This window comes from Winogradskyella schleiferi, assembly GCF_013394655.1.
Classification (GTDB): domain Bacteria; phylum Bacteroidota; class Bacteroidia; order Flavobacteriales; family Flavobacteriaceae; genus Winogradskyella; species Winogradskyella schleiferi.
The window spans coordinates 4,372,742-4,488,084 of record NZ_CP053351.1 but is presented as its reverse complement, the minus strand read 5'-3'; the positions used below and the strand labels follow the sequence as shown (position 1 = coordinate 4,488,084).

Sequence of the window (115,343 nt, the reverse complement as noted above, 5' to 3'; positions counted from 1 at the left end):
AATTCGTAAATATAGTACAATAAAAGGGCAATTTTATTAAGAATAGGTTAAGATTGAGTGCAAATATTTACGAAAACGTTATAGTAGAGGAAATTCTATAATTTGAATTGATCTTATGTTAATGTAGTCTTGTTATTTCATTTTGAAAGGCAAAAAAAGCACGTTTTGACGCTTTTTCTTCGGCCTTTTTCTTTGAAGTCGCTCTTGCTTTTGAAACCACTTTGTCATTAATGGACAACTTTACAGAGAAATGTTTTAGCTCGTCATTACCAGTATCTTCATAGACTTGATAATCAAATGTATTTTTCTCCTTTTGGCACCACTCTATCAGTAAACTCTTGTAACTAATTACTTTTCCTTCTAAAGCTTCAATATCCACATGCGGATTTATAACACGTTTATAGACGAATTTTTCGCAGAAACTGTAACCTTTATCTAAATAAATAGCACCAACTAAAGCTTCAAAAAGATTGCCATGAATATTGTCTCCAAAATTTGACTTCGGAATTTTACTTTCTACAAAATCAATAAGACCCAGTTCTTTACCTAACTTATTAAGATGTTCCCTACTGACCACTTTAGAACGCATTTTTGTAAGATAACCTTCATCACCATGTGGCACTTTTTCAAATAAGTAGGCAGCAATTACAGAACCAAGAATGGCGTCACCAACAAATTCTAGGCGCTCGTAGTTAATAACATTGCCTTTATCGTCCTTTATATTCATGGAACGATGTGTAAAGGCCTTAATGTAAATTGATATTGTTTTGGGCTTAAACCCCAGAATTTTTTTGAGTTGCAAAAAAAAATCCCCGTTCTCATGAGAGCGGGAATTTAATATGTTACGAATGAAGCTCATTCGGGATTTAATCTAGTTTTTTAAATAATACACAAGCGTTGTGACCGCCAAATCCAAAGGTATTACTCATTGCGACTTTAATATCTCGTTTCTGAGCTTTATTGAGCGTTAAATTTAATTCTGGATCTATGTTTTCGTCAGCCGTTTCATGGTTTATTGTTGGTGGTACTATACCATGCTCCATCGCCAATATTGAAGCAATTGCCTCAATAGCTCCAGCAGCACCCAACAAGTGACCAGTCATAGATTTAGTGGAATTAATATTTATGTTTTTAGCGTGTTTGCCAAATACTTCAGATATAGCTTTTAACTCGGCAACATCACCTAAAGGTGTCGATGTACCGTGTGTATTAATATGATCTACATCTTCCGGATTTAAACCAGCATTTTCCAAACAGTTTTTCATCACTGCAACAACACCTATCCCATCAGGATGTGGCGCTGTCATATGATACGCGTCCGAAGATAAACCTCCACCTACGACTTCTGCGTAGATTTTAGCACCTCTTGCTTTAGCGTGTTCATACTCCTCCAAAACAATCGCGCCAGCACCTTCACCTAACACAAAACCGTCACGGTTAGCATCAAATGGTCTAGAGGCTGTTTTTGGATCATCGTTACGAGTACTCATCGCATGCATAGCATTGAATCCACCCATACCAGCAATAGTTACTGCAGCTTCACTTCCACCTGTAATAATCACGTCGCAATGACCTAAACGTATAGTGTTTAAGGCATCGATCATTGAATTTGCAGAGGAAGCACATGCAGATACTGTGGTATAGTTAGGACCCATAAAACCATATTTAATAGATATGTTTCCAGGTGCTATATCAGCAATCATTTTTGGAATGAAGAACGGATTAAAACGAGGTGTTCCGTCACCAGCAGCATAGTTTAACACTTCTTCTTGAAACGTTTCTAAACCACCAATACCAGCTCCCCAAATCACTCCGACCCTCAATTTGTTTAAGGCATCAAGATCTAGTTTTGAGTCTACAATAGCTTCATCAGAAGCGACCATTGCATACTGCGAAAACTTATCCATTCGCTTCGCTAATTTCCTATCAATAAAGTCAGTAACTTCAAAGTTTTTTACTTCGCAAGCGAATTGTGTTTTGAACTTTTCCGGATCAAAATGTGTGACAGTTGCAGCACCACTTTTTCCACTAACAAGAGCATCCCAATATTCATCTTTGGTATTACCTATTGGCGTAAGTGCACCTAAACCCGTTACTACGACTCGCTTTAATTCCATAAAAATAGAGTTATTATTTTGCTTCTTCTATATAAGAAACAGCCTGACCAACTGTTGCAATGTTCTCAGCTTGATCGTCTGGGATTTGAATATCGAATTCTTTTTCAAATTCCATTATTAATTCTACAGTATCTAATGAATCCGCTCCTAAATCGTTAGTGAAGCTAGCTTCAGTTACAACTTCGTTTTCATCAACACCTAATTTATCTACGATAATCGCTTTTACTCGTGATGCAATGTCTGACATAATTTTTTAATTTTAAGTTTTAATTAGATGGCAAAAATAAAAAACTTTATTTGAATATTCATCTTTACCGTTAAAATGTGTTTGTAATTTAGTAAAAATAAAGATAAAGTATTTTGGTTTTGCACTAATTGTTAATTATTATTCTTTTTTTTGTTTGAATAAATAGAAACCTATATAGCTGTAAAATGAAACGAGTGGTAATTTTTGCGTCCGGAAGTGGGAGTAATGCTGAAAATTTAATAAAGTTTTTTCACAACAGCGATAATGCGACTGTTATTCAGGTACTAACTAACAATCCTCATGCCAAAGTTTTAGAGCGTTGTAAAAAATTGAATGTTAGCGCATTATCTTTTAATAGAATCGCCTTTTCTAAGTCTGAAGATGTGTTGAATATTTTAAAAGCATCACAACCAGACCTCATTGTATTAGCGGGTTTTCTCTGGAAATTTCCTGAATTCATTTTGAAAGAATTTGAAAATAAAGTGATTAATATCCATCCTGCACTATTGCCAAAATATGGCGGAAAAGGGATGTACGGCATGCATGTGCACGAAGCTGTAGTTAAAAATAAAGAGTCCGAAACAGGCATAACCATTCATTATGTCAATGAGAATTATGATGAAGGAGCTATTATATTTCAAGCAAAATGTGAGGTTTTAGCTACGGATTCGGCAGAAGATGTCGCTGGAAAGATTCATTTGTTGGAGATGGAGCATTTTCCTAAAGTTGTTGAGGATGTTTTGAAATCTCAAAATCCAAATTCCAATAAGAAAGACAGACTGTTTTCCAATAAAGAAATACAACAGAAAATACATAATATCCTAGAAAACTTGACTTCTGAAGAATTGGATAAATATTGCGATAAAGATTTCAGTAAAAAAACATTTAATAATAATTTTCCGATTTTAATTAAGGTTCCTAAGCATTGGGACAGTATTAAAAGAAAAGAAGCTATTATCCATACTAATAACAATAGGTGGACTTGGAAATATAAAATTGATAAAAACGGTTTTTCTTATGCCATTTCAACACAATGGTATTATTACAATGATATTTATGTAAGAGATTGGTTAAGGAGTTTTAGTAAACAGTAAAAATCCGTGAAACACGTGTCAAAAAAAAAGAAAAAAAAATATTACACCGTATGGAAAGGCCATAAAACAGGAGTTTTTGAAAAGTGGGACGACTGCAAAGCCCAAATCAAAGGTTTTGATGGTGCACAGTATAAATCGTTTTCAACTTTTGAAACCGCAAAAAAAGCACTAAAAGGAAATTATTTTGACTACGCTGGAAAAAACAAATCATTTACCAGCGGACTTTCCGAAGCAGAACTTAAAAAAATAGGACAACCCAACTTCAACTCTATTTCTGTTGATGCAGCTTCGAGTGGCAATCCTGGTATCATGGAATACAGAGGTGTGGATACCAAAACTAAAAAGCAACTTTTCATTCAAGGACCCTTTGAACAAGGCACCAATAATATAGGCGAATTTTTAGCTTTGGTTCACGGCCTAGCTTTTTTAAAAAATCACAATAGCGACCGTATTATGTACACAGATTCTAGAACCGCTATGAGTTGGGTGCGGAAAAAAACATGTAATTCTAAGCTAGAACGTAATGCTAAAAACAAACCTGTTTACGATTTGGTAGATCGTGCTGTACAATGGTTAAAGACTAATGACTATTCCACAACAATTGTAAAATGGGAAACTAAGGCTTGGGGAGAAATACCTGCTGATTTTGGGAGGAAGTAATTTTATAAAAAGAGTATTAGGTTATTGAGTTTGGGACGCTTATTGAAAAAATATAGCACTATTAAGTATTTGGAATTTCCATACACTTTTTAAAATTTTTAAAATTAAACTTATGGTGTTTTATTGATAATATCGTTTTTGATGTAGGATTCTTTGAATATAAACTGTGTTTCCGTCAACCAAATAATGAATACCAAAAGGGAATTCTTTAGTAAACACAATTTTTATGTTGCGATAACGATTTTGAAAATGTTGAGGGTTTATGGCAATTCTTTCCATTGTTTCAGATAACTCATTATCAAACCGTTTTAATACAACTGGAGATATCACAAAATAATAATCACGTGCTTCTTTTAAATCAATTTTTGAGAAATGACTTAATTCAATTTCAAATCCCATTATTTTAAAAGTTCTTTTTTCACATCTTCCCAAGGTGTGTAATTTGTTTTGCCTTTCTCATGGTCATCAATCATCCTATCCATCATCAACTTATAGTCTTCAGAAGGTTCGAAAGCATAAGCATTTTCCTTAAGTATAAACTCCATGTAATTTTTTAAATTTCTACCTTGTTGCTTCGCCTTTTCTTTAAGAATGGTAATGGTTTGTTCATCCAATACAACTTCTTTTCGTTTATTATTTGTTTTCATAACAGAATATTTACGATAAATATACGTATATTTATCGTAAATTAGACACCTAAAATTGCCATACCTAAAAACCCTAAATATCAATACCGATCGTACGCATCCATTTCCGTACGATATTCCTGCCATTAAACATGCTAAGCATCTAGATTTCTCTAACAAAATCAGTTTTCTGGTGGGCGAAAATGGCTCTGGTAAGTCCACCCTTTTAGAAGCTATTGCCTGCAGATTGCAATTGCCGCACATGGATGGTGTTGGCTATTCTAAAAACAGTTTCGATGGCGCAAAAACCTTATTGCCATATTTAGAATTAACTTGGCAAATTGAACGTTCGGTCGGTTTCTTTTTTAGGGCTGAAGATTTTGGGGATTATCTCAACAGCGTGCATCGTGTTGGTACCACAATTGAATACCAAATGGGAGATATTGGAGAGGACATCCCTAGCCAAATTATTAAAGACATGAAAGATAGCGCCAATTATCAATTACGGAGAATGCGCCAAAATTATGGACAAGAACTCGATGCGTTTTCGCATGGCGAAGCTTATCTTCATATTATGAATGAAATGATCAACTCCAGAGGCATTTACCTATTGGATGAACCTGAAGCAGCGTTGTCGCCTGCAAAGCAATTAACCCTTATTTCGTTTTTGAACCAACATTTAAAAATACATAATTCACAATTTATTATTTCCACGCATTCACCACTGTTGATGGCTTATCCTGATGCAACAATTTATGAAATCACACCGCATAGCATGGAAAAAACCAATTTAGAAGATACAGAACATTATATGGTTATGAAGTCTTTTTTGAATAATCCAGACGCTTATTTAAGGCATCTTTAATTTTATTTGTACCTCAGAAAATTCAATATTTCACAAGAATTTAATTTTACGTAAATTTTTTCTGTAAGGACAAAATTTCACTTTAAAAAAGCAAGAAATTTTCTTTTACTTAAAGAACCTCTTTGTTAATATGTGATTTTTTTTAATTTGATAGTTAAGAATTTTCAAATAAAAAAATTCACGTACTTTTGCAACTTAATACAAAATTAGGTGATGAGTAAATTAGTGATTGTTGGTACGGTAGCTTTTGATGCTATTGAAACCCCTTTTGGGAAAACAGACAAAATCCTTGGAGGGGCTGGCACCTTTATAGGTTTAGCAGCTTCAAATTTTAATGTAGATGCTGCAGTTGTTTCTGTAGTTGGAGGCGATTTTCCACAAAAATATTTAGACTTAATGTCTGATAGAAAAATTGATGTCTCTGGTATCGAAATCGTAAAGGAAGGAAAAACGTTTTTTTGGAGCGGGAAATACCATAACGATATGAATTCTCGCGATACCTTGGCCACGGAACTAAATGTACTCGCTGATTTTGAACCTGTAGTGCCCAAAAACTACAAAGATGCCGAAGTGGTCATGTTAGGTAATTTGCATCCAAGTACACAAATGAGTGTGTTAAACCAAATGTCTAAAAAACCAAAATTGGTCATTTTAGATACTATGAACTTTTGGATGGATTGTGCCTTAGAAGATTTACACAACACAATTAAGCATATTGACGTTATCACTATAAATGATGAAGAAGCTAGACAATTAACCGGTGAATATTCACTGGTCGTTGCAGCTAGAAAGATTCATGATATGGGACCAAAATATGTAGTAATCAAAAAAGGTGAACATGGCGCTTTATTGTTTCATGATGATAATGTATTTTACGCTCCTGCCCTTCCGTTAGAAGAAGTCTTTGATCCAACTGGAGCTGGTGATACATTCGCTGGTGGCTTTGCTGGTTATTTGGCAAAAACAGGCGATTTTTCTTTTGAAAGCATGAAAACAGCCGTCATCTATGGTTCAACACTTGCATCCTTCTGCGTTGAAAAGTTTGGAACTGAGCGCATGCAAAACTTAACAGATAAAGAAATTTATAAACGATTAGACCAATTTAAGAGTCTAACACAATTTGATATCGAATTAAATTAAACCTATGCGCTCATAATTGAGCGCATTTTTTTATTCTGAATTAGTTTCAGAATCTCTAAAATAAAGAGGGGAAAAACAATGAGTGACGCGTTAAAACATGAGTGTGGAATTGCACTTATTAGGCTATTAAAACCTTTAGATTACTATAAAGAAAAGTATGGAAGTGCTTTTTATGGTGTTAACAAGATGTACTTAATGATGGAAAAACAGCACAATCGTGGACAGGATGGTGCTGGATTTGCAAGTATAAAATTAGACGTAAAACCTGGGGAACGTTATATCAGTCGGGTGCGTTCTATAGCACAACAACCTATACAGGATATTTTTGCCCAAATCAATGAACGGATTAATGATGAATTAACTAAAAATCCGGAATACCAAGACGATGTTGATTTACAAAAAAAGAACATTCCATATATAGGTGAAGTATTCTTAGGTCACGTACGATATGGAACCTTTGGAAAAAACAGTGTAGAAAGTGTTCATCCGTTTTTAAGACAAAACAATTGGATGCACAGAAACCTCATTGTGGCTGGTAACTTTAACATGACCAATGTTAACGAGCTTTTTGACAACCTTATTGAAATCGGTCAGCATCCAAAGGAAAAGGCCGATACCATTACTGTAATGGAAAAAATCGGTCATTTTTTAGATGATGCGGTTTCAAAAATTTATAAAGATTTAAAAAAAGAGGGTTATAATAAAAACGAATGTTCTCCATTAATTGCAGAGCGCTTAAAAGTTGGTAAAATATTAAAAAGAGCAGCAAAGAATTGGGATGGTGGTTATGCCATGGCAGGATTATTAGGTCATGGTGATTCTTTTGTTTTAAGGGATCCTTCAGGAATAAGACCAGCTTATTATTATAAAGACGATGAAATTGTTGTGGTTGCCTCAGAACGTCCTGTTATTCAAACAGTTTTTAATGTGCCTTTTGAATCGGTAAAAGAACTAGATCCTGGTCATGCGATTATCACTAAAAAATCTGGTACTACTAAAATCAAGAAAATATTAGAACCTTTAGAGCGTAAGGCTTGTTCTTTTGAACGTATTTATTTTTCTCGTGGTAGTGATGCCGAAATTTACCAAGAACGAAAAAAGCTAGGTCGATTATTAATGCCAAAAGTTCTTGAGGCCATTGATAATGACACCAAGAATAGCGTGTTCTCATATATACCTAATACTGCAGAAACCTCATTTTATGGTATGATTGAAACGGTTGAAGAACATCTCAACCAACGAAAAACGAAATCCATTCTCAGTGGAGGTGGTAAACTCTCGGCAGAAAAGGTTACCGAAATTTTATCTGAACGACCGAGAATTGAAAAAATAGCCATTAAAGATGTTAAGCTAAGAACTTTTATTACTGAAGATAGCAGTAGAGATGATTTGGTAGCACACGTTTATGATGTAACGTATGGCGTAATTAAACCGACCGATAACCTAGTGATTATTGACGATAGTATTGTAAGAGGTACAACGTTGAAAAAAAGTATCATTAAAATGATGGATAGATTAAACCCTAAAAAAATAGTAGTGGTTTCTTCTGCACCTCAAATACGCTATCCAGATTGTTATGGTATAGATATGGCAAACCTAGAAACTTTAATCGCTTTTAGGGCAGCTTTGGAATTATTAAAAGACAATAACAAATACCATATTGTTGAAGAGGTCTATAATAAATGTCTCGAACAAGTAAACATGAAAGACAAAAATGTGGTTAACTACGTAAAAGAAATATACGATAGTTTTTCAGATGAAGAGATTTCAGATAAGATTTCTGAATTACTTGGTGGAGAAGATATAAACTCCGAAGTTAAAATTATTTTTCAACCTGTTGAAAATTTACATACAGCGTGTCCAAAAAACTTAGGCGACTGGTACTTTACAGGGAATTATCCAACTCCTGGTGGTAATAGAGTTGTAAATAGAGCTTTTATTAATTTTTACGAAGGGAATAAAGAGCGTGCCTACTAGATATTAACATAAAAAAAGCTTTTTATCCGATAAAATACGTATATCATCGGATTTTAATGCACTTTGTCCGATTTTTGATTCATTTTAACAAATTACATCTACATTGGTATCACCATAACATAAGTAGGTTAAGTTCATGGTAGATTTGGGGCAAAAAAAGGTGAACTTGTTTCACCTTTTTTTATGCCCTTTAATTAAAGTAATACTTTAAGTTATAATTTCTATTAAGACCTAATCTTACAGTTATTTAGTCATAAACACGGTACTTTCCACGCTTAGACTAATTTATAGGTCGTTTGTCCAAAAAATTGAATGCGTTCACAATGTCCTCTTATATTTGACTCACCATAACATAAGTAGGTTAAGTTTATGGTAGATTTGGGGCAAAAAGGGTGAACATCTGTTCGCCCTTTTTCATTTTATACCAACGAAAATAGGTGTCTCATTAATTTCACGTAAAAATTCAAATTCATACTATAAAAAAATCCGAGCCTTTTTATTTAGGCTCGGATTTTTTGTTTCAAGATAACTGCAAGGATTAAAAAATCTTACAGCAATATTTTTTATATATTGTTACTTAGCTTCAGCATATCGTCTCTCAACTTCGTTCCAATTAATGACATTAAAAAACGCCTCAATATATTCTGGTCTTTTATTTTGATACTTTAAATAATAAGCATGCTCCCAAACATCCAGTCCTAAAATCGGTGTGCCTCCGCAACCAACGCCTGGCATTAATGGATTATCTTGGTTTGGCGACGAACAAACTTCAACCTTTCCGCCTTTGTGTACGCATAACCAAGCCCAACCTGAGCCGAATTGTGTTGCAGCCGCCTTAGAAAACTCGTCTTTAAACGCCTCAAATGAACCATACTTTGATTCAATTGCATCTTTTAAGTCTCCAGACAAACGTCCTTTTCCTTCAGGATTCATAACCTCCCAAAACAACGAGTGATTGTAAAATCCACCACCATTATTTCTAACAGCTTTGTTATCCTTATCCAAATTGATAAGAATATTTTCAATTGTTTTTCCTTCTAAATCCGTGCCTTTAATAGCATCGTTTAATTTATTTGTGTAGCCTTGGTGATGTTTAGTATGATGAATCTCCATTGTGCGAGCATCAATGTTAGGTTCTAAAGCATCGTAAGCATATTTTAATTTCGGTAATTCGAAAGCCATAATATTTTTATTTTAATTGGTTAATAAATTGTTTGAATTCAAATTTACAATTTTGTCCATAATTTTCTCTTAATAAACTATTAAGATTCCTTATTTTGGTATAAAATTTATCTTTTGCTAAATTCAGCCTTCAAAATATATAATGCCTCTGCCGGTAGTGGAAAAACATTTACACTAGCCAAAGCCTATTTAAAAATACTTATTCAGTCTAAAAGCTACGACCAATTCAAATCCATATTAGCCATAACGTTTACCAACAAAGCCGTTGGTGAAATGAAAGAACGGATTATAGACATGTTGAAATCTTTTTCTTCAGAAGAAAGCCTAACTAATCCACATCCAATGTTTGTTGCGATTTGTGAAGAGTTAGACATTCAACCAGAAATTCTTCACAATAAATCAAAACACATCCTCAAACATATCATTCATAATTATGGAGCTTTTGATATTTCTACCATCGATGGTTTTACACACAGAGTGATTAGAACTTTTGCTCACGATTTAAAATTACCAGTAAATTTTGAAGTCGAATTAGATCAAGAGCGTTTATTAAACGAAGCCGTTGATAGTCTTATAGCTAAAGCAGGAAGTGACAAAACCTTAACCAAAGTCCTTGTAGATTTTGCGATTGAAAAAGCCGATGACGATAAAAGCTGGGACATTAGTTATGACTTTAATAAAATTTCGAAATTATTGGTCAATGAAAATGATCTTTTTGCTATTAATACTTTAAGCTCCAAAACGCTAGAAGATTTTAAGGTTTTAAAACAACAACTATCAAAAGAAATTCTTCAACTAGAAGAAGCTATCGTAAAAATTGCCCATACAGCCTTAACGCTTATTCAGGAATCAGGCTTACAATTCGATGATTTCAACAGAAGTTCACTTCCCAAGCATTTTGAGAAATTAAGTGATAAGCAATTTTCGGTTGGTTTTGAAGCCGCTTGGCAGAATGATCTAATTGAAGGCAATTCCCTGTATCCAAAACGTGTTTCTGAACATGTTGCTTCAACCATAGAAAGTATTCAACCACAATTAGCGGACCATTTTTTTAATTCAAAAAGGTCTATTTTCGAGGTAAAGCTTAAAAAAGGATTTTATAGAAATATCACACCACTTTCAGTTCTAAATGCCATTAAACTTGAATTGGATACTTTAAAATCTGACCAAAATAAAATGTTGATTTCAGAATTCAACACCATCATAAGTAAAGAAATTAAAAATCAACCTACACCTTTCATTTATGAACGTTTGGGTGAGAAATTCAAACATTATTTTATAGATGAGTTTCAGGACACCTCAAAAATGCAATGGGACAATTTAGTACCACTATTAGATAATGCACTTTCAGCAGCCAATGGTGATGCCATGTTGGTTGGTGATGCCAAGCAAGCGATTTATAGATGGCGAGGCGGCGAAGCAGAACAATTTATTAAACTATATAATAAGGTCGATAATCCTTTTCAACTTGAAGCTGAAGTATTGCCATTGGAAACCAACTACCGAAGTGCAAAAGCGATTATTGAATTTAATAATTCGTTTTTCGCCTATCTCAGTGAAACTGCTTTTAGTGAAGATGCTTACGCTGACCTTTTCAAAAAAGCAAAGCAAAAAAATCATAATGCTTCCGAAGGTTATGTGAATCTTAATTTTTTAGATGTTCAGAAAGACGACGATATCCATCAATTATATGCTAAAGAAGTTTTAAACACCATAAAACAATGTCAAGAAAATGGTTTTCCACTAGATGACATTTGTGTTTTGGTCAGAAAACGAAAAGAAGGTGTTGCCATTGCGAATTATTTGAATGAAAATGGCATAAAAATCACCTCTTCGGAAACCTTGCTCTTAAAGAATTCGGATAAGGTTAATTTTATTAATTCGTTTTTAAAACTACTCATTCAACCTACAAATGATAGTTTAAAAATCGACATTCTTTCCTATTTAGCAGAACAACATCAAGTTGGAGATAAACATCAATTTTTCATGGCGTATCTCAAGAAAAATCTTGACGAGATGTTTTCAGAACTAAAGCATTTAAATATTTATATCGACAAAAACCAATGTCTTCAACTACCGCTTTATGAATTGGTAGAACATGTCGTTAGACAATTTAATTTGAATACTGAGCCCGATGCCTATCTTCAGTTTTATTTAGATGTCGTTTTGGAATTCACACAAAAGCAAAATGCAGATGTTGGCGGGTTTATCAATTATTTTGAAAATAAAGCGGACAAATTAACTGTAGTAACTCCAGAAAATATGAATGCGGTTCAGATTATGACCATTCATAAATCGAAAGGTTTGGAATTTCAAGTGGTTATTTTTCCTTATGCAGACCTTAATATATATAAAGAACTGGAGCCTAAGGTTTGGTTTCCTGTTAAAGCTGAAGATTATAATGGTTTCGATATGTTGCTACTTAACTATAATAAGGATGTCGAACATTTTGGGGATTTAGGAAATCAAATTTACAAAACACATCAATCGCAATTAGAATTAGACAATCTCAATTTACTTTACGTGGTTTTAACTAGAGCTGTTGAGCAATTGTATATCATTTCTAAAAAGGATATGAGTTCAAAAGGCCTTGTGAATGAAAACACCTATGCAGGCAAGTTTATTAATTTTTTGATTAAGGACAATAAATGGAACGATAACCAATTGAATTATAATTATGGTACGTTAAAAACAAATGAAACTATCATAGAAAAAGAAATTACTTCAAGTGCCCTAAAATTAATTTCAGTTCCGAAAGAAGACCATAATTTGAATATTGTAACTAAATCTGGCTTACTTTGGAATACACAACAAGAAGTAGCCATTGAACGTGGTAATTTGGTGCATTTAATTTTATCGAAAATCAAAACGGTTGGAGATCTCGATGTTGCGTTTAACAATTTATTGGTTTCAGGTGATGTGACCTCTGAAAATAGTGAAGCCTTAAAAAGCTTAGTTATAGAGGTCATAAAACACCCTAAATTAGAACCTTATTTTCAAGATGATTTTAAGGTTTATAATGAACGAGATATTATTACCAGCTCCGGTCAACTTCTCAGGCCTGACCGTTTAAATATCAATTCAAAAAATGAAGCGATAATAATTGACTACAAAACTGGTGATGCTAAGGAATTTCATGCAAATCAACTTAACGATTATGAAGCTATTTTAAATAAGATGAATTTAACGGTGACTCATAAACTATTGGTTTATATAAATGATACAATTGAAGTTCTTGAAGTCTAAATAATCCTAGTATCTTTGCTTAACAATCAAAATTAAAAAGATGTACGGAGATATAAAAAATCATTTACAACAAGAAATAGAATCTATAAAAGACGCTGGGCTTTTTAAGGAAGAGCGTATAATCACTTCGCCTCAAGGCGCGGAAATAACTCTAAACACAGGTCAAAAAGTACTGAACTTTTGTGCTAATAATTATTTAGGCTTGTCCTCACATCCAGAGGTTATTCAGGCCGCAAAAGACACTTTGGATACACACGGTTTCGGGATGTCCTCTGTTCGTTTTATTTGTGGTACTCAAGATATTCATAAAGAATTGGAACAAAAGATTGCTGATTTCTATGGCACTGAAGACACGATATTATATGCTGCTGCTTTTGATGCCAATGGAGGTGTTTTTGAACCCTTATTAACGAAGGAAGACGCTATAATTTCAGACTCTTTAAACCATGCTTCTATAATAGATGGTGTTAGATTGTGTAAAGCCGCAAGATATCGTTACCAAAATAATGATATGACGGATTTAGAAACGCAATTAATTGAAGCAAATGCAAATGGTGCTCGATTCAAAATTATTGTAACCGATGGTGTATTTTCTATGGACGGTTTGGTTGCACCTTTAGATAAAATATGTGATTTGGCAGACAAGTACGATGCTATGGTTATGATAGATGAATGTCATGCCACAGGTTTTATTGGAGAAACTGGCATTGGTACACTTGAAGAAAAAGGCGTTTTAGGCAGAATTGACATCATTACCGGAACTTTAGGGAAGGCAATGGGTGGTGCGATGGGAGGTTACACTACAGCAAAAAAAGAAATTGTAGAGTTATTGCGTCAACGTTCTAGACCCTATTTATTTTCAAACTCTTTGGCTCCAGCAATTGTTGGCGCATCTATTAAGGTATTTGATATGCTCAAAAACGATACAACCTTGAGAGATAAAGTAGATTGGAATACAAAATACTTCAAAAAAGGCATGAAAGAAGCTGGCTTTGATATCATAGATGGCGATTCTGCTATTGTCCCAGTAATGTTATACGATGCAAAACTATCGCAGAATATGGCGAACATGTTATTGGAAGAAGGTATTTATGTTATTGGTTTCTTTTATCCTGTGGTGCCAAAAGATAAAGCTAGAATTAGGGTACAATTATCCGCTGCACATAACCAAGATCAGTTGGATAAAGCGATTTCTGCTTTCATTAAAGTTGGAAAATCACTTAATATTATCTGATATCATATAATTATTGATTCAAACACGCCATTTTAGGGCGATTTCCCAATAATTTTATATATTTGTCTTTGTTAATAAAATTTAACATCTTACTTTTACCAACAATTAACACTTAAAAATTAAAATTAATTAGAATATGAAAAATCTTAGCAGATTATTTTTTGTTGCAGTGCTTATCGCAAGTTTTAGCACTTCTAATGCTCAAGACAAGAACAATCCCTGGGCTATTACAATTGGAGCTAACGCAGTTGACGTTTACCCAGTAGGAGAAGACACACCACAAGGTGACTATTTTGACGAGTACTTTAATGTATCAGACCATTGGAACATTCTTCCTTCGCTTTCTACGGTCTCAATTTCTAGATATCTTAGTGATGGTTTCACCTTTACTGCTAAAGGTTCTATCAATAGAATTGACAAGTTTGGTTCTAATTTCGATCCTGTAACAGGTGTAGAAACTACAAACAATGTTGATGATTTAACTTATTACGGACTTGACGGTAGAGTTTCTTACAGCTTTATGGAAGCTTTGGACTGTAAAGTTTTCGACCCTTATTTAGGCGTTGGTGGTGGTTACACTTGGGTAGATGAAATTGGAGCTGGAACTTTAAACGGAACCGTAGGTTTAAATCTTTGGTTTACAGAAAATTTAGGTTTATCACTTGAATCTACATACAAGCATGCTTTTGAAGATTATTTACCAAAACATTTCCAACATTCAGTTGGTCTTACATTTAAGTTTGGTGGTACTGACACAGATGGTGATGGTATCTATGATCAAGACGATGCATGTCCAGAAGAAGCTGGTTTAGAAATCTTTAATGGTTGTCCAGATTCTGATAACGATGGTATCCAAGATTCAAAAGATGACTGTCCTAACACTGCTGGTTTAGCTGAATTTAATGGTTGTCCAGATGCTGATGGTGATGGCGTTGTTGATAAAGATGATAAATGTCCAGATGTTGCTGGTTTAAAAGCATTAATGGGATGTCCTGATGCTGATGGTGACGGTGTTGCTGATGGCGACGATAACTGTCCTAACGAAGCCGGTCCTGCTGCAAATAATGGTTGTCCTTGGCCTGATACTGATGGTGACGGCGTTTTAGACAAAGATGATAAGTGTCCTAATGAAGCTGGAGAAGTTTCAAATAATGGATGTCCTAAAGTTGAGCCAACTAAAGAAGTGATGGCTACTTTAAACGAGTATTCAAGATCTATCTTGTTTAATTCAGGTAAAGCAACTTTCCAAAAGCAAACAGATCAAGTATTACAATCAATGGTGGCTATCTTTAAAGAATATCCACAAGCTAACTTTACAATAGAAGGTCATACAGATAGTGATGGTTCTAAATCGATGAACTTAGCGTTATCTGATAGAAGAGCTAATGCAGTTAGAGACTATTTAATTGCTAATGGTATTAATTCAGATAGATTATCAGCTAAAGGTTACGGTGAGGAAAATCCAATCGCGTCTAACAAAACTAGAGCTGGTAAAAAAGAAAACAGACGTGTAGAAGTGAAGTTGAAAAACTAATCACAAACACCTCTAAAATATATTTTAAAAACGCTCCGAAATTCGGAGCGTTTTTTATTTTTATAAAATGATAGCTTTTATAAAAACCGTACTTCTAGATATTCAATCTAAAAAGTTGAATTTAGAAGATTTATATTTTATACTTCCCAGTAAACGTGCTGGTGTTTTTCTAAAACACCATCTTTCAACATTAATAACCCAACCCATTTTTACACCGCAAATACTCAGTATTGAAGAATTTGTGGAAGACCTTTCGGGTTTACAAACATTACCTAATACAGATTTAATATTTAGACTTTACGAAACCTATAAAAGCCTCACTCCTGAAAATGAACAAGAAACTTTCGAGTCCTTTTCAAAATGGGCACAAATTTTATTACAGGATTTTAATGAAATTGATCGATACCTTATTCCACAAGAACATATTTTCGATTATTTAAGCGCCATTAAAGAGCTTAATCATTGGTCTTTAGAAACCAACAACCCTACGGAACTCATAAAGAACCATCTTAAGTTTTGGAAACAACTTAAAACCTATTATACTGCATTTACAGCAAACCTGTTACAATCAAAGCAAGGCTATCAAGGTCTTATTTATAGAAAAGCGGTTTCAAACTTAGAACCCTATATTGATAAACCCAATGATAAAACCCATATATTTTTAGGTTTCAACGCTTTGAATACCGCTGAAACCGAAATTATACAAGGCTTACTTAATAATGATTTAGCCCACATTTATTGGGATATTGACACCTCTTTTATTGATGATACTATCCACGATGCAGGATGGTTTACCAGACAGCATAGAACGCAATGGCCTTATTTTAAAACTCAACCATTTAATTGGGTAACTTCCCATTATAAGGAAGAAAAAAACATACAAGTTATTGGTATCCCAAAACTGATTGGACAAGCAAAATACATTGGTCAGATTTTAGAAGAATTAACTGAGAAAGATACCAATTTGTCAAAAATTGCGGTCGTTTTAGGAGAAGAACAACTTTTGCTTCCTGTTCTTAATTCAATCCCTAAAACTATTACTAAACTCAATGTAACTATGGGTTTAGCTTTGCAGTTTGTGCCTTTGGCCTCATTCTTTGAACAGTTGTTTGTCACCCATAAAAATAATCCAAGCCAGTTTTATTTCAAAGATGTCATAAGTTTGCTTTCTCATCCTTCTATTTATCCATTATTTGATACTGATACTCATAATGTTTCAAGCGCTATTATTGCCCATATTCAACAACATAATTTAGTTTATCTAACGGTTTCTGAGCTCAATCAAATTGCTAACTCACATTCAGGTTGCATCAATTTAATTTTTAAATCTTGGAAGGATCAACCTGAAATCGCCTTAAAACAGTGTTCGGAACTCATTTTTGAAATGAAAGCCCACTTTGATAAGGACAAACAAAGTCATCGTCTAGAATTAGAATATCTCTACCGATTCCATACCTTATTCAATCAATTGACTGAATTAAATATCAATTATAACTATCTCAATTCAATTGCAGCTTTACAGACCATTTACAAAGAACTGTTGAGTTCAGAAACTTTAGATTTTAAAGGCGAACCGTTAGAAGGACTTCAAATTATGGGTATGCTAGAATCCCGTGTCTTGGATTTTGAGACCGTGATAATCAGTTCCGTCAATGAAGGTATTTTGCCTTCGGGAAAAACCAATAATTCCTTTATTCCTTTTGATGTTAAAATTGAAAATAAGCTACCAACTTTTAAAGAAAAGGATGCTGTATACACCTATCACTTTTATAGGCTTCTTCAGCGTGCGAAAAATGTTTATATTTTATACAACACAGAAATAGACGCCTTAAAAGGAGGTGAAAAAAGTAGGTTTATCACACAGCTTGATATTGAAGGTATTCATGATATTAATCACAAAATTATCACGCCAGAAATTCCGATAATAGAACAAAAATTAACTGAAATTATTAAAACACCTTTAGTTATTGAAGAAATAAAGGTACTTTCTAAAAAAGGTTATTCGCCTTCTTCTTTAACAAACTATATGCGAAACCCTATCGATTTTTATTATGAAAAAATATTGAGTATTAAAGAGTTTGAAGAAGTCGAAGAAAATATTGCAGCTAATACTTTAGGTTCCGTTATTCACAATTCGCTGGAAGATTTTTACAAACCTTTGGAAGGCTCCATTCTAACAGTTGAACATCTCAAAGCCTTTAAAAGTCAAATCAAGGGTATGGTTACCAAGCATTTTGAAAAGCTTTATAACAAAGGTGGATTTTCAAGCGGTAAAAACCTGATCATTTTTGAAATCGCTCAACGTTACATTTCGAATTTCCTGAATCAAGAAATTGAGAGTCTTAAAAGCGGTAATGAGATTAAAATCTTGTTGATTGAAGCCGATGAAACTATAGAAATAAATATTGAAGGTTTAGATTTCCCTATTAAATTAAAAGGAAAAGTAGATAGAATCGATAGCTTTAACGGCGTCATAAGAGTAATTGATTATAAATCTGGAAAAGTAGAGCAAAACAAAGTAGAAATTATTGATTGGGAAGCTATAACCACAGATTATGATAAATACAGTAAATCGTTTCAGATTTTGTGCTATGCGTATATGATGCGCCAAAAGAATCTCATCAATTTACCGATTGAAGCAGGCATTATATCCTTTAAAAACCTAAATGGAGGCTTTTTAAAATTCGGAAAAAAACCATCGTCCCATGCCAGAATAAAAGACCAATTAATAACTGATGAAACTTTAGATAATTTTGAAATTGAACTAAAAAAACTCATCTCGGAAATCTGTAATCCAAAAATTAATTTTATTGAAAAAGCACTGGAAAGATGAATATAAACAAAAACATAATTTTAAAACGAAAGGATAAAAAGCCCATTTTAATTGACGCATTTTATTCTGAAGAAAAAACAGATCAACCAATCGTCATATTTTGCCATGGTTATAAAGGATTTAAAGATTGGGGCGCTTGGAACGTTATGGGAGAACGCATTGCTGAAGCTGAATTTTGTTTTATAAAGTTTAATTTTTCACACAATGGCGGCACTATGGAAAATCCCATTGATTTTCCAGATTTGGAAGCTTTTGGAAACAACAATTACACTAAGGAACTTGAAGATTTAGATGCTATTATCAATTGGTCCCAAAATCATTTCGAAACGAATCCAAACATCAACATCTCAGACATCAACCTAATTGGTCATAGTCGTGGCGGCGGAATTACAATTCTTAAAGCATCGGAAGACCAGAGCGTCAAAAAGCTTATTTCTCTAGCAAGTGTGAGCGATTTTGGTAGTCGCACTTCAACTATTGGTGATTTAAAAGATTGGAAAGAAAAAGGTGTTAAGTATGTTTTAAATGGCAGAACCAAACAGCAAATGCCACACTTCTATCAATTTTACGAAGATTTCAAAGTCAACGAAGATCGGCTTCATATTGAATCTGCCGAGAAACGTTTGAAAATTCCACATTTAATAATTCATGGAACGAATGACACTTCCGTAAGTATTAGTGAAGCAAAAGCCTTACATAAATGGAATCCTGATAGTAAATTGAAGATTATTGAAGATGCAGACCATGTTTTTAATACCAAACATCCTTGGAATAAAAATAAGCTTTCAACTGAACTACACCAAACCGTTGATGCTGTTATAAGCTTTTTAAAATGAAAATGACTGTTTTAAGCCACGTTTAAATTATGCGTATTGATACAAGAACTGATTTTTTCAAAAAGCAAATCTTTTCTTACAGGTTTGGTCATGTAATCATTCATTCCCAAGGCTAAAGCACGTTTCTTGGTTGCTTCGGTTGCGTCTGCAGTCACGGCAATTATTGGAATAGAAGTAATTGACTTCCCTAAATCACCACTTCTAATTATAGCAGTAGCTTCATAACCATCCATAATGGGCATTTGTAAATCCATGAGAATTAAATTGTAAACATCATTTTTTAGTGCTGTAATAGCTTCTTTTCCATTTTCAGCCACTGTAAAGCTAGCGTCAGGGTAACTGCTCAACAATTTTTTTATGACCATTTGATTGAGCTTATTATCCTCAACAATAAGAATATTTAACTTAGTATCTATAGTTTTTATGACTTTAGATGTATCTTCAACTAATTCACTTGCTATACGTTCTAGAGGAATTTCGATAAAGACATCAGTTCCTTCGCCCGCAACGCTTTCTACTTGTAGTGTTCCATTAAACAAGGTTATTAAATGCTTTGAAATGGTAAGCCCAAGTCCTATGCCACCAAATTGACGTTTATTGTTTAAGCGCATTTGGTTAAAACTGTCAAAAATATGGTTTTTACTTTCTTCGTCCATTCCAATTCCTGTATCTGAAATTTGAAAATAAAATCGAGTGATATCGTTAGGTTGTGCTAAACATTTTAATTTTAAATATACATGGCCTTCATTTGTAAATTTTACTGCATTCGCTAAAACATTATTTATAATTTGGGCAAAACGATCTGCATCACCACAAACTTTTAGCGGAATTTCAGAATCCATTTCAAAACTATTGTACTTCCCTGAATAGAGTTGACCGTTTTTTAGTTATTTACTTCATTGTTAAAAATAGTAATTATGGGTCTATTTTTTGGTTTTAAGGTTGACCAATATTTCTCAAAATTGTCTGGGCTCATTTTTGGTAAACTTTTATGTGTTCTTTTTTCATTATAATTCTTAACTGCTTTTGCTACACATTTTTTTAATTGAAAGAAGGTTTCTGGTTTCCAATAATCTAAATATTCTTCTTTTATAGTTCTATTGATTCGTTCTGCATATGCATTGTCCAGTCCACTTAAAGACATACTTATCTTAGTGCCATTGCTTACCAGTAAGTCTATGTATTTACTGTAAGTGTATTGGCTTCCCCTGTCCGAGTTATGGATCTCGGGTGCATTATTTTCCTTGATTGCCATTTTAAGTGCTTCTACATTCGCTTGCGCTCTCATGTTATCAGATACGATAAACCCAACAATCTTTTTTGTATAAACATCTATTATAAACACAGCGTAATAGTGTTTTCCGTTGAGCGGCAGATAGGTTATGTCCGATTGCCATACCACGTTTGGTGCGTTTACCCTTAGACCTTTTATTAGGTTGGGATAAAACTTTTTACCTGCTATTGTTGTGCGTTTATAATTCCTTTTCTTTTTAATTCTGTAACCAAGACCCATCATGGTTTCTATAAAACGGTCTCGACCTATAAAATCCGGATCTAATATATTGTACATCTTTTCTACTCCACAACCAGGATGATCCTCCCGAAGATCATCTGCCTCTAATATTAATTGAGACACTCGACTATCGAAAACCGCTTGCCGCTTTGCATACTGGTTAACGGCTTGTTTACTGATGCCTATGGTTTTATAAAGCTGGTTCATACTAAAACTTAGTGTTTCTTTATGTGTTCTGAACCAGTTGATTGCGGAGTGTTGGAATTTTTTTTGATATCTATACTTAAATCGTCTTCTGCAATATCAATTAGCTTCTCCAAATAATCTATCTTTATCTGTTTACGCCCAACTATGGCTTCAAGCTCTTTTATTCGGGCTTGTTGTTCTTTCATCTTTTGGGCACTACTGTTTTTCATCTCTACAACTCTTGAACCTTTTTCGTTAAAGGTAGAAAATTTATGGATCCAACTGTAAATTGATGTATTGCTTATGTTGTGTAATTTTTCCAATTGAGGCACGCTAAATTGACCAGATTCAAAATCTTTTACGATTTGTCGTTTAAATTCTTCAGAATAAATTCGTTTCTTTTTTAATAGTTTAATGTTTGCTTTCATAAGTTTACACTTTGTTTAAAGTGGTCAACCTATACTAGGGACATACATATAATTCAATTCTTTTTTCTGTGCTTCAAACTTCCAATTATTACTAATGTCCATTAAAATTGAAACAGGGTTGAATTCTTCTTCCTTAAGTTGAAGTTCATTTTTCTCAATACGTTCAAAATCTAAAACATCATTTACATTACTAAGCAAACTCATGGAAGCATTTTTAATGATTTGATACTTCTCTATATTTTCTTTGTCATTATTTGTATCAGAAAGTGCGGATTCTGCCATTCCCATAATGGCATTGATAGGTGTGCGTAATTCGTGACTAATATTAGACATAAAATACGTTTTGAGCTCACTAATTTCTTCAGACTTTTTCAGCGCTAAGGCTTGGGATTTTTCGTTGTCTTGCCTTAATTTTTTAATAAGATTGGTCATTGATAGTGATAATAGAACCACTTCTATACCAGAACCAAACTTAGAACTGTTTAAGGTGTAGAAATTACTTTGTAAGAGTCCTAAATTGTTCATTACAAAACCAAGTAATCCAATAACCAAAAACAATATGCCCAAGCTGAAATATATATCTACAGAAATTCGTTTGTACCACATCGTAAATACAGTAGCTAAAATGAGCAATAAACTGAACAAACCATTGATGTTACTAATTGGATAAGCCAACTCAAAGGTCTTTGGGCTCATAAAAATCATGAAAAACACCATAGCTAAACTTGCATAAATTGCATTGTATGCTTTTTTAAAATGGGCTAAGTTGATATTTACCTTTAAAAAATGTTCACAATATTTAAGCAAAAAGAAATTTGATGAGATGGCTGTTATAAGCACCATTCGGCTATTAAAAAATCCACCGTTTGGAAATAAATATTGATAGATGAAACCATCTAAAGCCGCTTGCATCAATGCAATAGAAAACACGTAAATACCATAGTATAAAAAAGTTCTGTTTTTTAAACTACTATAAAAAAAGAGGTATATAAAACCTGCTAATAATAAAACACCATAAAAAAGACCTAGAAATAACTGTTGCTTATAGTTATTAATAAAAAATGAGGATTCATCATATAATGTAAGTGGGAGATTTATGGCTTCACCATCACTCGAAATTTCCATATAAAACAACTGCTCTTCTTGTGCTGGCAAATCTATTTTAAAAATAATCTCACGATGTTCTACATCACGCTCGCTAAAAGCATTTAGGTCACCATTTTTGAATGTTCTAATTTCAGGTTTAATTTCATACAAATTAATAACATCGGTTACTGGCCGTCCTGTTTTTAGATAATAAGATTTCTCAGAATCCGAGGTGTTTTTCAATCGGAATCTTACCCAATAATTATCAGAGGTAAAACCAAAATCATGGTTGGCGGATTCCAGTTTTTTATAGGATAACTGTTCATTATTTAAAACCTCTTCAATGGAGTAATTTGCTTTATCTACATGGGCATATTCAGAATATTCAAAGAGTTGACCAGATGAACTTTTAGGATCGAAAGCTGGTTTTTGAGCATACAAAGCTGATGCTAATACGTAGGTTAGTAGTAAAATTCGTTTCATGTTTGGGGCATTAAACTGATGCTAACATACAAAAAAAATAATCTAATTAGCTTTTTTCCTGATATTTGGACATAAAAAAAGCGTGCCGAAACACGCTTTTGTGGAGAAGATTGGGCTCGAACCGACGAACCTTCCCGATGTCATCGGGACGCTTTAGCCAACTGAGCCTGCCCGAATGAATTCATTCAGGCGGGCTACATCCTAAAAATTAATTTATTCATCACCTTATACAAAATTGGAATCTGACTTGTAATTTAACATCATAAAAAGTGGTGAACATGTTTTTAACATCAATATTGTTTGGTACTATTCTAGGATACTTTCCAATTCCAAAATTAGTATAGTCAGTAAACCAAAATTATTGGCATAAAAAAAGCGTGCCGAAACACGCTTTTGTGGAGAAGATCGGGCTCGAACCGACGACCTCTTGACTGCCAGTCAAGCGCTCTAGCCAACTGAGCTACATCCCCAAATAATTTTGTAAATATAACTTATTTCAACCCACTTAAAACCAAAACAGGCATTTTAGTACTATGAAAATCCTTCTTTAAAATGGTGTTTTTTTCCCAAAGCTTAGTAAAAAATCCTCTTTTACGCCTTACTACACACAACAAATCAGGATTATTTTCCTTGTAATGCTCTAAAAAAGCCATGAATGTTGTAGGGCTTTCTGCTTTTGAAGTTGTAGTAATGAGCGATTTCAATTCATCATTGATATCAAAATCATGTTTTTTATGATATGGTGTTTTCACTAAAAGTAGTGAGACATCAGCTTTAAATTGCGCTTTAATAGCTTGCAAAGGATATAAGACATTTTCTTTTTTAATCGTTGCGGATTTTAGGGCTAACAAAAGTTTTGAAAATGGTTTAAACGTATAACCTTCAGGAACAATTAAAGCCGGAATCTGCGTTTGCTTTATAATCTTACCAGACGTTTTTCCTAAATAAACTTCCTCTTTTATGGAGTTGGTGCGTGGTTCTAAAACAATTAAGTCAACTTCCAATGCTTTACACACCTTTTCTAACGTGTCTACTAATTTCCCCTTAAACGTTCTAGCAATTACCTCCACACCTTTTTTATCAATTGATGCAATATGACTTTCTAAAAACGATTTAGATTCAGCTTCTAAAATATGATCTATCTTAATCATTGTACCAGCTTTAGTATAAACATTATATATTTGAACTGCATATATTTTTGCACCAAACGCTTTTGCAAAATCTACAGCATATTGTAAATGCGATTGTGCGTTTTTCGAGGAACCAACAGGAACTAATATCGTTTTCATAATTAGAAAATTGAAGTTTATATTGGCACAAAAGTAAACATTATAAATGATTCGTAAGGCAGAAGATAAAGATATTGATTGTATTATAAGCATCACAAAAGCCTGTGCTAAACGTATGATTTCCAAAGGAATTTATCAATGGAACGCATATTATCCCACTTCAAAAGCATTTGAAAAAGATATAAAAAGAAATGAGCTTTATGTATTGGAAATCAACCATCACGTTTCTGGATGCATTGTGATTTCTACTGTAATGGATAAAGAATATGTTCCTATGAAATGGTTAACACCAAATAAAAACAATATTTACATTCATCGTTTGGCTATTCATCCAAAGTATCAAGGATTGGGTTATGCGCAACAACTTATGGCCTTTGCCGAGCATTTTGCTATAGATAACAACTATAGTTTCATTCGATTAGACACCTTTTCACAGAATAAAAGAAACCAAAAGTTTTACGAACTTCGCGGTTATAAACGATTAGGTGATATTTTCTTTCCAAAGCAAAGTAAGTTTCCTTTTCATTGTTACGAGTTAATATTGTGAGCACAACTATAACCTTAAAACAAATCAACAAACTCGCTATTCCTGCATTGATTTCTGGAGTGTCGGAACCTATTTTATCGTTAACCGATGCTGCCATAATTGGTAATATGGAACAGAATGCCACAGTATCTTTAGCTGCAGTAGGCATTGTTACCACATTTCTATCCATGTTAATATGGGTTTTAGGACAAACTCGCAGTGCCATTTCTTCCATTATCTCACAATATTTAGGTGCAGGAAATGTTGAAGCCGTCAAAAATCTACCTGCCCAAGCAATTTTTGTCATTACAGGTTTGAGCTTCATTATTATAGCTGTTACTTTTCCATTAGCATCACAGATTTTCAAACTTTACAATGCTTCTGGAAGTGTCTTGGATTTTAGTGTGGATTATTATCGTATTCGGGTTTTTGGCTTTCCGTTTACCTTATTTACCATTGCTGTATTTGGCACGTTTAGAGGACTTCAAAATACCTACTATCCCATGTTGATTGCGATTTCTGGTGCGATTTCCAATATAGCTTTAGATGTCATTCTTGTTTATGGTGTTGAAGATGTTATACCTGCCATGCACATCAAAGGTGCTGCTTATGCAAGTGTTATTGCGCAACTGATTATGGCCGTACTTTCGGCTTTTTATTTACTTAAAAAAACAGAAATTCCCTTATTGGTTACCTTGCCTTTCAATACAGAAATGAAACGTTTTACTTTAATGATTCTTAATTTATTCGTCAGAACCATAGCCTTAAATATTGCCTTGTATTTTGGAACTAGCTTTGCCACAAAATATGGCGAAAGTTATATTGCAGCCTATACTATTGCCATTAACCTTTGGTTTTTAGGGGCTTTTCTTATAGATGGTTATGCAAGTGCCGGTAATATCTTATCAGGAAAATTATTTGGAGCAAAAGATTACAAAAGCCTTATTGATTTAAGTAATAAATTGATTAAATATGGCATTCTGATTGGAGTTTTTATGGGATTAATAGGTGCTATCTTTTATTACCCACTAGGAAACATATTCAGTAATGACGAAAAGGTGCTCTCTAAATTCTACGACATATTTTGGATTATTCTGGCCATGCAACCTCTATGTGCCTTAGCCTTTATTTTCGATGGTGTTTTTAAAGGGCTTGGTAAAATGAAATATCTCAGAAACGTACTTCTTTTTTCTACACTTATAGTTTTTGTTCCCGTTATTTATTGGACAGATAGTTTAGACTATAAACTCTACGGTATTTTTATAACATTTACGCTTTGGATGGTTGCACGTGGCTTGCCATTAATTATAAAATTCCGTAAAACATTTAATACCCTTGCTCAAAACACTTAAATTTGTTTGATAAAATTCTATTATTGTAAATGAACTTTTTAATTGCCATCCTTCAGGACGTTGATATAAACGAAAAATTAAAGGAAGCGCCAGACAGCAGTTATGGTATTGGTATTTTTATTGGTACACTTCTACCATTTGTGGTTTTGGTCATCATAGCTTTTGTAATTTATAGATATAACAAAAACAGATATAAAGACAGTTAAAATGCATGTTCTTGTCTGTTTAGGCGAAAAACGGCTTATTCCTGATTTTAGAAATTATTCTTATTGTGGTCTATATCCATAGCCGAAATAAGAGACGAAAAGATTATTTAACGTGTTTTTAGCCAGCCTGTTATACTCATTCTTGGCGTGTTTACTGGTTTTACTTCGTGCTCAATAATTTGACTTTCAAAAATTACAATCTTACCAGGAAAAGGATAAATAATTTTGTCTTCTTTATCTAAATATAAAACTAATTCTCCTCCGTTTTCAGGTTTCCAATCTTCACTGTTAAGATAACAAACAAACGATAATTTGCGTCTGTCATCATTCTGAAAAGTATCTAAATGCCTCTTATAAAATGTATCTTTAGGATATATGGCATAGTGAAACTCTTTCTGGTTAATGCCCAAAAAACAGGTTCGGTTAAGATAGTCTTTTAAATCATTTATTTTGTTGAAAAACAATTGCTCAGCAGCATTAATAAAACGTTCATCAATCCAAAGAATAATATCGCCTCTTACCGCTTTTTTGACCACCTCATTTACTTTATTACCTATTGCAGATTTTTTAAAGGTATCTTCCTCGTATTTATGTAGCAAAGACTCACGCAATGCTAAAACCTCAGCATTGGTAAAAAAATTGTCTATAATACTGTATTTTTGAGTCGAAATATCTGAAATGATTTTTTCATACAGTACATTTTCAACAAACGGAATAGCTTCAAATAGCCTGCTCACGTTTGGCTAGGGTAAAAATTATAGATCATAGTCTCTAAAAAAAGTAGGCAAATGTAGTTTAAAAACCAATTCGTTTTACATTTATAATATCTTTGCAACACAAATAAAATAGGATGAGCAAAATTAGGATTACAAAACAATTTTCTTTTGAAACAGGTCACGCGCTTTACGGCTATGATGGCAAGTGCAAAAACGTTCATGGCCATAGCTACCGCTTAAATGTTACGGTAATTGGCAAGCCTATTTCTGATTCGAACAATGTGAAATACGGTATGGTCATTGATTTTGGCGATTTAAAAAAAATTGTAAAAGAAGAAATTGTAGATGTATTTGACCATGCTACCGTTTTCAATAAAAACACACCACATGTTGAATTGGCTAAAGAGCTAGAAGCCCGAGACCACAATGTTTTACTTGTCGATTACCAACCCACTAGTGAAATGATGGTTATTGATTTTGCTGAAAAAATACAAAAACGATTACCTAATAACATAAAATTATTTTCATTAAAACTTCAAGAAACGGCATCTTCTTTCGCAGAATGGTACGCTAGTGATAATGACTAATCCAAATCACATACATCTTCCCAAAGGAAAAAAAGTTTATTTCGCATCAGATAATCATTTAGGGGCACCAACAAATGATGCTTCAAAACCTCGTGAAAAAAAATTTGTGGCTTGGTTAGATGACATTAAGCATGATGCCGCAGCAATTTTTTTGATAGGCGATTTATTTGATTTTTGGTTTGAATATAAAACTGTGGTCCCAAAAGGATTTACCAGAACCTTAGGGAAACTTGCAGAAATAAGTGATTCAGGCATTCCTATTCATTATTTTGTGGGCAATCACGATTTATGGATGAACGGTTATTTTGAAGAAGAACTAGGTATTCCTGTTTATTATAAGCCAAAGGAATTTACATTACACAATAAAACATTTTTTATTGGGCATGGCGATGGTTTAGGACCAAAAGATAAAGGCTATAAACGTATGAAAAAAGTGTTTACCAATCCGCTTTTTAAATGGTTATTCAAATGGGTTCATCCAGATATTGGCGTTAAGATTGGTCAATATATGTCCGTAAAAAATAAAATGATTTCTGGCGATGACGACGCAAAATTTTTAGGCGAAGAAAACGAATGGTTAGCGATTTATAGCAAACGCAAACTTGAAGAAAAGCATCGCGATTTCTTTGTGTTTGGGCACAGACATTTGCCTTTGGAAATTCAATTGAACGAGAAATCAAAATACATTAATCTTGGCGATTGGATTCAGTATTATACGTATGGTGTTTTTGATGGAAAGTCTTTTGAATTGAAGAAATATTAAATCAACCTATTCTTCCCTTTCATGTTCCGCAATATCCTTACGTAAATCAAGTTCTCGCAACGGCTTGTTTTTTAAACCTATTATGGAAACAATTATAAGTGTTGCCGTACCACCAAGTATAACAGCTAAAGGCGCACCAAAAATTCTTGCTGCAATTCCGCTTTCTAATGCTCCTAGCTCATTAGACGATCCAACAAACATGGAATTTACAGCACCTACGCGACCTCTCATGTGATCTGGTGTTTTAAGTTGAAGAATTGTTTGGCGCACTACCATTGAAATACCATCAAAAACACCTGAAAAAAACAGTGCTATAACACTAAGCCACATCAATTTTGAAGCTCCAAAAATTATCATGCAAAATCCAAATCCGAAAACTGAAACCAATAATTTCTTTCCTGTGTTTTTTGTAATGGGAATATAGGTTGTTGCCAACATAGTTAAAATACTTCCTGAAGACAAAGCCGCATTCAATATACCAAATCCTTTAGGTCCTGCATCCAGAATGTCCTTTGCAAATACGGCAAAAATAGCGACCGCTCCACCAAACAAAACCGCAATCATGTCTAAGGTCAATGCTCCTAAAATGACCTTATCATTAAACACAAAACGAATACCGGCTTTCAGGCTTTCCGTTACTGACTCTATGGATCCTTTATTAAGAATCGGTTTTTTACCTATCCGGAATACCAAAACAAATGCCATCATCACTAAAAAAAATATGACACCCAGTGTATAATGAACACCTATCCAAGCAATTAAGAACCCACCACACAAGGCACCAAAAACATTGGCTCCTTTCCATGTACTACTGCTCCATGTAGCTGCATTAGGATATATTTTTTTGGGTACAATAAGTGCTATTAGCGAAAAAATCGTTGGACCAAAGAACGCTCTTAAAACACCTCCAAAAAATACCAATGTATAAATTCCATATAAAATAGAAGTCGTTTCCCAAGAGGATTCAATTTGTTCAGAGGTTAACCAAAACAATCCAAAACTAATTAATGAAAATAACGCAATACAAATGGTAAACAGGTTTCGTTTTTCTTTTTTGTCTACAATATGGCCTGCAAAAGGTGCAAGCAAAAATGCTGGTAAAAACTCGCAAAGTCCTATTATTCCTAAAGCTAGCGGATTTTCAGTAAGCGCATACACTTGCCACTCTATAACCACAAATTGCATAGACCACCCAAAAACCAAAGCAAAACGTACCAATAAAAAAATATTGAATTCTTTAATTCTCAGTGCTGCGTATGGGTCGTTTTTTGACAATTTTGTTTCCAGTTAATAGATCTTGTGAGGTTTCAAAAAACCTGACAGGTCTTACGTTAGTTTACTGCAAATGTAAAATAAGCTGTGGTCTTATTTCAGTTTTGTATCAACTTAAATGCAACACGTCTATTTAATTGCCGGCCTTCTTTTGTTTCATTGCTTGAAATAGGTTGTGTACTTCCAAAACCATAATATTTAATTCTTTTGGAATCGATCCCTTTTGCAATTAAATAATCAGCGACAGCTTTTGCTCTTTCTTCTGATAATTCTCGGTTTCTCATTTCTAGACCAATAGTATCCGTATGACCGTAAATTTCAATATTTAAAATAAATTCTTCCTTTAGATGCTCGTAAAGCTTATCGAGTTCTATTATAGAAACCTCTAATAATTCAGCTTTATCAAATTCGAACAAAACATTTTTAACGGTATAAATGGCATTAGTCTCAATGGTTTCTTTTAAATTTTTAAGTGGTACAATTGAAACATCATCGATGTAATAATATGAAAAGGGCTCATATTTGGATGTTCTGGTTTGCTTTTTTTTAGTATCTGCATTGGTGTTGAAATTTCCTATGACAAAATAGTTTTCAAATCCATCTGCCGTATAAGTGAATGTAACTTCCATCCAATCTTTAGAACTATCATAAAACGTTTTATTAAACGTTGGACGGAATTTTAAATTGGGAATTCGCTTAGCAAGTAATTTAGCATTTAAATTAACCTTGCTTTTAAAAGTATTGAACTTTTCAGACGTCATCATTATCCCAAATTCTTTAAGGGCATATCTCGAATTTTCTGCTAAACTGATATAAAATGCAACCTGGTACTTTTCCCCTTTTTTTAAGGTCGATTTTAAGGTGCCTTGAATATATTCCCTATAATCATTCTTGAAATGCATATAAATTCCGGCATATCCTTGTCCTGTTCTAGCGTTTTGATACCCATTAAAGTTCTTAAACGCCATTTTTTCACTGCACGAATTAAAATAATCTGTTGTTCCGCTATTGGGTATGGTCCAGTTTGTAACATTTTGATCAAACAAACTCACTTCTAATGGACAGTCATGAAATTCTTCAAAACTTGGGTTTAATACCAAATTTTGACTTGTTGAAATAAGACAACTAAGACTGAAGAGAAATAAAATGAGCCGTTTCATAAGGTTTATAATCAACTTAAAGATAGTGGATTATATTTTGAATATGTCAGTTTCTAGATACTGAAATTAATTCCACACAAAATGCCTTCGAGGTTCTATTTACAAGACCTTTCAGGTTTTAAAAACCTGAAAGGTCTTGTCAAATTTATATCTTCAAGCCTTGATATCCTTCAATTTTAACTGCAAACTCACATTACCATTCCAATGGTTTTCATCTATGGAATAGGCTGCACTGAATAATTTTTTATCCTTTATGATGTTTATTCTATCGCCTAAACCAAATCCAATACAGACGATTTTATCATTAAATGATTGTGTTGCCGTTAAGCGCAGGTGCTTATCATCTTCACCAACACATTTTCCCCAACCCGTATCTTTTATATTTTGCGACATAAATACAGGCGACATATTGCCTGGACCAAACGGTGCAAACTGGCGGATAATGCGTAATAGTTTATTATTAACGTGGCTCAACTCAATATTTAAATCGATTTTAAGTTCTGGTGTTAATAATTTTGGATCTATGGTTTCTTTTACCACACTTTCAAACTTTGCTTTAAACGCTTCATAATTTTCTGGCAACAAGGTTAATCCTGCTGCGTATTTATGGCCACCAAATTGCTCTATATGTTCCGAACACGCTTCCAAAGCATTATAGACATCAAAACCAGAAACCGAACGCGCAGATGCCGCCAATTTATCGCCACTTTTAGTAAATACCAATGTTGGTCGGTAATAGGTTTCTATTAAACGCGAAGCCACAATTCCAATGACACCTTTGTGCCAAGTTTCGTCATAAACGACTGTGGTAAATCCTTCTTGTTCGTTTTTTTCTTCAATTTGAATTAAAGCTTCTTGCGTAATGCGTTTATCTGTTTCTCTTCGGTCTGTATTAAATTGATCAATATCAACCGCATACTCAGCGGCAAGATTAAAGTCCGTTTCAGTTAAAAGTGTCACAGCATGATTACCGTGTTTCATTCGTCCTGCGGCATTGATCCTTGGAGCGATGATAAAAACGACATCTGTAATCGTGAGTTCGTCTTTTTTCACTTCAGCTATTATAGCTTTCATGCCTGGTCTTGGATTGGTGTTTATGACCTGTAACCCCAAATATGCCAAAGCTCTATTTTCATCCACAATAGGAACAATATCCGCACCAATCGCAGTAGCCACCAAATCGAGATATTCCACTAAATCTTCAACGGTTTGTCCCTGATTTGAAGCCAAAGCGGTTATTAATTTAAAACCTACTCCACAACCACATAATTCTTTAAACGGATAGTCGCAATCGTCTCGTTTTGGATCTAATACCGCAACAGCATCTGGAATAGTTTCTCCTGGTCTATGATGATCGCAGATAATAAAATCAATACCTTTTTCTTTGGCATAAGCGACTTTATCAATGGCTTTTACACCACAATCCAATGCAATTATCAATGAAAAGCCATTATCGTCAGCAAAGTCAATACCTTTATATGAAATCCCATAACCTTCATCATAACGATCTGGAATGTAGGTTGCCACATTTTGGGTTCTCGTTTTTAAATAGGAAGACATTAAAGCCACAGAGGTTGTACCATCAACGTCATAATCACCATAAACCATAATATTCTCTTGGTTTTCGATAGCCTTTTCGATTCGAGCAACAGCAATGGCCATATCTTTCATTAAGAATGGATCATGAAGGTCCTCAAAACTGGGCCTGAAAAATGTTTTGGCGGCTTGGTAACTATCGATACCTCGTTGCAATAATAAGGTAGCAATGATGTCATCGACTTGAAGTGTCGTTTTTAGTTCTTCAACTTTTGATGCTTGTGGTTTTGGTTTAAGTGTCCAACGCATAATCCCCTTTTAATTTCTCTTTTTTCTAAAATTTTAGACCTGTAGTCCCGAAAGTTTTCGAGATAAAAAGCTTATGGGTCAGGTAAATATTGACAATTATCCCTCTAAAATAATATGAAAATGAATGTTAGTTTCAACCTTAGCAAATCGTCTAAACATTTCCATAACGCCACAATATTTTTCAACCGATAAGTTGACAGCGCGCTCACATTTTTTCTTATTTAAATCTGAACCATAAAAATGATAATCCACAACGACCGAATGGTAATATTTAGGATGCTCTTCAGTTAATTCGCCAGAAACATCCATTTTAAAATCGTCAATTTCGACTTTCATTTTATTGAGTGTTGAGATGACATCCAATCCAGAACAACCAGCCAAAGACGATAACATCATCGCTTTAGGTGCCATTCCCGAATTTGTACCACCAAATTCTTCGGAAGCATCCATCATAATCGATGGCCATCTTGGATTATCAGATTCAAAAACCATGTTTCCTTTCCAATGTGTTGTTATTTTATCTGCCATGTTTGAAGTTTTAAATTGTTTCAGAAGTTAGAAAGTTATAAGTACTTAGAGTGCCTAAAGTTAACTATAACTGATTAAATTGACAGGTTTTATTTTTACTTTAAAATCATCTTTAGAAGTTAAAAGTGCCTAGAGTACTTAGAGTGCCTAAAGTTAGCTTAACATTTAAAAAATTACAAGTACTTAGAAACACTAAAGTTAGCTGCATATGAATAATAAATGTGATTTACCATCAACTTTAAGTACTTATAACTTTAGCGCACTTTAGGCACTTCTATAAACTTTAAGTATTTTAGGCACTCCTAACTTTTAAGTCCTTATAAAATGGCACTAGTAACTCCTTTATCTGCAGAACACGATTTAGAAACCAAAGAACTTGCAGAATTCTTTAACGAAACGCTTGGGTTTTGCCCAAATTCGGTATTGACCATGCAACGTAGACCTGCAATAAGTAAAGCGTTTATCAATTTGAATAAAGCCGTTATGGCCAATGAAGGTCGTGTGACCTCAGCTTTAAAACGCATGATTGCTTGGGTCAGTAGTAATTCTACGGGATGCCGTTATTGCCAAGCACATGCCATTAGAGCTGCGGACCGCTATGGTGCAGAACAAGACCAACTGGATCATATTTGGGACTATAAAACACATCCTGCTTTTAATGAAGCCGAACGTGCGGCATTGGATTTTAGTTTGGCTGCTTCGCAAGTGCCAAACGCTGTAAATGCAGAAATTAAAGAGCGCTTATATCAACATTGGGATGAAGGTGAAATTGTTGAAATGTTAGGTGTGATTTCACTCTTTGGCTATTTGAACCGTTGGAATGATTCTATGGGAACTGATATCGAAGAAGGTGCTGTGGAAAGTGGGAATCAATATTTGGGGAAACATGGATTTGAGGTTGGTAAGCATGATGGGTCACAGTATTAGTTTACAGTCTCAGTCGCTCCCGATAGCTATCGGGATCAATTGCTCACTGTTACTAATAATTCGTTTTAAAAATTAAATGAGCCTTGCTAGTGATAGTGAGGTTTTTTTGCTCATACCTAAACTATTTTGTCTTTAAAATAGGGACTATCAAATAAAGTTTGTCATCTGTTTCTGTTTACGATAGACTCAAATTTTTTAAATAATTACCTTTTACTGTTACACATTCCACTTCTATAACGTTATTAAAGTAAGATGACCAAGTTAGAATTTAAAAATACTGTTTTTGTCTTATCAGAAAAGCTATTTCCAATGGTTTCAAGAATTTTAGGTTCTCATGAAAAGGCTGAAGATGCCATCCAAGAGATAATGATTAAAATATGGCAAAAAAGAAGGAAACTTAAAAATCATCCGAATATCAATGGCTTTGTTTTTTTAACTGCTCGTAATTATTGCTTGGATGTTCTTAGAAAAAAGAAAATTGAACCTTATGATGGAGCACATCTAAAAATTATGACGTCTAAAGACGAAAACAGTATTGAATGGCAAGAGCTTAATCAAATTATAACTGAAATTTTAAAAACTTTACCATTACAACAGAAAGAAGTCTTTTTAATGAGAGATATAGATGGTTATGAATTTACAGAAATTGCCGCAGCATTAAACATTAAACAAACGCATGCACGAGTTTTAATTTCTAGAGCAAGAAAACAAATAGGTAGCGTACTTCTAAAAACATATGATTATGAAAAAGGAGCATACTAAAGAAATTTTTGAAAAATATAAAAACGGACTAACGTCTTTGGAAGAAGAGCGGTTTTTACTTAAGAACGCTTCTATTAATTTTAATTTTCCGTTATTGGATTGGATAAAATTTGAGAAAAAAAATAAAAAACAAATCACAGATGATTTCAATGAAAGGCTTTGGCAGTCCTTTGAGAAAAAAACACAACCCAAGACAAGGCTATTAAAAAGAGTCGTAATCGCTGCAGCTTCAATTGTATTACTTTTTACGTTATACAACAAAAATAAGCAAGAAAACACTCAAAGTCTTTGGGAAAAGGAAGCGTTATTAATGGAAGCCAAAAGTATGTTTTCTGACATTGAACAAAACGCGAATCGAGAAATAATTTTTGACAGTGATTTAGTTACCGTATATGCAACAAAGGAATAAACTTAAACTTTAAAATTAAATATTATGAAAAAAATAGCATTCACTTTAACTTTTCTAGCATTATGTAGCTTTAGCATTTTTGCTCAAAACCAGAATAAAACAGAATTGCTGGTAAAGGTTAAGGAAGACAAAAAACCATTAATTTTTGTTGACGGGAAAAAATTTGATTTTTCAATGGATTTAATAGATCAGAGTACAATAGAATCGGTTAATGTTATAAAAGGTGAAGAAGCTGAAGCATTATATAACACATCAAATGGTGTGATTTTAATTACAACAAATCTCAATGATAAAATGAGCCTTTCCGTAACAGATGAAAAGTCTGAAAATCAAAAAAAACCAATTGTAATTATTGATGGAGAAATAGCTTCCCAAGCAGCATTAGAAGAGCTTGAACCACAACAAATAGAAAAAGTGGAGGTTTTAAAAGGAGAACAAGCACTGGAAAAATACAATTCGCCAAATGGCGTAATTATAATAACGACTAAGAAGGAATAGTTGGTTACTCCCAATGTAATGTTTAAACCTCGTGTATTTGCGAGGTTTTTGTTTTAAAAGGACTTAAACTTTTAATAATCTTTCAATTTTATCTTGTAAAACTGGGATAATATCCATTTCAAACCAAGGATTCTTGCTTCTCCAAAACCGATTAGTCGGCGAAGGATGCGGAATTGGAAAATACGTTGGTAAATAGTCTTTATAATTTCCAACGCGCTCTGTCAAGTTCTTTTTATCCTTCAAATAATAATTTTGTGCATACGCACCTATTAAAATAATCAACTCAACATGCCCCATTTTATCCAATAATTGTTGATGCCATTGCGGCGCACATTCTGGTCTTGGTGGTAAATCTCCTGTTTTTGCTTTGCCAGGATAACAAAATCCAATAGGAACAATAGCGAAGTTTTCAGGATTATAAAATTGTTCTTCAGAAACATTCAGCCATTGGCGTAATTGTCTTCCGCTAGGATCGTCCCAAGCTTTACTTTTTTCATGAGCAATGCGCCCAGGCGCTTGACTCAATAATATAATCTTAGAATTCCTATGTGCGCTTACAATTGGGTTAGGTCCCAATGGTAGATTTGCTTTGCAAATAGTACAATTTCTTATATCCTTGAGAAAATCCTGCATGGTCTAGTCTTCATCCTTCAACATACTCTTTAAATCATTGGCATAAGATGGATAAGTAAAAATCATTTGTTTAAAATCACCGACAGTCATGTCATTATTTATCGCAGTCGCAAAAATGTTTATGGTTTCATTTGCCTGTGAACTCAATAAATGAGCGCCTACAATTTTTTGTGTACGTTCATTTACTAAAATTTTATAGGCATAAGCTTCTGCGTTTTCCTTTTTGGCATTGTACCAATTTAAAGCATCGCCTTTATACACGCTTACCTTTTTATATCTGCTTTTCGCTTCTTCTTCAGAATAGCCAACACTCGCCAATTGCGGTTTGGTAAATACTACGGATGGTACTAATGGATCCTTAAATTCTTTTTTATTACCATGCACAATATTATAGCCTGCAATATAACCTTGCAATCCAGAGAGAGGAGTTAATGGCAACGATTTACTGGATACGTCGCCACAAGCATACACCTTTTTATGACTTACGCTTTGCATAAAATCATTGACCAACACACCTGTTTCATCTGCTTTTATATTGGCATTTACTAAATCTAGCATGTCAATAGCTGGAACTCTACCAGCCGTATTAAATATTTTTCGGGCTTTAACCGTTTTTGTTTTACCGCCTTTTTCGTAGGTTAATTTCTTATTCTTCTTTAGCTTTTCAACTTTTGTAGGTGTTGCATTGAATATAAATTCTACACCATTCTTTTCTAAAACCTTGGTCAGTTTTTCAACTAAAAATGCATCAAATTGCGTAAGTGCTCTTTCGCCTTCTTCAATCATCGTCACATTGCAACCCATTGTGGAGAGCATAAAGCAAAACTCCATACCAACATAACCAGAACCTATAAATATGGCCGACTTCGGAATCTTTTTTAACTTTAAAATCGTATCGCTCGTTTTTAATAAATCTGCACCTTTAAACTCTAAATCTCTTGGTACATAACCTGTGGCAATCACAAATGTATCTGCAGATATGGTCTTGCCCTCAACCACCAATTCGTTTTCATTTTTGAATTTTGGTGATTGATGATATAAATCAATGCCTAGAGCCTTTAAAGTTTTTTCGGTATTTACTGGTACGGGTTTGGTAAATGACTTTTTAAATTTTTGAACCGCTTTCCATTTAACTTTTGGTGTTTTCTTAATCCCTAAACTTTCAAGTTGTTTTGAGTTTTGCATCAAGTCTGCAAACTGTATGAGTACTTTTTTAGGGTCACAACCTCTAGTTGAGCAAGTTCCTCCAAATTCTCTTTTATCTGAAATGGCAACTGTCAAGCCTGCTTCTACACAAGCTTTTGCTGCCGTCTGACCTGCAATTCCGCTACCAATAACAAAGACATTATAGTGTTTGGTTTTCATAATTTTAATTTGAACAGTAAATTATGACTTCTTATTGGTAAAAGATGATGCTGTGGGCTTAAAGGTTAACCCATTTACTTTTTTCCAGCAACCACAATAACGATTTCTCCTTTTGGTGGTTTATTGGTGTAGTGTTCAAAAACGGATTTGGCGGTGCCTCTAATGGTTTCTTCGTAAAGTTTGGTTATTTCCCTTGATACAGAAACAGGTCTGTCCTCTCCAAAATACTCGCAAAAATGTCCTAAGGTTTTTACTAATTTATGTGGACTTTCATAAAAAATAATGGTTCTGGTTTCTTCGGCAAGTAAAAATAATCTGGTTTGTCTTCCTTTTTTTACAGGTAAAAAACCTTCAAACACAAACTTATCATTGGGCAAACCACTATTGACCAATGCTGGCACGAATGCTGTGGCTCCAGGTAAACAATCGACTTCAATGTTATGTTCTACACAAGCTCTAACCAATAAAAATCCAGGGTCCGAAATGGCAGGTGTTCCTGCATCACTGATTACGGCAATGGTTAATCCTGATTTTAATTTTTCGATTAAGCCATCCACCGTTTTATGTTCGTTGTGCATGTGGTGGCTTTGCATTTGCGTAGTGATTTCATAATGCTTCAACAGTTTTCCCGAAGTTCTGGTGTCTTCAGCTAAAATTAAATCCACATCTTTAAGCACTTCAATGGCTCTAAATGTGATGTCTTTTAGATTTCCTATTGGTGTTGGAACGATATAAAGTTTACTCATATTAATTTCCCGAGAAAGCGGGAATCTTTTATAATATTCTAACTTTAGACTTTAATGGGCTTATCCTGAAATATGATAGCAAAATAACAAATAGTCAATTAAAAAAAATTGAACTATTTAACGCGAATGGAAGGACTCACTAATTCAACTAAACCGTCCCTCAACAGCCTCAATAAAGCGCACTTCATATGCTTCCTTTCCTTCCCAATTATTATAGTCTGGTTTTACCATGTCGAAGATTAATTTTCTTGCGTCTTCTAAAGAATTCGTCGTGTTTATCTGAGAAATTACACGATCGTAATCTTCGCTTTTACCTTCAAATAAATGTTTTATAAATGCCAATTTATCGTTGAGTCCAATATTTAAACGTTTTCCTTTTAATTTATCGTTAAGGGATTTTTTTTCTGATTCTGCTTCACGCTTTTTAGCGGCTTCAATAGGTTCAAATTCTGGGATCGAATCAAAGCCTGATGTAATCGTTTCAAATTCTGTGGAAGACGAAGATGATTCTGTTTTATTTGCGAGGGCTTTTTCCAAAACAGGATCAACTGGTTTGGTTTCTTTAGGCATATGTTCAAACATATCCTTGATTTTTGTCATTACAGGTTCCATAATGTCATCATTTTCTACCTCATCTAAGTTAATATAGGTTTTATCCTCAACTTCAATATTGTCGCTTACTTTATTATTAAAAGCGGTATCCAACATATCAAAAAACGAAGAATCATGACCAATAGTTGGCATTTTATCTTCAAAATTTTCTTGGGCAAATTTCAAAACTGTCAATTTTTCGTAAAGTTTAGACACTTCTTCGTGCAGTTGATCAACATCTTCTCGACCTGTCAGTTTCAGAATTCTATGCGCTATACTAACTAATTCTGATTCTAATTTCTTTTTCATCTTTTCCTGAATTTTACTTTTGATTTTTAATAAATTTGCGAGACCTTTATAAAAAAACGAAGTCCGACTTCATTTAGTGCTAAAATTACAAAATGTTTCTCGAAAATACAGTAAATCAGAAAGAACAATTTGGGTGGATTGAAGTCATCTGTGGTTCCATGTTCTCAGGAAAGACCGAAGAATTAATCCGACGACTAAAGCGTGCGCAATTTGCTAAACAGAAGGTTGAGATTTTCAAACCAGCCGTAGATATACGCTATGATGAAGACATGGTGGTTTCTCACGATGCCAATGAAATCCGCTCCACGCCAGTGCCTGCAGCTGCTAATATCCCGATTTTAGCAGATGGTTGTGATGTCGTTGGTATTGACGAAGCGCAATTTTTTGATGATGAGATTGTACGTGTCTGTAATGATTTGGCAAACAAGGGGATTCGAGTTATTATTGCTGGTTTGGATATGGATTTTAAAGGCAATCCGTTTGGTCCAATGCCAAATCTTATGGCAACCGCAGAATACGTCACTAAAGTACATGCGGTTTGCACCAAAACAGGAAATTTAGCGCAATACAGTTACAGAAAAGCATTGAGCGACGATTTGGTGTTACTTGGCGAAGTGGATGAATACGAACCTTTGAGCAGAGCTGCCTATTATAAAAGTATGCAACGCGATAAAGTACGACAAATGAAAGTGAATGATGCCGAGGAAATAGATTCTAAAGACCAAAAACGGAATGCCTAAAGCCCATGAAACTGTTCTCGAAGTTGATTTGAGTGCACTGACCCATAATTTCAATTATTTAAAATCGAAATTACAACCGCAAACTAAATTTTTAGCTGTAGTAAAAGCCTTTGCTTACGGCAGTGACTCGGTAGAAATCGCCAAGCATCTTCAAAAATTAAATGTCGATTATTTTGCTGTGGCTTATGCCAAAGAAGGTGTCATTTTAAGGGATGCTGGAATTACCACTCCTATTTTAGTGCTTCATCCGCAACCGATAAATTTTAAAACTATTATAGAACGCTGCTTAGAGCCCAGTATTTATAGTACTCATATTTTAAATGAATTTAGAACAATTGCTGTAGCACAATCCCAAAAGAATTACCCAATTCACCTAAAATTCAATACAGGATTAAATAGACTTGGGTTTAAAGAGAATGATATTGATGGGATAGTTTCTAAACTTAAAAACAACGATTCAATTAAAGTGACATCTTTATTTTCTCATTTAGCGGCGAGTGAAGATTTTAACGAACTAGACTTTAGCAAGCTTCAAATTGAAAGGTTTAATGCCATAGCAAAAACGTTTGAAACTAAATCAGGCATAAAACCTTGGTTACACCTTTGCAATACTTCTGGTGTTCTCAATTATCCCAAAGCACATTTTGACATGGTTAGATGCGGTATTGGACTTTATGGCTTTGGTAATTCTGCTAAAGAAGACAAAAACCTAAAACCCATAGCCAGCTTAAAATCTGTAATTTCTCAAATTCACGAGATCGAAAAAGACGAAACAGTAGGCTATAATAGAGCTTATACCTCCAATGGACATGAAAAATCGGCAACCATACCAATTGGTCACGCAGATGGCATTAACCGAATTTATGGTAAAGGCAATGGTTTTGTAATTATCAACGGACAAAAAGCACCAATAATTGGCAATGTCTGTATGGACATGATCATGGTAAACGTTACTAATATAGATTGTAAAGAAGGTGACGAAGTAGTTATCTTTAATTCTGAATATAAAGCGAGTACGTTATCGGAATCGGCAAAATCTATTTCCTATGAAATTATTACTGCCGTTTCCCAGCGTGTTAAGCGTGTTTTTATACCCTAAACATACTATTTTTTAACAAATATGTGACTTTTTTATTTACCTTAGTGTCTTATTTACTAATTACTAACTATTAAAACACATTAACAATGTTAAAAGAATTTAAAGATTTTATAATGACAGGTAATGTCATTGATTTGGCAGTCGCTGTAATACTTGCAGGAGCTGTAGGTATGGTTGTCAACGGGTTTGTATCTGATATTATGATGCCTATTGTTGGAAATTTTGCTGGAGGCGTAGATTTCGCAGACCTGAAGCATGTTTTATCTCCTGCAGTTGTTGGAGCTGATGGTGTAGTTACTAAACCGGAAAATGCCATTATGTATGGTAAGTGGATTAATACTATAATCAACTTGATTATTGTTGGTTTTGTATTGTTTATGATTGTAAAGGCTTATAACAAAACAAAAACGCCACCTGCACCAGCTGCACCAGCAGGACCATCTGAACTTGATATCTTAAAGGAAATCAGAGATTCATTGAAAAAATAAAATACGTTTAGCATCATCGCTACACTATTATTTTAACTAAACCCAGACGGAAACGTTTGGGTTTTTATTTTTCAACCCTTTACTCTTTCATACTTCGAATTTGCTCTGAATGAGAAAGAAGAAAGAACTCGTAACAATTCACCCTATACTTAACACAAAATTCGTCTATTCATGGTACGAAATTCACTAAGAATTACATATCTAATAAAATAAACCCTTAATTTTTATCACATTTTTAAGACCCAATTATCTGATTTCCTTAAAGAAATACTATAATTTTGACAACTTTAAATTTTTGTCTATAAAACACCCATTTTCTTAATCATTTAGAACAGTGATTTTAGGAATGTAATTTTTGAATAACGATAAATAAACACACACATGAAAGTAGCAATTGTAGGTGCAACAGGTTTGGTAGGAAATGTGATGCTCAAAGTTTTAGAAGAGCGTAATTTCCCAATGGATGAATTATTATTAGTAGCTTCAGAACGTTCTGTTGGTAAAAAAATAAAATATAAAGGGAAAGACATTAGTGTCATTAGTATACCAAGTGCGATTGAAGCACGTCCAGATATTGCATTGTTTTCTGCAGGCGGCAGCACCTCTTTAGAATGGGCTCCTAAATTTGCAGAAGTTGGTACAACGGTTATCGATAATTCTTCAGCATGGCGAATGGATGCTTCCAAAAAATTGGTGGTTCCAGAAATTAATGCCCATCAATTATCTAAAAACGACAAGATAATCGCTAATCCAAACTGCTCAACCATACAAATGGTAATGGCTTTAGCGCCACTTCATAAAAAATATAAAATCAAACGAATTGTGGTTTCTACCTATCAATCCGTATCTGGTACTGGCGTAAAAGCTGTAGAACAGATGGAAAATGAGATTTTAGGTAAAAAAGGCGCTATGGCTTATCCACATCCAATTCATAAGAATGCCATACCTCATTGCGATGTTTTTGAGGACAACGGTTATACCAAAGAAGAAATGAAATTGGTAAACGAAACCCAAAAAATCCTAGATGATCGTACTATTGCTGTAACAGCAACTGCGGTTAGGATTCCAACAGCTGGTGGACATAGCGAAGCGATTAACGTCGAATTTGAAAATGAGTTCGACATTACCGAAGTAAGACAATTGCTCGATGAAGCTGATGGTGTTACCATTCAAGATAATTTAGACGTCAATGTCTATCCTATGCCAATGTATGCCAACGGAAAAGATGATGTATTTGTTGGTCGTATAAGACGTGATGGTTCACAACCAAACACGTTAAATATGTGGGTTGTTAGTGATAATCTTAGAAAAGGCGCTGCAACCAATACCGTTCAGATAGCTGAATATCTTATTGATAATGCTTTAGTATAAAGCCGTTTAGAGTAAAAGTATATTTTTCAAAATAGCGATAAATTTGTGTATTTCAACTAATTAATTATTTAGTTAGTTGTTATAGTATCTATATTGCCCTTCTGTTTTACCGTTAAGTTTTTTGTTTATTGATATTAGTCAAATAACGAAAGCCTTATATTTGGAGTAAATGATATTTATTTCAAAAAAAAACCAAATATGAAAAATTTACTTCTTGTGGCATTAGTACTAAGTATTTTTGTTTCCTGTAAAAACGAAGCTGAAACTTTGAAAACTATTACTGTAGATTATCCAGAAACCAATAAAGTTATCGTTACTGATACTTTCTTCGGTAAGACTTTAGATGACCCTTACAGATGGTTAGAGGATGACCGAAGTAAAGAAACCGAAGCTTGGGTAAAAGCACAAAACGAAGTGACTTTTGGCTATTTGGAAAACATTCCTTACCGAGAAGAATTAAAAGAACGACTGACCAAACTTTGGAATTACGAAAAAATCGGTTCGCCATTTAAGGAAGGAGATTACACCTATTTTTATAAAAATGATGGTTTACAAAACCAATATGTCATTTACAGATACAAAACTGGAGATGACCCAAGTACAGCATCCATATTTTTGGATCCTAATACGTTTAAAGAAGATGGTACTATTTCTTTAGGAGGCACCAGTTTTTCAAAAGACGGTAAAACCTTAGCTTATGCCATTTCTGAAGGCGGCAGTGATTGGAGAAAAATTCTGATTATGAATACCGACACCAAAGAAATCGTAGAAGATACTCTGGTTGATATCAAATTCAGTGGCATGTCTTGGTACAAAAATGAAGGCTTCTACTACTCTAGCTACGACAAACCAAAAGGAAGCGAACTCTCTGCAAAAACAGATCAGCATAAAGTTTATTATCACAAATTAGGCACAAAACAATCTGAAGATCAATTAATTTTTGGTGGTACACCGGAAGAAAAACACAGATATGTTAGCGGTAGAGTTTCTGAAGATAACAAATATCTTATGATATCAGCAAGCGTATCCACATCTGGAAATAAGCTTTTTATTAAAGATTTAACGAAATCAAATAGCAATTTTACCACAGTTTTAAACCATACGGATAGCGATACAGGTGTTCTAGAAAACGAAGGAACAAAACTTTTTCTGGTAACCAATTTGAATGCTCCAAATAAAAAAATTGTAACAGTTGATGCTTCTGACCCAAGTCCTGAAAACTGGGTGGATTTTATTCCAGAAACTGAAAACGTTTTAAGTCCATCAACAGGAGGAGGCTACTTTTTTGCCAATTATATGGTCGATGCCGTTTCAAAAGTATTACAATATGATTATAATGGTAATTTAGTTAGAGAGGTAGAATTACCTGGTGTAGGAAGCGCAGGCGGTTTTGGTGCAAAGAAAGAAGAGAAAGAGTTATATTACTCTTTTACAAATTATGTAACGCCTGGTAGTATTTATAAATATGATATAGAAAAAGGCACTTCAGAATTATACAGAAAACCGAGTATCGATTTCAACCCAGAAGATTACGAAAGCAAACAAGTATTTTATAAATCTAAAGATGGTACTGAAGTACCGATGATTATAACCCATAAAAAAGGCTTAAAGCTTAATGGTAAAAACCCAACGATTCTTTACGGTTATGGTGGATTTAATGTCAGCTTAACCCCAAGTTTCAGTATCGCCAATGCGGTTTGGATGGAGCAAGGTGGCATCTATGCGGTACCTAATCTAAGAGGTGGTGGCGAATATGGAAAAGCATGGCACATTGCTGGTACAAAACTTCAAAAGCAAAATGTATTTGATGATTTCATCGCAGCCGCAGAATACTTGATTTCAGAAAAATATACGTCTTCAGATTACTTAGCGATTAGAGGAGGATCTAATGGTGGTTTATTAGTCGGAGCGACCATGACACAACGTCCAGAATTGATGAAAGTGGCTTTACCAGCTGTTGGTGTCTTAGACATGCTTCGCTACCATACATTTACTGCTGGTGCTGGATGGGCTTATGATTACGGTACTGCAGAAGACAGCGAAGAAATGTTTGATTACCTTAAAGGTTACTCACCTGTCCATAACGTAAAGGAAGGTGTAGCCTATCCTGCAACAATGGTGACTACAGGAGATCATGATGATAGAGTGGTGCCTGCACACAGTTTTAAATTTGCTGCAGAATTACAAGACAAACAACCGGGCAACAACCCAACACTTATAAGAATAGAAACGGACGCTGGTCATGGGGCAGGTACACCTGTAAGCAAAACTATTGAACAGTATGCCGATATTTTTGGATTTACATTTTATAACATGGGATTTGAAGTTTTACCCACAAAGACCGAAGAAAAAATAAAAGGATAACATTATTTAGCTATTAACCAAACCAAAGTATTTGTCACTTAACCAACTACACAAACAGCTGAAGGAAAAGAATATAAAATTTCTTTTCACAGACTACTACGATACCATTGTACATAGACATGTGCACCCAAATTACGTGCAAAGAATTTGGGCTAAGTTGATGATAAGGGAATTGGGTTTACCGACAACAATTGACGAACTTTATTTCATCAGACAAGAATCTAGTAAATACCTAGTTGAAGTATTAAACAAAACTACTGATGAAATCCCATATGATACTTTAAAGGGTGAAATTTGTAAACGCCTTATCAATGCAGATATTATATCGATTGAAAACAAAGCAGATTTTATGACTCTTTTTGAAGCTGTTGATGCAAGAGCGGAATCGAGCGTTCAATACTTAAACCAAGATGTATTGGATACTTTGAAGTATTTTAAAGCCAATAGTGGAAAAGTGTACTTGATATCAGATTTTTATGGATCTAGAACACTTTTTGAAAAATTACTGTCACATCATGGTATCTTGGATTTGTTTGATGGTATTTACAGTTCAGCAGAACTAGAAAAAAGTAAACATAGTGGTGCGGTTTATGCTCCCATTATTTCAGAATTGTCAATTGATCCAAAAGAGGGCATGATGATTGGCGATAATCTAAGAAGCGATTACAACAATGCCATAAAAAATGGACTTAACGCCTATCAGTTACCACACAAAAAATATCTTAAAAAGAATAAAAGGAATAACTTCGGAAATGATAAAAAGCGTTTAAAACAAATTATTAATAACGTTTACAAAACCTGTAAAAAAGAAGCTTCTTTTCCCTATACCGAATTTATTATTCAATATCATACGTTTGTTGAGCGTATGTATGAAACTGCTAGAAGAAAGAACATTAAAGATTTATTCTTCTTGTCTCGAGAAGGTCAATATTTAAAAAGATTATTTGATTCTTATCAAGAATTTACAATTATTGATGAAAGCCGAAGAATAAACACCCATTATTTAAAGATATCGCGGCATGCAGCGCTTCAAATGTCTTTGAAACCTATAGAAGAAGAACCTTTCACTTTTCTAAGTACCAAGTATAATAATCTTGCTGTGGATGATTTTCTAATTGCACTTAATTGTTCAGAAGAATTAAGAACTCAAATCATTACAGAACTCAATGTTGAAGGTAAAACTAAAATTGAGGGTTTCTTTAATTCATCAATTTTTGAAGCCATAAAACAAAATAAAGCCCTAAAGGATTATTATGACAAACACCGAAAAGAAAGTAATAAAGCCTTTAAATCTTATGTTTCATCTTTTAATGTAAATATTGAAAAAGAAGGAATTAACCTTGTAGACATTGGTTGGGGAGGAACAATGCAAGAGGCGATTTATGAATTTTTTGACCATAAAATTCCTGTTACGGGTTATTATTTAGGTCTTGGTAACGTTTATAATATTCAACCTCATACTAAACGCTTCGGGCTTCTTTTTTCTATTATGCCATATACCGATTATTACGATCATATTATAATGGCCAACCAACAGCTATACGAACAATTCTCTGGAGCAGACCATGGAAGTGCGTTTGATTATAGCGAAGATGCGGATGGTTACGTTATAGAATATCATAAACCTGAAGAGAAATGGTTATATGACAATCATATAAAGGCGCATCAAGAACAGATGTTCGGTTTCCATAAATCACTATTAAAAAGTCTCGAACCCTTATGTTATAGTGAAAAGACAATGCAAAACGCAATTTCTAAAACAGCCCTAAAATCCGGAATGTTCCAAGGTTCTAGAAAGCTCAAATTTTTAGATACGCTAAGTCATGGGTTTTATCAAAATGTTGGTCATAACCAAGTTGGAATTACATATGAACCACCAAAAATTGAAAACCCGATAAAAATGGGCATTCAATTTTTACTAACTCCCGAAAAGTTCTTTAGATATTTGGTTAAGCTAGAGCCAATGCTTTATAAGAAAAATAAGGTTATAGCGTTTTTTACTCCAATGTCTCTTATCTATCTTTATTTTGGCATTAATAAGTATATCAGATTTAAGATTTTAAATCGTTTCTTTTTGTTGAAGTATAACATCTTTAATAAATAGTTGAATTTTATAATATGACTTTAAGGTTGGTTTAATAAACTCATTTAGACTTCTTATGTTTTAATGAACCTATCTCGCCGTCTGGCAGATATTAGTCATTTTGTGACCAATTAAAGGCTTTTATAAGGTTTGTATCTGAAGGAGAAATCATGAAACGTTATGTTATAAAGAAATCGATTCATGTAATCAAAGAAATGACATAAATATTATAAACTGTTTGAGAAATCAAGCAGTTTTTTTATGGTATTTTTGTGGCATGTTAGAGGTAAATAACGTCAGTTTCGGATATACTAAAACCAAGGTTTTAAAAGCAATTGACTTTAAGGTTAAAGCTGGAGAAAACCTTGCCATTATTGGTGAAAGCGGCTCTGGAAAAAGCACCCTGTTAAAGTTGATTTATGGCGAATACGATTTAAAACAAGGAAGCATTTTTTGGAAAGATGAAGAAATCCGCGGCCCAAAATATAACTTGGTCATTGGTTACGACTTTATGAAATACGTAACCCAAGAATTTGATCTCATGCCTGTCACTTCAGTTGAAGAGAATATAGGAAAACATCTGTCTCGATTTTATCCTGAAGAAAAAGAAAGACGCACCAAGGAACTTATAAAAGTAGTAGAACTCGAGGCCTTTGCCAAAACCAAAGTAAAACTTCTAAGTGGCGGACAAAAACAACGCGTTGCCATTGCCAGATCTTTAGCAAAACAACCTGAAATCTTGTTATTGGATGAACCCTTTAGTCATATCGATAATTTTAAGAAACAATCTCTAAGACGTAGCGTTTTTAAATATCTAAAAGAAAATAATATTTCATGCATTGTTGCTACGCATGATAAAAACGATGTTCTCGGTTTTGCAGATCAACTTTTGGTCATTCACCAGTCAAAAATCATAGCTAAAGATACACCTCAAGAAATTTACAAAAATCCTAAATTACCAATAATAGCTTCTTTTTTCGGCGAGTTTAATTTCATTGTGCCTTTTGGTATTGTATATGCCACTCAGATAAAGATTGTTAAAAAATCGGATTTAAAAGCCACCGTAAAAACCTCATATTTTAATGGGAATTCATGGTTGATTGAAGCTGAATATAAGTCGGAATCTCTTTTTATTGAACACGATACCAATCTTGAAAAAAAATCAGATATCTACTTCGAAGTATCTTCATAGTGCTGTACGGAATTCTTTAATTCTTTCAGCATTCTGTTTCTCAACGATAATGGTTTTATAACTTCAATACGATCTCCAAAGCCCAAAATAAGACGTTCTAATTCAAAATTAATTTGAACAAAAATATTGAAAATAACACCATCATCTGTTTTCTTAATTATACGTTGAGATGTATGAAATGGCTTTGTAATTACAAAAGGTGCATTTTTATTGTCGATTTTAAACTCAATACGTTGGGCTTTAGAATTTGAAACTGTTACACCTACAAATTCTTTGTAATAATCATCTCCATCGACTTGCAAATCCTCATAAGTTACATTTTCAAGCTTAACAACAATTTGAGACATTCTGTCTAGAGCGAAAATGATTAATTTACCACCTGACTGGTTAATAACTATGAATTGTTATATACAAATAATGATATTCATCTTTTTTCAAAAGGCTTATTTTTGTTTCTATGCAATCCCTTAATTGACATACTTCTATTGATTGGAATTTCATTAAAAAAATAAATTCCATGTATTATTGAGTGGTTAGTATCTTTAAAAAAATATTACCTCTATAACGTTTGGATTGGCAAAGAAGTGAAAATATTAAATATTTATGGATTAAACCATATAAGCTCCAAAACCACCATGATGGCTCCAACTAACCTGATATTTTTCAGAATTAAAAACCACAGCAGGAACACCAAATTCAGATTTTTCAATTTTTAAATCTTCTAATGATATCTGGTAAGTTTTAGAAAATTCATTCAATAAAGCCGCTTTGGTAACTTCACTTTGAATATTTGAATCCTCTTCAAATTCAATCACTTTTGAAGCCATTTTAAAATCTAATAGTCGTGCTTCAGACAAGATATATTTTGAAGTGTTTTTAGTTTTAGTTCGGCATTCAAAGTCTTTGAATCTTACGATTCCTTTTTCATTTTCAATTTGACATTCAAAACCATTAGGCTTATAAAATCGGCTTGGGTTTTGTTGGGTGTAAAGTTTATATGCCGCTTCTTTCATGCTCCAAAGTCGCCACACCATAAAAAATGGATCTTCGGAATTATAGATTAGCTGCTGTTCTTTTTGCGTAAATAATTTATCCAAAAAACGAGGGCGTTGCCAATTGGAATCTCGTTTAGCCTCCTCTAAATCAACAATGTCGTTACCAACCATTAGGCTCTTAATTTTGTGTTTACAATGTCAATGGCAGATTTAACATCGAGCATTTTTTCCATGTCCTCATTTTCTAATCTGATGTCGAACTCATCTTCGATATCAAGAATAATATCCACCAAATTGGCGGAATTGATTTTTAAGTCATTTACAAAATCCGTATCAACAGTCAGGTTTTTAAACGCCTCCTCATCTTGGATATAAGGCGCAATGATGGTTTTTAGTTTTGGGATTAATTCTTCGTTTGTCATATTCATTTCCCACGAAAGTGGGAATCTTTTTAATTATACTTCAATGATTTATTGTAAAGTTAAGCAAAGTCATTTCAATATTAGACCTGCTAGGTTTTAATCCCGAAAGTTTTCGGGACTGCAAGGACAATTATCCGAAACTGTTTTACTTTCTAAACTTCCTAAACACAACACAAGCATTCACATCGCCAAAACCAAAACTTGCCTTCGCCATCACTTCAAAATTAAAATCAATTTTTTGAGTTTGGATTTTGTCTGAACTTACCAGCGCTTCTATTTCGGGATGTAAGTCGTCACAATTGATATTTGGTGCTACAAATTGTTCTTTAAGTTGTATGACGCTCGCCACGCATTCAATTGCTCCTGCGGCAGCCAAACAATGACCAATCATGGATTTAGTGGAATTTATATACGGAAAATCCGCTCCGCTTCTATTTAAACTCTTAGTCCAATTTTCAATTTCTAGGCTGTCTTTTGAGGTTGCCGTTAAATGGCCATTAATAACATCAATTGCATTTGACGCTATTCCCGAATTGGCAATGGCATGTGTAATACAACGTTGAACGGCTTCAGCATTTGGTGCAGTTAAAGTTCCGCCTTGTCGCTGACCACCAGAATTGATTTCGCCGCCCAAAACCTCAGCGTAAATGGTTGCGCCACGCTCTAAAGCGCTTTCCAAGGATTCCAAGACTAGAGCTCCTGCGCCACTTCCTGGCACGAATCCCGTAGCAGAAGCGCTCATTGGTCTTGAGCCTTTTTCTGGTGCGTCATTGTGCTTGTAGGTCATCACTCGCATGGCATCGAATCCTCCCCAAATATAGGGTCCATGGTCGCTACAACTGCCAACTAACATGCATTTGGCTTTTCCGCTAGAAATACGGTCATAACCCATGATTACAGCTTCAGTTCCCGTGGAACATGCCGATGAATTGGTAGTGACTTGATTACCCAAACCCAACATACCGCTTAAGTAAGCACTGACTCCACTCGCCATGGTTTGTAAAACGACTGTGCTTCCTAAACGGCGTACATTGCCTTCATCCAAACTATAAATGGCTTCTCTGAATTTTTCAATTCCGGACGTTCCTGTTCCGAAAATTAACCCTGTGTCGTAATCGAGTTCGCTTTCAGGATTCATTTCAAAACCAGCATCTTTCCATGCGTCAATGCCTGCGATACAACCATAAAGTATGCCTGAACTATTGAATCCGCGCAATTGTAAACCGGTAAAATATTTTGATTTTTTTTCTTCTGAAATTTGAGGAATGCCACCTATCTGACAAGAAAAATTAAGGTCTTTTAGTTTTTGATGAAACGTGATTCCCGATTTACCTTGTTTTAAGGCATCAGTGAAATCGGTTATTCCAACGCCGTTTGGTGATACGACTCCTAATCCTGTTATTACTACTCTTTTCATACACATTCCTGCGAAGGCAGGAATCTTATTAATTAAACACTAAATATTACTTTTATAATGATTTTTCATTCAAAATGAATTACTTCATTGATTTTTCGAGTCTGAGATTCCTGCTTTCGCAGGAATTTGTATCATTCCTGAAATATTTCCTCTACAAACCAATTCGTCTTTTTCATTGAATAACTTCACTTTACACTTCATCTTATTAAACCGAAAAACTTCTTTTTCAGAAATTACCGTTACTTTTTCATTTGGCAAAACAGGTAAATAAAAATCAATTTGATGGGATGTTAATGCTATTTGCGGTTTTATGCTTTCATTTAATTCATCTTTCATTAAATATATTCCTAAACAAACCAAACCGATTTGAGCCATACATTCCGTTAAAATAACGCCTGGTGTTATTGGGTTGTCTTTAAAATGACCTTTATAAAATGATTCGTCTTTTTTAAATGTATAGTGTCCTGTGATTCCATGTTCTGAAACCGTATCGATACCATCAACAAACAAAAATGGTTTTTGATAGGGTAAAAGTTTTATGATGTTTTTATTTGTCATTTCTGATTGTTAAAACTTAATATTTTAAACTGGTTTGTTACACTGTTTACTTTCATTTTTTTCTTGATAAAAAAACGAAACAAAAAAATCAAAACTGAACATTGTTTTATTAAAAATATCTTTCACTACGGCACAAAAATAAAGAGATTGGAATTCAAAATTAATCTAGTAAACATTTAACATCACATTATATCGCGAAATTATCGAAACGACGATTTTTGTTTAACCCTTCGTTTCAATTCATTTTTTACATAAAACAATCTTAGGTTGACTTAAGTTTTAACTTCAACAATCCATATTACCATTCCAACAAAATACGCTGCGCCGAAAAACCAGGTCCAAAACTGAGCATGATTCCTTTGTCGCCTTTTGGTAAATCCCTATCCATAAAACGCTCTAACACGTACAAAACCGTTGCACTGCTCATATTTCCGTATAGTCTTAAAACTTCCTTTGTGTCCTCTATATTTTTACCTAAATCGCCAAATAAATCTTCAACTGTTTGTACTATTTTTTTACCTCCGGGATGGAAAACTAAATGGTCAATATCTTCAATGGTCAATCCATTTCGTTCTAAAAATGGATGGATAATTTTAGGGAAATGATCGGCAATGGTTTGCGGTACCGATTGGTCTAAAACCATTTGTAATCCTGTGTTTTTCAATTTAAAACCCATCATGTGCTCGGCATCAAAGAAATGGTACATGGCTTCGTCCTTAATTTCAGGACCTTTTTCATCTTCGTAAGACGATAAAATGACACTAGCACAACCATCGCCAAAAATGGCAGCACTGACGATATTGACCATCGAATAATCATCGAGCTGAAAGGTTGCGGTTGGCGACTCTACAGCAATGACTGCAGCACGTTTGTTCGGATTAGCTTTTAAAAAATTCTTGGCATACAATATTCCAGATACGCCTGCCGCACAACCCATTTCGGTAACTGGCAAACGCACGATATCTTGTTTCATTTTTAAGCTGTTTATCAGATAGGCATCCAGTGATGGAATCATAATGCCTGTGCAACTTACCGTGATGATGTAGTCAATATCAGTGGCTTTTAAACTGGCTTTATCTAATGCTTTGAGCAGACTTGCTTCCGCTAATTTTATAGATTCTTTGGTGTAAATCTCATTCTTTTCTTCAAAAGATGTTTTTAAAAAGACCTCTTCAGGATTCATGATAGAATACCGTCTATCAACCGTAGCATTTTCGAAAATCTTGAGGACTTTTCGTTTAAAACGTTCCTCTTGGTCTTCTAACCATAATTCTACAAAGGGTAAAATATCCTTAGTTTCCCTAGTATATTTTGGGAGTTGTTTTGCAACTGCTGTTATTTTTACTGACATCTAAGTTTTAATTAACCATTGGTAACGGAAAGCCCATTTCCAACTGATTTTTGATTTGAGTTTTAATGTTTCTGACATACGCTCTAAATCTTCGCGTTTAAAAGCGCGAAGAATAGAGGTCAGCCCATCTTGTTTTATCATGTAATTTGAAATAATCATCCCTAATAGTTTAAATAAACCATAGGCAATTTCACTACGATGCAAATCATTTACAACGATGCCAATACTTGCCATATCTGAAAGATTTGATAATAATCTTAGAATTTCTTCTTCCTTAAAATGATGTAAAAAAAGCGTTGCTAAAACAATGTCGCATTCCTTTTCTTGAAATTTTTCAGAAAATATATCTTCATTTTTAAAGGATAATTCTGGATAACTTTCGGATAATTCATTGGCGTAATCAACCGTGTCTTGGTTAGCATCTATTCCTATTAACTTGAAATTATAGCCGTTTTTCCTACCAAAATCAGCTACCAATCTTAATATATCTCCATGACCACAACCTAAATCTACTATAGTATAGGTCTGTGTTTTGGGTCGCCCGTTTAATAGCGCATCAATACCATTAATACTAATACGATTGCCACCAAGCCATTTATTTATGCGTCCTAACTTATCTAAGGTATCTCGCAACAACTCGCCTTTCATGGTAAAATCGTCCATGAGTTCAGTTTTATTACTCCGATAAGTAGTGTTTATAAATAGGTTCATTTAGCAGTCATAGGTTTACCGTGGGTCATTTTTATAATTTGTGGCATCAAGAACGGAAACGAATGCAATACCTTTAAAAGTTTTGGTGCTAACCAGTCTTGCCTAAATAAATAGGCGATACTGTGTCCTGCTTTTAACCGTAAACCAAATGTTTTTTTCCAACGTTTGGTGTACTGGTTTTCTAACTTTTGACGTGATGCAATTTTTCCATGAAGATAATCAATAATCAACTCTGATGCTAATTGCGCGCTTCTAATTGCCATTCCCATACCGTTTCCGCACAACGGATGAATCATTCCAGCGGTATCTCCACACATAATGATATGGTTTTCAACAGGCTTTTTCGTTTCGAATGAAATCTGACTTATGGTTAATGGGTTTTCGAATTCTGATTTTGAATTTTCAAAAATTGATCTCAATTCTGAATTTTTAAAAAGCACTTCTTCTTGGAATGTTTCAATATCCTTATGTTTTTTGAAAGCCTTAAAATTAGTTATATAACAAAGATTAATATGATTGTTTTCCACTTTTGAAACCCCACAATAGCCACCATTAAAATTATGCAAAGTGACCTTGTCTTCAGGGAAATTTCCCGACACATGAATTTTAACGCCTAAATACGGCGACTTCTTCTTGATAAATTTTCGGTTGAATTGTATATCTAAATTTGAACGCTTGCCATAAGCGCCGATCACCATTTTAGAATGAAATCGTTGTTGAGATTTTGTTTCTACTTGAAAGTTATCATTTTCAAATTTTACATCAGTCACTGAATCTTGAAATACTTCAACGCCATTTTTTAGTGCGAGTTGATACAATTGAAAATCCATCTCATAACGACTCATCCCAAAACCACCAAGTGGTAAATTCGAAGAAATACTTTTATTGTTATGCGTGGTTAATTCGAACTTTGAGATTTGCTTTGCACCAAATTCAAAAGGATTGAACCCTAGATGATTTAGATATGGTAAAACTTTATTTGACACATATTCACCGCACACTTTATGCCTTGGATACGCGTTTTTTTCTATAAGTAAAATGTTTAATTTCTCTTTTGATAAATGGATGGCATTTGTTAATCCTGCTAAACCTCCTCCAATAATAATTACATCGAATTTATTCATTGTGGTTTAAAAATCCTGAAAATGTACAACACTTATTTTTACCGTATCGCTCATAATGAAACTGCCACCTCCAACTTTAAAATCTCTGCGGTCTAACTCAAAATTAGAGGTTATTTTATAACTATTATCAACCTCAGCGACATTAACTTTAATATTGATCTCCTTGGTAATCCCTTTAATAGTAAGATTTGCTTTTACCTTATACTGATTGTCAGATAACTTAGTAATTGATTCACTTTTTAAAGTTATTTGTTTATGGTTTGTGACATCAAAATACTCTTCTTCTTTCAAGTGTTCGTCTCTATTATCTATACCTGTTTTTATAGAAGATACCTTTATGGTTCCTGAAAGACTTTCTAATTCCGAGTTTGCCTCATCAAATTCAACTGTGATAGAAAATGTATTGAAATGACCATCTACATTGATGCCAAAGTTTTTAATCTTAAAATCAATGCTAGATGTATTTTGAGCAACTGCAGTGATTGAAAAGCAAAGGATAAAAAATGAAAGTAAACCAATTCTCATAACTTATAATTGTTTTGTGAAGTTAAGCTAGAAATGAGAAAAATGAAATAGGTTTAACGTTTTTCTAATGTATTTCTATAATTTTGAATACGGTTTCCCTAAATCGAACTGTATCGTTAACACGTTTAGATATTAATAATTGTGCTATTGGTGTTGCTGCTGAAATAGCAAAATAAGAATCCTTTTCTACTTCAATTTTGCCAGCGCTAATGGCAATAAAATAATTAGCCTCAGTTGTTTTTACCACAGCACCTAATGTCACTGTTTGATGTTTAGATTCCACATTTATTTTTTGAAGAATTTGCTGCTGTTTTTCAATTTCTGCCAATTGGTGACCTGCTTTTTCTCGTTCTAATTGTAGCATCGCTCGTCCTGTTTCGTGCTTATCTCCAGCACTACTTTTAGTTTCGGATTGCAAGGCGCTTTGAATTTCTGAAATGGTATGATTTACAGTTGTCAATCGTTCATCAATAAATTCTAAGCATCGCTTATATAGTTTTTCTTTTATGGTCATTTTTCAGTATTGAAATTAAATTCACCATAATATCGCATCTGCTTTACAATCCATTGTTGGCGTCTTTGGATATATGCTGACGCGGGATTTGCCTTGTAATTTCTTGGATTTGGCAAAACGGCAACAATGGCTGCGGATTCGTTTGCATTTAAATTTGCAGCAGATTTTTTAAACCAATAGTGTGCGGCAGCTTCTGCACCATAGATACCGTTACCCATTTCAATACTGTTTAAATAGACTTCGAGAATGCGCTCTTTGCTCCAAATAGTCTCAATTAAAAAGGTGAAATACGTTTCTAAGCCTTTACGCAACCAAGAACGTTGTGGCCATAGAAAGACATTTTTTGCAGTTTGTTGGCTAATGGTGCTTCCGCCTCTAATATGGTTTCCTCTCTTGTTGTGTTCGTAAGCTTTCTCAATGGCTTCAATATCAAAACCATTGTGCTCCATAAACTTTTGGTCTTCACTACAGATAGCGGCGAGCTGGATATTCTTTGATATCTTTTCCATGGAAACCCACTTGTGTTTCCATGTTTTGGTCTCATTAGTACTTTCAAAATAACGAATAACCATTAAAGGCGTTGCTGGTACAGGAACGAACTTATATAACGCCACCAAACCGACCGACAAGACGATAAACCAAAGCACTAATTTTCCTAAAAAACGAAATACCCTTTTCATCAATTATTCTACTAAATCTGCTAGTTCTTTGCCTATTATACTACCAATTGCGATTCCCATTCCACCTAATCGTACGCCGCAAAACACATGGTCTGATAGTTGTTTTACAACCGTATTCTTTTGTTTTCCAACGCCCATTATGCCGCTCCATCGCTGGTCTATTTCAAAATTTGTATTTGGCAAAATAATGGTTTTAAGCAATTCTTCGAGCTTATTTTGAATGATTTCTGTTTGACCGAATTCCGTAGTTTCTTCAGTTTTAAAATCTAAGTTTCGTCCGCCACCAAGCAGTATTCTATTATCAACATTTCTGAAGTAATAATAACCTTCGTCCAGATGAAACGTGCCTTTAATATGTAAATTATCTATTGGTTTTGTAATTAAAACTTGGGCTCTGGCTGGTTTTACTTCCAGAATGTTGAGTTGTTTGGCAAATCCGTTTGTTGCGATGCACAATTTTTTCGTCGTAAAATCGAAATGATTGGTTTTAAGTTTTACCGCATTTGAACCTTCCGAGAAATCTTCAAGCATTGCATTATTCAAGATTTTTATTCCCAAGGATTGTACTTTAATCAATAACGCTTCCATCATTTTTCCTGTATCAATCTGTCCTTCGAAGGGATTAAAACAGTAATTCGATTTTATCTTTTTGAAATCAAAATTATTCGCTTTAAAAGAAAATACCTCAGCATTGAAAGTTGGATATAAGAGCTGATTGATGTCGTCTTTCTTTTCTAAACATGAATTATAAAGTGTGTCGTCAGACTCTAAGAACAATTCATAACCGCCTAAATTTTGATAATCTATGGCATTATCTCCCAATGTTTCTCGAAGTAGTTTAAGACCGTTGATGCGCTTTTTAATTAATTCTAAGACTTCGGCTTCCGAGTGATTTTTTAAATCATCTTTAATCTCACTTAAACTTCCAAAACAAGCAAAACCAGCATTTTTTGTACTTGCCCCTTGTGGAAGCATTCCTTTTTCAAGAATTAAAATTTTAGCTCTTGGGAAACGATTTTTTAATTGCAATGCACAATTAAGACCTACAATGCCACTGCCAACAATTGTAAAATCAATGTTAGTTAACCACGTTTTTATTTCCCAATACGATAAATTCATAGCATAAAAAAAAAGCTCCTAAAATTAGGAGCTTTTCAAATATAAATTAAATTATTATTCCACAATGATTTTCTTGGTTACTTTATTTGCTCCATCTGCAATAGTCACTAAATAAACGCCAGATTGCGCATCGTTAAGTTGAATAGTTTCTTCAAATCTACTGACACTATTAAAACTTTTAGTATAGATAGACCGTCCCCTAATGTCATAAACTTCTATGTTTATTGCTTCGCCAGATTTTGGGTTGAAACCGATATTAAATACTCCATTATTAGGATTAGGATAAATATTGAGATTATCTAATTCGTTGTCCAGTACTGACAATACTGGTTCGACAGAATTTTCACATACTTCAATTGTTACGGAATTAATTGCACTGGGCGTTCCATTAACTGTGCTGTCAAAAATAAAGAATAACCAATCCCCTTGTGAATTGGTACCATCTACAGCAGATAATGCATCTTCTGGCATAATACTATCTCCATTACTAATAGTGGCACAATTTATTGCCGATCCTTCATCGTCAAAAACCAAATTAGGATTGGCACTGCCTGAACATTGTTGTGTGACTAATCTAATTATAAATGAACCTGCATATTCTGGATGCCTAAAACCATATAATAAATCACCACTATTGGGATGAGTTATATCTACTGATATATTGGCATCTGTCATAGTTAATGGCGCTGGCACGTTTAGTGTATATCCAGTGTATGCGTCAATACTTTCTGGTACAGGTAAACCACCAAAATCAAAAGTATAACTTTCGCACACATCCACATTTTCGTATACATAATTACCAATAGCAAAGAAAGACGTGTTAAGGTTAAAAAATATATTACCAGCACCTTCTACCATAATTCTACATTTTGGAGCAGTAATATTAGGCACCGTAATGGCATGGGAACCGTCATTTGGTACGTTAGATGCTAAAACCGTGTTGTAGGTTAAGCCTTCATCTATAGATAATAATATGTTAACATTTGCAGTATTAACTCCGTTACCTGTTGTACCAGCTACATTCCAAGTTATCGTCTCTGTCTGTCCTGGTGTCCACACAATTTGATTTGTATTTTGTGAGGTTACCATAAACGGTCCAGCTGCAGCAACATTGGTAATTGTCATTTGATCATCGTCTGTTTGGCCTCCACTAGCATCGTTATCCCTTACGGTTAATTTGTAATTAATAGTTCTGTTTACCGTTGCTAATTTTTCCCATGTTGTTGATGTACCTCCATTGCTTAGTGCGTCTGAAAGTCTTGGGACGTAACGTACTGGGTTTCCCGTGCCTAAAAAAGATCTTACCAATGGTCCAGAAACTGTGGTTTCTGTCGGTAATCCTGCTGGTCCCAAGTCGTATTGTTCCCATGTGTAGGTTAATGTTGCCATTCCATCGACATCAGATGAAGCGCTTCCGTCTAATTTATAAGGTGTGCCTTGAGGTATGGTATAATTGGCGCCTGCGTTTGCTACTGGCTCAGTATTACCTGTTGTTGTTCTATTTACCGGACAAGCACCTGTGCTTGTAACATGAGACCAAATTTGGTTTAAACTATTTTGATGAAAATAAGTATCACTATTACTTTGAATATTATCAGAATCACATATACCAGCATAAGCCATAATTGTTGACCCACTTCCTGGTTCATAAGCATTTGTTGCGGATCTGTTTCCACCAGAACAAAACCCTTCAGTTCCATTAAAAGTATGTGACGCTCCAAATTGATGTCCTAACTCGTGTGCTACAAAATCAATATCATAAGGGTCACCTATTGGTTGATCAGAACCTGTGACTCCTCTGGCCTTATTATCTGTATCACATGTAACCCCTTGTCCGGCTAGTCCACCAGCACCTGTGCTAAATGTGTGTCCAACATCATAATTAGCAGACATTATTATGTTATTAATCACACTTTGACTTTGATTTAATAAAATATTTGCATTGTTATTATTAAACGAATCCCCTCCTGTAGCATCTGTAAATATTATATTATTATTATCAGCAACTAAAGTAAGTTTTATCGATAAATCTCTTTGATAAATACTATTAACTCTGTTAATTGTTATTACAATTGCCGCCATAGCGCCTGCCACCGTTCCTCCGTGAAAAGCAGAATACTCCACTGTGCACGCAACAGCTAAACGATAATCTCTTAACATGCCATCATCAGCATTTCTAGCCAAATTTGTTGGTTCATCGTAAGCTCTATTGAGTATTGGGTTATCATTAACACCACATTCAAAATCAAAATTTCTCGCTTCTAAATTTTTCTTTGCATAGACAGAGTAAATATGTCCTTCTACTGTATAAGGATCGATAAACTGTGTACCATTTGAGGTTCCTAAAAACATTCCATGAAAACCTTTAGGTGTGATGCTAAACCTTACTATTTCCGCAGGATTATCGATTCCTTGACCTGCATAAGTTCTTATATCAGGAAATTGAGCTTGCAGTTCGGGTTCCATAATAGATGATTCGAATATTTTAAATCTATTTAGTTTGCCATCAGAATTAGGAAAAGAAATAATTGTATTTCCCATGTTCTCACTATTCCCAACATTATGTAAGTCATTTTTAAGCTTTTCTATATTTAGTTGAAAAAATGTCTCTTTCTTCAGTTCTATTTTTCTTAAAACTTGTTCAGATTGTTTTGCCTTTGATGCATTAATTCTAGTCCACAATTGGTCTGAGTTTTGCGAAATAGCAGATAAAGAAAAAAATGCGAATACCAGCATTGTTATTTTTAGTAAGTAATTTTTATTCATAGTTAATCGTTTTAGAAAACTCATAAATTTAGTGTATTTATTTTATAAATTAAAAAAAGTAAAACCTCCCCTTCAAAATTTAACTTTTGTTGGATCGATTCAAGAAACTCATCTTAACGTTTGATTTTTAATCAAACCTGCATGAAGTTAGGGAGGAATGAGAAGCATATTCCATTTTTTAGGGCAAAGAAGAAGATAAGATGGGTTCAAATGAAAAAACCCAAACTTCTCAGTTTGGGTTTTATAATTATTCTTCAACTACTTTTTGGATTTTAAAGTCTTCCATAAATTTGGTCGTATAATTGCCTGCTAAGTAGTCTGGATGATCCATCAACTGCCTATGAAAAGGAATCGTGGTTTTTATACCTTCTATAACAAACTCATCCAAAGCACGCTTCATTTTATTAATAGCTTCTTCTCTGGTTTGAGCTGTTGTAATTAATTTTGCGATCATAGAATCGTAATTTGGAGGAATACTATAACCGGCATAAACATGTGTATCTAATCTTACGCCATGTCCTCCTGGTGCGTGAAGCGTAGTGATTTTTCCTGGTGAAGGTCTAAAATCATTGAACGGATCTTCGGCGTTAATTCTGCACTCTATGGAATGCAAGTTTGGCGTATAGTTCTTGCCTGAAATTGGCACACCTGCTGCGACTAAAATTTGCTCTCTAATTAAGTCAAAATCAATAACTTGTTCCGTAATTGGGTGTTCTACTTGGATACGTGTATTCATTTCCATAAAGTAGAAATTTCTATGCTTATCCACTAAGAACTCAACGGTTCCTGCCCCTTCATATTTAATAAATTCGGCAGCTTTTACGGCAGCCTTGCCCATTTTAGCTCTCAATTTATCGGTCATAAAAGGCGAAGGCACTTCTTCTGTCAATTTTTGATGACGTCTTTGTATAGAGCAATCTCTTTCTGATAAATGACATGCTTTTCCACGAGAGTCACCCACAATTTGTATTTCGATATGCCGAGGTTCTTCGATGAGCTTTTCCATATACATATCATCATTTCCAAATGCAGCTTTAGATTCTGAACGTGCAGATTCCCATGCGTTTTGAAGGTCTTCTGGTTTCCAAACCGCACGCATTCCTTTACCACCTCCTCCAGCAGACGCTTTAAGCATCACTGGATAGCCAGTTTCTTTAGCAACTTTCTTACAGTCTTCAAAATCCTTGATAACTCCTTCGCTTCCAGGTACGCAAGGTACGCCCGCAGCTTTCATGGTCGCTTTAGCATTTGCTTTGTCTCCCATTTTATCAATCATTTCTTCGGAAGCGCCTATGAATTTTATACCGTGCTCTTCACAAATTTTTGAAAACTTTGCATTTTCTGATAAGAATCCATAACCTGGATGAATAGCATCTGCATTTGTAATTTCTGCAGCTGCGATGATATTGGATATTTTAAGATAGGACTCACTGCTTGGAGGAGGTCCGATACAAACTGCTTCGTCCGCAAATTTCACATGAAGACTCTCTGCATCTGCTGTAGAGTATACAGCCACAGTTTGTATGCCCATCTCTTTACAGGTTCTAATAACACGAAGTGCTATTTCTCCTCTATTGGCAATTAGTATTTTTTTGAACATAACTTTTAAGTATTTAAAATTTCAAATTCCAAACTCCAACAACTTGGGAATTATACTTTGGAATTTTAAATCGGGTTATGACGGATCTACCAAAAATAATGGTTGATCAAACTCTACTGGTGATGAATCATCTACAAGTACTTTAACAATTTTACCAGAAATCTCAGATTCAATTTCATTGAATAATTTCATGGCTTCAATAACGCAAAGTACGTCGCCTTCTTTAATTTCAGTACCCACTTCTACAAAAACAGGTTTGTCTGGAGATGGTTTACGGTAAAAAGTACCAATTATTGGTGATTTTATAGTGATGTATTTTGAATCCTCAGTAGCCGCAGGTGCCGCTGTTCCAGCAGAGGTTTCCTGGGCTGGTGCAGCTTGTTGTGCAGGTGCCTGTTGTTGCATAACAGGAGCCGCTTGCATCGGTACTTGATGTACAATAGTAGTGTCGTTTTCTGAACCTGTTCTAATGGTAATTTTAATGTCATCCATTTCCAACTTAACCTCACTTGCGCCAGATTTAGCTACAAATTTTATTAAGTTCTGAATTTCTTTTAAATCCATAATATTTAAATATTTGTTAGTTAGTGTAATTGTTAGGAATTATAAGCCCATTTGAAATAAATGGAGCCCCAAGTAAATCCGCCACCAAAGGCAGCGAATATTATTTTATCGCCTTTTTTAAGCTGCGATTCGTAATCGAATAATAATAATGGTAAAGTTGCAGAAGTGGTGTTTCCATACCTCTGTATATTCATCATTACTTTCTCATCTTCTAAATTAATTCTGCTCGCCGTTGCATCAATAATTCGCTTATTAGCTTGATGTGCCACTAGCCAGGCAATGTCGTCATTGGTAAGATTATTTCTTTTCATTATCCTTTCTGATACATCTGCCATATTAAAAACAGCATTTTTAAATACCGTTTTCCCATCTTGAAAAATATAATGTTTTCCTTCCTTAAATGTGTCTTCATTTATAGGGTATGAAGAACCTCCATAAGTCGCTTGCAAAAATTCACGACCTTCGCCATTACTTTTTAACAATTCATCTTGTAGTCCTAAACCTTCTTCATTGGGTTCAAAAAGTACGGCACCTGCGCCATCACCAAAAATGATACAAGTAGCTCTATCTTTATAATTAATAAAAGATGAATTTTTATCTGCGCCTATTAAGAGAATTTTTTTGTAACGACCAGATTCAATGTAAGCTGACGCCGTTGACATGCCAAATAGAAAACTAGAACAAGCGGCTTCCAAATCGTAAGCAAAGGCATTGACTGCTCCAATTTGTGTTGCTGTATATGATGCCGTTGCTGCCGCTTTCATATCTGGAGTTGCCGTACAAACAATCACCAAATCTATTTCTTTTGGGTCCAATCCTTTTTTCTGAATTAAATCTTCCGCAGCTTTAATGGCTAAAAACGATGTTCCTTTTCCGTCTTCTTTAAGAATTCTACGTTCCTTAATACCTGTTCTAGAGGTAATCCACTCGTCGTTGGTCTCAACCATAGTTTCTAAAACCTTATTGGTTAAAACATAGTCTGGTACGTAGCCTCCGACAGCTGTAATTGCCGCTGTGATTTTACTCATTATTAGGATTTTGATAATTAAAAGTATGGAAAAATGACAAAAACTGATATGTTTTATTCAATTTTTCGCATTTTTTGGCAAATTATTACGCAAAGTAAGTGGTTTTTGCGCTATTGAAAAAATAATAACAAAAAAAACGCTCACTAAGGAGCGTTTTCTTGTATGCATGCATAATACTTATGCAGCTGTTTCTTCTTCAACAGAGTTGTCAATAAGAACTTGACCTCTATAATATAATTTACCTTCGTGCCAATGAGCTCTATGGTATAAGTGTGGCTCACCAGTTGTTGGGCAAGTTGCTATTTGAGGTACAGAAGCTTTGTAATGTGTTCTTCTTTTATCTCTTCTTGTTTTTGAAATTTTACGCTTTGGATGTGCCATTTTAAATGTTATTTATCCGTTAATAGTTTTTTTAAATTATTCCAACGAGGATCAATATCCTCTGATGATTTTGTTTTGATGTCCTCACTTGGACTAAGTTCTTCTAATTTTGAAAGTATATCGGACTGTAATGTGCCGTCTTCAATACCAGGATGAACACGCTTGACAGGAACAGCTAAAATAATTAATTCATATATATATTGTGCCACATTAATTTCATATTCGCCATGTGGTACAATTAATATATCTTCATTATCATCATTATACTCGTTTCCAAATTTAACGACTAATTTAAAACTGTCTCTAATAGACTGGTCATAAGGTTCGCTTGTAATGTCGCAATCGATGTTTACTATACCTTCGGCAGAAAAATGCAACTCTAAAAGTGTTGACTTTTTTTCGAATTTTAGGTCAATTTTTACATCAACTGCATTAAATTCATCATATTCAAAATGCTCAAAGAACGTATTGTCAATCTGAAAATCAAAATGGTGCTCTCCTATTTTTAGTCCTACGAAAGGAATTGTATAAGATTTTAATGCCTTCATTATCACATTCATTTTGAGCGTGCAAATATATAAATTTTTCCTTACTTAAAGCTTAGATATCAACAAATTTTGTTTATAACTATCTAGAGGTCTTCTTTAATGGGTTTTTACCATAGAAATCATACGTTTTTCTAAGTTTAAAAATTTTGACTGCCGTGAAAATGGCTTGTTTCATTGAGCTTTCGTCAGCGATTCCTTTTCCAGCAATTTCGTACGCTGTGCCATGGTCCGGCGATGTTCTTACTTTATCTAAACCAGCCGTATAATTTACACCTTGTCCAAAAGCTATGGTTTTAAACGGAATTAAACCTTGATCGTGGTAAGATGCTATAATAGCATCAAAACTTTTGTAGGTGTTAGATCCAAAGAAACTATCTGCAGAATAAGGACCGTAAACCAGATCGCCATCAGCTTTTATTTTTTCTAGTGTCGGTTTCAAAATGGTATCATCTTCATTGCCAATTACACCATTATCACCTGCGTGCGGATTAATAGCTAGTACAGCAACTTTCGGCTTTCTAATTCCAAAATCTTGTTTTAGCGATTTTATAACTGTTGCTAGTTTCTCTTTTATCAGATCTTCAGTTATGGTTTGGCTAGCATCTTTCAAAGGAACATGATCGGTTAACAGTCCAACACGCAATTCGTCTGAGACCATAAACATTAGACTTTTACCATTTAATGCTTTTGCTAAATAATCGGTATGACCAGGAAAATTAAAGGTGTCTGATTGTATGTTGTGCTTATTAATTGGTGCTGTTACCAAAACGTCTATAGTTCCTTCCTTCAAGGCATTCGTTGCCGCTTCCAGTGATTTTATAGCGTATTCACCCATTTTTTTATCTTCTTTTCCGAAGTCTATATTAACGGGTTCATTCCAAACATTCATTACATTAACTTTTCCAAGCGCTACTTTCTCGAGTGAATCAATATTAAAAAAGTTGATTTTACTTTTAAAATGGTTCTTAAAAAACTGCATGGTCTTATCAGATGCAAAAATAACTGGTGTGTTCAATTCTAAGGACCTTGGGTCTTCATAAGATTTAATGATAATTTCTGGCCCTATACCATTGAGGTCTCCAATTGATATTCCGACAATGACGGATTCTTTTTGCTTCATAGATTTTTATTATCTTATTTGTCATGAAATGATAACAGAATTAAATGTTAGTACCATTTCTATACGCTAAACGAAGTTATATTCCATAATTTGGGTTTAACTTTGCGACCACAAATTTAAACCAAAATAAGCTTTGTGAAATTAATTACGATAAGAAACTACCTCAAAATTTATTGTTTTATTGTATTTTCAAATCTCTTTACAAAGTTACAAACCTTAATTTGAGTTCACTAAATAAAGTACAGTTTATGTTTACAGGTATAGTTGAAGATCTTGGTACAATTAACAAATTGGTAAAAGATAGCGGCAATTTGCATATTACAGTTAATACGTCCATAACAAATGAATTGAAAATTGACCAAAGTGTGGCGCATAATGGCGTCTGTTTAACCGTCGTTAATATTGAAGGCGACAATTATACTGTAACTGCCATACAAGAAACGTTAGATAAAACCAATCTTGGTTTGCTTAAAGAGAACCACACTGTAAATATTGAGCGCGCCATGAAACTTGGAGATCGATTAGATGGCCATATTGTTCAAGGCCATGTGGACCAGACAGCTCAATGTACTGCAATTTCTGAAAAAGATGGTAGTTGGGTTTTTACGTTTGAATATGATAAAGACCTTAATAATATAACCATTGAGAAAGGTTCTATCACTGTAAATGGTGTGAGTTTAACAGTTGTAAATTCTGAGTTGAACAGTTTTTCAGTAGCCATAATACCTTACACTTATAATCATACTACTTTTAAAAACTTAAAAACAGGAGATTTGGTAAATTTAGAATTCGATGTGATCGGAAAATACGTAAAACGACTTAATGATCTTAGAAATTAAGACGCTTGTTTAGAAGATAATTTGAAGGCTTTATATATACCGTAAGCCATTGCAATTGCAAATAATGCAGCAATTCCACCATCAACTGAAAGTCCAGGTGGCGGAGGCGGCATAGGTGGAGGAGGTGTGCTACCTTGCGCCATAGATACGAAACCTAATAAGAAAACTGATATTGAGGCTAATATATACTTGTTCTGCATTCTATTAAATAAGGTGTAAAAGTATAAAAAAAACTGAGCTAACAAAATTAATTCGACTAAAAAACATCCATCAACGGCATATTTTTACGACGAAACGTTAAAAAATAAGCTTAAATTAGGGAAGACAGCTACATTTTTAACCTAATACAGCGGCAAATATACTATAATATTACCATTTTCGCGACGAAACTTAGAAACTAAAAAATGTAAAGGGATATTACGCTTTCTTTGAGTAAATTCCTTTAGTGTTTTGAAAAATAAAAAAAGTTTAGTTACCATAAGTAATTGCTTATAATTTAGTTAGATATTATTAAAAAAAAATAACCTTATATTTAACTGATTAATTCACTGATTAGCAGATTTATTATTTCGTCTAACAAATTTGTCATTTTTTTACGGTTTAAGTCTTTTTAATCATCAGTCTTAACCTGTCGGAGATAGATTGATTAAAAAGCTGTTAATTTGCTTTGAACTTTCTAATTATCGAGCGAAACAAGAATATTATTCAATTTTAAAATGTTAGAATTTTACTTTCGCTTTGTATATTTCACAATGAACTTGAAAACAACTAGGAGAAGATTGCTGATTTAATATTGAATTTATTACAAAACATCCTCAATTTCTAAAAGTAATAACCACTTTCTTACGTGCCTCAGACATGAATTTTCAAGTCAAAAAAAGCCACTTAGTTTTAGATATTTGTAAAACTAGAGTCCAAAATCTTGATAGCAAATAAAGGATTTAAGGAGTTTTTGAAAAACGATAGAATTGGAGTATCACAACATAATTATGACTTTATTAAATACAATCAAACTAGAGAAACCTTCTTCAAACCTTATCTGTTTTAGATTTATTGTTTTAAGAACTATAAGATCGAAGCATTTATCAAATCCGAACACCAATTTAACCTTAAAACCAAAGCTCTTATAAATGGTAATAAAATTCTGATTTTAAGCTAAAAATAAAACTGTATGGTTTTTGTATAGTTAATTAATAAATATTGAGCCAATTAGCCATATTATACGAGGTTTTTTTAACAGAGTTTGTGATAAAATAGTTTAACTTTATGATCTATTTGTCAATTTTAAAAAGCGTTAAGTTTAATAAGTTTTAAACCTAAAAAACAAATATTATAAGTAGCTTTTTTTAATGTTTAAAAATTGATAAACAATTACTTCAAATAAATGTAAACAATGAATTTTAATCTAACGAAAATAATTGAATGCAAATCTACAAATCAATTTATAATTCTTATTGTCATCACATCATTAATGGGATGTGCATCCTCTAGAAAAATAGATTATTTTCAAAAGACAGAAGGCGTAGAAATAAATGAAAATTTTACTAATTATGAGCCAACAATTCAATTTGGTGATATTCTAAATATTAACGTATCATCTGCAGAACCTGAAGCGGCTCTTCCTTATAACCTATACGAAACCCAAGGTAATGGTGTTGCTAGACCTCTGCCCTATTTGGTTAATGCTAGTGGTGAAATTAATTTTCCTTCGCTTGGAGAAATTAAAGTAGCAGGCCTTACTATTCAACAAGTTACAGCGGAACTAAACAAAAAACTGCTCCCATATTTAAATAATCCTATTATTAATATACGATTTGTTAATTTTAAAGTCTCTGTTTTAGGTGAAGTACGTTCGCCAGGTACATATACAATAACAAATGAAAGAATTACTATAATTGAAGCAATAGCCCTTGCGGGAGACTTAACCATTTATGGAAAGCGTAAATCCGTGACCTTAATTCGTGAGCAAAACGGAAAACGAACTTTGACAACTATTGACCTTACCGACAGAGCGTTTTTTAATTCTCCTAATTACTATCTGGCTCAAAATGACGTTATCTACGTAGAATCGAACAAAACCAGAGTTAACTCGTCTTCTGTAGGACCAAACTCTTATATTATTGTATCGATTGTATCTGTTTTAATTTCTATTGCTGCTATTATCATTAGGTAAATATTATGAGAAAAAATATAGATAGCCTAGACGACTTCTCTCAAAGAGATAGAATTGATCTTAGGGATACCATTAAAAAGTATAGCTATTATTGGAAATTCTTTTTAATAGGAGTTGCCTTAGCTTTGGCTCTAGCCTTTGCTTATTTAAAATTCGCGACATACGAATACGAGGTGTCGTCAACCATTTTAATAAATGATGAAGATAACGATGGAGGTTCAACTTCCGAGATTTCTGTGTTCCAAGATTTAGGTTTGTTTGCAGGTCCTAAAACTTCTATCGATACGGAAATAGGCATCTTAAAATCAAAATCTATTATTGAAAGAGTCGTTAAAGACTTGGGTCTCAACATCAGATATTTTGTAAAAAACGGATTGGTTACTAAAGAAATTTATAAAGACCAAATGCCTTTTAAAATTCATTTTTTATTAAATGATCAAGGCTTAAATAATTTAAATTCATCCTTTACTATAAAATCAATTTCTGACAATAAGTACGAACTTTTTGATAGTAATGGCAATAAAATTAGTACAGGTGGTTTTGGCGAGAAAATGTCTTGGGATTTTGGTGATATTATAGTCACACCTAATCAAATAGAGAATAAGGAACAGTCGGAAATACTAATAAAAATAAGTCCGTTAGAGGAAGTTGCCATTGCATTTAAAAAACGAATTGAAATAACTGCTGAGAATCCAAAATCTAATCTGCTAATACTCAAGTTACAAGATCCTATTAAACAAAAAGCCATAGAAGTATTAGATAGCTTAGTTTGGTATTACAACCAAGATGCAATCAATTATAAAAATCTTATAGCAAAAAACACCAACGAATTTCTAAACAGCAGAATAGATGATGTTTCTGCGGAATTAACAGGTTTGGATCAAGGTGTTGAAACCTATAAATCCGAAAATCAACTCAGCAATATAGATTACGAATCAAATATTACGTTAGCATCAAATGCCTCACTCACCAAGCAAATAGCTGAATTAAATTCACAAATAAAATTAATAGACTATCTAATTGATTATATGTCGACTAATAAGGATGATTTAATTCCTGATAATTTAGGAATGCTCGATGATAATATGAATCAAAATGCCATAAAATATAACAACTTATTATTAGATAGAAATAGAATATTGAAAGGTGCAAATAGCGAAAACCCGATTGTTCTTAATTTGAACGATCAAATTAAGAGTTTACGGGAAAGCATAGATCGCAGTTTAATAAATCAACGCTCATCTTTGAGAATTACATTAAACGAAGCGAGGCGACAAGAGGAAAAATTAAACTCCCAAATTTATTCGACTCCAAAAAAAGAAAGAGAAATAAAAGTTATTACAAGGCAGCAAGAAATTATTGAAACTTTATACCTCTATTTGTTACAAAAACGAGAGGAGAACTCAATTTCCGCAGCAGTATCTGCACCATATGCCATAATAATTGATAAAGCATACGGAAGTAGTGTCCCAGTTGCACCTAGAAAAACTATAGTGTTAATAACAAGTTTACTATTAGGTTTTCTTATACCAGCTTTTATAATTATGCTAAAAGCATTATTTAACAATAAGATAAACACCTATGACGATATCAAAAGCAATGTCAACGCACCATTAATTGGTGATATTCCGAAAGCGAATACTAAAAAAGGAATCATTTCTTTCGGCACTAAAAAAAATGATCATATTGTAGAGTCATTTCGACTATTGCGGACAAATATTATCCATCAGCTTTCTGGTGGAAATAAAAACAGGCATACCATATTCGTAACATCTACTATTTGTGAAGAAGGGAAAACATTTATTTCTACTAATTTGGCAACTTCATTCGCATTACTAAACAAAAAAGTTTTATTAATTGAAGCCAATATTAGAAACCCTAAAATTTCAAATTATCTTAAATTGAAATCAGAAAATGGCTTGTTTCATTTTTTAACGGATAAAAACTTAAAAGCCATTGACGTTATAACACAATACAAAGATCAAAATTTTGATATTATTGATGCTGGTGAAAAAATTGGAAAATCATCCGAGGTACTTAATAGCGATCGTTTTGAAGAACTAATAAATTATGGTAAAAACAATTACGATTATGTCATAGTTGAAACACCTGCTGTTAATACGGATTCTGATACTTTAATGCAAGCCGACCATGCTGATTTATTTTTATACGTTGTAAGAGTAAATTATTTAACTGAAAGACTTCTGAACGTACCAAAAACATTATATGAAAGTAATCGCTTACCTAACATGAACATACTAATGAACGCTATCGATTACAACAAATTGGGCTATGATAATGGTAGTGTAAAAAAATCTTTATGGAAAAGAGTTTTTAGATAATAATCTGTAGAGTGAATTAATATGATAAATGAAATTATTATGACAAAAAAAGAACAAATCGATAAGTACGGATGGATGGTTATCAAAAATGTATTCAGTAACCAAGAGATTGAAACATTTAGAGAATATGCGGAGAAAGACAAAAATCATAAAGGCGATTTACTGTCAGCTAAATTTCTTTCAAAAATTATTACGGATAAGCGTATAATTAATATTTATAAAGAATCTACGGGTCATAATAATCTAATTTACTTTGGTGATAGCACCTTATCTTATAACACCTCTCTTAGTGGATTTCATAAAGACTCAAGAGATCGGGACAATAAAGAAAGTCTAGAGTTTAAGGATAAAGACTATTCGCTACTTAGGCTCGGAATTTATTTACAAGATCACTCTAAACACTCCAAAGGCCTGTGTCTTAGGACTGAATCACATTTACAACAGAGTATTGAGAAGGGAAAGATAATTAATGTGAAAAGTGAAGTTGGAGATGTTATTATTTGGAAACTTACCACAACACATTCTCCTAATACAGACATTATTTCTCTATTCCCAAACCATTCTTTTCATCCTGGTATAACAAAACGATTACCCAATTTTTTAAAAAAGAAGTCAATATCTCCTAGACTAGCATTGTTTATGGGCTTTGGTGTAGATGACAAATATACCGAAGACTATATTGAATATTTAAAAACTAGAGCTTATGCTGTAAGCCGTTGGGAAAATTCTAATTATAACACAGAAGATATTGAGACTTTAAAACATATGAATGTAAAAGTCTTAACCGACTTTAATCTTTCTGAAGTTGACCAGGCTGCGTTAAATACTAATTTTAAACAAGTATAATTGTGGTAGTTTTATATTTACATTATATATAATTACCTGAGAATCTTCTATAAAAGAATTATGGGGTTTCTTTTTTTAAACTCAGCATAACAAGCTCTCAATGTATGATTGATTTTGTTTTTTACTAATTCTTCTTGTAAAATGCGAAAAACGTAATGATGGGTTGGAAAAACCTATTTAACAAATTAATACTTCAGAATAGAACACGAAATAAAATTATCTAGGATCCAATCTTCTTAATTGCATATAGATAGAATTAGGCACCATTCCCAATGCCAATGGAATAAATGCATAAATATATTTGTACCAAGGCAATTTAATGCGTTTGTAACCTTCCAATCTTAGTTTACAATCGTTACATCTAAATTGAAAGTTTTTTCTTGATAAAAACGTCGTATCAACTCTATACTCAAATAAGTAGTCAGGAATATTATGAAATATTAAACCTGCACTTGCTGCTCTAAACCACATTTCTAAATCCTGAGACGTTCTGTATTTAGGATTGTAAAATCCTATTTTAGCCAAACTCGCTTTTTTAAATATTACTGTCGGGTGAGATATGGGACTAAACTTTGGTAACATTGCAATGATATCGCTATGTCTCACAGGTACGGTGCGCGTTCGCTTAATTTTACCGTTTTCATCTATATCATTGGAAAAAGTTCCTAAAATATCTATATGTGTATGTTTTGTCAAAAAAGCCATCTGATTTTCGAACCTATTCGGTTTTGATACATCATCAGCATCCATCCTTGCAATATAGTCTCCATTTGCAATAGCAATTGCGCTATTTAAATTTTTAGTGAGGCCTAAATTTTCTGTGTTATATATAACTTTAATTTTTGGGTGGTTCTCTTCATACTGTTTTAAAATAGTCGTTGACTTATCTGTTGAACAGTCGTTGAAAATTATAAACTCAAAATCTTGATACGTTTGGTTTAAAATACTATCAACGGCCTCTTTTAAATACTTCTCGGCATTGTAAACGGACATAATTACTGATATCATAACAAGAGGGAATTAAGGGATTAATTAAACTTACTTTGACGTTGATAAGTTAGTCCAAAAACAAGTGGTTTAAGTAGATTCAACCCATACAAATTAAATACAGCATATTTTGAAATTATTTCGTTTTCAGCCAGTTACATATTATTGGGATTAATTGCGCTTTTTGGGTTATAAACAGCAAATTCTATCGATATACGAATTTATTGATCACTTAAAATAAATTCATATAATTGCAGAAGATTCAACCCTTCTCACGAAATGTTGTGGCAGTGTTGTGGTAAAAATGTGTCGTGTTTTGGGCTTACTTGTTCAGTAAAAGCAAATTATGGTTTGCTTTGGGCAGTTTTAGCTGTGAACCCAATAAAAGATCGTAATTATTTTTTACTGGAATAAGCGGAAGTAAACCACTACCTGGGAAAAATGTTAACTCCCCAAAAAGAATTTTACCGGGTGGGTTGTAAAAATCAACTCTTACATAAGGAAATGGAGCGCTTAGTTTTGTTGCAAGCCTTTTCATTTCTTCAAATTGTGGAGGAATAGGTAAAACGTGATTGGACTTTTTGAATTTATTATACGTAAAATCAACCCGATTCCAATCAATATCATAAAAATCCACATAGTGAACTCCGTCTAAATCATTATTGATTTGTATATATTTTGGTTCTCCATTAAAGCACATAAATTTATAATCAATGAGCGGTTGATGTTCAATCAGTTTTTCTATTATGATTCTAGGCTTAATGTCTTTATAGTTCCACTCTCTCCCTAATGCATAAACATTTAATTTTAACCAAGAATTCATGATGTTTTGCCACTTACTCCAATCTAACTCATTTTTATCTTTACATATTAAATTAGAGCTACAGCCATGAGTTGCTTTAGCCACAAAAGATTTTGGCAATATGTCAAAATCAATATCATCTGCATTGGTATATACACCAATGACATCGTTGAGTAAATGCTCATACCCCAAATTAGTTAAATAGTTGTGCACTTCATATTTATCCGTAACAATGGGCATACTATCATTTCTGTAAAACAACTTCAACCATTGTAACTTTTCAGTATATGTTTGAGGGTTTTTTAGGTTAATTGGGTGACCAAATCTCTTTTTATAAGTGTGTTTTATATAGGCATGATCTGTAAATCTATGCATCATAAATTTCTCATATACTGCTCTTGTTTTCGCATACAACAGTGTTCCAAAAAGGGATTTAGAGGCAATTTGCTTTATAAATTCATTAAAATTAAACATAGGCTTTTAATTTCTTTTTTATTAATCCTAATTGTTTGATTAATTCAATATTTGATGTTTATTCGATATTCTTTATATAATCAACCATACCAATTCCCATATAGTATTCTATGTCTTGAGTTATTTCTCGTTTATGCCAAATTTCTTCTTCTTTTTGAAAATAGTAATCCGGATCTCCTCCTAATATTGCAAAGTGCATTGTTTGGTATTCTAACAATTGTAAATCCCCATTCTTTTCAGAAATATCTAAAGAAACGTTAGGACAATTTAACTGCTGCTTACATTTTAATGCAAAGCTTAGTACGTTTTCTGGTGGATCTTCTTCCATTTCATATAGCTTACTTCCTGAAGCTCTAAAGTCATTTTTTCTCACATAGCGTTTGCCACCAAGGCATTTATCGCCTAACACTAATATTTTCCAATCATGAGTTAGGTCTGGTATGAATTCTTGAATAATTAATTTTCCGAATTTTTTAGGGTAATGTTTTTTATTCTTAAACCGTCTATAAATGTAATAAAGGCCATCAAGACTAAGTTGAAAGTTGTTTTCCAACATTTTTGATAGTATTTTTTTGCCTTCTTCAATATTATTTGCAAGTTTTACATTTCTACTGCGAAATCCCGTGTACTTTTTTATGACAGCTGGATACGATACTTTTTTGAGTGTTTCAACACCTTCGTCATAGGTTCCAATTGGTATTCCATATGGACTTCTAATACCAATCCTTACTTTTTCGAGCTCTTGAAAATTTTTGTTTTCATGAGCCAGAAAGTGTCTAATCTCAGGTACTAATATTCCACCTCTCAATGTTATTTGAATAAGGATATCGAGAATAAAGCTTTTATATATTGGGTATTGACTGCTTGTGTAAAAGAAATAAACGCCTTCTATATTTTCTTGCTCTTGAGATTGCTCTATAAATGTGTTAATCGTTATTTCCTCACAATGAAAATCGTTTGCCCGGAAGACTTCTGAGAAGAGCTTTAAATTTAAACCCTCTATCTCGTGATTTCGCTGCGGAATAATATTTTTATAATTAGTAAGAAATATTATTTTTCTCATAAGCTAAATTGAATTATTCTCTAAGCTCTTTATATGTTCATTGATTCCAAGTCCCATATAATACTCGAGCTCATTAGTTATTAATTTCTTTTTCCAACTACCATCCTCAAATTCAAAATAGTGAATAGATTTCCAAGCTAATAAGGAAAAATGCATGGTTTGGTACTCCAATAATTGTATATCTCCTTGATTTTCTGAAATATCCATAGATATATTGGGACATTCTAAAATCTGTTTGTTTCTCAATGCAAAACTCAAAACGCTATCTGGTGGGTCTTGTTCTAGTGAATATAACTTACTCCCAGAAGCCCTAAAATCATTTTTTTTAACAAAACGCTTCCCTCCGATACAACAATTTCCAAAGACAAGAATTTTCCAATCGTGAGTAAGATTGGGTAGAAACTCTTGAATGATAATCTTTCCGAACCGCTTTGGGTAATGCTTTTTATTCTTAAATCTTCTATAAAGATAGTAAAGGCTATCTCTGTTAAATATTAAATTTCGTTCTAAAAGTTTAGAAAGTATTTGTTTTCCTTCCTTTGTGTCATTTGCAAGCTTTACATTTCTACTCCTAAATCCTGTTGCTTTCTTTATTACCACAGGATATGACGTATTACTCAAAGCCTCTAGACCTTCTTCGTAGGTCCCAAAGGGAACACCATAAGGACTATTAATTCCTAATCTGACTTTCTCAAGTTCTTGAAAGTTTTTATTCTCATGCGATATAAAATGTCTCAACTCAGGGATTAAGATCCCTCCTCTTAATTTAATTTGAAGTAGAATATCTAGAATATAACTCTTATAAATAGGATATTGACTGCTGGTATAAAAGAAATAAACACCATCAATACTTTCTTGCTCATTTAATTGTAAAACAAATTCGTTAATTCTCATTTCTTCACAACGAAAACCTTCTGCCTCTAATACGTCTGAAATAATATTTAATTTTAACCCTTCTATCTCATTACTCCGTTGCGGAATAATATTTTTATAGTTAGTAAGGAAAATTATTTTTTTCATTTTTTAGATTGACTTATTGATTTTCGATTTTTCTATATATAGATACAAGATTGGCCATAACCTCTTTAGTTGCTAATCTTAATTTCGCAGAAGTGATATAAAAGAATCTTAAAAAAATATTTGGGCAATAGGTTTTTAAAAACAATCTATTCTCATGCACAAGCTGCTTATAAAGCCCTTTGGTATTTGAAGCGCCTCCATCGCACATAACCAGCAAAGGTTTGTTTATAAATACAAACTCGTATTCCGCTTTATAAATTCTATACATCAGTTCCGCATCTGATGCTATTTTATAATTTAAGTTAAACAATCCGACATCGTCATAAATAACTTTAGGAACAAAGGTTGCAGGATGCCTAACACCATTTTTATAATGCTTTGTTTTCTGTAGAAATCGCGCTTTACTTGTTCTTAATAACTGTTCTGTCGTTTCGCTTTTAAATATGAGTTCTCCTGTTAAAACTGATTTTTGGTCTGTTTTTTGAAAAGCATCATAAACCATGTCCAAGGTGTTATGATAATAATAATCATCAGAATTTAACAGTCCTATTACCTTACCTTTTGCTAATGCAATACCTTTATTCATGGCATCATAAATCCCTTTATCTGGTTCAGAAACATGTATTATACCTCCTTTGAATTTTTCTTTATATTGAATTATAATAGCGTTGGTTTTATCATTTGAATTACCATCTATAATAATATATTCATAGTTTTCAAAAGATTGATTCAAAACTGATTTAATAGTACGTTCAATAGTTTTTTCGCTATTGTAGGCCACTGTTATTATAGAGAAATCTATAGTCATATTAATCTGTTTTAATCCAATAAAAAGTCATGATAAAAAAGATGAAGTCGAAATTCCCAACAAACATGTCGCCGTCAAATGAAGCTCTTATTGTTAAAAGTAAAAGAAGCCATAATATATAATAATGCCTATATTTAATGTATTTGAAAATAGAAACGACAAATAAAATGATAAAAACAATACTACCAATACCAGCTCTAGAATGAAATTTAATAAAGGAATTATGAGGATTTCCACTAAATTGGTCGTACATAGGTAAAACAGAAACATCCACTCCTGTAAATAAATTCACAAAATTAATGTGTTCAAAATAAATTCTCCACAACTCCCAGCGTGGCGTGTCCAAACCCGCTCCTAAATTGGTGTCAGATGTTAGTTTATCCCCAAAGTCGAGAAATAGGTAATAACAAGCGACAACTAGTGCTGAGACTAATAGAAATTGTATAACCCTGTTTTTCCTGAATTTATAAAAGAAAACCAATAGCACTAATAGAGCACTTACAATTAAACTTGTCCTTCCGAACAAGAAAAATGAAAGTATTAGTCCAAAGATTGGGAAAATTAATAGGTAAAGATTATAGGTGATTTTTAAATAAAACAATAAAAATCCTGTCCAAAATACAACAACGAAACCAGCGTGGTTTCTACTTAAACTTTCATAAATCTCATTAGGATCTGCATTTAAAATAAATAATTTATAAGCTATGAAACCTATGGTAATTGCATATGATAAAACAACCCAAAAAGTCAAGTTTTTATTTTCTAATAAAATAAAGACATAGGCTAAGAGCAAATTACCCATTAAAGTAATTGACCCACCTAGTCCGTTTTCGGTGAAAAAGAGATTTATGAGTGACATTACGATTAAGAAAACCACAAAAATCATAGCTTCCGAAAACCAAAATCGCTCCTTCATCGGAAAACATAATACAAAAATGCCAAATGATAATAATGCACTAACGAGTATGACTTCTTTAGATTGCAAAATATCACTTATCGCCATAAGAACAAGTGTCAAACCTATGAGGTGACTTAAATAATTGTCTTTATGAATTATGGCTTTCATTAAACTTAATTGGTTATTTGACTATTATCGGAAAATAACGCATCGTATTCCACACGTGGTAAGAAATCGATAGCACCATGATTTGAAGCATTCATAAGCTTTACGCCATTTTCAGTTGCATTTGAGAACATTAATTTTAAGTGCTCTAATGTTTTGCCGTACGTTTTTAAGTAAAACTCGTTATCAATATTCTTCTTTTTAAGGGTTTCTAAAATTAATGCTATTTCCTCTTCCGTTTTAGTGTAAGAATGTCCCCATTGATTATTGACTTTATTGTATTCAAAGTGCTCTAAGAACCCTGTCATATCTACACCTATTAAATAGATTTCTTTAAATCCCATATAAATAGCTGAGTTTATAGCATAAATAATTACGTTCTGAAATCCTGGAGTAATTCGATGAAGCTGAGACGGGTTTTTTAATTGTGGGGTGAATGTTTTATAATTATAGATAAATTTAAATTTATGCTTTGGAAATAATTTTATAAAATTTGCTCTACGACGGTAGGGAATAATGTAGGTCATATCCGGATTTGATTTTAAAGTACTATCAATCATATCAATTTTCTCTTTATCCTCTTCAACTTTTGGGTCTAATCCAAAAACAATAGGATCAAAGAATAAGTGATAATTTGAATTTAGTGTTTTAAAATCATTACTCTTCATCATGTAATTTACTGTAAATACAAACTCATTAGTCAAATGATTTAAGTTATGATGTTTTAAGGATGGACCATTACCAACTATAAAACACCTTTTACCTTTATGTACATTTTGTAACTCTTTAGTTCTATTTAATTCTTTCCTCAAATCTTTACTAAATAAAAATTTAAGATAGTATTTAAGATCTCTCCTGTAATTATCCACCAAATTTATTACCGACATGGTAACCTCCTCTCTTCTTCCGAACATGATTTAAGCCTTTTTTAAATATTAATAAATTTTGGATTGAGAATAATTGATTTTACAATACTCTTCAAATTCAATAACACTTTCAGATTGAGAATTAAAAATAAAACTAATGAAAGAATTAAATAATGATCTGGTACCGCAAATAGAATTAAGACTAAACTCAATACATACGGGATTAACAATCGTAATGGATAAATATCTTTAACAACAGCAATGACAGATGTGTCTAATTCTAGCATCTTTCTTCCTTTTCTTCCAACCATATACACATAGAAAAAGTAACTAATCATTGTTGCCAAAACCACTAATGTAAAAGGTACTTGGAAAAACTTTATTAAAACTAAAGCGGCAATTAAATTAATAATGAGCGCAGTAAATGAAAGTTTTCCTAGTCTTTTTTCAAACCCTTTAGCAACCAAAAGACCAGAATAGCCAAAAGAATTTGTGTATAACAATACGGATAAGGCTATTAATTTAAATGCTTCTGAAGCTTTAATATACTGAGGAAATAATAACAAAAACACCGGGAAAATTAACATAGCGATATGAATAAGCAAATGCGACGTTGTGACATAAGCGTCCCTAAGTTTTTTTAAGAGTTCCGTATTTTGATCATGGTTGGATGCTGCAAATCGATTTAACATTTTTGGGTAAATTAAATATGCCAAAGATTGAAGCAATAATAGCATAACATTTGCAAGGGAAAAAGCAAAGGTAAAATAACCAAACTCTTCTACACTATAAAAACCACTCACAAGTGTGCGTGTAGAGATCACAATAAAAAAGAAAGACGTATTATAAACGAATAAGTGCCATCCTTTTATTTGTATAGTTTTAAATAAATCGTAATTAAAAATAGGCTTTATTTTAACTGGCATTTTAATAAGGTACAAGATAAATCCCAATAAAAAGGCTAAGAAATTTGCAAATACCATTGCCCATAACAACTCTTTATTTCTAAAAAGTATAATAGCAAGCAACATTAAAATTGGAAAAACAGTTTGGCTAAACGCAATTTCAAATAATTTACCGTAAACCCTGAAAACATGATTGAAAAGCGTATTAAAGTAACCTAAGACACCTATCAAAACAACTACGGGTGCGTAGGTCGAAAAATTGTATTTATTACCAAGATCTAATTTAAAAACCGCATTTACAGAAAATAATAAAATAGCTATAACAGAAAGTGCTAAGAGCATTGTAAGCGCAGAACTAATAACCTTTTGGACATAAGCTTCTTTATCCTTATTTACAGAGATAATAGCTGTTACGGAATCTGCAATACCAAAACTTAAATGGTTCATGTATGAAGTAACTAAGGTAATAAATCCCCAAATACCTAAATAATAAGGCCCTAGATAAACGGCAATAAAAAGTGAATTGATAAAATGAATAAGGTAAGTCCCATAGCGACTAAATATAAATAGTACAACCTTATTCTTTAACGCTGTTTTTATAATGTTTAAGAGTTTGCTCATTATTTTGCAATAGCGTTAAAACTCATAGGATCCCCTTTTTCTAAATTCTTGGAAGCCTTTCTTCCGAGAATTTCTTTATAATATTTAGGATGCATTCCATAACCAGGACGTATACTTTTAATATTTTCCTCAGTTAATATTTCGCCTTCTTTTATATCATTAACTACATATATCGATCTGCTAAAATCTCTTCCCTTTTTTTGTTTTTCAGTAAGGTTGTAATCTACTGAGCCTATTGCTTTTTCTACTTCCCTAACGGCATTAACCATATTTTTGAACTCTTCTTCATTCATTGAGAAAGACGCGTCTGGGCCACCAACAGAACGATCTAAAATAAAATGTTTTTCAATTATTTTTGCCCCAAAACAAGTGGCTACAATAGGTGCTGTGTTACCAATTGTATGGTCTGAAAGTCCACTTATAACATTATATCTTTCAGCAATATCTTTAACCATTATCATATTTGCCTCTTCTATTGGTGCTGGATAACTAGACGTGCATTTTAAAACTGCAATATTATAGTTACCCATTCTTTTGCAAGCACTTAAAGCTAATTCTATGTCTTGAGTTGAGGCAATACCAGTAGAAATAATTACAGGTTTGCCTTTGGATGCTACATATTCAATTAATGGAATATCGGTAATTTCGAAAGAAGCAATTTTATAGGCTGGTACATGGAGACTTTCTAAAAAATCAACCGCAGATTTATCAAAAGGCGAAGAAAAACAAATTAAGCCTTCTTTCTTTGCGGTTTTGAACAACGTTTCGTGCCATTCCCATGGTGTGGATGCTTCTTGGTATAATTCATATAGATTTTTACCGTCCCAAATTGTTCCTTCTATCGTGAATCCAGGTTTTCTAGAATCAATAGTCATTGTATCTGCTGTGTAGGTTTGTAATTTAATACAGTCTGCTCCAGCTCTTTTCGCTGCTTTTATAGTTTCAATCGCGGTATCTAAAGACCCATTGTGATTGGCTGAAAGCTCAGCAATAATGAATACTCTTTCTTTTATTATATCTAGTACTGGGTTAATCTCCATAACAGTATTTAGGTGAATATTTAAATTAAGTTATAATATTTTTTAGCTTTCTTTATAAAATCTTCATCACTTTGCTGAAACCCTTTTAGGACTAAAACACTTTCATTTTCACTATCTTTTTCCAAAACATTTAAACCGCTATTTATAGACATTTTAAGAGACGGGATATTTGTTGCTTTTACAACACTAACAATTGTGCGCTCTGGAAATCGCGCCAAATAATCATTGGTGGATTTAGTCAGTAATTCTGAACTGTATTTTTTACCTCTATGTTCCTTTGCAACGGACTGACCTATAGAAACCCAATCATTTTTTAGCTCAATAATCACCTGTCCAACAGGTAGACCATCCTCATTACTAAAAACATACATTATGACATCTGGGTTTTGAATTTTATTTTTAAACCATTTGATATGATCTTCTAAACTAATAAAATCCGTATTTAACGAGTTTTTTCTAACCAATGCATCATTTGCCCATTTATAATAAAGGTCACAATCACTCTCAACTGCGTCTCTAAAATTTAACATGTTTTATAAAATTATAAGTTAGTATTAATACGACTTAAACTTAGAATGAATTATGACATCAATAAATTTCCCATTAAAATGACAATGCTCTTTTAAAGTTGCTTCTTTACGGAAGCCACTCTTTTCTAATATTTGGTAAATTTCTGGTCTCACATCAAAAGCATAGGTAAACAACTTATGAAAATCAAGTGTTTTATAAGCGACCTCATCAATAAGACTCATAAATTTTATCATATGGGATTCATAGTTTTTGCCCTTTATATCTGTCTTCATTAAAAAAGATATTTCAGCATTTTTATCAATCCAATTAATATGAACCAAGCCACCATAACCAATGCATTCATCATTTTCTAAATAAGAAAATAAGATTTGATCGGGTTGCTCTTGGGAAAATAGATTTTTAACAATCGTATTAAAATAGTTGTCTTGGTCTTCTTCACTTAAAAGCTTGCTTTGTCTCAAATGAAACATTTGTTCGTTACGCCATTCTCTAATTACATATCGATCCTCCATTCTTATAGGAACAATGGAATGGTTTCCACTAGAGAATCGCTGCTTATTTAAAACATGGTAAGTAAAACTCATCTCTTATTAATTCAATCTTTTAAAACCACTGTGACATACAGGACCTTCTAATAACGTGCTCGCATCCAAAGTGCCAGCTTCGCATTTAGCAATAGTGTCATAAATACCATCTAAAGCTTCAAAATAAGAATTTAGATGTGCATCTGTATGTGCGGTACAGGCATAAAAATTTGTACTTGCCAAGAATCCTTTTTTAAGCATTTCTTGTGTGATAAATGTTTTGTAAATCGCTGCGTTTTCGCTATTAAAACCGTAAGTCGTCATTGCGGATATTCCAGAAACTGTGATGTCTAACCCATGAGAATTAGCTAGGTCTTGCCAGCCTTTCTGCATTTTAGCTCCTGTTTCTGTAATTGTTTCCCATGATTTTTCGCGTTCCATAACTTTTAATGTGGCGAATGCCGCTGTTGGTCCAATACGTTCGGTCCAAAATGTACTACTAATAAACGTAGATTGTGCTGCTTCCATTACTGATTTTTTACCCACAACTGCAGTTAAGGCATAACCATTGCCTATGGTTTTGCCAAACATTACCATATCTGGTATCACATCAAACTTTTTGAAAATGCCTCCATAAGTTTCCCTAAAACCAGAAGAACACTCATCAAAAATTAAAACAATTTTTTTTTCAGTTGCTAAATCCCTTACCTTTTGAAGAAAATTATCTTCAGGTCCAAAATTTCGCATCACTTCCATTTTTATTACCCCAATGTTATTCTTTTCAACCACATCTAAAAGCTCTTCATAGTTGTTATAATGAAAAGGAAATACCGAATTCTTTAGATGTTTTGGAACCCCTTTAGGGCTTAAACCTGGCAACAAATGTGCTTTTAAATCATCTCCGCCATTGTGATTTGCAGATAAATACCAATCGTGCCATCCATGATAACCACATATGGCTACATTATCTTTTCCTGAAGCAGCACGAGCTATCCTAATGGCAATTGAATTGGCTTCGCCACCACTCCGTGCAAATCTTACCATATCTGCCCAAGGATTAATTTCCATTAGCTTTTCGGCTAAATACACCTCTTCCGGGCAATTTAGCGTACTCATGTTTCCTTTCTTAACGGTTTCAATAACCGCAGCATCTACCTCATCATTACCATAGCCAAGTGTGTTGGTGCCTATACCCATTATGGACATGTCTAACAACTCATTGCCATCTAAATCCCAAACTGTACAGCCTTTAGATTTAGAAAAATATGAAGGCCAATGGTCTGGCAGAAACATTTCTGGCCGTTTAGATAGTAACATAGTGCCACCAGGAATTAAGCCTTTAGCTTTTAAATATAAGTCTTGTCCTTTTCCCATTTTTAATCTTTTTTCAAGGATTTTAAAAATCCTTCGTTTCTAATGATTCCAGCATTCAACTTCGTGAGATTTTGAGCTATAATATAGTCTGTATATTCTAACCAGGTCTTTTCTGTTCCTAATTTTTGAATGAGGTGTTCTATCAAATCAAAATCTCTAGGCTCATCTACAGTCATTCGTATGTGAGAATAATCCTTTTCAGAAGGAAAGTTAATCGTTGTAAAAATTTTTTCTCCTTTTCCGTCCGCATTATTTCTAATGTATGGTGTCACATGCTCACGTTCCGATTTTAACTTAGAATTTTTCCAAGCGATTTCTAGAGCAGAAAATTTAAACACTTCTACATCTTGTCCATCAGGAAAAGTTTCAACCAAACCATTAGAAATATAATCCAAATCGTTGGCGTGCGCATAAGTGATAATATCATCCACTAATGAAGGATCCAATAGTGGACAATCTGAAGTTACACGAACAATCCAGTCTGCGTTTTCAGTCTTTAAAGTTTGATAAAATCGATCCAATACATCACTTTCGGAACCTCTTGAAACTTCATAACCCCATTTCTTGGCATTATCATATATAATTTTATCCGCTTCTTCAACAGTTGTAGCGACAATTATTTTTGAAACTTTAGCACACTTTTTTAAACGTTCGAGATGTATTTGAAGCAATGTTTTACCATTAACTTCTTTCAACACTTTACCAGGTAAGCGTGTACTGCCTGTTCTTGCTTGTGTTATTAAAACTGTTTTTATGCCCATAAAGAAGGATTTAATAGGTCTAAATTTTTAACTTTAATAGTATCTATTTCTTTAATCACTTCTGGTAAAATAGTATAATTAATAGCATTTAAATTATCTGCTAATTGTGCTTTAGCATCTACACCAATTAAAACATTATCTATAGCCTGTTGTTGTAAACAATAATTTAAAGCCAACTGTGCCATTGAGATTTCGTTCTGTTCTTTTATATGGTTTAATTGCTTTAACTCCTTAGTTAACTGCTTTACGGTATTATTTTCAGAATCTATAGCTTTAAAAAATAAACCTTGCAGGAAAGCAGACCTAGTATGAATAATTTTACCTCTTGATTTTGCTTTTTCTAGTATGCTTCCACGTAATGCAGCGTTATCTAATAAGTTGAAAGGAATTTGAATAATATCTACATGATCGTTTAAAATAACCGATTCAATTTCTTCGTTATTGTATACCGAAACACCGATGTGTTTAATTTTATGATCTGCTTTCAACTTTAATAAAGCTTCAAAATTTTTGATATTCTTCTGATAACTGACAAAACTATGAAATAGTAAAGCGTGCAATTGAGTAACTTGCAATTCACTTAAGTATGTAGTAACCCTTTCCTCAATGCCAGAATCGAAATGATGTGGTAATTTAGTAATGACTTCAAACAATTTGGATGGTTGCGATTTGTGAAACGTTCCTATAATTTCGTGAGCATTACCATAAGCTTCAGCCGAATCTAGAATCTTAATACCATTATCATAAGCATATTCCAAGATGTCGAGACTATCCTTCAGGGACACTTTGCCTTTCGAATTATTGATGCCATAATTCAATCCCATTTGAACGGTTCCAAGAATAAATTTATGACTATTAGTTTTGGGCATGTAATGACATTCTTAGTGAGTTACTTATTTTGTTATTATATGGTTTTGTTCCTTCGATAATCGCATCAATTTTAAAACCTATTTTTTTATAGAGTAAAACAGCATTGGAATTATCTTCTACTACGCCAAGTGTTATTTTGTCTAGATTTATGACATCGAAGCAATAATTTATGATGGCCAGAGATGCTTCCTTCGCATAACCTTTTCCCCAATTCATTTTATCACCCATTAAAATACCATATTCGCCAGAATTAGCTTTTAAATCAATAGGATCAATCTTTATATTTCCAATATGCTTTTTAGAATCTTTTAGATGTATCGCCCAAAAATAGATGTCCTTTTTAAATTGTTCTTCTACATAAGCTTTTAGTAGATTTAAAGTGTAATTTCCACCTGTTTCTAGGTACATATTTACTTCAGGATCGTTCATCCAATTGACATAAGCATCAGTCACATGTTCTGCTGAAACCCTCTTGTAAATTAAACGTTCGGACTCAAAATCAATGTTTTTCACTATAAAATAAATTAATTTCCTTTATGACATAGTCTTGTTCTACATCTGTAAGTGTTGGATACATTGGTAGACTAATACAGCGTTTATAATAGTTTTCCGAATGTGGAAAATCACCTTCTTTCCATCCAAATTGTTTATAATAAGGCATTAAATGGCAAGGGATATAATGAATCTGGGCGTATATGTTTTTACTTCTAAGATGATTATATAGGCCTAATCGGTCTTCAACTTCAATCACATAAAGATGATAGGCATGGCCATCAACTAAACGCGATTGTCCTTTTATAAAAGATTCATCTTTAAATGCACTAAAATAAGTTGAAGCAATTGCTCTTCTTCTTTTAATGCCTTCATTTGCTCTCGTCAATTGACTAGAACCTAAGGCCGCTTGAAAATCTGTAATACGATAGTTGTACCCTAAGTCTTGCATTTCCATATACCAACCTGGATAGTCTTCTATTCCGCCTGCTAATTCAATTGAATTTGTGTAGGCGTCATTATTTTTTATAATGCCATGGGTTCGTAATTGCAGTAGTTTCTCGTAAAGTGCTTTATCGTTTGTGGTAATCATTCCGCCTTCTCCTGAAGCTATATGTTTAACAGGATGAAAAGAAAAAATAGCTAAATCTGCATAGTTTCCATTTCCGCATAGTTGCGTTTCATTTTTACTATTAATAAAATGACCACCTGGTGCATGACAGGCATCTTCAATAATCCAAAGATTATAATCATCTGCTAAGGCTCTAAACGCTTCTAAATCATTTGCTCTACCAGCAAAATCAACCGGAATAATACCTTTATAGGTTCCTTTTGGTGCATTTTCTAAAAGGGTTCTAACCTTATTGATATCCAATAGATACGTTTCAGGATCTATATCAGAAAACACAACCTCGCCTCCACAATACCTCACACAATTTGCCGAAGCGGCAAAAGTTATAGGTGTTGTAATTACTTTATCACCTTCTTTAACACCTAAAGCCATGGTACAAAGATGTAAGGCTGCTGTTCCGTTAGCCAATGCAACGGCATATTTACTCCCAACATATTGTGCAAATTTAGCTTCGAACTCTGCTATTTTTGGCCCTTGAGTTAAATAATCGGACTTTAAAGTTTCAATAACAACTTTAATGTCCTCGTCGGTTATATTTTGTCTTCCGTATGGTATGGCTTTCATAATTATACTTCAAAATTAGGATCAACATGTTCTGTTATAAGTGATCGCAATGTCTCTACAGTTTCCCATTCTGTGTTTGTACCTGAATTATACGCAAATCCATTTGGTACCAATTTGGCATTAAATTCTGATATAAATTCGTTGATATTCCACATTGGCGTTTGCGGAACTATCACAAAATATTTATCTATATCATATGTAAAAAATGAATCTGAAGACGTAATCATCTCTTCATGGATTTTCTCTCCAGGTCTAATACCTATCAAATTATGTTTGCAATTTGGACCAATAGCTTTTGCTACATCAGTAATTTTGTACGAAGGGATTTTAGGAATAAATATTTCTCCTCCCCAAGCCGTTCTCAAGGCGTGCAAAACCATATCGACACCTCCTTGAAGTGAAATATTAAACCGTGTCATTTCTTTAACCGTAATTGGCAATTCACCTTCGGCCCTCTTTTTTAAGAAGAAGGGAATTACAGAGCCATTAGAGCCCATAACATTGCCGTATCTCACGACAGAAAATTTAATATTATGCTGACCTCTAATATTGTTAGCGGCAACAAATAATTTATCTGAAGTTAATTTTGTCGCTCCATATAAATTAATTGGAGCGCAAGCTTTATCAGTAGACAGCGCCACAACGTGCTCTACTTTTGTTTGCAATGCGGCTTGAATTACATTTTCTGCACCTCCTACATTAGTTTTTACACACTCGTCCGGATTGTACTCTGCGATATGAACATGTTTCATTGCCGCTGCATGAATTACATAATCAATACCTGCAAAAGCTCTAACTAAACGCTCTCTATCTCTTACATCTCCTATAAAGTATCGCATTTGAGGATATTTTGAAATCGGAAAGTCCTGAGCCATTTGATACTGCTTCTGCTCATCTCTAGAGAAAACAACCAAGCGTTTAACATTAGGCCATTTTTCTAAAATATTTGCAACAAGTGCTTTTCCTAAGGAACCTGTTCCTCCTGTAATTAATACTGATTTATTATTGAGCATTATTTTTATTAATTTTTCAACTATAATTAGACTCTTTTTATTATTTGATACTAAGTAAATTCCATATAAACATAAGAAATACCGCAATTGTAACCTCAAAACAAAGATTGAAAAACCGATATCGCATGCTTAAAGTGACTCTTCTTTCCAATATTGATTTTAAGCAGATGAAAAACCACTAGAAAGAAAACGAAATAAAGCATCATAAATCCTAACATTATATAACTACCAAAATTGGTTGATAGAATAATTAGCGTTATCGCAATCAATAGATTCAGGAAGCATAAAAACATACTGGCTTTAAGATGTGTTAATCCACGATTGATAAGTATGTGGTGTATGTGATTATTATCTGGTTTAAATGGACTTTTCTTATTTAATAATCGCACACAGATAACTCTTAAAGTGTCAAACAATGGAATGAAGAAAATAGCACCAATTATTATAAATTTATTTTCGTTTTTAAAGGCGTATTTAGCTAATTCTGACGTGTCCATTGCTAAAAATTTTAAGGAAAGGAAACCAATACAAAATCCTATGATCAATGAGCCCGTGTCTCCCATAAAAATCTTCTTAGTTAGAGACAGGTTGTATCTTAAATAAGCCAATAAGATACCTATTAAACCTAGACATAGCAGAAAATAAAAGTAAGCACTGGCGATATAGAATAGAAATCCGTAGACGCCAAAAATTACTATACCAATACCAGAGGCTAAACCGTCTATACCATCAATCATGTTATAGGCATTAATAATGGTCAATATCATTATTACGACTATACCGCTAGACAGAAAAATGGACACCTCCTGAATTCCTAAAAACCCTTGAAGAGAATTAACCTGTAAGCAATTACAAAATATTACAATTAGAATTGCCATGATTTCACCAATGATTTTGGCTCTTGGTGTTGAAACGACTAAATCATCTTTTAATCCAATTGCAAACATTAGAGCTGTCGCTGCAATCAAGCTTATACCAATTTGCTCAGTATCCCATACATAAATGATGTTTAACAAGAAAATTAATACCAGGAAAAATGAGACACCAGCCATTGTAGGTGTAGAGCTTTTATGTGAACTTCTTTGATCTGGGTGATCAATCAAATTTCGGCTTTTTACGACCCAGCTAATTTTAGGAATCAGAAACGATACTAAAATAAAAGATACAAAAAATGATAATAGCGCAAATAGTAATAAACTCTCCATTAATTAGCCCCTTAATCCTAAAAAGAATATAGCAGTATCTTTTTAGATGATATGTTTCAAATCTAACTAATATGTAAGCTACTTATCTATAATGTGCCACTACAAATTACATACAACATTGATAATCAACGGGTTTTTAGCCCAATAGATCAAAAAATCAGATAAATTACGCTCTTAAAATTGAATTATAAGTTGAAATGGTAAAAAATACCGTTAAACCGTCAGAATAAGAAAATGTATTGCAGCAAAAGGCCTCAACACCTTGTAAATAGAGGGAAAATTATTTTTTGTTGTGTTCATGTATTGGTAGATTGAGGTTTTTTTGTATCAATGTCTAGTTAAAAACACTCCAAATTCTATTAAAAAGCACACTTCTATGTGATTTTATCTATTTTTTTTTAAAATTTTAACTAAAATTAAATGTTATAATTACTAATTAATAATTGGAACTATTAATATAAGACTTATTATTTATACCCTAAATTTCTGAATCGAAACGTTTGCACATTTTAAGTTTAGATAAGCATACCTACAATGGACTATCATTCTTATAATGTAATTTCACGACGTCTTCACCATATTTTCGTTCTAAGCGTCTAATCGTGAAATGTGCGCTAGCCATCTTCTGAAAATGATCTACGAACACATAATTTAGGCCACCTCCACCAACCGCACCAACAAAGGGAACGGCTTGAGCCAAAAATTTCTCGCTAATAAGAAGACTTAATCTCGTAGCAATTTTAGATAAAAAATTACCCATAGCGTTAGAACCCAAAACGCTTGCTCCTTTTACCAAACTATCCAAACCCATTTTTATACCTGATGCGGATACCTTATTTAAAGCCGAATTTAATGCGATACGTGTGGTATAATAACTCATTTCCATACCATCATCATCTGCAGCGTCTCCACCAAGTGCAAAAACTTGCAAACATGCCATTTGGCCTTCCAACGTATAAATATCCTCACCTTCACTTCGAGCTATATCCATTATAGTACGCATTAAAAATTTAGTCGTAATTGTAACTTCAGAAGCAAAAATAGCAGTACCGAAACCTGTAGTAGAACCAAAAAAACCACTTAAAGCACCTGTACCTGTCACGATGCCTTTATAAGTGTTTTTTGATGGCTTTTTAAACGTTTGGTTCTTTTTTATGGTCAACAAATTAGCCTTAATAATTTTTAGTAATACCGATTCGGTTATACTTTGCACCTTTAGCAGTACTTTTTCTGGCACATGTCTAACTCCTGTCTCTACGGTATTCCCTATTTTATTAACATTGCGAATTGCCCAACCTAAATTGTGCATGCTAGTCTTTGCTTGCAGCAAGGCTTCTTTATCTTCTGGTGTTATGGGATTTGTTATAAGATTCAAAGTATAGGTTTTATTAGGGTTTGTCGGGAAAACTTAGTTATTGTTACAAAGTTGCAAAAGTATGGATGACAATAAAAAAATACCCTTTTTACTATTCTATATTAAAACCGGCAAAAGTTATTATTTAATTATAACCCATTTTCTATGTACAGTCTATATTCGGCAATAGTAAACTTATTAAATTAAAAAAGTTTGGATGTTCTAAATAAACAAAACACTTATAACGCCTTTAAAACTATTTTTAAAAGTATCTTTTTAATAATTTAAAAGATAGAATCTTTATAGCAATAAGCAGCTGTAGAATAATTAAGTATTCCTTAAGATATAAATACTAAATAAAAATTTATCTTAGCTTTAAACGTCAATAAAAAACTCTTAAAGCAACCTTCTTGAATACCAAGACGTCCTTCAAATTTAAAAAGCGCATAAAAATATTAACGCCTTTTATATGCGTTGTGTTTTTGCTTTCTTTAGCTTGTTCCCCTCGCTATTCAAATATAAATCTTCCAATTGAAGACTTACAGGAATTCTCCAATTCTGGCCAAGTTGTCATAGAAGACAAATGGTGGACGGTCTTCGAAGATGAACGACTAAATACGTTGATTGATAGTGCCATGCAGCGTAATTTTAATTTGGCGGCCACTTGGCAGCAATTTGTAGCTGCTAATGCCGTTGTATCTAGAGAGACTTCTAACAAATGGCCTCAAATCGAGGCTACAGCCCAAACAGCCGAAAACTTTCCTGTAAATGATTTTAGAGGAGGGGAAAATACACAGCTTGGTATATCGGCTTCGTACGAATTAGATTTATGGGGTCGAATAAAAACGGCTGTACAGGCCGAAAAATTCAGAGCAGAGGCAAGTCTTTATGATTACCGCACTGTGGCAATCTCTCTCTCTGCAGAAATTGCGACAACTTGGTATCAATTGTTAGCGGCAAAAAAACAACTAAAAATAACCCAAGAACAGATTGACACTAATGAAGATATCATAAAACTGATGCGATCACGCTTTGTTGGTGGTCAAATTCGAGGAGTTGATATTTTAAGACAAACGCAATTGTTAGAAAGCACCAAAGAGCAATATATTATATTCAGTGCTAACGTCCGCTTGTTAGAAAATCAATTAGCGGTCCTTTTAGGACGACAGCCTCAGGAAAATATAACTCTTGCTGATTCAGATTTACCTCGTTTAATAGAGCTTCCCCAAACAGGAATGCCATTGGAACTGGTTCGTCGTAGACCCGATTTGCAACGGTCATATGCACTATTGCTTGCTGCTGACCGAGACATGGCATTTGCCGTGCGAAATAAGTATCCTAGAATTTCAATAAACACACAAGGACAGCTGCGATCCAATAATTTCGCCAATCTTTTTGACAATTGGGCTTACTCCTTAGCCGGGAATTTGTTGGCGCCCATATTTTATGGTGGTCAACTAAAAGCCGAAGTTAGCAGAACAGAAGCTGTTAAACAACAAAGATTATATGAATACGGACAAACGACATTGGTTGCCTTTCAGGAAGTAGAAAATGGGCTTGTGCAAGACGTAATGCAAAAAAAACGGTTAGAGAATATTGCGCGTCAATTAGAGTTAGCTACTCAAAGTAACAAACAATTACGTGTAGAATTCTTAAATGGCTTTAGCCCATATTTAGATGTCCTTCTGGGTTTAGATCAAGAGCAGCAGTTGCGACGAGATTATGTAGCTACACAATTAGAGCAAATTCAGGTCAGAATTGGATTGTATAGAGCTTTGGCAGGTGGGTTTGAAATCGATAGAACATTAGATAATTAAGAAACTAAGGAATAGGATTTTATGAACAGTAAAAAAATACTTTGGATTTGCCTGGCCATTCTTGGTGCAGGTATTCTTATAACAATACTTATCTTTTCAACAGAACCCGAAGCCAAAAGAGAAGGCGCAAGTATAGAAACCGCTATTTTAGTTGAAGTCATAGAGGTTAAAAAAGACACTTTTAATCCAGTTATAGTCGCCACTGGGACAGTTCGACCCGTTGAAGATGTGAATTTAAGCCCTTTGGTCTCTGGACAAGTTGTCCGCAGAGATCCTGCTTTTACTCCAGGTGGTTTCGTGAAAAAAAACCAAGTGCTTTTACAAATAGATCCTTCCGATTATCGCAATACCCTTGAACTTCGCAAAAGCGAATATTTGCAATCACAAACCACATTAGATACTGAAATGGGCCGTCAACAAATCGCAGAACAAGACTTAGAGCTCATTACAAGCGATTCACTCTTCGGAAACAATCCGCTTTCTGAAGAAGAACGGCAATTGGTGCTTAGAAAGCCCCAACTCAATGCGGTAAAAGCAACTATTGCAGCTTCAAAAGCCTCTGTCAAACAGGCAAGGTTAAATCTAGAACGTACAACGATACGAGCACCCTTTGATGCCCATATTTTAAGCCAGAACGTAACGGAAGGATCGCTGATTGCCCAAGGTGATGATTTGGGCCGTATTGTGGGTACTGAATTCTATTGGGTTTTAGCTACTGTTCCTGTATCGAAGTTACAATGGTTAAGTTTTCCTAACCAAGAAAGTGATAAAGGCGCTTTCGTGCGTATTGAAAATTCATCGGCCTGGGCCAATGACGCGTATCGCGAAGGGTATTTGGACAGACAGATAGGAGCACTCGATGACCAGACGCGATTGGCAAGGGTGATGATTAAAGTAAATGATCCATTAGCGACAACCCAAGAAAAGAAAGGTCAACCAAAATTAATGATAGGTACTTTTGTGGAAGTAAATATTCAAGCAGATGCCGTGGCCAATGTCGTAAAACTTGACCGTGACTATATTAGAAGTAATCAAACGGTTTGGGTAATGAAAGACGATAAATTAGAAATTAGAAAGGTAGATATCGTCCTAACAGACGACACACATGCCTATATACGTGAGGGTTTAGAAGACGATGAAAAAGTAGTGATTTCCGATTTAAGTACGGTAAGTAATGGTATTGAATTGCGCACATCGACCGAGTCATCAGTAAATGTAATGGAGCAATAGGAAAAATGGGCGAAAAGGAAAAAAAAGACAAGACGATTAGAAAAGAAGGGGCCATTGCGTATATGGCAAGAAATTCTATTGCCTCAAACTTGTTGATGATGCTACTCCTCGTTGGAGGCTTATTTACCATGTATAACATTCAGAAAGAGGTCTTCCCCGAATTTCAGCTCGATTTTGTGGAAGTATCCGTGGCTTATCCAGGAGCATCTCCTGTAGAGGTTGAGCAAGGTGTGCTGCAACCCGTAGAAGAAGCAGTACAAGGTGTGCAAGGTATAAAAGAAGTCGTATCGGAAGCTAGCGAAGGCTCTGCAGAAATTAGTATAGAGCTCGTGGCTGGTTCAGAGCGAATGCAAGTCTTTCAGGATATTGACCAAGCTATTAACCGTATTCGGACGTTTCCTGATGATATTGAAAGACCTGAAGTAAGACTACAATCCCGTCAAAGGGATGTTTTACAAATAGGCCTTTATGGTGATGCAGATATCTGGACATTGAGAGAGGTTGCCGAAAGGTTAAGAAATATACTTCTTAGTAATCCAGAGATTACACAAGTTGAATTAGGTAATGTACCTGAATACGAAACCCGAATTGAAATTCCTAGGCTAAACCTCCAGAAATACAACTTAACACTAGGTCAGGTAGCAGACATTATAGAACAAAGCAGTAATGATGTCCCTGCAGGTGCGGTGCAAACTCAAAGTGGAGAAATTTTACTTCGCATGCAAGAGCGTAAGCAATGGGCCAAAGAATATGGTGAAATTTCTATTGTGTCTTCTGAAGAAGGCGCCAATATTACTTTAAGTGATATAGCTACAATCACCGATGGTTTTGAAGAAACAGGATTCCACGGACAATTCAACCAAGAAAATTATGTAGAACTGCGAATTTTTAGAATTGGAGATCAATCGCCTTTAGATATTGCTGATGTCACGCACAACATCATGGAAAATTATCAATTGCCTCCAGGTATCAAATATCGAACCGATAGCAACCGAGCTGCAGACTACAAAGAACGTTTATCCTTATTGACCGAAAACGGGGTGTTAGCAATCATCATAGTGTTAATTATATTAACGCTTTTCTTAGAGTATCGCTTAGCCTTTTGGGTAATGATGGGTATGACTGTTTCATTTATCGGTGGTATCATTTTATTGCCATTAATTGGTATCAGCATCAACATGATTTCCATGTTTGGTTTTCTCGTGGTGCTGGGAATTGTAGTGGATGACGCAATAGTTGTGGGTGAAAACGTTTATGAATACAGAAAAAAGGGTCTGAGTCCAATGAAAGCGGCTATTGCTGGTGCAAAAGACGTTTCTTTACCAGTTACCTTCAGTATTATTACAACGATTATCGCATTTGTACCCTTATTGTTTATGCCTGGCGAAACAGGAAAGTTCTGGCAACCGCTCCCTGCTGTTGTTATTGTCATCTTGGCGGTTTCCTTACTTGAAGCTTTTTTTATTTTGCCTTCACATTTAGCGCATCTTAAGAAAAAAAACAGCAAACATAAATGGATAGTGAAATTGGAAGGTTGGCAACTTTCTTTTGCCAATGGTTTCGATAGATTTATAGATCATCGGTATCGTCCCTTTCTTGACTTTTGTTTAAAATATCGGTATATCACTTTTAGCGCCGCAGTAACGCTTCTGCTCATTGTTGGTGGCTATGGTTTTAGTGGACATATGGGAATGATCATGATGCCCGAAGTCGCTGCTGACGAAATTGAAGCTGGAGTACGACTACCTGTGGGCACAACGCCAGATCAAGCGGCAAAAGTTGCGCACGCCGTTTCCCAATCAACGCAACGTATGTTTGAGGAACACAACCTCTATGAAGTTGCAGAAGGCATAAAAACCAATGTTCGTGGCCAAAATTTTATTGATGTAGAAATTGTAATGTTACCACCAGACCAACGCGATATTACAGCGGCAGAAGTCATCGCATTATGGCGAGATAATATTGGGGATATTGAAGGGGTGGATCAGATAACTTTTGAAGCCGAACGTGGTCCTGGTGGTGCTCGGCAAGATATCAGTATAGACTTGAGTCACTCTGATATTGATGTCTTGGAACGTGCAAGTGCGGCATTTGTAGCGCGAATGAAAGCATTTTCCAACACGCGCGATGTCACCGATAATTACAACAAAGGTAAATTGCAGTACGACTTTAAACTTTTACCACAAGGAAGAAATTTAGGCCTAACATCCAACGAAGTAGGACGGCAAGTTAGGGATGGTTTTTTCGGTGCTTTAGCCATGCGACAATTGCGAGGCATGAACGAAATAGAAGTTCGTGTAAAACTACCAATAGAAGAACGAAAAGATATTAAAAACCTAGAAAAATTTCTCATACGAACACCTAATGGTATCGAAGTTCCCCTTATGGATGTGGTTAAAATCGAAGAACGGGAAGCTTTTACCAGTATTAATAGAAGAGATGGTCGTAGAGTTGTAAATGTGGGTATGGATGTGGAACCGGCAAATTCTGTAGGTCGTGTCATTAACTCGGTACAGAATGAAACATTGCCACAATTAAGAGCAGATTTTCCAGGGATTACTTGGACTTTTGAAGGCAGTCAAGCGGATATGCGCGAAAGTACCAATACTCTAAAATATGGATTTTCTATTGCCATGTTATTGATTTACGCCTTATTGGCCATCGCCTTTAGCAGTTACTTACAACCTTTAATTGTTATGACCGCCATTCCATTTGGCATCGTAGGTGCAGTCATTGGACATATTCTCTTAGGCTATGATCTGTCTTTAGTAAGTCTTATGGGTGTCATTGCACTATCGGGTGTTGTGGTCAACGACTCGTTAATTATGATCGATTACGCCAATAAACTTAGAAAAGAGGGTAATTCTATTTACGAATCCATACATGAAGCAGGTCTCAGAAGGTTTCGTCCAATTATGTTAACCACCCTGACAACTTTTGGAGGGCTTGCGCCAATAATTTTAGAAACGTCGAGCCAAGCCTTTTATTTGATTCCGATGGCAATTTCCTTAGGTTTTGGTATTGTTTTTGCCACAGCCATTATACTGGTAATAGTACCTTGTCTATATCTAATTTTTGAAGACTTACGCCTTTTAGCAACAAAAGGAAAAACGGTACAACAAGTTGATGTTTCTTAACTATAAGCACTTTTAAAACTCACGCATCAGAGATAGTCCTCGCTAAACCAATTGAAAAAAACTATGAATTGTTTTGGATCATCTACAAAATCATAGATAATCCAAAAATGTTTAACCTGATACCACAAAAAAAGCCCTACTTCTCTGTAAGGCTTCTGTTTGTGTGTGGTCCCACTTGGGCTCGAACCAAGGACCACCTGATTATGAGCAGAAAAAATAATCAATAAAGCAACTCAATAAAAACATTAACATATTGTTAATCAGTATTTTAATAGTATTCAACATCAAATCATATCATTTGATATCAAGGAAATGTTTGCAAATTTTTTCCCTAACTTAGGTATATGAATACCTATATAAATTCTGTTTTAGACCAAAGAAGGATAAGAAAAGATGGCAAATTTCCCATCATATTTCGTCTTACAAATAACCGAAAAACAACATCTATTTCTTCAGGTTTTTGTGTATCTGAAAATCATTTGGATAAAAAAAAAGGTAAAGACTAATTATAAAGAGGTTGAATCCGTTCCACTTATAAATACTATATTATTAAAAGAATGGGCTCGTTTAAGCGATATTATCAAAAGCTCTTTGATAAAGGAGAACTACAATATTTAACAATTCAACAAATCTAATAACGCCTTACTATAACAGCTAATTTCAAATCATTTGTCCTTAATGGTGAAGCCACAGTAAATTCAAGCGAAAGCTATGCGCAAAGTAAACTAGCACTAACGATGTGGTCTTTTCATTTCGCAGAAGAACATCCAAATTTTACGACCATTGCAGTAAATCCTGGCTCATTATTAAATACTAAAATGGCAAAAGAAGCTTACGGACAACATTGGTCGCCAGCTAAAAAAGGGGTTGATATATTGTACTCTTTGGCAATCGATTCTATTCATTCTAATAAATCTGGGCGGTACTTTGATAATGATAAAGGAAGTTTTAATAATGCCCATCCAGATGCTTATGATTCAGAGAAAGTTAATCCTATAATTACCGATACCAATAAGCTTTTAGCAACTATTTAAGACCTTAAGATAGTCCTCTTAAATCTTTTAACAACACTTTAACTTCGTTTAGTTCGGTTTGTTCCGAACTAAATTATATATTTGCAGAGTAATTTTTTAGAGTTTAATTATGACTAAAGAAATCTGTAGCAAAAAAATGGCCCTTGTAGAAAAGCTAGGTGTCCATTTAGAAAGTAAAAATAATTTAGCGCCTGTTGCAGCACGCATAATGGCGTACATTATTTTAACAGGGAAACGAGGTACAACTTTCGATGAGATGGTTGAAGTCTTATGCGCAAGTAAGAGCACAATATCTACACACTTAAACCATTTGCAAGACTTAAAAAAAATAGAATACTTCACTAAAACGGGTGACCGTAAAAAGTACTTTGTAGTTAATAAAGATTCGGTATTAAACCATATCGATACTATGATTGATGAATGGGAATCTGTTAAGGTGCTTCATCTGGAAATGAAAACTTATAAAGAAGCTATAAATGAGCATGCAACCGAAGAAGATGAGAAATTCGACCTAACATTTCATAATAATTACCTCAAATTTATTGCAAGTGCTTCGGTATCAATGAAAGAACTAAAAGAAAATCTAATCAAAAATAAATTCAACCTTTAAAATAATGAATACAAATAGAATATTAAATAGCATAGCACTACTAGGTATTTTCTTAGTTATTGTAAGCTGTGAAAACAGTGAGCAAAACCAAGCAAAAGCTGAAGCACCTCCTGCACCTTTTCCTGTTTCTCAATTAGAAACTAAAACAGTAACTGGTTATACTGATTACCCTGCAACTATAGAAGGTAAAGTAAATAGTGATGTAAGAGCAAAAACTTCTGGATATATAGAAAAAGTATATGTAGACGAAGGACAAAAAGTACGCAAAGGACAAGTATTATTTAAACTAGAAACGCAATCTTTAAGTCAAGATGCTGGTGCAGCACAAGCACAAGTTAATGTGGCACAAGTGGAGGTAGATAAATTAATTCCGCTAGTGGACAAAAACATTATTAGTCCAGTACAATTAGAAACTGCAAAAGCAAATTTAGCACAAGCACAAGCAAATTTAAGTGGTGTTTCAGCAAATATTGGTTACGCTACCATTAAAAGTCCAATCGATGGTTTTGTTGGTGCTATTAACTTTAGAGAAGGTGCTTTAATTAGTCCAAGTGATGCAACACCATTAACTACGGTGAGCCAAATAGACGAAGTTTACGCTTTTTTTAGTTTTAACGAAGCACAATATATTGATCATTTACAACGCTCGGAAGGTAAAAGTAAAGCAGAACGTATTAAAAATGCACCAGACTTAACTTTAATATTGGCTAATGGTAAAGCATATTCTGAAAAAGGACGTATTCAAACCAGTACTGGTCAGATTAATCAAAATACAGGAACGATTCAAATTAGAGCTGCTTTTAAAAATCCAAACGAAATTTTAACCAACGGTAACAGTGGTAAAATTAGATTTCCGATAGAATACAAAGACGCTATTGTTGTACCACAGTCTTCAACTTTTGACCAGCAAGGAAACATTATGGTTTTTAAGCTTGGCGAAGACAATAAAGTAGCAACTACCATTCTAAAAGTAAAAGGAACCGTTGATAATCTTTACGTTGTAGAATCTGGTTTAACAACAAACGATAAAATAGTAGTATCTGGAGTTGGTAAATTAAGAAACGGAATGACTATTTCTCCTCAAGAAACTTCTTTTGAAGATGCTATAAAACCTGTAGCGACCTTATTCAGAAATTAAATAATCAACTAACATAATATTTATCATGTTAAAAACATTTATTGAAAGACCAGTGCTTTCAACAGTAATCTCTATTATCATAGTTTTACTAGGCGTTATTAGTATAACTAGCCTACCGATAGAGGAATATCCAGATATTGCACCACCAACTATTAAGGTAACTGCAAATTATACAGGTGCAAATGCAGAGACCGTTTTAGAGAGTGTTATTGTACCTATCGAGGAGCAAATTAATGGTGTAGAAGGCATGACGTACATTACTTCTACAGCATCAAATACAGGTACAGCCGAAATTACAGTATATTTTGATCAAGAAACAGATGCAGATATTGCTGCTGTCAATGTTCAAAACCGTGTTGCTAGAGCGACACCTTTACTACCCTCAGAGGTAACGCAAACAGGAGTTGTAACACAAAAGCAAGAAACCAGTGCGTTGATGTTTATCTCAATGTATTCTGAAAACGAAGATTACGACGCTACTTTTATTCAAAATTACTTAAAAATCAATGTAATTCCTGCTGTACAACGTATTAGTGGTGTTGGAGACGTTAGTGTATTTTCGCAACAAGATTATGCTATGCGTATTTGGTTAAATCCAGAAAAATTAGCGTCTTATAACTTAATACCTTCAGATGTTTCTGCAGCTTTAGCTGAACAAAATTTAGAGGCAGCTGCTGGTTCTTTAGGTCAAAATAATGGTGAATCTTTTTCATACACTTTAACGTATAGTGGTCGTTTTAAAGACGAAGCACAATACAGCGACATTGTAATTAAAGCTTTAGGAAATGGAGAGTTTTTGAGGCTTAAAGATATTGCAACCATAGAGTTAGATGCACAATCCTACGCGTCTAATGCCATGACCATAGGAAAGCCTGCAGTTTTTATGGGTATTTTTCAGACCAAAGGATCCAATGCACAGGAAATTATAGAAAACATTAAAACTACTTTTCAATCTATAGAAAAAGACCTTCCTGAAGGATTACATATTTCAATACCGTATGATACAAGTTTATTTTTAAATGCGTCTATAGAAAAAGTAATAAGTACCTTAATAGAAGCTTTTTTACTCGTATTTTTAGTTGTCTTTATATTTCTTCAAGATTTTAGATCTACATTAATTCCTGCTATAGCAGTACCTGTATCTATAATTGGTACCTTCTTTTTCTTGAATGTCTTTGGGTACTCTATCAATCTATTAACACTATTTGCTTTAGTACTCGCCATTGGTATTGTGGTAGATGATGCTATTGTAGTTGTAGAAGCGGTTCATGCTAAAATGGATGAAGGCGAACACAATCCTAAAAAAGCAACTATTACTGCCATGAACGAGATTTCTGGAGCTATTATTTCTATTACCTTAGTAATGGCTGCAGTATTTATTCCTGTAACTTTTATTACAGGACCAACAGGAGTATTTTACGAGCAGTTTGGTGTTACGTTAATTATCGCCATATTAATTTCGGCAGTAAATGCCTTAACTTTAAGTCCTGCATTATGTGCCTTATTATTAAAAGAACATAAAGATGACGAAGAATTAAAAGGAAAAGGGCCATTAAAACGTTTTTACGCTTTATTCAATCGTGGTTTTAATGCAACTATTGATAGATACGGAAAATCACTTCAACTACTATACAAAAGAAAATGGATTTCTGGTTTACTATTAGTATTAGCCATAATTGGTATTTTTTATGCAGCCAAAACAACACCTACAGGTTTTGTACCAAATGAAGATAGAGGAATTATTTTCGCTAATATAGAATTACCAGCAGGAGCTTCTTTAGACAGAACAAATGCAGTAGCTAATGAGTTGTTTGAAAAAACAAAAGATTTACCAGGAGTTACTGGAGTTTCATTTATTAAAGGTAGTAGTTTAATAAGTGGTGCTGGTAGTAATTTTGGAATTGGATTTTTTGAATTAGACGATTGGGAGGAACGTAAAGATCCATCATTGGCATCTCAAGCCATTATTGGAAAATTGTTTGGTATTGCCTCAACCATACCAGAAGCAAATATTATTTTCTTTGCGCCACCAAGTATACGTGGTTTTGGTAACTCATCTGGTTTTGAAGTTAATTTATTAGATAAATTTGGAGGCGAGTTTACAGACTTAGATAAAGCCAATAAAGACTTTTCTATGGCTTTAATGAAACATCCCGAAATTAAATATGCAACATCGGCTTTTAGCACCAATTATCCGCAATATGAGATGGAAGTTAATGTGCCTTTAGCAAAAGAAAAAGGCGTTCCAATTAATAGTATTTTTTCAACATTACAAGGATATATTGGAGGAATATACGCTTCAGATTTTTCTAAATATGGAAAACAATTTAGAGTCTATATTCAAGCATTACCAGAAGATAGAGCAGACGAGAATGCCTTAAACAGTATGTATGTGCGTACAGATTCTGGAGAGATGACGCCAATAACACAGTTTGTAACCTTAGAGCGTGTGTATGGACCACAATCGGTAACACGTTTTAACCTTTTTAATTCTACCATGATTTCTGGTGCTACTAACGATGGTTATAGTACAGGTGATGCCATTAGAGTTATTGAGGAAGAAGTAGCAAAACTACCAAGTAATTATACAGTTTCTTACTCAGGTTTAACACGTGAAGAGGTAAACGCAGGAAACCAAACAACGTTTATCTTTATACTAAGCATCTTATTTGTATACTTTTTATTAAGTGCGCAATACGAAAGTTATTTGCTACCATTTGCTGTAATATTTTCATTACCATTTGGTGTCTTTGGAGCTTATATAACCACAAAATTATTAGGATTAGAAAACAATATATATTTCCAAATTGCTCTAATTATGCTTATTGGTCTATTGGCTAAAAATGCCATACTTATTGTCGAGTTTGCTTTAGCTAGACGAAAAAATGGCGAGAGCATTGTAGACGCAGCAATCCATGGAGCCAAAGCACGTTTACGTCCAATTTTAATGACATCTTTTGCCTTTATCTTGGGATTAATGCCTTTAGCATTAGCTTCAGGTGTTGGTGCAGAAGGAAACAATTCAATTGGATCAGGTGCCGCAGGCGGAATGCTTATTGGTACCATTTTAGGAGTATTCGTTATTCCAATTCTATTTATACTATTTCAGTGGTTACAAGAAAAAGTATCTCGTAAATCAACAGAACAAACTATTGAAGCTTAAAACAATGAAATCAATTATAACACATAGAAATTTTAGTAAAGGAACACTTTTGCTAATCGTTGCCATTACGTTACAAAGTTGTTTTGTAGCGAAAGATTATACCCGACCAGAATTAGACATCGAAACGGAGGCGCTTTACAGAACTGAAAATCTGCCTGCAGATAGTATTTCTATTGCAGATGTATCTTGGAAATCCTTGTTTACAGACCAATACCTTCAGCAATACATAGAAGAAGGGTTGCAAAACAATATGGATGTACGTATAGCGCTTCAGCAAATAATAGCTGCCGAAGCCTATGCCAAACAAGGAAAAGCAGGTTATTTACCATCTGTAAGCGTTGGTGCAAATGCAACGCATCAAGAGTTGTCAGAAAACAGTCAGTTTGGAGCTTTATTTAGTGGAGCTATTGATACTTATGATATTACAGCAAACTTATCTTGGGAAGCAGATATTTGGGGGAAAATAAGAAGTAATAAAAGAGCTACTCAAGCGGCTTATTTGCAAAGTGTAGCAGGACATCAGGCTGTAAAGACCCAGTTGGTCTCTAGTATTGCTAATACCTATTTCAATTTATTAGCTTTAGATGCGCAACTAGAAGTGACCAAGCAAACTATTAATACCAGAGATAGCAGTGTAAGAACAATTAGGGCACTAAAGGATGCAGGACAAGTGACACAAGTTGCTGTAGACCAAAACATTGCGCAATACAACAGTGCAAAGGCTTTACAGGTGGATATTGAAACTGCAATTTTTAAAACAGAAAATACGCTAAGTATTTTATTGGGAAAGTCTCCGCACCATTTTGAAAGAAGCAGTTTAGAGATTCAAAACATAAAACAAGATCTGGTTCTTGGTGTACCAACAACACTGTTAAGTAACAGACCAGATGTAATGGCTGCGGAGTATGGTTTAATAAATTCGTTTGAATTGACCAATGTTGCAAGAAGCAACTTGTATCCTTCATTAACACTTACAGCTTCCGGTGGGTTAGAAAGTTTAGAGTTGGACAACTTATTAAGTGCCAACTCATTGTTTGCTACCATAATTGGCGGTTTAACGCAACCTATTTTTAATCGACGTGCGCTTAAAAGTCAAAAAGAGGTGGCTATTGCGCAACAAGAACAAGCCTTGTTAGAATTTCAAAAAACCTTGTTAGTTGCAGGTAGCGAAGTATCTGATGCTCTTTTTAGTTATGAGTCAGAGGTCAAAAAATTTGAGTTTAGAAAAAATGAAGTTGAAGCGTTGCGTGCTGCCGAAGCTAACTCTGATGAGTTACTTAAAAACGGCTATGCCAACTATTTAGATTTATTAACAGCTAGAGAAAGTGCATTAAATGCAGAATTAAATATTATAGACAGTAAACTACAGCAATTAGTATCTGTAGTAGATCTTTATGAAGCACTTGGTGGCGGATGGAGATAAAATAAAGCGCTATGATTAGATGACCAAAACAGAATTATTAAAGCATTCATTCTATTGCAATTTCTACTCAATATGGCAGTAAGGACGTTATTTTAGATGAGCTGGCAAACGAGCGTATTATTTCAAAAAACAATTTATGTCGTTATTAATAATAAAGAAGACTTAGTAACTTGTAGTCTCAAAGTTTAATAAATTAGTATTATGTAGATATAAATAGGTTGATTAATAGCCATGATAAAACCCCTATTTTCAGCGTTATATTAATTTACCAGAGAGGGTTTGAGTATTTAAAATACTTTAAGCCCTCTTTTCTATAGTGGTTTAGGAAAATATTACCCAAAAGCATACACTATTTTGCAAGCTTTTCGTGAAGAATGAGCTAAACACAATAATTTATAACTTGAAAGGAATAATTACCAATACCTATACGATTACTTATTTTGATTAAATTCGTTGAATGAAAAAGATTCTTATCTTATTTGCACATCCAAAATTTGAAAAGTCCAGAGCCAATAAAGCATTAATACAGCGTTTGAAGGGTGAAAGCCATATCACTTTTCACGATTTGTATGAGCACTATCCAAATTTCCATATAGATGTAAATCGTGAGCAAGCGTTGTTAGAACAGCACGATGTGATTATTTGGCACCATCCATTCTATTGGTATAGCGGTCCTGCCATTTTAAAACAATGGAAAGATATGGTATTAGAGTTTAATTGGGCTTATGGACCTGAAGGCAAGGCTTTGGAAGGTAAAACAGTTATTAATGTCATTACAACTGGTGGCACAAGAGAAGTATATTGTTCTGAAGGGTACAACAGTTTTACGGTGAATCAGTTTTTAAGACCATTTGAGCAAACCGCTAAATTATGCGGCATGCATTATTTACCACCTTTTGCAGTGATGGGGACACACACCTTGTCTGACGAGAATTTAGAAAACTATGCCAATCAATATGAAGTGCTTTTGGATATTTTAAAATCAGATTTTAAGCAAGAAGCATTATCAGATTGTTTTTTTGTAAACGACTTACCAATACTCTCTTATTAATATGACAGGAAGTTTACTTTTTGAAGCTATAGTCTTCCTTGCAGGAGCTATAATTTGTGTTTTTATAGCGAAACGTGTCGGACTAAGTTCTGTTATTGGTTATTTATTAGCAGGAGTTTTAATTGGTCCTTACGTCTTAGGGTTTATTGGAGAAGAAGGTGATGATATATTGCATTTTGCCGAATTTGGCGTGGTTATGATGCTCTTTTTAATTGGTTTAGAAATTGAACCCAAGAACTTCTGGCAAATGCGAAAAACCATTTTAGGAATGGGAGGCCTTCAAGTAGGCCTAACTATGCTCTTGTCTTACGGATTATTCATTGCCTTGGGTTATGATTCTACTGTGGCTTTGGTCATTTCTATGGCCGTAGCACTATCTTCTACAGCAATTGCCATGCAAACCATTAAAGAAAAGGGTATGATGGAAACCACATCTGGATCATCATCATTTTCAATACTATTGTTTCAGGATATCATTGTTATTTTTATGCTTGGTGTTTTGCCTTTGTTGTCTAGTTCTAATAGCGTTGCAACAACCGGAGACCATCCAGCAGAAGTCAGTTTACTAGAAAGTTTACCCTTAGGGTTTCAAACGTTAGCCATTATTCTATCTGTTGTTTTAATTGTGGTCGCTGGTCAATATTTAATTGTGCCAATGCTACGGAAAGTTGCTAAAACTGGCGTGCGCGAATTACTGATAGCTGCTGCTTTTTTAATTGTATTTTCTATATCGTATTTAATGGAATTTGTTGGGATTAGTCCAGCTTTAGGTGCTTTTCTGGGTGGCGTGGTTTTGTCTAATAGTGAATTTAAACACGAATTGGAAAGTACCTTAGAACCTTTCAAAAATCTATTATTAGGACTGTTTTTTATGGCAGTTGGTGCATCCATTAACTTTATAGTCATTGCTAAAAGTCCATTAACTATTGGAGGAATTCTAATTTCAGTCATTGCGTTAAAAGCAATTGTGCTATTTGTAGTTGGTCATATTTTTAAGCTAAAATTAGACCAAAAATTATTGCTCACCTTTAATTTATCGCAAATCGGTGAATTTGCATTTGTATTGTTGTCGTTCGCATTTGGACTTAATATTTTAGAACAAGAACAAATGGACATTTTATTGGTCATTACTGCTCTTAGCATGTCCTTATCACCAATTTTGGGCATGCTAAATGAGCGGTTTATTCTGCCAAAAGTAGGTACCAAAGAATCTATCAAACGACCAATGGACCATATTGCTAAATCACAAAAGGTTATTTTGGTTGGATTTGGTCATTTTGGAAGTACGGTTGGGCGTTTTTTGCGTTCGCATGGTGTAGAGGCTACTATTTTAGATTTTGATTCTAACCGTGTGGACTTTCTACGTAAAATGGGATTTGAAGTCTATTATGGTGATGCAACGAGATTAGATTTATTAGAATCTGCCGGAATAGCGGAAGCCAAAATTTTAATTTGTGCTATTGATAATCCTAGCGTTACAAAGAAAGTAACCCAATTGGTAAAAGATAATTATCCTCAAGTAGAATTAATGATTCGTGCAAAAAACCGTTATGATGCCTATGACTTGGTTAATCTTGGAATCGAAAACATATATAGAGAATCGTTAGATACATCTTTAGCATTAGCTAGTGATGTGCTAAACAAATTAGGCTTTAGAAAATACACCGTTGCTAGACAAGCCCAAAATTTCATAAAATACGATGAAGAAAGCCTACGTAGATTAGCTAAACAACCAAAGCGAGACGAAGATTATATTTTTGAGGCTCGAAAAGAATTGGCAGAACAAGAAAAATTACTTGAAGAAGATTTTAAAAGAGGAATTGTTGAGCTGGATAATCATTGGGATAGTGAGCATATTAGAAAGCAATTGAAAAAGAAATAATAATATTTGAACAACATTCCTAACATATCATTTCAAGGTGACGATAACAAAAAGGATTTTGAGTTGTTGGATCTAACCGATTTTTTTAAAATGGTACCCACTATTAAAGACCATAATCCTATGCATCCGCATAGACTATCATTCTTTGCGCTTCTGATTGTCACCGAGGGAAAGGGAGTCCATCAAATTGATTTAAAGGATTATCGTTTAGAGGCAGGAACTGTCTCCTGGTTCTAAATTTTTAAGATTTATTAAATCATTAATTTTGGAAATTATATCCTTTTGAACATCAAAATCTTCTGTCTTTAACAATGTTGCAAGTTTCATAAGGCAAATATTATCTATACTTTAAATTATAACTGACTTCATTTTAGTGATTTATAATTCATTCGATGGCTTCCCAATGGTTGCCAAAATACCTCCATCAACATATAATATATGACCGTTGACAAAATCACTAGCTTTTGAGCCTAAAAAAATAGCAGCTCCAGCCAAATCATTTGGGTCGCCCCATTTTGCTGCAGGTGTTCTATTGACTATAAAGTCATTAAAGGGATGACCATCAACACGTATTGGTGCTGTTTGTGATGTTGCAAAATAACCTGGTCCAATACCATTGACCTGTATATTGAATCGCGCCCATTTCGTTGCCATATTTTTGGTTAACATCACTAAACCGCCTTTTGCGGCAGCATAAGCTCCAACGGTATTTCGACCCAATTGGCTTATCATGGAACAGATATTAATTATTTTTCCTTCTTTACGTTCCATCATACCCTTTACCACATGTTTTGAAACAATAAAGGGACTTACCAAATCGATATCCAAAACTTGCTTAAAATCTTCAACTTCCATTTCTGCTAAAGGTGTGCGTTTAATGATTCCTGCGTTATCAACTAGAATATCAATGATACCTACTTCATTTTCAATTTTACTAATGTTAATTTTGACATCGTTCTCATCAGCAACATTAAATTTATAACCCACTGCGTTAATACCTTCTTTTTTATAGTCCGCAACGGCTTTATCTATTTTCTCTTGGGAAGAATTGCCGTTAACCACTATGGTAGCACCAGCTTTCCCAAGTCCCATCGCCATAGCCATACCTAGTCCATGTGTACTTCCGGTAACAAGAGCTACTTTTCCTTTTATATTGAATAGTTCTTGAGACATATTATCTTAAATCTGTGATTTTTGCAACGTCCATGTCGTTGTAGTCTAAGTTTTCACCAGCCATTCCCCAAATAAAGGTATAGTTAGATGTTCCCGAACCAGAGTGAATAGACCAAGGTGGTGAAATAACCGCTTGATGATTATGCATCCAAATATGACGCGTTTCTTGTGGCTGTCCCATAAAATGGCATACCGCTTGGTTTACTGGTACGTCCAAATAGAAATAAATTTCCATACGTCTATCGTGAACATGGGCAGGCATGGTGTTCCAGACACTTCCTGTTTTAAGTTCTGTCATTCCCATTTGCAATTGGCAAGTAGTTACAATACCGCCAATTATCATCTGACTAACTGTTCTGTGATTAGCTGTTTCAAGACTTCCCAATTCAATTTTATTGGCTTCGGCTAAACTTGTTTTTTTAGTTGGATAAGCTTTGTGTGCTGGTGCAGAATTCATATAGAATTTTGCAGGATTACTAGTATCGTCACTTTTAAAACCCACCTCTTTTGCACCCATACCAATGTAAAGCGCATCTTTATGGTTAATTTTAAATGTTTCACCATCAACGACAATGCTTCCATCTCCACCAACATTTATAATCCCCAATTCACGACGCTCAAGGAAATGTTCTGCTTTTAGCGGATCTATGGTTTCTAACTTTAAGTCTGAAGTAGGCATAGCACCACCAGCCATATAACGATCATAATGGGTATATACCCATTTAATTTTCCCGTTTTGCAATAAATCGTCAATAAGGAACTCATCTCTTAATTGTATAGTATCATATTGCTTCACTGCTTTTGGACTTGAAGCGTATCTTGTTTCGAATGTTGTTGACATAATTTGTTTTTGTCTTAATTATTTAAACCTGACAGGATTCAAAAACCTGTCAGGTATCTTATTAATGGTTATAAAGCGAACGTCTAATCCCAAGTTCCAAACCGCGCAATTCGGCAAGGCCTCGTAAACGTCCAATACCTGAATATCCAGGATTTGTTTTCTTGTTTAAATCGTCCAACATTTTATGACCATGGTCAGGACGAAACGGCATTCTAATATCTTTTCTACCGTTCTTTTTGCGTTCTAATTGTTCTTCAATCAAAGCTTTCATCACTTCGAACATATCCACATCACCTTCCAAATGATCGGCTTCGTAGAAGTTGCCTTCGGCATCTCGTTTGGTAGCTCGTAAATGAATAAAATGAATACGGTCTCCCAAACGCTCTACCATACCGACCAAATCGTTATCTGCTCTAACACCAAAAGAACCTGTACAGAATGTTAATCCGTTATTATGACTTGGTACCGCTTCATATAGATCGACAATATCTTGCTCAGTACTGACGACTCTCGGCAATCCTAAAATTGGAAATGGTGGATCATCGGGATGAATGCACATCAATACTCCTGCTTTTTCTGCTGCAGGTATAATTTCCGAAAGGAATGAAAAAAGGTTTTTTTTCAATTCTTTAGGTCCAATAGTATTGTAAGTTGCTAAAATTTGGTTGAATTCATCCAACGTATAACCTTCCTCAGCACCTGGTAAACCAGCAATAATATTATTGATAAGCTGTTTTTGGGCTTCGGTGGAAGCGTTTTCCAAATAGTTTTCAGCTTCTTTTTTCTGAGCTTCAGAATAATCGTTTTCAGCACCTGGACGTTTCAATAAAAACAATTCAAAAGCAGCAAAAGCAGCAGCTTCAAAACGCAGTGCAGTAGATTTATCATCTACTTCATAATCGAGATTGGTACGTGTCCAATCTAATACTGGCATAAAATTGTAGCATACAATATCTATACCACATTCACCCAAATTTAAAAGCGTTTGCCTATAATTTTCAATGTAAGTTTCAAAATTTCCTGATCTTGTTTTAATGTTCTCATGAATAGGCACACTTTCTACGACAGACCACGTTAGTCCAACGCCTTCTATTTCTGCTTTACGTTTTTTGATTTCGTATACTGTCCAAACGTCACCATTTGGAATATGATGTAAAGCCGATACAATTCCAGTGGCACCAGATTGTTTTATATCTAAAAGAGAGACTGGGTCGTTAGGACCATACCATCTCCATGTCTGTTCTAATTTTAAATTCATGTTCTGTTTTTTAAACTCCACTATAGGCAGCAAATCCACCATCAATTGGTATTACTACTCCTGTCACAAATTCTGCACCTTCGCCACACAGCCATAAGGTAGTGCCTATTAAATCTTCAGGCTCACCATAACGACTCATCGGTGTTTGGTCAATAATCTGCTGACCGCGCTGTGTTAAACTCCCATCTTCATTAGTTAAAAGCGAACGGTTTTGGTCGGTTAAGAAAAAACCAGGTGCTAATGCATTAACACGAATACCGACTTTGGAAAAATGAACCGCCAACCACTGTGTAAAATTCGACACAGCTGCTTTTGCACCACTGTAGGCTGGAATTTTAGTTAAAGGTGTAAAGGCATTCATTGACGATATATTCAATACACTACATCCTTCGCGACCAACCATATCTTCAGCGAAAACTTGTGTTGGGATTAATGTTCCTAAAAAATTAAGGTTGAATGTAAACTCTATTCCCTTTGGGTCTAAATCGAAAAATGTTTTGAAACCTTCAGTGGTATTTTTTAAATCTTCCATTTCAAAAAACGGGTTAGATGTTGTCCCTAATAGATGATTGCCTCCTGCGCCATTAATTAAAATATCAACTTTTCCGAAGGCCTCATTGACCACTTTTTTAGATGTAACTAAAGAGTCTTTTTCTAAAACATTGGCTTCTACACCAATGGCGTTGCCTCCATTTTTATTTATAGCTTCAGCAACTTTATCTGCCGCTTCCTTTCTTAAATCTAGTACAGCTACTTTATGTCCTTGTTTTGATAGCGCTTCTGCAAGAGTGCTACATAAGACTCCTCCTGCTCCAGTTAATACAATAGTTTTGCTCATTATTTTATTTTTAAATGACTAAAAATATATACTTTTTTAACTTATAAAGTCGATTGTAAAAGTAATTACCAAATTAAGAAAGTCTATCCTGCCCTGTTATGCTTTAAACGGATAATTATTCATAATTTTTATTATACAGGTATTAATATAAAACGAACGTTTAAACGATTTGATACCAGTTTTTATTTAATTCGTTAACCAAACAATAAATTTAGATTAGGCATTATAAAAATAGTGACAAGAAAACTAAATACTAACCTACTGATTATTAAATCTAAATTCTGATAAGTTTCACAAAGATTTATATTAACAAATTGAAATTAGGACGAAAAGAAACTATTTAACTTCAAATGCAAATAGGCCTTATAATGTGTTAAAATATTGTACCTAGGTTGTATCCAAACAAATTTCGCTCATTTCTAAGAACTTAATGGTCTTCTATTTTGCAGTTGAAAAAGTCCGAGAGGTGAGACTCGAACTTTCACATCGCGAGGCACCAAATCCTAAGTATAGAGTGCCCTACAATTCTGCTACACCTGCATTTTAGTAGTTTCATTAGATTTCTCTTGTCTAGCCATCCAAGACGAGCTTATCTAAGCAAACATTTAACTTGCAATATATTAGCAAAATAAAGTGCCACGTTAATCATCAATTACAAATATCAGGAAATTTATGAAACACATTAGGGTTAATTCAATAATATATGATATCAATTAAAACTAAACGAATATTGATACTATAAGCCTCAAGAAAACAACAATAAATTATAATGTTCTAAATCTCTAGTAACTTCTCTTTCTCCTTCTTTTTGAACTATCGCATATTTTGCGACAGTTGCTTCTTTACTTAATTCGCCTTCTTTAAAAAATTAGCTAAATGTTTTCCTCTAGTGATGGTTGTAAAGATGATTCATGACAGCATTATAGTCAACTGTAGTTAGTATCTCTCTTTGCTTGGTTATGACCATGCGCTTTCGGATATCCCGTACAATATTGAATTCACAACATTCAAATTCAACTAGCTCCACGAATATCCGAGAAAGATAGGATAAATACTTATTGTAATAACTATTTGGAAGATTACACGCTTCAATTAATTGCTTTAATTGACGCCTATTTAATTGTTCCATAACTACATTCTGTAAATGCAACTTAACGACTTTTGTTTCTAATCAATTAATACATATTTCCATCTCCTTACGATGCTTTTTAGTTGATTTTACTTTAGTTAAAGCTATTCGAAAAGCAGAAATAAAATCTAAGTAAGGGTGTAATTGCGAATTCCTATTAATTTCATTAACAAATTTCTTAGATATTGGGTTATAACCCTTCTTTAAAGCTTCTAAATCGCTATCTATAATAGCCTTAGTTGCACGTCTACAATCGGTAAGGTCTTTGAACTCATTCATCCCCTTTACTACAATTAGGTTGGCTTTACTGCCATTCTCAGGATAAAAATAATATTGAATGCGCCATGGCTTGTCTAGAAGGCTTTGACCTCCTGTCTTCCAGTTTATTGGATTAACGGATGGGGTGCTCGTGGAGCATCCATTGGGTAAAAAAATCTTTTTTGCCATTTTATTAACTATTTTATTAACGGGTGTTAAATAGTATAGGTAATAACGGGAAAAAAAAGAAGCCGTAATCTACTGTTACAGCATCTTACGACTTTTGTGGTCCCACTTGGGCTCGAACCAAGGACCACCTGATTATGAGTCAGGTGCTCTAACCAACTGAGCTATGGGACCGTTTGGTGCTATAACCTCCCGATGACTATCGTGGAGAGCTATGGAACCAATTAACATTGCTGTTAATTTTGCGCTTAGTTAAAAGCGAGTGCAATATTACTACATATTTTAAAACTCTACAAGAAAAATAAATCGTTTTACGCCTTTATCTCTTGGCATAACTCAATTAAAACACCGTTAGTCGATCTTGGATGTAAAAAAGCGATTAACTTGTTATCTGCTCCCTGTTTAGGTTCCTTGTGAATCATCGTAAAACCTTCTTTGGTCAGGCGCTCAATTTCCTGTTCAATATCATCAACTGCAAAAGCAATGTGATGCATCCCTTCTCCTTTTTTTTCTATAAATTTTGCAATGGGACTTTCTTCATTTGTGGCCTGAAGTAATTCAATTTTATTAGGGCCACACTTAAAAAACGAGGTTTTAACACCTTCACTTTCCACATCTTCAATTTTATAATGTGCCGTTCCAAATAACGATTTAAACAATTTATTGGAACGTTCTATATCCTTTACGGCAATTCCTATATGTTCTATTTTTTTCATATTTATGTCCCGAGAAATCGGGAATCTTTAATTTGAGAATCCGAAAAACGCGGAAGCCTTCTTAATAAATTACACTCAAAAATAAGATAATCCTTAAATATCCTCTACTTTTGCAGATGATTAATGATCTTTTATTATGGAAGAATTTACGCAACGACAAAAAAAAATAGGAGGCATCCTCCAACAAGACTTGGCGGAAGTATTACAAAAAGCAGCTACCGATGGTGGTTTGCGAGGTGTTATCATATCCGTGAGTAAAGTGAATGTCACTACGGACTTATCTGTGGCGAAAGTCTATCTTAGTATTTTTCCGAATAAAGAAGCACAACCTTTATTGGAAGGTATTAGATCCAATAAACCCCTTATTAGACACGAATTATCCCAACGCACACGCCATCAACTCAGACGTATGCCGCAGCTGGAATTTTTTATTGACGATTCTTTAGAATATATTGATGGTATTGAACGTTCACTTAAGGGCGAAGATAATCCTCTCGAAAATCCAGATTTATTAGGTAAGCGTAAAAAATCTTAAGTGAATTTTCCATTATATATAGCAAAACGTTATCTGTTTTCTAAAAGCAGTAACAATGCTATAAATATAATGACCCTAATTGCTTCAGGTGGCGTTGTTATTGCCTCTGCGGCTCTTTTTATTGTACTCTCAGTTTTTGCAGGGTTAAAGGATTTTAGCCTTGAATTTTCGTCTTTTGTAGATCCAGATTTAAAATTAATGCCTTCTAAAGGCAAATCATTTCAA

The 115,343-nt window shown here is 34.0% G+C and carries 108 protein-coding genes, 2 tRNA genes and 1 pseudogene (1 of these 111 cut by a window edge); 44 read left to right on the top strand and 67 right to left on the bottom strand.

Annotated elements, in window-relative coordinates:
* Positions 1-118 precede the first annotated feature (118 nt).
* Genes rnc through HM990_RS19470 form a run of 3 tightly spaced genes read right to left on the bottom strand, consistent with a single transcriptional unit; the run spans position 119 to position 2,364 of the window.
* Positions 119-859, bottom strand: a complete 741-nt coding sequence (gene rnc, locus HM990_RS19480; RefSeq protein WP_178991637.1) for a ribonuclease III — start codon at positions 857-859, stop codon at positions 119-121.
* 7 nt (positions 860-866) lie between these two features.
* On the bottom strand, positions 867-2,117 hold the full coding sequence (fabF, locus tag HM990_RS19475; RefSeq protein ID WP_178991635.1) for a beta-ketoacyl-ACP synthase II: 1,251 nt from the start codon (positions 2,115-2,117) through the stop codon (positions 867-869).
* Positions 2,118-2,130: 13 nt separating this feature from the next.
* Positions 2,131-2,364, bottom strand: coding sequence for an acyl carrier protein (locus HM990_RS19470; protein ID WP_013750595.1), 234 nt, complete (start codon positions 2,362-2,364; stop codon positions 2,131-2,133).
* Between the two features lie 185 nt (positions 2,365-2,549).
* Between HM990_RS19470 and purN the strand changes: the two are divergent.
* Positions 2,550-3,107: pseudogene (gene purN, locus HM990_RS19465) on the top strand (phosphoribosylglycinamide formyltransferase); the annotation flags it as partial.
* Between the two features lie 366 nt (positions 3,108-3,473).
* Complete coding sequence (locus tag HM990_RS19460) at positions 3,474-4,118, top strand: ribonuclease H1 domain-containing protein (protein ID WP_178991633.1); 645 nt, start codon at positions 3,474-3,476, stop codon at positions 4,116-4,118.
* A gap of 120 nt (positions 4,119-4,238) precedes the next feature.
* Here the strand turns inward: HM990_RS19460 and HM990_RS19455 are convergent, their stop codons facing one another.
* Together HM990_RS19455 and HM990_RS19450 are read right to left on the bottom strand one after the other, a co-directional pair.
* A complete protein-coding gene (locus tag HM990_RS19455) occupies positions 4,239-4,517 on the bottom strand; it encodes a type II toxin-antitoxin system RelE/ParE family toxin (protein ID WP_178991631.1) in 279 nt (92 codons plus the stop codon).
* On the bottom strand, positions 4,517-4,765 hold the full coding sequence (locus HM990_RS19450) for a hypothetical protein (protein ID WP_178991629.1): 249 nt from the start codon (positions 4,763-4,765) through the stop codon (positions 4,517-4,519). Before HM990_RS19450 ends, HM990_RS19455 begins: the two co-directional genes overlap by 1 nt.
* A 55-nt stretch (positions 4,766-4,820) precedes the next feature.
* Here HM990_RS19450 and HM990_RS19445 point away from each other — a divergent pair, with 55 nt between their 5' ends.
* The 3 genes from HM990_RS19445 (at position 4,821) to HM990_RS19435 (ending at position 8,726) form a co-directional block, all read left to right on the top strand.
* On the top strand, positions 4,821-5,609 hold the full coding sequence (locus HM990_RS19445; RefSeq protein WP_178991627.1) for an AAA family ATPase: 789 nt from the start codon (positions 4,821-4,823) through the stop codon (positions 5,607-5,609).
* Between the two features lie 213 nt (positions 5,610-5,822).
* Positions 5,823-6,749 carry a PfkB family carbohydrate kinase gene (locus HM990_RS19440; protein WP_178991625.1) on the top strand — a complete coding sequence of 309 codons (927 nt, stop codon included), beginning with the start codon at positions 5,823-5,825 and terminating at the stop codon, positions 6,747-6,749.
* Between the two features lie 78 nt (positions 6,750-6,827).
* Positions 6,828-8,726 (top strand): amidophosphoribosyltransferase, encoded by a 1,899-nt coding sequence (locus HM990_RS19435; protein WP_178991623.1) that lies wholly within the window; start codon positions 6,828-6,830, stop codon positions 8,724-8,726.
* 573 nt (positions 8,727-9,299) lie between these two features.
* On the opposite strand, the gene HM990_RS19430 is transcribed toward HM990_RS19435, so the two are convergent.
* The gene (locus HM990_RS19430; protein WP_178991621.1) at positions 9,300-9,908 is read right to left on the bottom strand and encodes a superoxide dismutase; all 609 of its coding nucleotides are present in this window, start codon (positions 9,906-9,908) and stop codon (positions 9,300-9,302) included.
* A gap of 114 nt (positions 9,909-10,022) precedes the next feature.
* On the opposite strand from HM990_RS19430, the gene HM990_RS19425 reads away from it, so the two are divergent.
* The 5 genes from HM990_RS19425 to HM990_RS19405 all read left to right on the top strand — a co-directional run bounded on the left by HM990_RS19425 (position 10,023) and on the right by HM990_RS19405 (position 19,591).
* The gene (locus HM990_RS19425; RefSeq protein ID WP_178991619.1) at positions 10,023-13,154 is read left to right on the top strand and encodes a UvrD-helicase domain-containing protein; all 3,132 of its coding nucleotides are present in this window, start codon (positions 10,023-10,025) and stop codon (positions 13,152-13,154) included.
* Positions 13,155-13,194: 40 nt separating this feature from the next.
* Complete coding sequence (gene kbl / locus HM990_RS19420; RefSeq protein ID WP_178991618.1) at positions 13,195-14,388, top strand: glycine C-acetyltransferase; 1,194 nt, start codon at positions 13,195-13,197, stop codon at positions 14,386-14,388.
* 136 nt (positions 14,389-14,524) lie between these two features.
* Complete coding sequence (locus tag HM990_RS19415; RefSeq protein WP_178991616.1) at positions 14,525-15,922, top strand: OmpA family protein; 1,398 nt, start codon at positions 14,525-14,527, stop codon at positions 15,920-15,922.
* A gap of 67 nt (positions 15,923-15,989) precedes the next feature.
* Positions 15,990-18,755, top strand: a complete 2,766-nt coding sequence (locus HM990_RS19410; protein ID WP_178991614.1) for a PD-(D/E)XK nuclease family protein — start codon at positions 15,990-15,992, stop codon at positions 18,753-18,755.
* On the top strand, positions 18,752-19,591 hold the full coding sequence (locus tag HM990_RS19405; protein ID WP_178991612.1) for an alpha/beta hydrolase family protein: 840 nt from the start codon (positions 18,752-18,754) through the stop codon (positions 19,589-19,591). Before HM990_RS19410 ends, HM990_RS19405 begins: the two co-directional genes overlap by 4 nt.
* 11 nt (positions 19,592-19,602) lie before the next feature.
* On the opposite strand, the gene HM990_RS19400 is transcribed toward HM990_RS19405, so the two are convergent.
* The 6 genes from HM990_RS19400 to HM990_RS19375 all read right to left on the bottom strand — a co-directional run bounded on the left by HM990_RS19400 (position 19,603) and on the right by HM990_RS19375 (position 24,576).
* Positions 19,603-20,433 (bottom strand): response regulator, encoded by an 831-nt coding sequence (locus HM990_RS19400; RefSeq protein WP_178991610.1) that lies wholly within the window; start codon positions 20,431-20,433, stop codon positions 19,603-19,605.
* 41 nt (positions 20,434-20,474) lie between these two features.
* Positions 20,475-21,311: an IS3 family transposase gene (locus HM990_RS19395; protein WP_178987653.1), complete on the bottom strand. Its 837-nt coding sequence runs from the start codon at positions 21,309-21,311 to the stop codon at positions 20,475-20,477.
* Between the two features lie 8 nt (positions 21,312-21,319).
* The gene (locus HM990_RS19390) at positions 21,320-21,718 is read right to left on the bottom strand and encodes a transposase (protein ID WP_178987625.1); all 399 of its coding nucleotides are present in this window, start codon (positions 21,716-21,718) and stop codon (positions 21,320-21,322) included.
* A 24-nt stretch (positions 21,719-21,742) separates the two neighbouring features.
* Positions 21,743-23,287: a sensor histidine kinase gene (locus HM990_RS19385; protein WP_178991608.1), complete on the bottom strand. Its 1,545-nt coding sequence runs from the start codon at positions 23,285-23,287 to the stop codon at positions 21,743-21,745.
* 396 nt (positions 23,288-23,683) lie between these two features.
* A tRNA-Ala gene (locus tag HM990_RS19380) sits at positions 23,684-23,757 on the bottom strand.
* Positions 23,758-23,778: 21 nt separating this feature from the next.
* Entirely contained in the window at positions 23,779-24,576 is a 798-nt protein-coding gene (locus tag HM990_RS19375) for a universal stress protein (protein ID WP_178991606.1), read from the bottom strand.
* Positions 24,577-24,622: 46 nt separating this feature from the next.
* On the opposite strand from HM990_RS19375, the gene HM990_RS19370 reads away from it, so the two are divergent.
* The 3 genes from HM990_RS19370 to HM990_RS19360 are packed head-to-tail and all read left to right on the top strand — an operon-like array spanning position 24,623 to position 26,660.
* Complete coding sequence (locus HM990_RS19370) at positions 24,623-25,123, top strand: GNAT family N-acetyltransferase (RefSeq protein WP_178991604.1); 501 nt, start codon at positions 24,623-24,625, stop codon at positions 25,121-25,123.
* Positions 25,120-26,454, top strand: coding sequence for an MATE family efflux transporter (locus HM990_RS19365; protein WP_178991602.1), 1,335 nt, complete (start codon positions 25,120-25,122; stop codon positions 26,452-26,454). Before HM990_RS19370 ends, HM990_RS19365 begins: the two co-directional genes overlap by 4 nt.
* 29 nt (positions 26,455-26,483) lie before the next feature.
* Positions 26,484-26,660, top strand: coding sequence for a hypothetical protein (locus HM990_RS19360; RefSeq protein ID WP_178991600.1), 177 nt, complete (start codon positions 26,484-26,486; stop codon positions 26,658-26,660).
* Positions 26,661-26,767: 107 nt separating this feature from the next.
* On the opposite strand, the gene HM990_RS19355 is transcribed toward HM990_RS19360, so the two are convergent.
* Positions 26,768-27,397 carry a 2OG-Fe(II) oxygenase gene (locus HM990_RS19355; RefSeq protein ID WP_178991598.1) on the bottom strand — a complete coding sequence of 210 codons (630 nt, stop codon included), beginning with the start codon at positions 27,395-27,397 and terminating at the stop codon, positions 26,768-26,770.
* Positions 27,398-27,510: 113 nt separating this feature from the next.
* Between HM990_RS19355 and HM990_RS19350 the strand changes: the two genes are divergently transcribed.
* Both HM990_RS19350 and HM990_RS19345 read left to right on the top strand, forming a co-directional pair.
* Positions 27,511-27,963, top strand: coding sequence for a 6-pyruvoyl trahydropterin synthase family protein (locus tag HM990_RS19350; RefSeq protein ID WP_178991596.1), 453 nt, complete (start codon positions 27,511-27,513; stop codon positions 27,961-27,963).
* Positions 27,956-28,726 carry a UDP-2,3-diacylglucosamine diphosphatase gene (locus HM990_RS19345; protein WP_229719323.1) on the top strand — a complete coding sequence of 257 codons (771 nt, stop codon included), beginning with the start codon at positions 27,956-27,958 and terminating at the stop codon, positions 28,724-28,726. Before HM990_RS19350 ends, HM990_RS19345 begins: the two co-directional genes overlap by 8 nt.
* A gap of 6 nt (positions 28,727-28,732) precedes the next feature.
* Here the strand turns inward: HM990_RS19345 and HM990_RS19340 are convergent, their stop codons facing one another.
* The 4 genes from HM990_RS19340 to HM990_RS19325 form a co-directional block, all read right to left on the bottom strand.
* The gene (locus HM990_RS19340) at positions 28,733-30,001 is read right to left on the bottom strand and encodes an MFS transporter (protein WP_178991594.1); all 1,269 of its coding nucleotides are present in this window, start codon (positions 29,999-30,001) and stop codon (positions 28,733-28,735) included.
* A 95-nt stretch (positions 30,002-30,096) separates the two neighbouring features.
* Entirely contained in the window at positions 30,097-31,158 is a 1,062-nt protein-coding gene (locus HM990_RS19335) for an OmpA family protein (RefSeq protein WP_178991592.1), read from the bottom strand.
* Positions 31,159-31,311: 153 nt separating this feature from the next.
* Positions 31,312-33,003 (bottom strand): single-stranded-DNA-specific exonuclease RecJ, encoded by a 1,692-nt coding sequence (gene recJ, locus HM990_RS19330; RefSeq protein WP_178991590.1) that lies wholly within the window; start codon positions 33,001-33,003, stop codon positions 31,312-31,314.
* A 96-nt stretch (positions 33,004-33,099) separates the two neighbouring features.
* Positions 33,100-33,531, bottom strand: a complete 432-nt coding sequence (locus tag HM990_RS19325; RefSeq protein ID WP_178991588.1) for an OsmC family protein — start codon at positions 33,529-33,531, stop codon at positions 33,100-33,102.
* Positions 33,532-33,855: 324 nt separating this feature from the next.
* Between HM990_RS19325 and HM990_RS19320 the strand changes: the two genes are divergently transcribed.
* From HM990_RS19320 to HM990_RS19305, 4 genes are all read left to right on the top strand, one after another.
* Positions 33,856-34,458, top strand: a complete 603-nt coding sequence (locus HM990_RS19320; RefSeq protein WP_178991586.1) for a carboxymuconolactone decarboxylase family protein — start codon at positions 33,856-33,858, stop codon at positions 34,456-34,458.
* A 252-nt stretch (positions 34,459-34,710) separates the two neighbouring features.
* Positions 34,711-35,220 (top strand): RNA polymerase sigma factor, encoded by a 510-nt coding sequence (locus tag HM990_RS19315; protein ID WP_178991584.1) that lies wholly within the window; start codon positions 34,711-34,713, stop codon positions 35,218-35,220.
* Positions 35,201-35,629, top strand: a complete 429-nt coding sequence (locus tag HM990_RS19310) for a hypothetical protein (protein ID WP_178991582.1) — start codon at positions 35,201-35,203, stop codon at positions 35,627-35,629. Before HM990_RS19315 ends, HM990_RS19310 begins: the two co-directional genes overlap by 20 nt.
* 24 nt (positions 35,630-35,653) lie before the next feature.
* Positions 35,654-36,127, top strand: coding sequence for a hypothetical protein (locus HM990_RS19305; RefSeq protein WP_178991581.1), 474 nt, complete (start codon positions 35,654-35,656; stop codon positions 36,125-36,127).
* A gap of 63 nt (positions 36,128-36,190) precedes the next feature.
* On the opposite strand, the gene HM990_RS19300 is transcribed toward HM990_RS19305, so the two are convergent.
* From HM990_RS19300 to HM990_RS19285, 4 genes are all read right to left on the bottom strand, one after another.
* Complete coding sequence (locus HM990_RS19300; RefSeq protein WP_178991579.1) at positions 36,191-36,760, bottom strand: uracil-DNA glycosylase family protein; 570 nt, start codon at positions 36,758-36,760, stop codon at positions 36,191-36,193.
* 3 nt (positions 36,761-36,763) lie between these two features.
* Positions 36,764-38,125, bottom strand: a complete 1,362-nt coding sequence (locus tag HM990_RS19295; protein WP_178991577.1) for a dihydrolipoyl dehydrogenase family protein — start codon at positions 38,123-38,125, stop codon at positions 36,764-36,766.
* 74 nt (positions 38,126-38,199) lie between these two features.
* Entirely contained in the window at positions 38,200-38,871 is a 672-nt protein-coding gene (gene rsmI / locus HM990_RS19290) for a 16S rRNA (cytidine(1402)-2'-O)-methyltransferase (protein ID WP_178991575.1), read from the bottom strand.
* 144 nt (positions 38,872-39,015) lie between these two features.
* Positions 39,016-39,771: a hypothetical protein gene (locus tag HM990_RS19285; protein ID WP_178991573.1), complete on the bottom strand. Its 756-nt coding sequence runs from the start codon at positions 39,769-39,771 to the stop codon at positions 39,016-39,018.
* A gap of 92 nt (positions 39,772-39,863) precedes the next feature.
* Here HM990_RS19285 and HM990_RS19280 point away from each other — a divergent pair, with 92 nt between their 5' ends.
* The 7 genes from HM990_RS19280 (at position 39,864) to HM990_RS19250 (ending at position 49,108) form a co-directional block, all read left to right on the top strand.
* Positions 39,864-40,511 (top strand): thymidine kinase, encoded by a 648-nt coding sequence (locus HM990_RS19280; RefSeq protein WP_178991571.1) that lies wholly within the window; start codon positions 39,864-39,866, stop codon positions 40,509-40,511.
* Entirely contained in the window at positions 40,504-41,610 is a 1,107-nt protein-coding gene (gene alr, locus HM990_RS19275) for an alanine racemase (protein ID WP_178991569.1), read from the top strand. Before HM990_RS19280 ends, alr begins: the two co-directional genes overlap by 8 nt.
* 86 nt (positions 41,611-41,696) lie before the next feature.
* Positions 41,697-42,098: a large conductance mechanosensitive channel protein MscL gene (gene mscL / locus HM990_RS19270; RefSeq protein ID WP_178991567.1), complete on the top strand. Its 402-nt coding sequence runs from the start codon at positions 41,697-41,699 to the stop codon at positions 42,096-42,098.
* Positions 42,099-42,479: 381 nt separating this feature from the next.
* Positions 42,480-43,469, top strand: coding sequence for an aspartate-semialdehyde dehydrogenase (locus HM990_RS19265; protein WP_178991565.1), 990 nt, complete (start codon positions 42,480-42,482; stop codon positions 43,467-43,469).
* A gap of 198 nt (positions 43,470-43,667) precedes the next feature.
* Complete coding sequence (locus HM990_RS19260) at positions 43,668-45,833, top strand: prolyl oligopeptidase family serine peptidase (RefSeq protein WP_178991555.1); 2,166 nt, start codon at positions 43,668-43,670, stop codon at positions 45,831-45,833.
* 31 nt (positions 45,834-45,864) lie between these two features.
* On the top strand, positions 45,865-47,937 hold the full coding sequence (locus tag HM990_RS19255) for an HAD family hydrolase (protein ID WP_178991554.1): 2,073 nt from the start codon (positions 45,865-45,867) through the stop codon (positions 47,935-47,937).
* 256 nt (positions 47,938-48,193) lie between these two features.
* A complete protein-coding gene (locus HM990_RS19250) occupies positions 48,194-49,108 on the top strand; it encodes an ABC transporter ATP-binding protein (protein WP_178992115.1) in 915 nt (304 codons plus the stop codon).
* On the opposite strand, the gene HM990_RS19245 is transcribed toward HM990_RS19250, so the two are convergent.
* The 19 genes from HM990_RS19245 to pdxA all read right to left on the bottom strand — a co-directional run bounded on the left by HM990_RS19245 (position 49,087) and on the right by pdxA (position 66,531).
* Entirely contained in the window at positions 49,087-49,455 is a 369-nt protein-coding gene (locus tag HM990_RS19245) for a helix-turn-helix transcriptional regulator (RefSeq protein ID WP_178992113.1), read from the bottom strand. The genes HM990_RS19250 and HM990_RS19245 overlap by 22 nt on opposite strands.
* A gap of 261 nt (positions 49,456-49,716) precedes the next feature.
* Positions 49,717-50,274: a 4'-phosphopantetheinyl transferase family protein gene (locus tag HM990_RS19240; RefSeq protein ID WP_178991553.1), complete on the bottom strand. Its 558-nt coding sequence runs from the start codon at positions 50,272-50,274 to the stop codon at positions 49,717-49,719.
* Entirely contained in the window at positions 50,274-50,525 is a 252-nt protein-coding gene (locus tag HM990_RS19235; protein ID WP_178991552.1) for an acyl carrier protein, read from the bottom strand. Before HM990_RS19235 ends, HM990_RS19240 begins: the two co-directional genes overlap by 1 nt.
* 145 nt (positions 50,526-50,670) lie before the next feature.
* Positions 50,671-51,942, bottom strand: coding sequence for a beta-ketoacyl-[acyl-carrier-protein] synthase family protein (locus HM990_RS19230; protein WP_178991551.1), 1,272 nt, complete (start codon positions 51,940-51,942; stop codon positions 50,671-50,673).
* Positions 51,943-52,026: 84 nt separating this feature from the next.
* Positions 52,027-52,500: a 3-hydroxyacyl-ACP dehydratase FabZ family protein gene (locus tag HM990_RS19225; protein WP_178991550.1), complete on the bottom strand. Its 474-nt coding sequence runs from the start codon at positions 52,498-52,500 to the stop codon at positions 52,027-52,029.
* Between the two features lie 298 nt (positions 52,501-52,798).
* Complete coding sequence (locus tag HM990_RS19220) at positions 52,799-53,851, bottom strand: type III polyketide synthase (RefSeq protein ID WP_178991549.1); 1,053 nt, start codon at positions 53,849-53,851, stop codon at positions 52,799-52,801.
* On the bottom strand, positions 53,852-54,562 hold the full coding sequence (locus HM990_RS19215) for a methyltransferase domain-containing protein (RefSeq protein WP_178991548.1): 711 nt from the start codon (positions 54,560-54,562) through the stop codon (positions 53,852-53,854). It abuts the gene before it with no gap.
* A complete protein-coding gene (locus tag HM990_RS19210) occupies positions 54,559-55,686 on the bottom strand; it encodes an NAD(P)/FAD-dependent oxidoreductase (protein WP_178991547.1) in 1,128 nt (375 codons plus the stop codon). Before HM990_RS19210 ends, HM990_RS19215 begins: the two co-directional genes overlap by 4 nt.
* Before the next feature lie 6 nt (positions 55,687-55,692).
* On the bottom strand, positions 55,693-56,211 hold the full coding sequence (locus tag HM990_RS19205; RefSeq protein ID WP_178991546.1) for a YceI family protein: 519 nt from the start codon (positions 56,209-56,211) through the stop codon (positions 55,693-55,695).
* 64 nt (positions 56,212-56,275) lie between these two features.
* Complete coding sequence (locus HM990_RS19200; RefSeq protein ID WP_178991545.1) at positions 56,276-56,725, bottom strand: 3-oxoacyl-ACP synthase; 450 nt, start codon at positions 56,723-56,725, stop codon at positions 56,276-56,278.
* Positions 56,722-57,408 (bottom strand): monofunctional biosynthetic peptidoglycan transglycosylase, encoded by a 687-nt coding sequence (mtgA, locus tag HM990_RS19195; protein WP_229719322.1) that lies wholly within the window; start codon positions 57,406-57,408, stop codon positions 56,722-56,724. Before mtgA ends, HM990_RS19200 begins: the two co-directional genes overlap by 4 nt.
* Complete coding sequence (locus HM990_RS19190; RefSeq protein WP_178991543.1) at positions 57,409-58,524, bottom strand: NAD(P)/FAD-dependent oxidoreductase; 1,116 nt, start codon at positions 58,522-58,524, stop codon at positions 57,409-57,411.
* 54 nt (positions 58,525-58,578) lie between these two features.
* Positions 58,579-61,290 (bottom strand): zinc-dependent metalloprotease, encoded by a 2,712-nt coding sequence (locus tag HM990_RS19185; protein ID WP_178991542.1) that lies wholly within the window; start codon positions 61,288-61,290, stop codon positions 58,579-58,581.
* A 247-nt stretch (positions 61,291-61,537) separates the two neighbouring features.
* A complete protein-coding gene (accC, locus tag HM990_RS19180) occupies positions 61,538-62,890 on the bottom strand; it encodes an acetyl-CoA carboxylase biotin carboxylase subunit (protein WP_178991541.1) in 1,353 nt (450 codons plus the stop codon).
* Positions 62,891-62,965: 75 nt separating this feature from the next.
* The gene (gene accB / locus HM990_RS19175) at positions 62,966-63,454 is read right to left on the bottom strand and encodes an acetyl-CoA carboxylase biotin carboxyl carrier protein (protein ID WP_178991540.1); all 489 of its coding nucleotides are present in this window, start codon (positions 63,452-63,454) and stop codon (positions 62,966-62,968) included.
* 32 nt (positions 63,455-63,486) lie between these two features.
* Positions 63,487-64,482: a beta-ketoacyl-ACP synthase III gene (locus tag HM990_RS19170; protein ID WP_178991539.1), complete on the bottom strand. Its 996-nt coding sequence runs from the start codon at positions 64,480-64,482 to the stop codon at positions 63,487-63,489.
* A gap of 177 nt (positions 64,483-64,659) precedes the next feature.
* Complete coding sequence (gene rpmF, locus HM990_RS19165; protein ID WP_110474442.1) at positions 64,660-64,863, bottom strand: 50S ribosomal protein L32; 204 nt, start codon at positions 64,861-64,863, stop codon at positions 64,660-64,662.
* A gap of 8 nt (positions 64,864-64,871) precedes the next feature.
* A complete protein-coding gene (locus HM990_RS19160) occupies positions 64,872-65,411 on the bottom strand; it encodes a YceD family protein (RefSeq protein ID WP_178991538.1) in 540 nt (179 codons plus the stop codon).
* Positions 65,412-65,490: 79 nt separating this feature from the next.
* Positions 65,491-66,531: a 4-hydroxythreonine-4-phosphate dehydrogenase PdxA gene (pdxA, locus tag HM990_RS19155; protein WP_178991537.1), complete on the bottom strand. Its 1,041-nt coding sequence runs from the start codon at positions 66,529-66,531 to the stop codon at positions 65,491-65,493.
* Between the two features lie 248 nt (positions 66,532-66,779).
* Here pdxA and HM990_RS19150 point away from each other — a divergent pair, with 248 nt between their 5' ends.
* Positions 66,780-67,370, top strand: coding sequence for a riboflavin synthase (locus HM990_RS19150; protein WP_178992111.1), 591 nt, complete (start codon positions 66,780-66,782; stop codon positions 67,368-67,370).
* On the opposite strand, the gene HM990_RS19145 is transcribed toward HM990_RS19150, so the two are convergent.
* On the bottom strand, positions 67,367-67,570 hold the full coding sequence (locus tag HM990_RS19145; protein WP_178991536.1) for a hypothetical protein: 204 nt from the start codon (positions 67,568-67,570) through the stop codon (positions 67,367-67,369). The two genes, HM990_RS19150 and HM990_RS19145, sit on opposite strands and share 4 nt — an antisense overlap.
* A gap of 1,193 nt (positions 67,571-68,763) precedes the next feature.
* Between HM990_RS19145 and HM990_RS19140 the strand changes: the two genes are divergently transcribed.
* The 3 genes from HM990_RS19140 to HM990_RS19130 are packed head-to-tail and all read left to right on the top strand — an operon-like array spanning position 68,764 to position 72,731.
* On the top strand, positions 68,764-69,543 hold the full coding sequence (locus tag HM990_RS19140) for a polysaccharide biosynthesis/export family protein (protein WP_178991535.1): 780 nt from the start codon (positions 68,764-68,766) through the stop codon (positions 69,541-69,543).
* Positions 69,544-69,548: 5 nt separating this feature from the next.
* Positions 69,549-71,885, top strand: a complete 2,337-nt coding sequence (locus HM990_RS19135) for a GumC family protein (RefSeq protein ID WP_178991533.1) — start codon at positions 69,549-69,551, stop codon at positions 71,883-71,885.
* A gap of 39 nt (positions 71,886-71,924) precedes the next feature.
* Positions 71,925-72,731, top strand: coding sequence for a hypothetical protein (locus HM990_RS19130; RefSeq protein WP_178991531.1), 807 nt, complete (start codon positions 71,925-71,927; stop codon positions 72,729-72,731).
* Positions 72,732-72,947: 216 nt separating this feature from the next.
* On the opposite strand, the gene HM990_RS19125 is transcribed toward HM990_RS19130, so the two are convergent.
* The 19 genes from HM990_RS19125 to HM990_RS19040 form a co-directional block, all read right to left on the bottom strand.
* On the bottom strand, positions 72,948-73,739 hold the full coding sequence (locus HM990_RS19125) for a glycosyltransferase (RefSeq protein ID WP_178991529.1): 792 nt from the start codon (positions 73,737-73,739) through the stop codon (positions 72,948-72,950).
* A 301-nt stretch (positions 73,740-74,040) separates the two neighbouring features.
* Entirely contained in the window at positions 74,041-74,994 is a 954-nt protein-coding gene (locus HM990_RS19120; RefSeq protein WP_178991527.1) for an ATP-grasp fold amidoligase family protein, read from the bottom strand.
* 58 nt (positions 74,995-75,052) lie between these two features.
* Entirely contained in the window at positions 75,053-76,057 is a 1,005-nt protein-coding gene (locus HM990_RS19115; protein ID WP_178991525.1) for an ATP-grasp domain-containing protein, read from the bottom strand.
* Positions 76,058-76,060: 3 nt separating this feature from the next.
* Complete coding sequence (locus HM990_RS19110) at positions 76,061-77,077, bottom strand: ATP-grasp domain-containing protein (RefSeq protein ID WP_178991523.1); 1,017 nt, start codon at positions 77,075-77,077, stop codon at positions 76,061-76,063.
* Between the two features lie 13 nt (positions 77,078-77,090).
* A complete protein-coding gene (locus tag HM990_RS19105) occupies positions 77,091-77,885 on the bottom strand; it encodes a glycosyltransferase family 2 protein (RefSeq protein WP_178991521.1) in 795 nt (264 codons plus the stop codon).
* Between the two features lies 1 nt (position 77,886).
* Positions 77,887-78,951 carry a hypothetical protein gene (locus HM990_RS19100; RefSeq protein WP_178991519.1) on the bottom strand — a complete coding sequence of 355 codons (1,065 nt, stop codon included), beginning with the start codon at positions 78,949-78,951 and terminating at the stop codon, positions 77,887-77,889.
* Positions 78,952-78,956: 5 nt separating this feature from the next.
* Positions 78,957-79,862, bottom strand: coding sequence for a 6-hydroxymethylpterin diphosphokinase MptE-like protein (locus tag HM990_RS19095; RefSeq protein ID WP_178991517.1), 906 nt, complete (start codon positions 79,860-79,862; stop codon positions 78,957-78,959).
* A gap of 14 nt (positions 79,863-79,876) precedes the next feature.
* Positions 79,877-81,340: an oligosaccharide flippase family protein gene (locus HM990_RS19090; protein ID WP_178991515.1), complete on the bottom strand. Its 1,464-nt coding sequence runs from the start codon at positions 81,338-81,340 to the stop codon at positions 79,877-79,879.
* Positions 81,340-82,380 (bottom strand): pseudaminic acid synthase, encoded by a 1,041-nt coding sequence (pseI, locus tag HM990_RS19085; RefSeq protein ID WP_178991513.1) that lies wholly within the window; start codon positions 82,378-82,380, stop codon positions 81,340-81,342. The genes HM990_RS19090 and pseI overlap by 1 nt, the downstream gene beginning before the upstream one ends.
* A gap of 20 nt (positions 82,381-82,400) precedes the next feature.
* Complete coding sequence (locus tag HM990_RS19080; protein WP_178991511.1) at positions 82,401-82,910, bottom strand: GNAT family N-acetyltransferase; 510 nt, start codon at positions 82,908-82,910, stop codon at positions 82,401-82,403.
* Positions 82,911-82,934: 24 nt separating this feature from the next.
* Positions 82,935-83,495: a GNAT family N-acetyltransferase gene (locus HM990_RS19075; RefSeq protein WP_178991509.1), complete on the bottom strand. Its 561-nt coding sequence runs from the start codon at positions 83,493-83,495 to the stop codon at positions 82,935-82,937.
* A gap of 6 nt (positions 83,496-83,501) precedes the next feature.
* A complete protein-coding gene (locus tag HM990_RS19910; RefSeq protein WP_229719321.1) occupies positions 83,502-84,809 on the bottom strand; it encodes an aminotransferase class III-fold pyridoxal phosphate-dependent enzyme in 1,308 nt (435 codons plus the stop codon).
* 2 nt (positions 84,810-84,811) lie between these two features.
* Positions 84,812-85,570 (bottom strand): cytidylyltransferase domain-containing protein, encoded by a 759-nt coding sequence (locus tag HM990_RS19905; RefSeq protein WP_229719320.1) that lies wholly within the window; start codon positions 85,568-85,570, stop codon positions 84,812-84,814.
* Positions 85,561-86,439, bottom strand: coding sequence for an aldo/keto reductase (locus tag HM990_RS19065; RefSeq protein ID WP_178991507.1), 879 nt, complete (start codon positions 86,437-86,439; stop codon positions 85,561-85,563). The genes HM990_RS19905 and HM990_RS19065 overlap by 10 nt, the downstream gene beginning before the upstream one ends.
* A complete protein-coding gene (locus HM990_RS19060; RefSeq protein WP_178991505.1) occupies positions 86,426-86,953 on the bottom strand; it encodes a GNAT family N-acetyltransferase in 528 nt (175 codons plus the stop codon). The genes HM990_RS19065 and HM990_RS19060 overlap by 14 nt, the downstream gene beginning before the upstream one ends.
* Positions 86,940-88,127 (bottom strand): UDP-4-amino-4,6-dideoxy-N-acetyl-beta-L-altrosamine transaminase, encoded by a 1,188-nt coding sequence (gene pseC, locus HM990_RS19055; protein ID WP_178991503.1) that lies wholly within the window; start codon positions 88,125-88,127, stop codon positions 86,940-86,942. The genes HM990_RS19060 and pseC overlap by 14 nt, the downstream gene beginning before the upstream one ends.
* Positions 88,128-88,129: 2 nt before the next feature.
* The gene (gene pseB, locus HM990_RS19050) at positions 88,130-89,140 is read right to left on the bottom strand and encodes a UDP-N-acetylglucosamine 4,6-dehydratase (inverting) (RefSeq protein ID WP_178991492.1); all 1,011 of its coding nucleotides are present in this window, start codon (positions 89,138-89,140) and stop codon (positions 88,130-88,132) included.
* A 95-nt stretch (positions 89,141-89,235) separates the two neighbouring features.
* A complete protein-coding gene (locus HM990_RS19045) occupies positions 89,236-90,243 on the bottom strand; it encodes a glycosyltransferase family 4 protein (RefSeq protein ID WP_178991481.1) in 1,008 nt (335 codons plus the stop codon).
* A gap of 631 nt (positions 90,244-90,874) precedes the next feature.
* A complete protein-coding gene (locus HM990_RS19040) occupies positions 90,875-91,720 on the bottom strand; it encodes an EcsC family protein (protein WP_178991479.1) in 846 nt (281 codons plus the stop codon).
* Positions 91,721-92,109: 389 nt separating this feature from the next.
* On the opposite strand from HM990_RS19040, the gene HM990_RS19035 reads away from it, so the two are divergent.
* The 12 genes from HM990_RS19035 to HM990_RS18980 all read left to right on the top strand — a co-directional run bounded on the left by HM990_RS19035 (position 92,110) and on the right by HM990_RS18980 (position 108,421).
* On the top strand, positions 92,110-93,516 hold the full coding sequence (locus tag HM990_RS19035) for a TolC family protein (RefSeq protein ID WP_178991477.1): 1,407 nt from the start codon (positions 92,110-92,112) through the stop codon (positions 93,514-93,516).
* Positions 93,517-93,537: 21 nt separating this feature from the next.
* Positions 93,538-94,746: an efflux RND transporter periplasmic adaptor subunit gene (locus tag HM990_RS19030; protein WP_178991475.1), complete on the top strand. Its 1,209-nt coding sequence runs from the start codon at positions 93,538-93,540 to the stop codon at positions 94,744-94,746.
* A gap of 5 nt (positions 94,747-94,751) precedes the next feature.
* Entirely contained in the window at positions 94,752-97,883 is a 3,132-nt protein-coding gene (locus tag HM990_RS19025; protein WP_178991473.1) for an efflux RND transporter permease subunit, read from the top strand.
* Between the two features lie 344 nt (positions 97,884-98,227).
* Positions 98,228-98,389, top strand: a complete 162-nt coding sequence (locus HM990_RS19990; protein ID WP_178991471.1) for an Arm DNA-binding domain-containing protein — start codon at positions 98,228-98,230, stop codon at positions 98,387-98,389.
* 231 nt (positions 98,390-98,620) lie between these two features.
* The gene (locus HM990_RS19015; RefSeq protein ID WP_178991469.1) at positions 98,621-98,917 is read left to right on the top strand and encodes a hypothetical protein; all 297 of its coding nucleotides are present in this window, start codon (positions 98,621-98,623) and stop codon (positions 98,915-98,917) included.
* Between the two features lie 109 nt (positions 98,918-99,026).
* Positions 99,027-99,527, top strand: coding sequence for a GbsR/MarR family transcriptional regulator (locus HM990_RS19010; protein ID WP_178991467.1), 501 nt, complete (start codon positions 99,027-99,029; stop codon positions 99,525-99,527).
* Positions 99,528-99,531: 4 nt separating this feature from the next.
* Positions 99,532-100,665 (top strand): efflux RND transporter periplasmic adaptor subunit, encoded by a 1,134-nt coding sequence (locus tag HM990_RS19005; protein ID WP_178991465.1) that lies wholly within the window; start codon positions 99,532-99,534, stop codon positions 100,663-100,665.
* Between the two features lie 25 nt (positions 100,666-100,690).
* Positions 100,691-103,828: an efflux RND transporter permease subunit gene (locus HM990_RS19000; protein ID WP_178991463.1), complete on the top strand. Its 3,138-nt coding sequence runs from the start codon at positions 100,691-100,693 to the stop codon at positions 103,826-103,828.
* Positions 103,829-103,832: 4 nt separating this feature from the next.
* Complete coding sequence (locus tag HM990_RS18995) at positions 103,833-105,251, top strand: efflux transporter outer membrane subunit (RefSeq protein WP_178991461.1); 1,419 nt, start codon at positions 103,833-103,835, stop codon at positions 105,249-105,251.
* A gap of 457 nt (positions 105,252-105,708) precedes the next feature.
* A complete protein-coding gene (locus tag HM990_RS18990; RefSeq protein WP_178991458.1) occupies positions 105,709-106,302 on the top strand; it encodes an NAD(P)H-dependent oxidoreductase in 594 nt (197 codons plus the stop codon).
* A 1-nt stretch (position 106,303) separates the two neighbouring features.
* On the top strand, positions 106,304-108,184 hold the full coding sequence (locus HM990_RS18985) for a monovalent cation:proton antiporter-2 (CPA2) family protein (RefSeq protein ID WP_178991455.1): 1,881 nt from the start codon (positions 106,304-106,306) through the stop codon (positions 108,182-108,184).
* Positions 108,185-108,190: 6 nt separating this feature from the next.
* Entirely contained in the window at positions 108,191-108,421 is a 231-nt protein-coding gene (locus HM990_RS18980; RefSeq protein ID WP_178991453.1) for an AraC family ligand binding domain-containing protein, read from the top strand.
* A gap of 141 nt (positions 108,422-108,562) precedes the next feature.
* Here the strand turns inward: HM990_RS18980 and HM990_RS18975 are convergent, their stop codons facing one another.
* From HM990_RS18975 to mce, 7 genes are all read right to left on the bottom strand, one after another.
* Positions 108,563-109,357, bottom strand: a complete 795-nt coding sequence (locus HM990_RS18975) for a gluconate 5-dehydrogenase (RefSeq protein WP_178991451.1) — start codon at positions 109,355-109,357, stop codon at positions 108,563-108,565.
* A 1-nt stretch (position 109,358) separates the two neighbouring features.
* Entirely contained in the window at positions 109,359-110,198 is an 840-nt protein-coding gene (kduI, locus tag HM990_RS18970; RefSeq protein ID WP_178991449.1) for a 5-dehydro-4-deoxy-D-glucuronate isomerase, read from the bottom strand.
* A 61-nt stretch (positions 110,199-110,259) separates the two neighbouring features.
* Positions 110,260-111,456 carry a mannonate dehydratase gene (gene uxuA / locus HM990_RS18965; RefSeq protein ID WP_178991447.1) on the bottom strand — a complete coding sequence of 399 codons (1,197 nt, stop codon included), beginning with the start codon at positions 111,454-111,456 and terminating at the stop codon, positions 110,260-110,262.
* 10 nt (positions 111,457-111,466) lie between these two features.
* Entirely contained in the window at positions 111,467-112,294 is an 828-nt protein-coding gene (locus HM990_RS18960; RefSeq protein WP_178991446.1) for an SDR family oxidoreductase, read from the bottom strand.
* Positions 112,295-113,465: 1,171 nt separating this feature from the next.
* Positions 113,466-113,870, bottom strand: coding sequence for a hypothetical protein (locus tag HM990_RS18955; protein WP_178991444.1), 405 nt, complete (start codon positions 113,868-113,870; stop codon positions 113,466-113,468).
* Between the two features lie 97 nt (positions 113,871-113,967).
* Positions 113,968-114,041: transfer RNA gene (locus tag HM990_RS18950), tRNA-Ile, on the bottom strand.
* Between the two features lie 137 nt (positions 114,042-114,178).
* A complete protein-coding gene (gene mce / locus HM990_RS18945) occupies positions 114,179-114,583 on the bottom strand; it encodes a methylmalonyl-CoA epimerase (protein WP_178991442.1) in 405 nt (134 codons plus the stop codon).
* 136 nt (positions 114,584-114,719) lie between these two features.
* Here mce and rbfA point away from each other — a divergent pair, with 136 nt between their 5' ends.
* Together rbfA and HM990_RS18935 are read left to right on the top strand one after the other, a co-directional pair.
* On the top strand, positions 114,720-115,118 hold the full coding sequence (gene rbfA / locus HM990_RS18940; RefSeq protein WP_178991440.1) for a 30S ribosome-binding factor RbfA: 399 nt from the start codon (positions 114,720-114,722) through the stop codon (positions 115,116-115,118).
* Positions 115,119-115,343 carry the beginning of an ABC transporter permease gene (locus tag HM990_RS18935; protein ID WP_178991438.1) on the top strand. The gene runs 978 nt beyond the window's last position, so 225 of the gene's 1,203 nt are visible here — the first part of the coding sequence; the start codon lies at positions 115,119-115,121; its stop codon lies off the right edge, out of view.

What these genes read in the sequence shown, in the direction of transcription:
- HM990_RS19150 (WP_178992111.1), top strand. Translation starts at nt 66,780, where the DNA reads ATGTTTACAGGTATAGTTGAAGATCTTGGTACAATTAACAAATTGGTA.
- HM990_RS19080 (WP_178991511.1), bottom strand. Translation starts at nt 82,910, where the DNA reads ATGTTAAATTTTAGAGACGCAGTTGAGAGTGATTGTGACCTTTATTAT.
- HM990_RS19470 (WP_013750595.1), bottom strand. Translation starts at nt 2,364, where the DNA reads ATGTCAGACATTGCATCACGAGTAAAAGCGATTATCGTAGATAAATTA.
- HM990_RS19015 (WP_178991469.1), top strand. Translation starts at nt 98,621, where the DNA reads ATGTGGTCTTTTCATTTCGCAGAAGAACATCCAAATTTTACGACCATT.
- HM990_RS19305 (WP_178991581.1), top strand. Translation starts at nt 35,654, where the DNA reads ATGAAAAAAATAGCATTCACTTTAACTTTTCTAGCATTATGTAGCTTT.
- kduI (WP_178991449.1), bottom strand. Translation starts at nt 110,198, where the DNA reads ATGTCAACAACATTCGAAACAAGATACGCTTCAAGTCCAAAAGCAGTG.
- HM990_RS19240 (WP_178991553.1), bottom strand. Translation starts at nt 50,274, where the DNA reads ATGGTTGGTAACGACATTGTTGATTTAGAGGAGGCTAAACGAGATTCC.
- HM990_RS19440 (WP_178991625.1), top strand. Translation starts at nt 5,823, where the DNA reads ATGAGTAAATTAGTGATTGTTGGTACGGTAGCTTTTGATGCTATTGAA.
- pseC (WP_178991503.1), bottom strand. Translation starts at nt 88,127, where the DNA reads ATGAAAGCCATACCATACGGAAGACAAAATATAACCGACGAGGACATT.
- HM990_RS19415 (WP_178991616.1), top strand. Translation starts at nt 14,525, where the DNA reads ATGAAAAATCTTAGCAGATTATTTTTTGTTGCAGTGCTTATCGCAAGT.
- HM990_RS19265 (WP_178991565.1), top strand. Translation starts at nt 42,480, where the DNA reads ATGAAAGTAGCAATTGTAGGTGCAACAGGTTTGGTAGGAAATGTGATG.
- HM990_RS19215 (WP_178991548.1), bottom strand. Translation starts at nt 54,562, where the DNA reads ATGAACCTATTTATAAACACTACTTATCGGAGTAATAAAACTGAACTC.
- HM990_RS19025 (WP_178991473.1), top strand. Translation starts at nt 94,752, where the DNA reads ATGGGCGAAAAGGAAAAAAAAGACAAGACGATTAGAAAAGAAGGGGCC.
- HM990_RS19405 (WP_178991612.1), top strand. Translation starts at nt 18,752, where the DNA reads ATGAATATAAACAAAAACATAATTTTAAAACGAAAGGATAAAAAGCCC.
- HM990_RS19430 (WP_178991621.1), bottom strand. Translation starts at nt 9,908, where the DNA reads ATGGCTTTCGAATTACCGAAATTAAAATATGCTTACGATGCTTTAGAA.
- HM990_RS19345 (WP_229719323.1), top strand. Translation starts at nt 27,956, where the DNA reads ATGACTAATCCAAATCACATACATCTTCCCAAAGGAAAAAAAGTTTAT.
- kbl (WP_178991618.1), top strand. Translation starts at nt 13,195, where the DNA reads ATGTACGGAGATATAAAAAATCATTTACAACAAGAAATAGAATCTATA.
- HM990_RS18960 (WP_178991446.1), bottom strand. Translation starts at nt 112,294, where the DNA reads ATGAGCAAAACTATTGTATTAACTGGAGCAGGAGGAGTCTTATGTAGC.
- HM990_RS19990 (WP_178991471.1), top strand. Translation starts at nt 98,228, where the DNA reads ATGAATACCTATATAAATTCTGTTTTAGACCAAAGAAGGATAAGAAAA.
- accB (WP_178991540.1), bottom strand. Translation starts at nt 63,454, where the DNA reads ATGGATTTAAAAGAAATTCAGAACTTAATAAAATTTGTAGCTAAATCT.
- HM990_RS19225 (WP_178991550.1), bottom strand. Translation starts at nt 52,500, where the DNA reads ATGACAAATAAAAACATCATAAAACTTTTACCCTATCAAAAACCATTT.
- HM990_RS19000 (WP_178991463.1), top strand. Translation starts at nt 100,691, where the DNA reads ATGTTAAAAACATTTATTGAAAGACCAGTGCTTTCAACAGTAATCTCT.
- HM990_RS19130 (WP_178991531.1), top strand. Translation starts at nt 71,925, where the DNA reads ATGACAAAAAAAGAACAAATCGATAAGTACGGATGGATGGTTATCAAA.
- HM990_RS19310 (WP_178991582.1), top strand. Translation starts at nt 35,201, where the DNA reads ATGAAAAAGGAGCATACTAAAGAAATTTTTGAAAAATATAAAAACGGA.
- HM990_RS19395 (WP_178987653.1), bottom strand. Translation starts at nt 21,311, where the DNA reads ATGAACCAGCTTTATAAAACCATAGGCATCAGTAAACAAGCCGTTAAC.
- HM990_RS19400 (WP_178991610.1), bottom strand. Translation starts at nt 20,433, where the DNA reads ATGGATTCTGAAATTCCGCTAAAAGTTTGTGGTGATGCAGATCGTTTT.
- HM990_RS19455 (WP_178991631.1), bottom strand. Translation starts at nt 4,517, where the DNA reads ATGGGATTTGAAATTGAATTAAGTCATTTCTCAAAAATTGATTTAAAA.
- HM990_RS19160 (WP_178991538.1), bottom strand. Translation starts at nt 65,411, where the DNA reads ATGAAGGCATTAAAATCTTATACAATTCCTTTCGTAGGACTAAAAATA.
- fabF (WP_178991635.1), bottom strand. Translation starts at nt 2,117, where the DNA reads ATGGAATTAAAGCGAGTCGTAGTAACGGGTTTAGGTGCACTTACGCCA.
- HM990_RS19245 (WP_178992113.1), bottom strand. Translation starts at nt 49,455, where the DNA reads ATGTCTCAAATTGTTGTTAAGCTTGAAAATGTAACTTATGAGGATTTG.
- HM990_RS18975 (WP_178991451.1), bottom strand. Translation starts at nt 109,357, where the DNA reads ATGTCTCAAGAACTATTCAATATAAAAGGAAAAGTAGCTCTTGTTACC.
- HM990_RS19110 (WP_178991523.1), bottom strand. Translation starts at nt 77,077, where the DNA reads ATGAAAAAAATAATTTTCCTTACTAACTATAAAAATATTATTCCGCAA.
- HM990_RS19350 (WP_178991596.1), top strand. Translation starts at nt 27,511, where the DNA reads ATGAGCAAAATTAGGATTACAAAACAATTTTCTTTTGAAACAGGTCAC.
- HM990_RS19185 (WP_178991542.1), bottom strand. Translation starts at nt 61,290, where the DNA reads ATGAATAAAAATTACTTACTAAAAATAACAATGCTGGTATTCGCATTT.
- HM990_RS19320 (WP_178991586.1), top strand. Translation starts at nt 33,856, where the DNA reads ATGGCACTAGTAACTCCTTTATCTGCAGAACACGATTTAGAAACCAAA.
- HM990_RS19315 (WP_178991584.1), top strand. Translation starts at nt 34,711, where the DNA reads ATGACCAAGTTAGAATTTAAAAATACTGTTTTTGTCTTATCAGAAAAG.
- HM990_RS19030 (WP_178991475.1), top strand. Translation starts at nt 93,538, where the DNA reads ATGAACAGTAAAAAAATACTTTGGATTTGCCTGGCCATTCTTGGTGCA.
- rbfA (WP_178991440.1), top strand. Translation starts at nt 114,720, where the DNA reads ATGGAAGAATTTACGCAACGACAAAAAAAAATAGGAGGCATCCTCCAA.
- HM990_RS19100 (WP_178991519.1), bottom strand. Translation starts at nt 78,951, where the DNA reads ATGAAAGCCATAATTCATAAAGACAATTATTTAAGTCACCTCATAGGT.
- alr (WP_178991569.1), top strand. Translation starts at nt 40,504, where the DNA reads ATGCCTAAAGCCCATGAAACTGTTCTCGAAGTTGATTTGAGTGCACTG.
- HM990_RS19140 (WP_178991535.1), top strand. Translation starts at nt 68,764, where the DNA reads ATGAATTTTAATCTAACGAAAATAATTGAATGCAAATCTACAAATCAA.
- mscL (WP_178991567.1), top strand. Translation starts at nt 41,697, where the DNA reads ATGTTAAAAGAATTTAAAGATTTTATAATGACAGGTAATGTCATTGAT.
- HM990_RS18990 (WP_178991458.1), top strand. Translation starts at nt 105,709, where the DNA reads ATGAAAAAGATTCTTATCTTATTTGCACATCCAAAATTTGAAAAGTCC.
- pseI (WP_178991513.1), bottom strand. Translation starts at nt 82,380, where the DNA reads ATGGAGATTAACCCAGTACTAGATATAATAAAAGAAAGAGTATTCATT.
- HM990_RS19410 (WP_178991614.1), top strand. Translation starts at nt 15,990, where the DNA reads ATGATAGCTTTTATAAAAACCGTACTTCTAGATATTCAATCTAAAAAG.
- HM990_RS19280 (WP_178991571.1), top strand. Translation starts at nt 39,864, where the DNA reads ATGTTTCTCGAAAATACAGTAAATCAGAAAGAACAATTTGGGTGGATT.
- HM990_RS19170 (WP_178991539.1), bottom strand. Translation starts at nt 64,482, where the DNA reads ATGAGTAAAATCACAGCGGCAATTACAGCTGTCGGAGGCTACGTACCA.
- HM990_RS19335 (WP_178991592.1), bottom strand. Translation starts at nt 31,158, where the DNA reads ATGAAACGGCTCATTTTATTTCTCTTCAGTCTTAGTTGTCTTATTTCA.
- HM990_RS19115 (WP_178991525.1), bottom strand. Translation starts at nt 76,057, where the DNA reads ATGAGAAAAATAATATTTCTTACTAATTATAAAAATATTATTCCGCAG.
- HM990_RS19235 (WP_178991552.1), bottom strand. Translation starts at nt 50,525, where the DNA reads ATGACAAACGAAGAATTAATCCCAAAACTAAAAACCATCATTGCGCCT.
- HM990_RS19260 (WP_178991555.1), top strand. Translation starts at nt 43,668, where the DNA reads ATGAAAAATTTACTTCTTGTGGCATTAGTACTAAGTATTTTTGTTTCC.
- HM990_RS19125 (WP_178991529.1), bottom strand. Translation starts at nt 73,739, where the DNA reads ATGATATCAGTAATTATGTCCGTTTACAATGCCGAGAAGTATTTAAAA.
- HM990_RS19210 (WP_178991547.1), bottom strand. Translation starts at nt 55,686, where the DNA reads ATGAATAAATTCGATGTAATTATTATTGGAGGAGGTTTAGCAGGATTA.
- HM990_RS19910 (WP_229719321.1), bottom strand. Translation starts at nt 84,809, where the DNA reads ATGGGAAAAGGACAAGACTTATATTTAAAAGCTAAAGGCTTAATTCCT.
- recJ (WP_178991590.1), bottom strand. Translation starts at nt 33,003, where the DNA reads ATGCGTTGGACACTTAAACCAAAACCACAAGCATCAAAAGTTGAAGAA.
- accC (WP_178991541.1), bottom strand. Translation starts at nt 62,890, where the DNA reads ATGTTCAAAAAAATACTAATTGCCAATAGAGGAGAAATAGCACTTCGT.
- HM990_RS19390 (WP_178987625.1), bottom strand. Translation starts at nt 21,718, where the DNA reads ATGAAAGCAAACATTAAACTATTAAAAAAGAAACGAATTTATTCTGAA.
- HM990_RS19105 (WP_178991521.1), bottom strand. Translation starts at nt 77,885, where the DNA reads ATGACTATAGATTTCTCTATAATAACAGTGGCCTACAATAGCGAAAAA.
- HM990_RS19010 (WP_178991467.1), top strand. Translation starts at nt 99,027, where the DNA reads ATGACTAAAGAAATCTGTAGCAAAAAAATGGCCCTTGTAGAAAAGCTA.
- HM990_RS19325 (WP_178991588.1), bottom strand. Translation starts at nt 33,531, where the DNA reads ATGGCAGATAAAATAACAACACATTGGAAAGGAAACATGGTTTTTGAA.
- HM990_RS19220 (WP_178991549.1), bottom strand. Translation starts at nt 53,851, where the DNA reads ATGTCAGTAAAAATAACAGCAGTTGCAAAACAACTCCCAAAATATACT.
- pdxA (WP_178991537.1), bottom strand. Translation starts at nt 66,531, where the DNA reads ATGAAGCAAAAAGAATCCGTCATTGTCGGAATATCAATTGGAGACCTC.
- HM990_RS19375 (WP_178991606.1), bottom strand. Translation starts at nt 24,576, where the DNA reads ATGAAAACGATATTAGTTCCTGTTGGTTCCTCGAAAAACGCACAATCG.
- HM990_RS19450 (WP_178991629.1), bottom strand. Translation starts at nt 4,765, where the DNA reads ATGAAAACAAATAATAAACGAAAAGAAGTTGTATTGGATGAACAAACC.
- HM990_RS19250 (WP_178992115.1), top strand. Translation starts at nt 48,194, where the DNA reads ATGTTAGAGGTAAATAACGTCAGTTTCGGATATACTAAAACCAAGGTT.
- pseB (WP_178991492.1), bottom strand. Translation starts at nt 89,140, where the DNA reads ATGCTCAATAATAAATCAGTATTAATTACAGGAGGAACAGGTTCCTTA.
- HM990_RS19205 (WP_178991546.1), bottom strand. Translation starts at nt 56,211, where the DNA reads ATGAGAATTGGTTTACTTTCATTTTTTATCCTTTGCTTTTCAATCACT.
- HM990_RS19120 (WP_178991527.1), bottom strand. Translation starts at nt 74,994, where the DNA reads ATGTTTAATTTTAATGAATTTATAAAGCAAATTGCCTCTAAATCCCTT.
- HM990_RS19200 (WP_178991545.1), bottom strand. Translation starts at nt 56,725, where the DNA reads ATGACCATAAAAGAAAAACTATATAAGCGATGCTTAGAATTTATTGAT.
- HM990_RS19285 (WP_178991573.1), bottom strand. Translation starts at nt 39,771, where the DNA reads ATGAAAAAGAAATTAGAATCAGAATTAGTTAGTATAGCGCATAGAATT.
- HM990_RS19065 (WP_178991507.1), bottom strand. Translation starts at nt 86,439, where the DNA reads ATGCCCAAAACTAATAGTCATAAATTTATTCTTGGAACCGTTCAAATG.
- HM990_RS19145 (WP_178991536.1), bottom strand. Translation starts at nt 67,570, where the DNA reads ATGCAGAACAAGTATATATTAGCCTCAATATCAGTTTTCTTATTAGGT.
- HM990_RS19135 (WP_178991533.1), top strand. Translation starts at nt 69,549, where the DNA reads ATGAGAAAAAATATAGATAGCCTAGACGACTTCTCTCAAAGAGATAGA.
- HM990_RS19095 (WP_178991517.1), bottom strand. Translation starts at nt 79,862, where the DNA reads ATGTTCGGAAGAAGAGAGGAGGTTACCATGTCGGTAATAAATTTGGTG.
- HM990_RS19075 (WP_178991509.1), bottom strand. Translation starts at nt 83,495, where the DNA reads ATGAGTTTTACTTACCATGTTTTAAATAAGCAGCGATTCTCTAGTGGA.
- HM990_RS19090 (WP_178991515.1), bottom strand. Translation starts at nt 81,340, where the DNA reads ATGAGCAAACTCTTAAACATTATAAAAACAGCGTTAAAGAATAAGGTT.
- rpmF (WP_110474442.1), bottom strand. Translation starts at nt 64,863, where the DNA reads ATGGCACATCCAAAGCGTAAAATTTCAAAAACAAGAAGAGATAAAAGA.
- HM990_RS19230 (WP_178991551.1), bottom strand. Translation starts at nt 51,942, where the DNA reads ATGAAAAGAGTAGTAATAACAGGATTAGGAGTCGTATCACCAAACGGC.
- mce (WP_178991442.1), bottom strand. Translation starts at nt 114,583, where the DNA reads ATGAAAAAAATAGAACATATAGGAATTGCCGTAAAGGATATAGAACGT.
- HM990_RS18985 (WP_178991455.1), top strand. Translation starts at nt 106,304, where the DNA reads ATGACAGGAAGTTTACTTTTTGAAGCTATAGTCTTCCTTGCAGGAGCT.
- HM990_RS18955 (WP_178991444.1), bottom strand. Translation starts at nt 113,870, where the DNA reads ATGGCAAAAAAGATTTTTTTACCCAATGGATGCTCCACGAGCACCCCA.
- HM990_RS19300 (WP_178991579.1), bottom strand. Translation starts at nt 36,760, where the DNA reads ATGCAGGATTTTCTCAAGGATATAAGAAATTGTACTATTTGCAAAGCA.
- HM990_RS19385 (WP_178991608.1), bottom strand. Translation starts at nt 23,287, where the DNA reads ATGAAACGAATTTTACTACTAACCTACGTATTAGCATCAGCTTTGTAT.
- HM990_RS19905 (WP_229719320.1), bottom strand. Translation starts at nt 85,570, where the DNA reads ATGGGCATAAAAACAGTTTTAATAACACAAGCAAGAACAGGCAGTACA.
- HM990_RS19360 (WP_178991600.1), top strand. Translation starts at nt 26,484, where the DNA reads ATGAACTTTTTAATTGCCATCCTTCAGGACGTTGATATAAACGAAAAA.
- HM990_RS19005 (WP_178991465.1), top strand. Translation starts at nt 99,532, where the DNA reads ATGAATACAAATAGAATATTAAATAGCATAGCACTACTAGGTATTTTC.
- rnc (WP_178991637.1), bottom strand. Translation starts at nt 859, where the DNA reads ATGAGCTTCATTCGTAACATATTAAATTCCCGCTCTCATGAGAACGGG.
- HM990_RS18995 (WP_178991461.1), top strand. Translation starts at nt 103,833, where the DNA reads ATGAAATCAATTATAACACATAGAAATTTTAGTAAAGGAACACTTTTG.
- uxuA (WP_178991447.1), bottom strand. Translation starts at nt 111,456, where the DNA reads ATGAATTTAAAATTAGAACAGACATGGAGATGGTATGGTCCTAACGAC.
- HM990_RS19370 (WP_178991604.1), top strand. Translation starts at nt 24,623, where the DNA reads ATGATTCGTAAGGCAGAAGATAAAGATATTGATTGTATTATAAGCATC.
- HM990_RS19295 (WP_178991577.1), bottom strand. Translation starts at nt 38,125, where the DNA reads ATGAAAACCAAACACTATAATGTCTTTGTTATTGGTAGCGGAATTGCA.
- rsmI (WP_178991575.1), bottom strand. Translation starts at nt 38,871, where the DNA reads ATGAGTAAACTTTATATCGTTCCAACACCAATAGGAAATCTAAAAGAC.
- HM990_RS19435 (WP_178991623.1), top strand. Translation starts at nt 6,828, where the DNA reads ATGAGTGACGCGTTAAAACATGAGTGTGGAATTGCACTTATTAGGCTA.
- HM990_RS19190 (WP_178991543.1), bottom strand. Translation starts at nt 58,524, where the DNA reads ATGAATTTATCGTATTGGGAAATAAAAACGTGGTTAACTAACATTGAT.